Source organism: Sinomonas soli (assembly GCF_054782415.1).
In genome coordinates this window covers 56,270-146,562 of sequence record NZ_BAAGSN010000019.1, presented here as the reverse complement: position 1 = coordinate 146,562, position 90,293 = coordinate 56,270, and the positions used below count along the sequence as shown (strand labels likewise).

The 90,293-nt window shown below is 70.7% G+C and carries 86 protein-coding genes and 1 tRNA gene (1 of these 87 cut by a window edge); 22 read left to right on the top strand and 65 right to left on the bottom strand.

Annotated elements, in window-relative coordinates; translation table 11 throughout:
- Nucleotides 1–73: 73 nt before the first annotated feature.
- From map to rpsJ, 24 genes are all read right to left on the bottom strand, one after another.
- Nucleotides 74–901, bottom strand: coding sequence for a type I methionyl aminopeptidase (map, locus tag ACYVKZ_RS18290; RefSeq protein ID WP_460993648.1), 828 nt, complete (start codon nucleotides 899–901; stop codon nucleotides 74–76).
- Nucleotides 902–987: 86 nt separating this feature from the next.
- A complete protein-coding gene (locus ACYVKZ_RS18285) occupies nucleotides 988–1,560 on the bottom strand; it encodes an adenylate kinase (RefSeq protein ID WP_307004725.1) in 573 nt (190 codons plus the stop codon).
- A 5-nt stretch (nucleotides 1,561–1,565) separates the two neighbouring features.
- On the bottom strand, nucleotides 1,566–2,882 hold the full coding sequence (gene secY / locus ACYVKZ_RS18280) for a preprotein translocase subunit SecY (protein ID WP_460993647.1): 1,317 nt from the start codon (nucleotides 2,880–2,882) through the stop codon (nucleotides 1,566–1,568).
- A 413-nt stretch (nucleotides 2,883–3,295) separates the two neighbouring features.
- Nucleotides 3,296–3,775, bottom strand: coding sequence for a 50S ribosomal protein L15 (rplO, locus tag ACYVKZ_RS18275; RefSeq protein WP_460993646.1), 480 nt, complete (start codon nucleotides 3,773–3,775; stop codon nucleotides 3,296–3,298).
- Nucleotides 3,775–3,981, bottom strand: a complete 207-nt coding sequence (rpmD, locus tag ACYVKZ_RS18270) for a 50S ribosomal protein L30 (protein ID WP_066499491.1) — start codon at nucleotides 3,979–3,981, stop codon at nucleotides 3,775–3,777. The genes rplO and rpmD overlap by 1 nt, the downstream gene beginning before the upstream one ends.
- Before the next feature lie 3 nt (nucleotides 3,982–3,984).
- Entirely contained in the window at nucleotides 3,985–4,647 is a 663-nt protein-coding gene (gene rpsE / locus ACYVKZ_RS18265; RefSeq protein WP_307114636.1) for a 30S ribosomal protein S5, read from the bottom strand.
- 26 nt (nucleotides 4,648–4,673) lie between these two features.
- A complete protein-coding gene (gene rplR / locus ACYVKZ_RS18260) occupies nucleotides 4,674–5,057 on the bottom strand; it encodes a 50S ribosomal protein L18 (RefSeq protein ID WP_066499495.1) in 384 nt (127 codons plus the stop codon).
- 2 nt (nucleotides 5,058–5,059) lie between these two features.
- Complete coding sequence (gene rplF / locus ACYVKZ_RS18255) at nucleotides 5,060–5,596, bottom strand: 50S ribosomal protein L6 (protein ID WP_307004501.1); 537 nt, start codon at nucleotides 5,594–5,596, stop codon at nucleotides 5,060–5,062.
- 18 nt (nucleotides 5,597–5,614) lie between these two features.
- Entirely contained in the window at nucleotides 5,615–6,013 is a 399-nt protein-coding gene (gene rpsH, locus ACYVKZ_RS18250) for a 30S ribosomal protein S8 (RefSeq protein ID WP_066499502.1), read from the bottom strand.
- Between the two features lie 73 nt (nucleotides 6,014–6,086).
- Nucleotides 6,087–6,665: a 50S ribosomal protein L5 gene (gene rplE / locus ACYVKZ_RS18245; RefSeq protein ID WP_307004503.1), complete on the bottom strand. Its 579-nt coding sequence runs from the start codon at nucleotides 6,663–6,665 to the stop codon at nucleotides 6,087–6,089.
- Nucleotides 6,665–7,027 carry a 50S ribosomal protein L24 gene (gene rplX, locus ACYVKZ_RS18240; protein ID WP_307004505.1) on the bottom strand — a complete coding sequence of 121 codons (363 nt, stop codon included), beginning with the start codon at nucleotides 7,025–7,027 and terminating at the stop codon, nucleotides 6,665–6,667. The genes rplE and rplX overlap by 1 nt, the downstream gene beginning before the upstream one ends.
- Nucleotides 7,028–7,030: 3 nt before the next feature.
- Nucleotides 7,031–7,399 carry a 50S ribosomal protein L14 gene (gene rplN, locus ACYVKZ_RS18235; RefSeq protein WP_003803789.1) on the bottom strand — a complete coding sequence of 123 codons (369 nt, stop codon included), beginning with the start codon at nucleotides 7,397–7,399 and terminating at the stop codon, nucleotides 7,031–7,033.
- Nucleotides 7,400–7,653: 254 nt separating this feature from the next.
- The gene (locus tag ACYVKZ_RS18230) at nucleotides 7,654–8,208 is read right to left on the bottom strand and encodes a hypothetical protein (protein ID WP_460993645.1); all 555 of its coding nucleotides are present in this window, start codon (nucleotides 8,206–8,208) and stop codon (nucleotides 7,654–7,656) included.
- A gap of 736 nt (nucleotides 8,209–8,944) precedes the next feature.
- Nucleotides 8,945–9,235: a 30S ribosomal protein S17 gene (gene rpsQ, locus ACYVKZ_RS18225; protein WP_460993644.1), complete on the bottom strand. Its 291-nt coding sequence runs from the start codon at nucleotides 9,233–9,235 to the stop codon at nucleotides 8,945–8,947.
- Entirely contained in the window at nucleotides 9,232–9,552 is a 321-nt protein-coding gene (gene rpmC, locus ACYVKZ_RS18220) for a 50S ribosomal protein L29 (protein ID WP_066499519.1), read from the bottom strand. Before rpmC ends, rpsQ begins: the two co-directional genes overlap by 4 nt.
- A gap of 2 nt (nucleotides 9,553–9,554) precedes the next feature.
- Nucleotides 9,555–9,971 carry a 50S ribosomal protein L16 gene (rplP, locus tag ACYVKZ_RS18215; RefSeq protein ID WP_189693031.1) on the bottom strand — a complete coding sequence of 139 codons (417 nt, stop codon included), beginning with the start codon at nucleotides 9,969–9,971 and terminating at the stop codon, nucleotides 9,555–9,557.
- Nucleotides 9,972–10,814 carry a 30S ribosomal protein S3 gene (gene rpsC, locus ACYVKZ_RS18210; RefSeq protein ID WP_307004511.1) on the bottom strand — a complete coding sequence of 281 codons (843 nt, stop codon included), beginning with the start codon at nucleotides 10,812–10,814 and terminating at the stop codon, nucleotides 9,972–9,974. It abuts the gene before it with no gap.
- Nucleotides 10,815–11,180, bottom strand: a complete 366-nt coding sequence (gene rplV / locus ACYVKZ_RS18205; protein ID WP_066499533.1) for a 50S ribosomal protein L22 — start codon at nucleotides 11,178–11,180, stop codon at nucleotides 10,815–10,817.
- A 53-nt stretch (nucleotides 11,181–11,233) separates the two neighbouring features.
- Entirely contained in the window at nucleotides 11,234–11,515 is a 282-nt protein-coding gene (rpsS, locus tag ACYVKZ_RS18200) for a 30S ribosomal protein S19 (protein ID WP_066499535.1), read from the bottom strand.
- A gap of 12 nt (nucleotides 11,516–11,527) precedes the next feature.
- Entirely contained in the window at nucleotides 11,528–12,367 is an 840-nt protein-coding gene (gene rplB / locus ACYVKZ_RS18195; protein WP_460993643.1) for a 50S ribosomal protein L2, read from the bottom strand.
- A 30-nt stretch (nucleotides 12,368–12,397) separates the two neighbouring features.
- Nucleotides 12,398–12,706 (bottom strand): 50S ribosomal protein L23, encoded by a 309-nt coding sequence (rplW, locus tag ACYVKZ_RS18190; protein WP_066499543.1) that lies wholly within the window; start codon nucleotides 12,704–12,706, stop codon nucleotides 12,398–12,400.
- Nucleotides 12,703–13,323, bottom strand: coding sequence for a 50S ribosomal protein L4 (gene rplD, locus ACYVKZ_RS18185; protein WP_460993642.1), 621 nt, complete (start codon nucleotides 13,321–13,323; stop codon nucleotides 12,703–12,705). Before rplD ends, rplW begins: the two co-directional genes overlap by 4 nt.
- Nucleotides 13,324–13,327: 4 nt before the next feature.
- Complete coding sequence (gene rplC, locus ACYVKZ_RS18180) at nucleotides 13,328–13,978, bottom strand: 50S ribosomal protein L3 (protein ID WP_460993641.1); 651 nt, start codon at nucleotides 13,976–13,978, stop codon at nucleotides 13,328–13,330.
- Nucleotides 13,979–13,999: 21 nt separating this feature from the next.
- Nucleotides 14,000–14,308, bottom strand: a complete 309-nt coding sequence (rpsJ, locus tag ACYVKZ_RS18175) for a 30S ribosomal protein S10 (RefSeq protein WP_043119398.1) — start codon at nucleotides 14,306–14,308, stop codon at nucleotides 14,000–14,002.
- Between the two features lie 383 nt (nucleotides 14,309–14,691).
- Here rpsJ and ACYVKZ_RS18170 point away from each other — a divergent pair, with 383 nt between their 5' ends.
- On the top strand, nucleotides 14,692–16,188 hold the full coding sequence (locus ACYVKZ_RS18170; protein ID WP_460993640.1) for a GH1 family beta-glucosidase: 1,497 nt from the start codon (nucleotides 14,692–14,694) through the stop codon (nucleotides 16,186–16,188).
- Between the two features lie 133 nt (nucleotides 16,189–16,321).
- Here the strand turns inward: ACYVKZ_RS18170 and tuf are convergent, their stop codons facing one another.
- The 6 genes from tuf to rpoB form a co-directional block, all read right to left on the bottom strand.
- On the bottom strand, nucleotides 16,322–17,512 hold the full coding sequence (tuf, locus tag ACYVKZ_RS18165; protein WP_066499550.1) for an elongation factor Tu: 1,191 nt from the start codon (nucleotides 17,510–17,512) through the stop codon (nucleotides 16,322–16,324).
- A 196-nt stretch (nucleotides 17,513–17,708) separates the two neighbouring features.
- Complete coding sequence (gene fusA, locus ACYVKZ_RS18160) at nucleotides 17,709–19,823, bottom strand: elongation factor G (protein ID WP_307004524.1); 2,115 nt, start codon at nucleotides 19,821–19,823, stop codon at nucleotides 17,709–17,711.
- 74 nt (nucleotides 19,824–19,897) lie between these two features.
- On the bottom strand, nucleotides 19,898–20,368 hold the full coding sequence (gene rpsG, locus ACYVKZ_RS18155; protein WP_066499554.1) for a 30S ribosomal protein S7: 471 nt from the start codon (nucleotides 20,366–20,368) through the stop codon (nucleotides 19,898–19,900).
- Nucleotides 20,368–20,742 (bottom strand): 30S ribosomal protein S12, encoded by a 375-nt coding sequence (rpsL, locus tag ACYVKZ_RS18150; RefSeq protein WP_043119407.1) that lies wholly within the window; start codon nucleotides 20,740–20,742, stop codon nucleotides 20,368–20,370. The genes rpsG and rpsL overlap by 1 nt, the downstream gene beginning before the upstream one ends.
- A 381-nt stretch (nucleotides 20,743–21,123) precedes the next feature.
- Nucleotides 21,124–25,023: a DNA-directed RNA polymerase subunit beta' gene (locus tag ACYVKZ_RS18145; protein WP_460993639.1), complete on the bottom strand. Its 3,900-nt coding sequence runs from the start codon at nucleotides 25,021–25,023 to the stop codon at nucleotides 21,124–21,126.
- Between the two features lie 60 nt (nucleotides 25,024–25,083).
- Nucleotides 25,084–28,584: a DNA-directed RNA polymerase subunit beta gene (gene rpoB / locus ACYVKZ_RS18140; protein ID WP_066499558.1), complete on the bottom strand. Its 3,501-nt coding sequence runs from the start codon at nucleotides 28,582–28,584 to the stop codon at nucleotides 25,084–25,086.
- 408 nt (nucleotides 28,585–28,992) lie between these two features.
- On the opposite strand from rpoB, the gene ACYVKZ_RS18135 reads away from it, so the two are divergent.
- Nucleotides 28,993–30,180 (top strand): acetyl-CoA C-acetyltransferase, encoded by a 1,188-nt coding sequence (locus ACYVKZ_RS18135; protein ID WP_460993638.1) that lies wholly within the window; start codon nucleotides 28,993–28,995, stop codon nucleotides 30,178–30,180.
- Between the two features lie 118 nt (nucleotides 30,181–30,298).
- The gene (locus ACYVKZ_RS18130; RefSeq protein ID WP_460993651.1) at nucleotides 30,299–30,718 is read left to right on the top strand and encodes an aminoacyl-tRNA deacylase; all 420 of its coding nucleotides are present in this window, start codon (nucleotides 30,299–30,301) and stop codon (nucleotides 30,716–30,718) included.
- A gap of 162 nt (nucleotides 30,719–30,880) precedes the next feature.
- On the opposite strand, the gene rplL is transcribed toward ACYVKZ_RS18130, so the two are convergent.
- The 15 genes from rplL to ACYVKZ_RS18055 all read right to left on the bottom strand — a co-directional run bounded on the left by rplL (nucleotide 30,881) and on the right by ACYVKZ_RS18055 (nucleotide 47,494).
- The gene (gene rplL, locus ACYVKZ_RS18125) at nucleotides 30,881–31,258 is read right to left on the bottom strand and encodes a 50S ribosomal protein L7/L12 (RefSeq protein ID WP_307004531.1); all 378 of its coding nucleotides are present in this window, start codon (nucleotides 31,256–31,258) and stop codon (nucleotides 30,881–30,883) included.
- A 77-nt stretch (nucleotides 31,259–31,335) separates the two neighbouring features.
- A complete protein-coding gene (gene rplJ, locus ACYVKZ_RS18120; protein ID WP_310077158.1) occupies nucleotides 31,336–31,929 on the bottom strand; it encodes a 50S ribosomal protein L10 in 594 nt (197 codons plus the stop codon).
- A gap of 306 nt (nucleotides 31,930–32,235) precedes the next feature.
- A complete protein-coding gene (locus ACYVKZ_RS18115) occupies nucleotides 32,236–33,771 on the bottom strand; it encodes an ATP-dependent DNA ligase (RefSeq protein WP_460993637.1) in 1,536 nt (511 codons plus the stop codon).
- Between the two features lie 103 nt (nucleotides 33,772–33,874).
- Nucleotides 33,875–35,119, bottom strand: coding sequence for an MFS transporter (locus ACYVKZ_RS18110; RefSeq protein WP_460993636.1), 1,245 nt, complete (start codon nucleotides 35,117–35,119; stop codon nucleotides 33,875–33,877).
- A 20-nt stretch (nucleotides 35,120–35,139) separates the two neighbouring features.
- Complete coding sequence (narI, locus tag ACYVKZ_RS18105; RefSeq protein ID WP_460993635.1) at nucleotides 35,140–35,889, bottom strand: respiratory nitrate reductase subunit gamma; 750 nt, start codon at nucleotides 35,887–35,889, stop codon at nucleotides 35,140–35,142.
- Nucleotides 35,889–36,551 (bottom strand): nitrate reductase molybdenum cofactor assembly chaperone, encoded by a 663-nt coding sequence (gene narJ, locus ACYVKZ_RS18100; protein WP_460993634.1) that lies wholly within the window; start codon nucleotides 36,549–36,551, stop codon nucleotides 35,889–35,891. The genes narI and narJ overlap by 1 nt, the downstream gene beginning before the upstream one ends.
- The gene (gene narH / locus ACYVKZ_RS18095; protein WP_460993633.1) at nucleotides 36,538–38,229 is read right to left on the bottom strand and encodes a nitrate reductase subunit beta; all 1,692 of its coding nucleotides are present in this window, start codon (nucleotides 38,227–38,229) and stop codon (nucleotides 36,538–36,540) included. Before narH ends, narJ begins: the two co-directional genes overlap by 14 nt.
- Before the next feature lie 28 nt (nucleotides 38,230–38,257).
- Nucleotides 38,258–42,013 (bottom strand): nitrate reductase subunit alpha, encoded by a 3,756-nt coding sequence (locus ACYVKZ_RS18090; RefSeq protein ID WP_460993632.1) that lies wholly within the window; start codon nucleotides 42,011–42,013, stop codon nucleotides 38,258–38,260.
- Between the two features lie 85 nt (nucleotides 42,014–42,098).
- A complete protein-coding gene (locus tag ACYVKZ_RS18085) occupies nucleotides 42,099–43,220 on the bottom strand; it encodes a hypothetical protein (RefSeq protein WP_460993631.1) in 1,122 nt (373 codons plus the stop codon).
- Entirely contained in the window at nucleotides 43,217–44,356 is a 1,140-nt protein-coding gene (locus tag ACYVKZ_RS18080; RefSeq protein WP_460993630.1) for a GNAT family N-acetyltransferase, read from the bottom strand. Before ACYVKZ_RS18080 ends, ACYVKZ_RS18085 begins: the two co-directional genes overlap by 4 nt.
- Nucleotides 44,357–44,458: 102 nt before the next feature.
- Nucleotides 44,459–45,166: a 50S ribosomal protein L1 gene (gene rplA / locus ACYVKZ_RS18075; protein ID WP_307004545.1), complete on the bottom strand. Its 708-nt coding sequence runs from the start codon at nucleotides 45,164–45,166 to the stop codon at nucleotides 44,459–44,461.
- A gap of 235 nt (nucleotides 45,167–45,401) precedes the next feature.
- Entirely contained in the window at nucleotides 45,402–45,833 is a 432-nt protein-coding gene (rplK, locus tag ACYVKZ_RS18070; RefSeq protein WP_066499596.1) for a 50S ribosomal protein L11, read from the bottom strand.
- Between the two features lie 155 nt (nucleotides 45,834–45,988).
- Nucleotides 45,989–46,948 carry a transcription termination/antitermination protein NusG gene (gene nusG, locus ACYVKZ_RS18065; protein WP_460993629.1) on the bottom strand — a complete coding sequence of 320 codons (960 nt, stop codon included), beginning with the start codon at nucleotides 46,946–46,948 and terminating at the stop codon, nucleotides 45,989–45,991.
- A 113-nt stretch (nucleotides 46,949–47,061) separates the two neighbouring features.
- Nucleotides 47,062–47,322: a preprotein translocase subunit SecE gene (secE, locus tag ACYVKZ_RS18060; RefSeq protein WP_307004549.1), complete on the bottom strand. Its 261-nt coding sequence runs from the start codon at nucleotides 47,320–47,322 to the stop codon at nucleotides 47,062–47,064.
- Between the two features lie 99 nt (nucleotides 47,323–47,421).
- Nucleotides 47,422–47,494, bottom strand: a tRNA-Trp gene (locus ACYVKZ_RS18055).
- A gap of 232 nt (nucleotides 47,495–47,726) precedes the next feature.
- Here ACYVKZ_RS18055 and ACYVKZ_RS18050 point away from each other — a divergent pair.
- Nucleotides 47,727–48,932 carry a pyridoxal phosphate-dependent aminotransferase gene (locus tag ACYVKZ_RS18050; protein WP_460993628.1) on the top strand — a complete coding sequence of 402 codons (1,206 nt, stop codon included), beginning with the start codon at nucleotides 47,727–47,729 and terminating at the stop codon, nucleotides 48,930–48,932.
- A gap of 85 nt (nucleotides 48,933–49,017) precedes the next feature.
- Here the strand turns inward: ACYVKZ_RS18050 and ACYVKZ_RS18045 are convergent, their stop codons facing one another.
- Both ACYVKZ_RS18045 and ACYVKZ_RS18040 read right to left on the bottom strand, forming a co-directional pair.
- Nucleotides 49,018–49,677 carry a LuxR C-terminal-related transcriptional regulator gene (locus ACYVKZ_RS18045; RefSeq protein ID WP_460993627.1) on the bottom strand — a complete coding sequence of 220 codons (660 nt, stop codon included), beginning with the start codon at nucleotides 49,675–49,677 and terminating at the stop codon, nucleotides 49,018–49,020.
- Complete coding sequence (locus tag ACYVKZ_RS18040; RefSeq protein WP_460993626.1) at nucleotides 49,674–50,951, bottom strand: ATP-binding protein; 1,278 nt, start codon at nucleotides 50,949–50,951, stop codon at nucleotides 49,674–49,676. The genes ACYVKZ_RS18045 and ACYVKZ_RS18040 overlap by 4 nt, the downstream gene beginning before the upstream one ends.
- Nucleotides 50,952–51,075: 124 nt before the next feature.
- On the opposite strand from ACYVKZ_RS18040, the gene ACYVKZ_RS18035 reads away from it, so the two are divergent.
- The 5 genes from ACYVKZ_RS18035 (at nucleotide 51,076) to ACYVKZ_RS18015 (ending at nucleotide 55,304) form a co-directional block, all read left to right on the top strand.
- A complete protein-coding gene (locus tag ACYVKZ_RS18035) occupies nucleotides 51,076–52,623 on the top strand; it encodes a PspC domain-containing protein (RefSeq protein WP_460993625.1) in 1,548 nt (515 codons plus the stop codon).
- Between the two features lies 1 nt (nucleotide 52,624).
- The gene (locus ACYVKZ_RS18030) at nucleotides 52,625–52,966 is read left to right on the top strand and encodes a hypothetical protein (RefSeq protein WP_460993624.1); all 342 of its coding nucleotides are present in this window, start codon (nucleotides 52,625–52,627) and stop codon (nucleotides 52,964–52,966) included.
- A gap of 87 nt (nucleotides 52,967–53,053) precedes the next feature.
- Nucleotides 53,054–53,359 carry a PspC domain-containing protein gene (locus ACYVKZ_RS18025; protein ID WP_460993623.1) on the top strand — a complete coding sequence of 102 codons (306 nt, stop codon included), beginning with the start codon at nucleotides 53,054–53,056 and terminating at the stop codon, nucleotides 53,357–53,359.
- A 197-nt stretch (nucleotides 53,360–53,556) separates the two neighbouring features.
- Nucleotides 53,557–54,582 (top strand): 6-phosphofructokinase, encoded by a 1,026-nt coding sequence (locus ACYVKZ_RS18020; protein WP_460993622.1) that lies wholly within the window; start codon nucleotides 53,557–53,559, stop codon nucleotides 54,580–54,582.
- 17 nt (nucleotides 54,583–54,599) lie between these two features.
- Nucleotides 54,600–55,304 (top strand): GNAT family N-acetyltransferase, encoded by a 705-nt coding sequence (locus ACYVKZ_RS18015; protein ID WP_460993621.1) that lies wholly within the window; start codon nucleotides 54,600–54,602, stop codon nucleotides 55,302–55,304.
- A gap of 52 nt (nucleotides 55,305–55,356) precedes the next feature.
- Here ACYVKZ_RS18015 and ACYVKZ_RS18010 read toward each other — a convergent pair whose 3' ends face one another.
- From ACYVKZ_RS18010 to ACYVKZ_RS17990, 5 genes are all read right to left on the bottom strand, one after another.
- The gene (locus ACYVKZ_RS18010; RefSeq protein WP_460993620.1) at nucleotides 55,357–61,377 is read right to left on the bottom strand and encodes an Ig-like domain-containing protein; all 6,021 of its coding nucleotides are present in this window, start codon (nucleotides 61,375–61,377) and stop codon (nucleotides 55,357–55,359) included.
- Nucleotides 61,378–61,637: 260 nt separating this feature from the next.
- A complete protein-coding gene (locus tag ACYVKZ_RS18005) occupies nucleotides 61,638–62,039 on the bottom strand; it encodes an ankyrin repeat domain-containing protein (RefSeq protein ID WP_460993619.1) in 402 nt (133 codons plus the stop codon).
- Nucleotides 62,036–63,172, bottom strand: a complete 1,137-nt coding sequence (gene ygfZ / locus ACYVKZ_RS18000) for a CAF17-like 4Fe-4S cluster assembly/insertion protein YgfZ (protein WP_460993618.1) — start codon at nucleotides 63,170–63,172, stop codon at nucleotides 62,036–62,038. The genes ACYVKZ_RS18005 and ygfZ overlap by 4 nt, the downstream gene beginning before the upstream one ends.
- Before the next feature lie 67 nt (nucleotides 63,173–63,239).
- The gene (locus ACYVKZ_RS17995; protein WP_460993617.1) at nucleotides 63,240–63,869 is read right to left on the bottom strand and encodes a nitrobindin family protein; all 630 of its coding nucleotides are present in this window, start codon (nucleotides 63,867–63,869) and stop codon (nucleotides 63,240–63,242) included.
- 226 nt (nucleotides 63,870–64,095) lie between these two features.
- Complete coding sequence (locus ACYVKZ_RS17990) at nucleotides 64,096–64,842, bottom strand: permease (RefSeq protein WP_460993616.1); 747 nt, start codon at nucleotides 64,840–64,842, stop codon at nucleotides 64,096–64,098.
- Between the two features lie 165 nt (nucleotides 64,843–65,007).
- Here ACYVKZ_RS17990 and ACYVKZ_RS17985 point away from each other — a divergent pair, with 165 nt between their 5' ends.
- From ACYVKZ_RS17985 to asd, 11 genes are all read left to right on the top strand, one after another.
- Complete coding sequence (locus ACYVKZ_RS17985) at nucleotides 65,008–65,703, top strand: winged helix-turn-helix transcriptional regulator (RefSeq protein WP_307004574.1); 696 nt, start codon at nucleotides 65,008–65,010, stop codon at nucleotides 65,701–65,703.
- A gap of 222 nt (nucleotides 65,704–65,925) precedes the next feature.
- Nucleotides 65,926–66,930: a mycothiol synthase gene (gene mshD / locus ACYVKZ_RS17980; protein ID WP_460993615.1), complete on the top strand. Its 1,005-nt coding sequence runs from the start codon at nucleotides 65,926–65,928 to the stop codon at nucleotides 66,928–66,930.
- A gap of 60 nt (nucleotides 66,931–66,990) precedes the next feature.
- Nucleotides 66,991–69,255 carry an RNA degradosome polyphosphate kinase gene (locus ACYVKZ_RS17975; protein ID WP_460993614.1) on the top strand — a complete coding sequence of 755 codons (2,265 nt, stop codon included), beginning with the start codon at nucleotides 66,991–66,993 and terminating at the stop codon, nucleotides 69,253–69,255.
- A complete protein-coding gene (locus tag ACYVKZ_RS17970) occupies nucleotides 69,252–70,229 on the top strand; it encodes an NUDIX hydrolase (RefSeq protein WP_460993650.1) in 978 nt (325 codons plus the stop codon). Before ACYVKZ_RS17975 ends, ACYVKZ_RS17970 begins: the two co-directional genes overlap by 4 nt.
- A gap of 33 nt (nucleotides 70,230–70,262) precedes the next feature.
- Nucleotides 70,263–71,081, top strand: coding sequence for a thymidylate synthase (locus ACYVKZ_RS17965; protein ID WP_460993613.1), 819 nt, complete (start codon nucleotides 70,263–70,265; stop codon nucleotides 71,079–71,081).
- The gene (locus ACYVKZ_RS17960) at nucleotides 71,078–71,617 is read left to right on the top strand and encodes a dihydrofolate reductase (protein ID WP_460993612.1); all 540 of its coding nucleotides are present in this window, start codon (nucleotides 71,078–71,080) and stop codon (nucleotides 71,615–71,617) included. Before ACYVKZ_RS17965 ends, ACYVKZ_RS17960 begins: the two co-directional genes overlap by 4 nt.
- Nucleotides 71,618–71,692: 75 nt before the next feature.
- The gene (locus ACYVKZ_RS17955; RefSeq protein WP_460993611.1) at nucleotides 71,693–72,373 is read left to right on the top strand and encodes a hypothetical protein; all 681 of its coding nucleotides are present in this window, start codon (nucleotides 71,693–71,695) and stop codon (nucleotides 72,371–72,373) included.
- 125 nt (nucleotides 72,374–72,498) lie between these two features.
- Nucleotides 72,499–73,440, top strand: a complete 942-nt coding sequence (locus ACYVKZ_RS17950; RefSeq protein WP_460993610.1) for a WXG100 family type VII secretion target — start codon at nucleotides 72,499–72,501, stop codon at nucleotides 73,438–73,440.
- Nucleotides 73,441–73,459: 19 nt separating this feature from the next.
- On the top strand, nucleotides 73,460–74,128 hold the full coding sequence (locus ACYVKZ_RS17945) for a hypothetical protein (RefSeq protein ID WP_460993609.1): 669 nt from the start codon (nucleotides 73,460–73,462) through the stop codon (nucleotides 74,126–74,128).
- Nucleotides 74,125–74,535 (top strand): hypothetical protein, encoded by a 411-nt coding sequence (locus ACYVKZ_RS17940; RefSeq protein WP_460993608.1) that lies wholly within the window; start codon nucleotides 74,125–74,127, stop codon nucleotides 74,533–74,535. The genes ACYVKZ_RS17945 and ACYVKZ_RS17940 overlap by 4 nt, the downstream gene beginning before the upstream one ends.
- Before the next feature lie 122 nt (nucleotides 74,536–74,657).
- Nucleotides 74,658–75,785, top strand: a complete 1,128-nt coding sequence (gene asd / locus ACYVKZ_RS17935; protein ID WP_460993607.1) for an aspartate-semialdehyde dehydrogenase — start codon at nucleotides 74,658–74,660, stop codon at nucleotides 75,783–75,785.
- Nucleotides 75,786–75,894: 109 nt separating this feature from the next.
- On the opposite strand, the gene ACYVKZ_RS17930 is transcribed toward asd, so the two are convergent.
- The 11 genes from ACYVKZ_RS17930 to ACYVKZ_RS17880 all read right to left on the bottom strand — a co-directional run bounded on the left by ACYVKZ_RS17930 (nucleotide 75,895) and on the right by ACYVKZ_RS17880 (nucleotide 87,768).
- Nucleotides 75,895–76,854, bottom strand: coding sequence for a hypothetical protein (locus tag ACYVKZ_RS17930; protein ID WP_460993606.1), 960 nt, complete (start codon nucleotides 76,852–76,854; stop codon nucleotides 75,895–75,897).
- A gap of 215 nt (nucleotides 76,855–77,069) precedes the next feature.
- Nucleotides 77,070–78,191 carry a winged helix DNA-binding domain-containing protein gene (locus ACYVKZ_RS17925; RefSeq protein ID WP_460993605.1) on the bottom strand — a complete coding sequence of 374 codons (1,122 nt, stop codon included), beginning with the start codon at nucleotides 78,189–78,191 and terminating at the stop codon, nucleotides 77,070–77,072.
- Between the two features lie 158 nt (nucleotides 78,192–78,349).
- A complete protein-coding gene (locus ACYVKZ_RS17920) occupies nucleotides 78,350–79,639 on the bottom strand; it encodes an acetyl-CoA C-acyltransferase (RefSeq protein WP_460993604.1) in 1,290 nt (429 codons plus the stop codon).
- Complete coding sequence (locus ACYVKZ_RS17915; RefSeq protein WP_460993603.1) at nucleotides 79,636–81,279, bottom strand: AMP-binding protein; 1,644 nt, start codon at nucleotides 81,277–81,279, stop codon at nucleotides 79,636–79,638. Before ACYVKZ_RS17915 ends, ACYVKZ_RS17920 begins: the two co-directional genes overlap by 4 nt.
- Nucleotides 81,280–81,296: 17 nt before the next feature.
- Entirely contained in the window at nucleotides 81,297–82,478 is a 1,182-nt protein-coding gene (locus tag ACYVKZ_RS17910; protein ID WP_460993602.1) for an acyl-CoA dehydrogenase family protein, read from the bottom strand.
- A gap of 25 nt (nucleotides 82,479–82,503) precedes the next feature.
- Nucleotides 82,504–83,646, bottom strand: coding sequence for a 3-hydroxyacyl-CoA dehydrogenase family protein (locus tag ACYVKZ_RS17905; protein ID WP_460993601.1), 1,143 nt, complete (start codon nucleotides 83,644–83,646; stop codon nucleotides 82,504–82,506).
- A 49-nt stretch (nucleotides 83,647–83,695) separates the two neighbouring features.
- On the bottom strand, nucleotides 83,696–84,430 hold the full coding sequence (locus ACYVKZ_RS17900; protein WP_460993600.1) for a TetR/AcrR family transcriptional regulator: 735 nt from the start codon (nucleotides 84,428–84,430) through the stop codon (nucleotides 83,696–83,698).
- Nucleotides 84,427–85,491: a UDP-N-acetylmuramate dehydrogenase gene (locus ACYVKZ_RS17895; RefSeq protein ID WP_460993599.1), complete on the bottom strand. Its 1,065-nt coding sequence runs from the start codon at nucleotides 85,489–85,491 to the stop codon at nucleotides 84,427–84,429. Before ACYVKZ_RS17895 ends, ACYVKZ_RS17900 begins: the two co-directional genes overlap by 4 nt.
- Nucleotides 85,492–85,504: 13 nt before the next feature.
- Complete coding sequence (locus ACYVKZ_RS17890; RefSeq protein ID WP_460993598.1) at nucleotides 85,505–86,827, bottom strand: MFS transporter; 1,323 nt, start codon at nucleotides 86,825–86,827, stop codon at nucleotides 85,505–85,507.
- Between the two features lie 6 nt (nucleotides 86,828–86,833).
- The gene (locus ACYVKZ_RS17885; RefSeq protein ID WP_460993649.1) at nucleotides 86,834–87,268 is read right to left on the bottom strand and encodes a MaoC family dehydratase; all 435 of its coding nucleotides are present in this window, start codon (nucleotides 87,266–87,268) and stop codon (nucleotides 86,834–86,836) included.
- A 35-nt stretch (nucleotides 87,269–87,303) separates the two neighbouring features.
- Nucleotides 87,304–87,768, bottom strand: coding sequence for an FAS1-like dehydratase domain-containing protein (locus tag ACYVKZ_RS17880; RefSeq protein ID WP_460993597.1), 465 nt, complete (start codon nucleotides 87,766–87,768; stop codon nucleotides 87,304–87,306).
- 81 nt (nucleotides 87,769–87,849) lie between these two features.
- On the opposite strand from ACYVKZ_RS17880, the gene ACYVKZ_RS17875 reads away from it, so the two are divergent.
- The gene (locus ACYVKZ_RS17875) at nucleotides 87,850–88,230 is read left to right on the top strand and encodes an ArsR/SmtB family transcription factor (protein ID WP_460993596.1); all 381 of its coding nucleotides are present in this window, start codon (nucleotides 87,850–87,852) and stop codon (nucleotides 88,228–88,230) included.
- Nucleotides 88,227–89,942, top strand: coding sequence for a SulP family inorganic anion transporter (locus ACYVKZ_RS17870; protein WP_460993595.1), 1,716 nt, complete (start codon nucleotides 88,227–88,229; stop codon nucleotides 89,940–89,942). Before ACYVKZ_RS17875 ends, ACYVKZ_RS17870 begins: the two co-directional genes overlap by 4 nt.
- Here the strand turns inward: ACYVKZ_RS17870 and ACYVKZ_RS17865 are convergent.
- On the bottom strand, nucleotides 89,932–90,156 hold the full coding sequence (locus ACYVKZ_RS17865) for a DUF3188 domain-containing protein (RefSeq protein WP_460993594.1): 225 nt from the start codon (nucleotides 90,154–90,156) through the stop codon (nucleotides 89,932–89,934). The two genes, ACYVKZ_RS17870 and ACYVKZ_RS17865, sit on opposite strands and share 11 nt — an antisense overlap.
- Nucleotides 90,157–90,233: 77 nt before the next feature.
- Nucleotides 90,234–90,293, bottom strand: partial view of a DUF2797 domain-containing protein gene (locus ACYVKZ_RS17860; protein ID WP_460993593.1) — the end only. The gene runs 870 nt beyond the window's last position; 60 of the gene's 930 nt are visible here — the last part of the coding sequence; its start codon lies off the right edge, out of view; its stop codon occupies nucleotides 90,234–90,236.

The window sequence follows — 90,293 nt, the reverse complement described above, 5'->3', positions numbered from 1 at the left end:
CGGAACCCGACCGGCCAACACCCTCATCCTCACGGATCAGGGAGCCACGAGAAAGGTAACGGGGCCAGGGACGTCAGGCCGGGATCGGCACCGGCGTGACGCCGAGGGGAGCGAGCTCGGAGGCACCGCCGTCGGGGGCGGTGAGCACCCAGATGCCCCCGCTGTGGCGGGCCACGGAGTGCTCCCACTGGGAGGCGCGCGAGCCGTCGGTCGTGACGACCGTCCACTCGTCGTCCAGCGTCTTGGTGTCGATCGAGCCGCGCACGAGCATGGGTTCGATCGCGAGGGCCATCCCCGCCTTGATCTTGGCCCCGCGGTGGCCGGTGCGGTAATTGAGCACGTCCGGGGCCATGTGCATCGCGGAGCCGATGCCGTGGCCCACGTAGTCCTCGAGGATGCCCAGCGGGGCTCCCTCCTGGGCGGAGACGAAGTCGTCGATCGCGTCGCCGATCTCGCCCACGTAGGAGGCCCGCGCGAAGGCCGCGATGCCCGCCCACATGGCCGCCCGCGTCACCTCGGACAGGCGCACGTCCTCGGGGTCGCCCTCCCCCACGATCACCGTGCGCGCCGAGTCCGCGTTCCAGCCGCGCACAATGCAGCCCCCGTCGATCGAGAGGACGTCCCCCTCTGCCAGCCGGCGCGGTCCCGGGATCCCGTGCACCACCTCGTCGTTGACGGAGACGCAGATGTGCTTGGGGTAGCCGTAGTAGCCGAGGAAGTTGTACTGGGCGCCCGCCGCGTCGACCACCTCGGCGAACGCGGCGTCGAGCTCGTCAGTGGTCGCTCCGGGCGCCACGGCGGCCACGGCGGCGTCGAGCGCGCGGCTCAGCAGCACCCCGGCCTCCGCCATCACCCGCAGCTGCCCGTTGTTCTTGTACTCGATCTTCCGCTGGCTGCCCACGCTGGGCCCCTTCCTCACAAAGTGCGTGCGGCGCCGCCCGGAGGATGCCCACCGGACGGCGCCGCGCGTCGTACTGCTGAAACCGCCTACGAGGCGGACTTGACGGACTCGATCGCCGCCAGGACCCGCTCGGTGACCTCGTCGATGGCCCCGATGCCGTCGACCTTGGTCAGCGTGCCGCGGTCCGCGTACTGGGACACGACGGCCTCGGTCTGCGTGTGGTAGAGCTCGAGGCGGTGACGGATCACGTCCTCGGTGTCGTCGCTGCGGCCCGTCTCCTTGGCGCGGTTCAGGAGGCGGGCGACCAGCTCGTCGTCGTCCGCGGTGAGCTGGAGCACGACGTCGAGCGACTGCCCCTTCTCCGCCAGGATGCCGTCGAGGTACTCGACCTGCGCAACGGTGCGCGGGTACCCGTCCAGGAGGAATCCGTTCGCCGCGTCGTCCTCGGTGAGGCGCTCGCGGACCATCTTGTTCGTCACGGAGTCGGGGACGAAGTCGCCGGCGTCCATGTACTTCTTCGCCTCGACGCCGAGCGGGGTCTGCTCCTTGACGTTGTAGCGGAAGATGTCGCCCGTGGAGATCGCGACGATTCCGAGGCGGTCCGAGATTCGTTCCGCCTGGGTACCCTTGCCGGAACCGGGAGGGCCAATAAGGAGCATTCTCGTCATCGCAGTAGTCCTTCGTAGTGTCGCTGTTGGAGCTGCGCATCGATCTGCTTGACCGTCTCCAGGCCCACGCCCACCACGATCAGGATCGAGGTGCCACCGAACGGGAAGTTCTGGTTGGCATTGACGAGCACGAGGGCGATGAGCGGGATCAGAGCCACGATGCCGAGGTACATGGCACCCGGCAGCGTGATGCGCGAGAGTACGTACTGCAGGTAGTCCGCAGTGGGCCGTCCGGCACGGATGCCGGGGATGAACCCGCCGTACTTCTTCATGTTGTCGGAGACCTCTTCAGGGTTGAAGGTGATCGCGACGTAGAAGTAGGTGAAGAACACGATCATCACAAAGTAGATGACCATGTAGACCGGATGGTCCCCGCGGGTGAGATTGTTGTTGATCCACTCGACCCAGCCGGCCGGAGCCGAGCCGTCGTGCGGGGTGTTGAACTGCGCGATGAGCGCGGGGAGGTACAGCATCGACGAGGCGAAGATGACCGGGATGACACCCGCCATGTTGACCTTGATCGGGATGTAGGTGCTCGTGCCGCCCACCGTGCGGCGGCCGATCATGCGCTTGGCGTACTGCACCGGGATCCGGCGCTGGGACTGCTCGACGAAGATGACCAGCGCCATGGTGATCAGGCCGACCACCAGGACGATGAAGAACGTGCCCGGGCCCTTCGAGGTCCAGATCGCGCCCAGCGAGGCCGGGAACTGCGCCGCGATGGAGGTGAAGATCAGCAGCGACATGCCGTTGCCGATCCCCTTCTCGGTCACGAGCTCGCCCAGCCACATGATGAGGCCGGTGCCGGCGGTCAGGGTGATGACCACGAGGATCGTCGCGATGATGGACGTGTCCGGGATGATCTGCAGCTGGCAGTTCGGGAACAGCTGGCCCGAGCGCACGAGCGAGACGAGCGTGGTCGCGTTCAGCAGGCCCAGCGCGATCGTCAGGTACCGCGTGTACTGGGTGAGCTTGGTCTGGCCGGCCTGGCCCTCGTCGTAGAGCTCCTGGAACCGCGGGATCACCACGCGCAGCAGCTGCACGATGATGCTCGCCGTGATGTAGGGCATGATGCCGAGGGCGAAGATCGAGACCTGCAGCAGAGCACCGCCGCTGAACAGGTTCAGCATCTGGTAGATGCCCGTCTGCTGGCCGCTCACACCCGGAGAGAGGCAGGCCTTGACGTTCTGGTAGTTCACGCCCGGGGACGGAATGAACGCCCCGAGCCGGAAAATAGCGATGATGCCCAGCGTGAACAGCAGCTTGCGCCGCAGGTCGGGCGTCCGGAAGGCCCGGCCGATCGCAGAAAGCACGCTTCTCCTCCCCCGTGTCGAGGAATGTAGAGTCGACGCTCCGAGACACGGGTCAGTGCTCCGGAGTCTGAGGTCCAGCTCTTGATTCTAGCGGCAGCCGCCGCCGAGCCGATAATTGGCCGCGCTGCCCTGCGCCGAGCGGCACCGTCAGTGCGGTGGGCGCGCGGGGTGCGGGCCGGCGTCGTGCGGGTTCCCCCGCACGCTCGCCGCGCCTTAGCGCGGGGGGCCCCGGCCGGCGCGCGTATCCCCCCGCACGCTCGCCGCGCCTTAACGCGGGGGGCCCCGGCCGGCGCGCGTATCCCCCCGCACGCTCGCCGCGCCTTAACGCAGGGGGCCCCGGCCGGCGTCGTGCGTTAATCACGACGCCGGCCGGGGCCTTGCGCTTCACGGCGTCAGCCGCGCTCCGTCACGTCTCAGAGGACGGTCGTGGAGCCGCCGGCTGCGGCGATCTTCTCCTCGGCCGAGGCCGAGAAGGCGTGCGCCGTGACATCGACCTTGACGGTGATGTCGCCGGAACCGAGGACCTTGACCGGCTCGTTCTTGCGAACGGCGCCCTTGGCCACCAGATCCTCGACCGCGATGGTGCCGCCCTCGGGGAACAGCTCCGAGATGCGGTCCAGGTTCACGACCTGGAACTCGACGCGGAACGGGTTCTTGAAGCCGCGCAGCTTCGGCAGGCGCATGTGCAGCGGAAGCTGCCCGCCCGCGAAGCCGGCCTTGACCTGGTAGCGGGCCTTCGTGCCCTTGGTGCCACGGCCGGCGGTCTTGCCCTTGGAGCCCTCACCGCGACCCACACGGGTCTTCGCGGTCTTGGCGCCGATGGCCGGACGCAGGTGGTGGACCTTGAGGGCCGTGTTCTTCTCGGAGCTCTGCTCCGTGGCCTTCTCTGCCATTACTTCGCCTCCTCAACCTTCACGAGGTGCGGAACCGTGTTGATCATGCCCACGGTCACGGCGTCGGCCTTGCGGGTGACCGTGTGGCCGATCCGCTTGAGGCCGAGCGAACGCAGCGTCTCGCGGTGGTTCTGCTTGGCGCCGATGACGCCCTTGATCTGAGTGATCTCCAACGTGGCGTCGGAGGGAGTCAGGTTCTTCGCCATGACTCATGCACCTGCCTTCGTGTTCTGGAGGTTCCGCACGAGTGCAGCCGGAGCAACCTCGTCCAGAGGCAGGCCACGACGGGCAGCCACGGACTGCGGCTCCTCGAGGCTCTTGAGCGCCTCCACCGTCGCGTGGACGATGTTGATGGCGTTCGAGGACCCGAGGGACTTCGACAGCACGTCATGGATGCCGACGCACTCGAGCACGGCGCGCACCGGACCACCGGCGATCACACCGGTACCCGGAGCAGCCGGACGGAGCATGACCACACCAGCGGCGGCCTCACCCTGCACGAGGTGCGGGACGGTGGTGCCGACGCGGGGGACGCGGAAGAAGGACTTCTTGGCCTCCTCCACACCCTTGGCGATGGCCGCGGGGACCTCCTTGGCCTTGCCGTAGCCGACGCCGACCATGCCGTTGCCGTCGCCCACCACCACGAGGGCGGTGAAGCTGAAGCGACGGCCGCCCTTGACGACCTTGGCGACGCGGTTGATGGTCACCACGCGCTCGATGAACTGGCTCTTCTCGGCGTCGCGGCTGTCGCGGCCGCCACGGCCACCGCGATCGCCACGACCCTGGCCGCGGCCCTCGCCACGACGACCGCCGCGGCGCTCCTCGGTGGCGGGAGCGGAGCCGGCAGCCTCGGTTGCATTCTGCTCGGTCACGTTAACCTTCTCGTTGTTCTCAGCGGTCACAGGGCCAGCCCACCTTCACGTGCGCCGTCCGCGATCGCAGCCACGCGGCCGTGGTACTTGTTGCCACCACGGTCGAACACGACGGCCTCGATGCCCGCAGCCTTCGCACGCTCGGCGATGAGCTCGCCGACGCGCTTGGCCTTGGCGGTCTTGTCACCCTCGAACGAGCGGAGGTCGGCCTCGAGCGTGGAGGCGGAGACCAGGGTGACGCCCTTGCTGTCGTCGACAACCTGGACGAACACGTGCCGCGAGGAGCGGTTCACGACCAGACGGGGACGCTCGGCAGAGCCGACGACCTTCTTGCGGAGGCGGAAGTGGCGACGGGACCGAGCCTGCTGCTTGGACTTGGCGGCGCGCTTCTTGTTGATGCCCAGAGCCATGGTTACTTACCAGCCTTTCCGACCTTGCGGCGGACAACCTCGCCGGCGTAGCGGATGCCCTTGCCCTTGTACGGGTCGGGCTTGCGCAGCTTGCGGATGTTGGCTGCCACCTCACCGACCTGCTGCTTGTCGATGCCGGAGACCGAGAACTTGGTCGGCCCCTCGACGGCGAACGTGATGCCCTCGGGGGCAGTGATGTTCACCGGGTGGGAGAAGCCGAGCGCGAACTCGAGGTCCGAGCCCTTGGCCTGCACGCGGTAGCCGGTGCCGACGATTTCGAGCTTCTTCTCGTAGCCCTTGGTCACGCCCTCGATCATGTTGAACAGGAGCGTGCGGGTCAGGCCGTGGAGCGAGCGCGAGAGGCGCTCGTCGTTCGGACGGGTCACCGAGAGGGTGGTGTCGTCGAGAGCGACCTCGATCGGGCTGGCCACAGTGTGGACCAGCTCGCCCTTGGCGCCCTTCACGGTCACGACGGGTCCGTCGATCTTGACCTCAACGCCGGACGGGACGGTGATGGGGAGACGTCCAATGCGGGACATATCTTCTTCTTCCTTCCCTTACCAGACGTATGCGAGGACTTCGCCGCCCACGCCCTTCTTGGAGGCCTGACGGTCGGTCAGGAGCCCAGAAGAGGTAGACAGGATGGCGATGCCGAGGCCGCCCAGGACGTGCGGGAGGTTCGTGGACTTCGCGTACACGCGGAGGCCCGGCTTGGAGATGCGGCGGACACCCGCGATGGAGCGCTCGCGGTTCGGACCGAACTTGAGCGTGAGAGTCAGCTTCTTGCCGACCTCGGCGTCCTCTTCCTTCCAGCCGGCGATGTAGCCCTCGGCCTTCAGGATGTCGGCCACGCGAACCTTCAGCTTCGACGACGGCATCGTGACGTCGTCGTGGTAGGCCGCGTTGGCGTTGCGCAGACGCGTAAGCATGTCTGCGACGGGATCAGTCATAGTCATTGTGGGCTCATGCCCTTCCTCGTGCCGGTTTCCGTGCCGGGCTGCGCCCGATGCGGACCTGTCACGTAGCGATTCAGTCTTCGGTCTTGAACGGGAAGCCGAGGTGCTTCAGAAGCGCACGGCCCTCGTCATCGGTCTTCGCGGTGGTGACAACCGTGATGTCCATGCCACGGAGACGATCGATCTTGTCCTGATCGATCTCGTGGAACATGACCTGCTCGGTGAGGCCGAACGTGTAGTTGCCGTTGCCGTCGAACTGCTTGCCCGAGAGGCCGCGGAAGTCGCGGATACGGGGCAGCGCGAGGGAGACGAGGCGGTCCACGAATTCCCACATGCGGTCGCCGCGGAGCGTCGTGAAGGCGCCGATGGGCATGCCCTCACGCAGCTTGAACTGGGCGATCGACTTGCGGGCCTTGGTGACCTGCGGCTTCTGGCCCGTGATGAGGGTCAGGTCGCGCACAGCGCCCTCGATCAGCTTGGAGTCCTTCGCGGCGTCGCCGACGCCCATGTTGACGACAACCTTGACCAGGCGCGGGACCTGGTTCACGTTCTCGTACTTGAACTCCTCGAGGAGGGCCTGCTTGATGGTCTCCGCGTACTTCGCCTTGAGGCGAGGAACGACCTTGACCGGAGTCTCGACAGTCTCAGTCATCAGATGTCCTTCCCGGTGGCCTTGGAGTAGCGGATGCGGACGGTCTTCTGCACGCCGTCCTTCTCCACGGTCTCGAGGCGGAAGCCGACCCTGGTGGGCTTCTTGGTCTCGGGGTCCACGAGGGCCACGTTCGAGATGTGGATCGGGGCCTCGACCTGCTCGATGCCGCCGGTCTTGGTACCGCGCTGGGACTGGCCCACCTTGGTGTGCTTGGTCACGCGGTTGATGCCCTCAACCAGGACGCGGTTGTCCTCGCGGAAGACCTTCAGGACCTTGCCCTGCTTCCCCTTGTCACCGCCCTTGTCCTGCTTGGTGCCGGTGATGACCTGGACGAGGTCGCCCTTCTTGATCTTTGCGGCCATGAGTCAGAGCACCTCCGGAGCCAGCGAGACGATCTTCATGAACTTCTTGTCGCGCAGCTCGCGGCCGACCGGGCCGAAGATACGGGTGCCACGGGGATCCCCGTCGTTCTTGAGGATGACTGCCGCGTTCTCGTCGAACTTGATGTAGGAGCCGTCCGCGCGGCGGCGCTCCTTCTTGGTGCGGACGATGACGGCCTTGACCACGTCGCCCTTCTTAACGTTGCCGCCAGGGATCGCGTCCTTGACGGTGGCGACGATGACGTCACCGATGCCTGCGTAGCGGCGACCCGATCCACCGAGAACGCGGATGGTGAGGATTTCCTTCGCACCCGTGTTGTCGGCGACCTTGAGCCGCGACTCCTGCTGAATCACTTCTACTCCTAACGTCTCGCTGGTTCTCGCACCTGCGGTCCTGCTGCAGAACGAGCCTTGCGGAACGGTTGATGGGGCGTCTCTCGACCCGCCTGGATGTGGCCAGAACGGGCCTGAATCGCCGTGCCGCGCGCATGTGTCCCCTTCCCGCCCGAGGGCAGCGCCGGGGCGCTCCCCTTCGGCAGAAGGGCATTATGCGGTGGCACGGTGGTTCACGAGGTTCTTGACGGCATGGCGAAGCCAGCCGTACAAGCTCAATATCGTAGCACGGCGCCGGTGTCCAGCCCGAATCCCGAGGCGCGGCCGCGCACCCGTCCACTCCGAGAGGCCAACAGCCCGGCGCTGACGAGCATCGAGTGGAACCTGGCCGCCTGCTCGAGCTCCGCCCACGTCCAGCGCAGCACCGGATGGCCCAGCGCGAGGAGCCTGTTCTCGCGCCCCTTCTCCCACTTGATCACCGTGACCGGGTCTTCGCCACCGGTGAGCCCGGAGTCGAAGTACTTGCCCCAGCCATCGAACTCCCCTACCCGCTCCTTGCCGGAGGGCGTCGGGGTGGCCTGGGGCCCGGACCGCCAGGTGAAGTCCGTCCTGCCGAGGCGGCCCTGGCCGTCCGCGTACTCGCACTGCAGCACCGGCTCGGGAAAGCCGAACCGCAGCCTGAGCGCCCGGCTCACAGATTCGCCGGCCGACTCGGCTCCAGCCCGCGCGAGCGACGCAATGGCCTCGCAGCGCCGCCGATGAGTGGCATACCGCAGTGCAGCGATTGCCTCGAGGACAGGCTCGCGGTCGAGCAGGCGCCTCAGCGTCAAGGCGGAGCACACCGTCGGCGACCGTGAGCGCGCGGGCGAACTTGGCGTGCACCATCGTCTCGACGAGTGCCTCCGCGACGGGCACCGCGAGGTGGCCGCGGACCGCCTGCGGTGTGACGGTCGCGTGGAAGTGGCGCCGGAAAGGCGGAGGCGCCGATCCGAGGGCGCGAACCGAGCGTTCCGCCGTCCCCCGGACCGCGAACGACGACGTTTGCCATCGGTCAGAGCCAGCCAGGCACCCGTCGGTTAGTAGCAGCCCCGGCGAGCCCTCACGAGATCACCGGCGGCGAAGGCCCTCCGAGGATCCGAGTCCGGGTGAGGACGAAGGCCACGGGCATGTGGAGAACCCAGTGCGTGCTCCCGAAGTTCAGTGGTCTCCGTGAAGTCCTCATGGTGCGCAGGCTCAGCCCTCGGGAAGTGCAGGTTCAGCCCATGGCCACGGCGAGAAGTGCGCTTCCCGCCTCCAAGTCCGCGCAAGGAGGACTGCACGGCGCAAGGGGAACTGTCGGTGGGAGCTTCCTGCCGAAGGTGCGCTTGGACCCGCCAGCGGCGGACGGCGGCCTGGCGGCGCGCGGCGACCGGCCGCCGTCGTGCGTCCGGCCGTGGACCCTCCCCACCTGCCCCGGCCAAACCCCCCGCCCCACGAAGGCTCCCGGCGCGCCAGCGGCGACGGCCCGCCCCCTGGGAAGGGGACGGGCCGTCAGTGCGGGTGCGGGAACCGCGAGGGACCAGGTGGTTACTTGGCCTTCTCGAGGATCTCGACGAGGCGCCACCGCTTGGTGGCGGAGAGCGGACGGGTCTCCGCGATGAGAACGAGGTCGCCGATGCCGGCGGTGTTGTTCTCGTCGTGGGCCTTGCGCTTCTCGGTGCGGCGGATGACCTTGCCGTACAGCGCGTGCTTCACACGGTCCTCGACCTCGACCACGATCGTCTTGTCCATCTTGTCGGACACGACGTAGCCGCGGGCCGTCTTGCGGTGGCCACGCTGCTCGACGGCGTTCTCCGTCAGGTTCTTCTCTTCGCTCACTTGGCGTCCTCCTCGGCAGCCTCGGCCGGCTCGGCCTTGGCAGCCTTCTTAGCCGCCTTCTTCGTGTCCTTCGTCTCCGCGACCACGGGGGCGGCCTCGGCACGGATGCCGAGCTCGCGCTCGCGCAGGATCGTGTAGATGCGGGCGATGTCCTTCTTGACCGCGCGGAGGCGGCCGTGGTTCTCGAGCTGGCCGGTGGCCGACTGGAAGCGCAGGTTGAACAGCTCTTCCTTGGCCTTCTTGAGCTCCTCGAAGAGGCGCTCGTTGTCCAGCTGGTCGAGCTTCTCAGCCGTCATGTCCTTCGAACCGACTGCCATTCTCATTCACCACCTTCGCGGCGCACGATGCGCGCCTTCAACGGGAGCTTGTGGATGGCGAGGCGCAGGGCCTCGCGCGCCACCTCGTCAGAGACACCGGAGAGCTCGAAGAGCACGCGGCCGGGCTTGACGTTGGCGATCCACCACTCCGGCGAACCCTTGCCGGAACCCATGCGGGTCTCGGCAGGCTTCTTGGTCAGCGGGCGGTCCGGGTAGATGTTGATCCAGACCTTGCCGCCACGCTTGATGTGACGGGTCATGGCGATACGAGCGGACTCGATCTGACGGTTGGTCACGTACGCCGGCGTGAGGGCCTGGATGCCGTACTCGCCGAAGGTGACCTTGGTGCCACCGGTGGCAGCGCCCGAGCGACCCGGGTGGTGCTGCTTGCGGTGCTTCACACGACGCGGGATAAGCATTTAAGCCTCTCCTCCTTCTGCTGCCGGAGCAGCGACTGCTTCTGCTGCAGGGGCAGCAGGTGCCTCGGCGGCCGCGGGGGCGGCCTGCGGCTGGCGGTCGCCAGACGGACGACGGCGGCGCTCGCCACCGGGGCGGCCCGCGCGGTCGCCGCGGTCACCACGACCGCGGGACGGAGCGGCGGCAGCCTGGGCAGCCAGCTCCTTGGAGGTCACATCGCCCTTGTAGATCCAGACCTTCACGCCGATGCGGCCGAAGGTGGTCTTGGCCTCGTAGAAGCCGTAGTCGATGTTCGCGCGGAGCGTGTGCAGCGGCACACGGCCCTCGCGGTAGAACTCCGAGCGGGACATCTCGGCGCCGCCGAGACGGCCCGAGCAGGCGATGCGGATGCCCTTGGCACCGGCGCGCTGCGCCGACTGCATGGCCTTCTTCATGGCACGGCGGAACGCGACACGGCTCGAGAGCTGCTCCGCGACACCCTGGGCCACCAGCTGGGCCTCGACCTCGGGGTTCTTGACCTCGAGGATGTTCAGCTGGACCTGCTTGCCGGTGAGCTTCTCGAGCTCGCCGCGGATGCGGTCGGCCTCGGCGCCGCGGCGGCCGATCACGATGCCCGGACGCGCCGTGTGGATGTCCACGCGGACGCGGTCACGGGTGCGCTCGATCTCGACCTTGGCGATGCCGGCGCGCTCCATGCCGTTGGTCATGAGCTGGCGGATCTTGACGTCCTCACGGACGAAGTCCTTGTAGCGCTGACCGGGCTTGTTGCTGTCGGCAAACCAGTGCGAGACGTGGTCGGTGGTGATGCCGAGTCGGAACCCGTGGGGGTTGACCTTCTGTCCCATTTACCGGACCTCCTCGTTCTCGGGCGTCGCGACGACCACGGTGATGTGGCTGGTGCGCTTCTTGATGCGGTACGCGCGGCCCTGGGCACGCGGCTGGAACCGCTTCATGGTCGGACCCTCGTCGACGAACGCCTCAGAGATGTAGAGGTCGCTCTCGTCGAACGCGACGCCGTCGCGGTCGGCGAGGACACGGGCGTTGGCCACCGCGGACGCGAGGACCTTGTACACCGGCTCCGAAGCCGCCTGCTGGGCGAACTTCAGGATCGCCAGAGCCTCATTCGCCTGCTTGCCACGAACAAGGTTGACGACGCGCCGGGCCTTCATCGGCGTTACGCGGATGTGACGCGCAATTGCCTTGGCTTCCATTGCTTTCCTTCTCTTTCTCAGAGCTCAGCGCTGCTGCTGCCTTGCGGCAGGTATCAGCGGCGCTTGCCCTTCTTGTCGTCCTTCACGTGGCCGCGGAAAGTCCGCGTCGGGGCGAATTCGCCGAGCTTGTGCCCGACCATCGACTCGGTGACGAAGACCGGGATGTGCTTGCGTCCGTCGTGCACGGCGATCGTGTGCCCGAGCATGTCGGGGACGATCATCGAACGGCGGGACCAGGTCTTGATGACGTTCTTGGTGCCCTTCTCGTTTTCCCTGGCGACCTTCACAAAGAGGTGCTGGTCAACGAAAGGACCCTTCTTCAGGCTGCGTGGCATGTGTCCAGGCTCCTATCGCTTGTTCTTGCCAGTACGACGACGACGGACGATGAGCTTGTCGCTCGCCTTGTTGGGGCGGCGGGTGCGGCCCTCGGGCTTGCCGTTCGGGTTGACGGGGTGACGGCCACCGGAAGTCTTGCCCTCACCACCACCGTGCGGGTGGTCGACCGGGTTCATGGCGACACCGCGGACGGTCGGGCGGACGCCCTTCCAGCGCATGCGGCCGGCCTTGCCCCAGTTGATGTTGGACTGCTCGGCGTTGCCGACCTCGCCGATCGTCGCGCGGCAGCGGACGTCGACGTTGCGGACCTCACCCGAGGGGAGGCGGAGCTGGGCGTACTTGCCCTCCTTCGCCACCAGCTGGACGGAGGCACCGGCCGAGCGGGCCATCTTCGCGCCGCCACCGGGGCGGAGCTCGACGGCGTGGATGACCGTACCGACCGGGATGTTCCGCAGCGGCAGGTTGTTGCCGGGCTTGATGTCGGCGTCCGGACCGGACTCGACGATGTCGCCCTGGGAGAGCTTGTTCGGCGCGATGATGTAGCGCTTGGTGCCGTCCACGAAGTGCAGCAGCGCGATGCGCGCGGTGCGGTTCGGGTCGTACTCGATGTGCGCGACCTTGGCGTTGACGCCGTCCTTGTCGTGACGACGGAAGTCGATCAGACGGTACTGGCGCTTGTGCCCACCACCCTTGTGGCGCGTGGTGATCTTGCCGGAGTTGTTGCGGCCGCCCTTCTTGGGGAGGGGACGAACCAGGGACTTCTCCGGCGTCGAGCGCGTGATCTCTGCGAAGTCGGCCACGCTCGAGCCGCGACGGCCCGGGGTGGTCGGCTTGTAGTTACGGATTGCCATTTACCTGTTCCTCGTTAAAGTGGTCTCCGCTCAGGCGAGCGGACCGCCGAAGATGTCGATCGTGCTGCCGTCCTTGAGAGTGACGATGGCACGCTTGGTGCTCTTGCGCTCGCCCCAGCCGAACTTGGTGCGCTTGCGCTTGCCCGGGCGGTTGAGCGTGTTGATCGAGTCGACCTTGACCGAGAAGATGCGCTCGATCGCGATCTTGATCTCGGTCTTGTTCGAGCGCGGGTCCACCAGGAAGGTGTACTTGCCCTCGTCGATCAGCCCGTAGCTCTTCTCGGAGACGACCGGCGCGAAGATGACGTCGCGCGGGTCCTTGTAGCTGGATGCGCTCACTTGGAGCCCTCCTCATTCTTGGACTTGGACGCCACGAACGCGTCGAACGCAGGCTTCGTGAAGACCACGTCGTCGGAGACGAGAACGTCGTACGTGTTCAGCTGGTCGGCGTAGATCGCGTGCACCTCGGTGAGGTTGCGGACCGAGAGGGCCCCGAGCTCGTCGGCGCGGTCGAGGACGACGAGCAGGTTCTTCCGCTCGGAGAGGGCGCGCAGGGTCTCCATGGCGCCCTTCGTGCTCGGCTTCTCACCGGAGACGAGGGACTCGACGACGTGGATGCGGCCGTTGCGGGCCCGGTCCGAGAGGGCGCCGCGGAGGGCAGCGGCCTTCATCTTCTTGGGGGTGCGCTGGCTGTAGTCACGCGGCACGGGACCGTGGACGACGCCGCCACCGGTCATGTGCGGAGCGCGGATCGAGCCCTGGCGGGCGCGGCCGGTGCCCTTCTGCTTGAACGGCTTGCGGCCGGCGCCGGAGACCTCACCGCGGGTCTTCACCTTGTGCGTGCCCTGGCGTGCAGCGGCCAGCTGGGCGACGACGACCTGGTGAAGAAGCGGGACGTTGGTCTGGACGTCGAAGATCTCGGCGGGGAGATCGACCTTGACAGTTGCGTTAGCCATGAGTTCAGGCTCCCTTCACGGCGGTGCGGACGAGGACGACCGAGCCGCGGGCGCCGGGGAGGGCGCCCTTGATGAGGAGCAGCGAGTTCTCGGCATCCACGGCGTGGACGGTGAGGTTCATGGTCGTCTGGCGAACGTTGCCCATGCGACCGGCCATGCGGAGGCCCTTGAAGACGCGGCCCGGGGTGGCGCAGGCACCGATGGAACCGGGCTTGCGGTGGTTCTTGTGTGCACCGTGGGAGGCACCGACGCCGGAGAAGCCGTGACGCTTCATGACGCCGGCGAAGCCCTTGCCCTTGGTGGTGCCGACGATGTCGATCTTCTGGCCGGCCTCGAAGGTCTCCACGGAGAGCTCCTGGCCCACCTCGTAGGACTCGGCGTCGGCGGTGCGGACCTCGACGAGGTGGCGGCGCGGGGTCACGCCGGCCTTCTCGAAGTGGCCGGTGAGCGGCTTGTTGACCTTGCGCGGGTCAATCTGGCCGTAGCCGATCTGGACGGCGGTGTAGCCATCGGTCTCGGCGTTGCGGAGCTGGGTGACGACGTTGGCGTCGGCCTTAACGACAGTGACGGGGATGAGCTTGTTGTTCTCGTCCCAGACCTGGGTCATGCCGAGCTTCGTGCCCAGCAGGCCCTTCACATTGCGGGTTGCGGTCATAGTTCTCTCAGCACCTCCCTCTTAGAGCTTGATTTCGATGTTGACGTCGGCCGGCAGGTCGAGACGCATGAGCGAGTCGACAGCCTTGGGCGTCGGGTCGATGATGTCGATCAGCCGCTTGTGCGTGCGCATCTCAAAGTGCTCGCGGCTGTCCTTGTACTTGTGCGGAGAGCGGATGACGCAGTACACGTTCTTCTCCGTGGGGAGCGGGACGGGGCCCACCACCGTTGCGCCTGCGCGCGTGACCGTCTCAACGATCTTCCGAGCCGAAGTATCGATGACCTCGTGGTCATACGACTTCAGCCGGATGCGGATCTTCTGTCCCGCCATATCGCCTGACTCGCTTTCGTCGTCTTAGCACTGCACTGTTCTGTTGGCTGTGGCTGCCGAAGCATTCAAGGTCACGACCACCACCGGCAGCACTGCCTGAATCCGGTGACCCGGGTTCCTCAGACAGCCGGCCTCTCCGACCCCCGCGGTCGGGCGTGTCGCGCCGCTGGCGCACACGATCCCCTAGCCTCTTTCGCGAAGGTGGGTCATATTTGGTCTCCAGCCTGGACCCTGCACCCGGCATTATCCGGATCGGGACACGAAGGAGCGCTTGAACAACTCATCTAGTCTGCCAGAGATCTGCGCCATGCGCCAATCGGGTCCCCGCGCCCAGAGGGCGGCACCCCATTGCCCTCGGGGACTGTGCTGAGGATCATAGTCCCATGCTCCCAGCGGACCAGTCCCCGGCACCCGGCCCCGACAATGGTCCCACGGCTGCGCTCGGCCCTGCCGCCTCGGCCGTCGAGGCCCTGGCCGGGCGCATCCCGGACGGCTTCACCCTCGGAGTGGCCACGGCTGCGTTCCAGATCGAGGGGGCGCTCGACGAGGACGGCCGCGGCCCCTCCGGCTGGGACGAGTTCGCGGCCCGGCCGGGCATGATCGCCCACGGGGACTCCCCCGCCGTCGCGTGCGACCACTACCACCGCAGCCACGAGGACCTCGGGCTGCTGACCGACCTCGGCGTGGACTCCTACCGCTTCTCGATCGCCTGGCCCCGCGTGCAGCCGGACGGCCGCGGGGCCTGGAACGAGAAGGGCTGGGACTTCTACGACCGCCTCATCGACGACATGCTCGCCGCCGGCCTGTCCCCGATGGCCACCCTCTACCACTGGGACACTCCCCTCCCCCTCGAGCACGACGGCGGGTGGCTCAGCCGCGAGACCGCCGAACGGTGCGGTGCCTTCGCCGCAGAGGCGGGGCGCCGCTTCGGCGACCGCGTGGACCGGTGGGTGACGCTCAACGAGCCGGTGTCCGTGACCCTGAACGGCTACGCAGTCGGCATCCACGCCCCAGGCAAGCAGCTTCTGTTCGACGCCATGCCCGCGGTGCACCACCAGCTCCTCGCCCACGGAATGTCCGTCCAGGCCCTCCGCGCCTCCGGCGCCCGGGGCGCGATCGGGGTCACGAACATGCATGCCCCCGTGCACCCGGCCGGGGCCAATCCGCTGGACTGGATCCACGCCCGCGTCGTCGACCTCATGGTCAACCGCCTCTACGCGGACCCGATCCTCTTGGGCCGCTACCCCAAGCCGCCCTTCCTGGCGCGGCGGTTCTTCCACGCGCTGCGCGACCCGCGCCCGGAGGACCTCGCCACGATCCACCAGCCGCTCGACTTCTACGGGGTGAACTACTACTACCCCGCGCGCATCCGCTCCGGGCCCGGGCCCACCCCCGAGGGTGTGAAGCCGACCAAGGCCATGACCAAGGTGCCGTTCCACCTCGCGGACTTCCCCGAGTACGCGAGCACCGGCTTCGGGTGGCCCATCTCCCCGAAGTACTGCGGGGTGGTCCTGTCCGAACTCAAGAAGCGCTACGGCGACGCGCTGCCGCCGATCTACATCACGGAGAGTGGGGCGAGCTTCCCGGAGCCCGCCCAGGCGGACGGCATGGTGTACGACGACGAGCGGATCGCCTACCTCGCCTCGCACCTCGAGGCGGCGCTCGCCGCCGTGGAGCCGGGCGGGCCTGCCGAGGGCGTCGACCTGCGGGGCTGGTACGTGTGGACGCTCATGGACAACTTCGAGTGGGCGGCCGGCTACACGCAGCGGTTCGGCCTCGTGCACACGGACTTCGCCACCCTCGAGCGGACCCCCAAGGCCTCCTACTACTGGCTGCGCCGGCTCGCACGGGCCCGGCACCGGCCCGCCGTGAGCGCCTGACCGCGGGCCGGGGACGGCGCCCGTCCGGAGGGCGCCGCACAGACTACGCCCGCACAGACGGAAGGACCCCGCCGCACTGGGTGCGACGGGGTCCTTCCAGATCCGGCCCTCAGGCCAGCAGTTCCGTGAGGAACTACTTGATGATCTTGGTCACGCGGCCCGAGCCAACGGTGCGGCCACCCTCACGGATGGCGAAGCCGAGGCCCTCTTCCATGGCGATGGGCTGGATGAGCTGGACAGTCATCTCAGTGTTGTCGCCGGGCATGACCATCTCGGTGCCCTCGGGGAGGGTGATGACGCCGGTCACGTCCGTGGTACGGAAGTAGAACTGCGGGCGGTAGTTCGAGTAGAACGGGTTGTGACGGCCGCCCTCGTCCTTCGAGAGGATGTAGACGTTCGCCTCGAAGTCGGTGTGCGGGGTGATCGAACCCGGCTTCACGACGACCTGGCCACGCTCGACGTCCTCGCGCTTGATGCCGCGGAGCAGGAGGCCACAGTTCTCGCCGGCCCAAGCCTCGTCGAGCTGCTTGTGGAACATCTCGATGCCGGTGACGGTGGTCTTCTGGACCGGACGGATGCCGACGATCTCAACCTCGGAGTTGAGGGCGAGGGTGCCACGCTCGGCGCGGCCGGTCACGACCGTGCCACGGCCGGTGATCGTGAAGACGTCCTCAATCGGCATGAGGAACGGCTTGTCGCGGTCACGGACCGGATCCGGGATGTTCTCGTCGACGGCCTCCATGAGGTCCTCAACCGACTTGACCCACTTCGGGTCACCCTCGAGGGCCTTGAGGCCCGAGACGCGGATGACCGGAGCGTTGTCGCCGTCGAAGCCCTGCGAGGACAGGAGCTCACGGACCTCCATCTCGACGAGATCGAGGAGCTCCTCGTCGTCGACCATGTCAGCCTTGTTCAGCGCGACCAGCAGGTACGGCACGCCGACCTGTCGGGCGAGCAGAACGTGCTCGCGGGTCTGAGCCATCGGACCATCAGTCGCCGCAACCACGAGGATGGCGCCGTCCATCTGCGCCGCACCCGTGATCATGTTCTTGATGTAGTCAGCGTGGCCCGGAGCATCGACGTGAGCGTAGTGACGCTTCTCCGTCTGGTACTCGATGTGGGAGATGTTGATGGTGATGCCGCGCTGGCGCTCCTCAGGAGCGGAGTCGATCTGCGCGAAGTCGCGCTTCTCGTTGAGGTCGGGGTACTTGTCAGCAAGCACCTTCGAGATGGCAGCAGTCAGCGTCGTCTTGCCGTGGTCAACGTGGCCGATGGTGCCGATGTTGACGTGCGGCTTAGTCCGCTCGAACTTTGCCTTCGCCACTTGTTCCTCCTAGAACTGGATTCAGAAGACTGCTTCCAGCCGCGCCTTTCGCAACTGAAACTTGTGCAAGTCTACTGTGGGCTGTGTTTTTTCGTGAAATCACGCGGAAGCCGGCTCCCGCGCGGAGGGCGACCCGCCGTCGTCGTGCGTCCCGGCCCCTTCGGACCGGTGCCGGCGGCGGGCCGCGATCGCTGGACTACTCGCCGCGCGACTTCTGGATGATCTCGTCGGCGACGGCCTTCGGGACCTCGGAGTAGCTGTCGAACTGCATCGAGTAGACAGCACGTCCCTGGGTCTTCGAGCGAAGGTCGCCGATGTAGCCGAACATCTCGGACAGCGGCACGAGGGCGCGGATGACCTTGACGCCGACAGCGTCCTCCATGGCCTGGATCTGGCCACGGCGGGAGTTCAGGTCGCCGATGACGTCGCCCATGTACTCCTCGGGCGTGCGCACCTCGACGGCCATGAGCGGCTCGAGGAGCACCGGGTTGGCGCGACGTGCGCCCTCCTTGAACACCTGCGAACCAGCGATCTTGAACGCCATCTCCGAGGAGTCGACGTCGTGGTAGGCGCCATCCGTGAGGGACGCCTTGACGCCCACCATCGGGTAGCCAGCCAGGATGCCGAACTGCATGGCGTCCTGGATGCCCGCGTCCACGCTCGGGATGTACTCGCGCGGGACGCGACCGCCGGTGACGGCGTTCACGAACTCGTAGAACGTGCCCTCGGCCGTGTCGAGCGGCTCGAACGTGACCTGCACCTTCGCGAACTGGCCGGAACCGCCAGTCTGCTTCTTGTGCGTGTAGTCGACCTTCTCGACCTTCTTCTTGATGGTCTCGCGGTAGGCCACCTGCGGCTTGCCCACGTTGGCCTCGACCTTGAACTCGCGGCGCATGCGGTCCACCAGGATGTCCAGGTGGAGCTCGCCCATGCCGCCGATCTCGGTCTGGCCGGTCTCCTCGTTGAGGGAGACGGTGAACGTCGGGTCCTCAGCGGAGAGCTTCTGGATGGCGGTGGAGAGCTTCTCCTGGTCGCCCTTGGTCTTCGGCTCGATGGCCACGAAGATCACGGGCTCGGGGAAGGTCATCGACTCGAGGACGATCGGGTTCGCCATGTCGCACAGCGTGTCGCCGGTCGTGGTGTCCTTGAGGCCGATCACCGCGTAGATGTGGCCAGCGTGGAGCTCCTCGACGGGGTTCTCCTTGTTGGCGTGCATCTGGAAGAGCTTGCCGAGGCGCTCCTTCTTGCCCTTGGTCGAGTTCAGCACCTGCATGCCCGAGGTCGCCTTGCCCGAGTACACGCGGATGAAGTTGAGCTGGCCGAAGAACGGGTGCGCGGCAATCTTGAACGCCAGAGCGGAGAACGGCTCGTCCTCGCTCGGCTTGCGGGTCATCTCGACCGTCTCGTCCTTCGGGTCGTGGCCGATCATGGCGGGCACGTCGAGCGGGGACGGGAGGTAGTCGATGACCGCGTCGAGCATCGGCTGGACACCGCGGTTCTTGAACGCGGAGCCACAGAACACGGGGTAGATCTCCGAGTTGACCGTGAGCTTGCGGATGCCGGCCTTGAGCTCCTCGAGGGTGAGCTCCTCGCCCTCGAGGTACTTCTCCGTGAGCTCCTCGGACGCCTCGGCAACGGCCTCGACGAGCTCGTGGCGGTACTGCTCGGCCTTCTCCTGCAGGTCCGCGGGGATCTCGCGGGTCTCGTAGGAGGCACCCATGGTCACGTCGCCCTTGGCGTCGCCAGGCCAGACGAGGGCCTTCATGGTGAGCAGGTCGACGACGCCGATGAAGTCGCTCTCGGAGCCGATGGGCAGCTGCATGACGAGCGGCTTGGCACCGAGGCGCTTCACGATGGTGTCGACGGTGAAGTAGAAGTCAGCGCCGAGCTTGTCCATCTTGTTGACGAAGCAGATGCGGGGCACGTCGTACTTGTCGGCCTGGCGCCACACCGTCTCGGACTGCGGCTCGACGCCTTCCTTGCCGTCGAAGACGGCGACGGCGCCATCGAGCACGCGCAGGGAGCGCTCGACCTCGACCGTGAAGTCCACGTGGCCGGGCGTATCGATGATGTTGATCTGGTTGTTGTTCCAGAAGCAGGACACGGCGGCAGACGTGATGGTGATGCCGCGCTCCTTCTCCTGCTCCATCCAGTCGGTCGTCGAGGCGCCGTCGTGCGTCTCGCCGATCTTGTGCGTCATGCCCGTGTAGAAGAGAATGCGCTCGGTCGTGGTGGTCTTGCCGGCATCGATGTGCGCCATGATGCCGATGTTGCGGACCCTGCTGAGGTCGGTAAGCACGTCGAGTGCCACGGTGTCTCCCTGTTTGTCCTAAATGGCTGCACGTTCGCCGCCGGCCCTCGTGGGGCCGGCGGCGAACCCTGGTATTACCAGCGGTAGTGGGCGAAGGCCTTGTTGGACTCGGCCATCTTGTGCGTGTCCTCGCGGCGCTTCACTGCGGCACCGAGGCCGTTCGAGGCGTCGAGGATCTCGTTCTGGAGACGCTCGGTCATCGTCTTCTCGCGGCGGGCCTTCGAGTAGCCGACGAGCCAGCGGAGGGCCAGCGCGGTGGCGCGGCCGGGCTTGACCTCGACCGGAACCTGGTAGGTCGCGCCGCCGACGCGGCGGGAGCGGACCTCGAGGGTCGGGCGGACGTTGTCCATGGCCTTCTTGAGCGCCGCGACGGGATCGTTGCCCGTCTTCTGGCGCGCGCCCTCGAGAGCACCGTAGACGATGCGCTCGGCGGTGGACTTCTTGCCGTCCACGAGGACCTTGTTGATGAGCTGCGTCACGAGCGGCGAACCGTAGACCGGGTCGACGACGAGAGGACGCTTCGGGGCAGGGCCCTTACGAGGCATTACTTCTTCTCCTTCTTGGCGCCGTAGCGGCTGCGGGCCTGCTGGCGGTTCTTGACACCCTGGGTGTCGAGGGCGCCGCGGACGATCTTGTAGCGGACACCGGGAAGGTCCTTCACGCGGCCGCCGCGCACGAGCACGATCGAGTGCTCCTGGAGGTTGTGGCCGACGCCGGGGATGTACGCCGTGACCTCGACGCCGCCGTTGAGGCGGACGCGCGCAACCTTGCGGAGCGCGGAGTTCGGCTTCTTCGGGGTCGTGGTGTACACACGGGTGCACACGCCACGACGCATGGGGCTGCCCTTGAGGGCAGGGGCCTTGGTCTTGGAGACCTTCGGCGTGCGGCCCTTCCGGACCAGCTGCTGAATAGTAGGCACTATCGCTCCGTCTTTGTACTTGCGTACGTCGTTGAACTTCCGCCCACGTCGCCCCGTGATGGAGGGATTCGGTGGACGCTGTCGGTTGCTTCGCACTTCCGCGGCAACCGACCGTAGGCGTGCAAAAGTGTGGCATCCGTTGCGCACCAACCCCGCAACCCGGAAACAGGCCCCGTCGCCGCTGAGTCCCGGGGGACTTTCCCGACGGCCTTCATCCACTGCCACACAGAAACAATCGAAGAAAGCCTATCACGGGCCGGCTGCTGGACCGAATTGCCCTCCCCCGGCCGCCCGGCCACTCGGCGGATGAGAGGCGGGCGGGACGCCGGACGGCCGGCACCCCGAGGGGTGCCGGCCGTCCGGACTCTGGCGTACTGCGGATCAGCGGTAGTCGCCGCCGAGGTCGTAGTCGTCCAGCGGGATCGCGTGGAACTCCTGGACCCCGTCGCCGTTCAGCGGATCGTAGGCGAAGTCGCTGAACGCGCTCGGACCGGTGAAGAGCGTCGCCTTGGCCTCCTCGGTGGGCTCGACCGTGATGTCCGTGTAGCGGGGAAGACCCGTACCGGCCGGGATGAGCTTGCCGATGATGACGTTCTCCTTGAGGCCGAGCAGCGGGTCGCTCCTGCCCTCCATGGCCGCCTGCGTGAGGACGCGGGTGGTCTCCTGGAAGGACGCGGCCGAGAGCCAGGACTCCGTGGCGAGCGACGCCTTGGTGATGCCCATGAGCTCCGGCCGGCCAGACGCCGGACGCTTGCCCTCGGACACCACGCGGCGGTTCTCGTCGCGGTAGCGGCGGCCCTCCGCGAGCTCGCCGGGCAGCAGGTCCGTGTCACCGGACTCGATGACCGTGACGCGGCGCAGCATCTGGCGGACGATGACCTCCACGTGCTTGTCGTGGATGCCGATGCCCTGGCTGCGGTACACGCCCTGGACCTCGTCGACGAGGAACTTCTGCGCCTCGCGCGGGCCCTGGATGCGCAGGACCTGCTTCGGGTCGACCGGGCCGTTGATGAGCTTCTGCCCGACGGTGACACGGTCGCCGTCCTCGACCAGGAGACGCGCACGGCGGGAGACCGGGTAGGCGATCTCCTCAGTGCCGTCGTCCGGGGTGAGGACGATCCGCAGCTGCTTCTCGGTGTCCTCGACCGCCACGCGGCCGGCGGCCTCGGAGATCGGGGCCACACCCTTCGGGGTGCGGGCCTCGAAGAGCTCCTGGATACGGGGCAGACCCTGCGTGATGTCCTCGCCACCGCCCGCCGACACGGCGCCACCGGTGTGGAACGTACGCATGGTGAGCTGCGTGCCGGGCTCGCCGATGGACTGCGCGGCGATGATGCCGACGGCCTCGCCGATGTCCACGAGCTTGCCGGAGGCCAGCGAGCGGCCGTAGCACTTCGCGCAGGTGCCCACCGCGGACTCGCACGTGAGGACCGAGCGGACCCGGATCTCCGTGATGCCCGCGTTGATGAGCTGGTTGATCAGCACATCGCCCAGGTCGGCGCCGGCCTCGGCGAGGACGGTGCCCTCGGAGTCCGTGACGTCCACCGCGAGCGTCCGGGTGTACGCCGTGTTCTCGACGTTCTCCTCGCGCATGAGCTCGCCGTTGTGGTCCGCGACCGCGATCGTGACCATGAGGCCGCGCTCGGTGCCGCAGTCCTCCTCGCGCACGATCACGTCCTGCGAGACGTCGACGAGACGACGCGTCAGGTAGCCCGAGTTGGCGGTACGGAGGGCCGTGTCCGCCAGACCCTTGCGGGCGCCGTGCGTGGCGATGAAGTACTCGAGCACCGACAGGCCCTCGCGGTACGAGGACTTGATCGGGCGCGGGATGATCTCGCCCTTCGGGTTCGCCACGAGGCCGCGGATGCCGGCGATCTGGCGGACCTGCATCCAGTTGCCTCGGGCGCCGGAGGAGACCATGCGGTTGATGGTGTTCATCTTCGGCATGGACTCACGCATGACCGACGCGATCTCGGTGGTCGCCTTGTCCCAGATCTCGATGAGCTCGGAGCGGCGCTCCTCGTCGTCGATGAGACCACGGTCGTACTGGCTCTGGATCTTCGCCGCGCGGTCCTCGTAGCCGGCCAGGATCGCCGGCTTGGCCTCGGGGACGGCGATGTCGGAGATCGCGACCGTGACGCCCGAACGCGTGGCCCAGTGGAAGCCGGCGTCCTTCAGGTTGTCGAGGGTCTGGGCCACGACGACCTTCGGGTAGCGCTCCGCGAGATCGTTGACGATCTTCGAGAGCTGGCCCTTGTCCGCCACGGACTCGACCCACGGGTAGTCCTCGGGCAGGGTCTGGTTGAACACGACCTGGCCCAGCGAGGTGTCCACGAGCGCCGGCGTACCGGGCTCCCAGCCCTCGGGCGCGGGGCGGTCCTTCGAGGGCACGAAGCCCTCGAGCCGGATCTTCACCTGCGCGTTGAGGTGCAGCTCGCGGGCATCGTGCGCCATGATCGCCTCGGCGACCGAGGAGAACACGCGGCCCTCGCCGACGGCACCCTCACGCTTGGTGGTGAGGTGGTACAGGCCGATGATCATGTCCTGCGAGGGCAGGGTGACCGGACGGCCGTCCGACGGCTTGAGGATGTTGTTCGAGGAGAGCATCAGGATGCGCGCCTCGGCCTGGGCCTCGGGGCTCAGCGGCAGGTGCACAGCCATCTGGTCGCCATCGAAGTCGGCGTTGAACGCCGCGCAGACGAGCGGGTGCAGCTGGATGGCCTTGCCCTCCACGAGCTGCGGCTCGAACGCCTGGATGCCGAGGCGGTGCAGGGTGGGTGCGCGGTTGAGCAGCACTGGGTGCTCGGTGATGATCTCCTCGAGCACGTCCCAGACCTGCGGACGGTAGCGCTCCACCATGCGCTTGGCGCTCTTGATGTTCTGCGCGTGGTTGAGGTCCACGAGCCGCTTCATGACGAACGGCTTGAACAGCTCGAGCGCCATCTGCTTCGGCAGGCCGCACTGGTGCAGCTTCAGCTGCGGGCCGACGACGATGACCGAACGGCCCGAGTAGTCGACGCGCTTGCCGAGCAGGTTCTGGCGGAACCGGCCCTGCTTGCCCTTGAGCATGTCGGAGAGCGACTTGAGCGGGCGGTTGCCCGGACCCGTCACCGGGCGGCCGCGGCGGCCGTTGTCGAACAGCGAGTCCACAGCCTCCTGCAGCATGCGCTTCTCGTTGTTGACGATGATCTCCGGCGCACCGAGGTCAAGCAGGCGCTTGAGGCGGTTGTTGCGGTTGATCACGCGGCGGTAGAGGTCATTCAGGTCGGAGGTCGCGAAGCGGCCGCCGTCGAGCTGGACCATCGGGCGCAGCTCCGGCGGGATCACCGGGACGGCGTCCAGGACCATGCCGGTCGGCTTGTTCTCCGTGGTGAGGAACGCGTTGACGACCTTGAGGCGCTTGAGCGCACGGGTCTTCCGCTGGCCCTTGCCGTTCTGGATGATGTCGCGGAGCGAGTCGGCCTCGGCCTCCAGGTCGAAGGACTGGAGGCGCTTCTGGATCGCCTCGGCGCCCATCGAGCCCTCGAAGTACATCCCGTAGCGGTCACGGAGCTCGCGGTAGAGAGCCTCGTCGCCCTCGAGGTCGGCGACCTTGAGGTTCTTGAAGCGGTCCCACACGGCCTCGAGGCGCTCGATGTCGGCGTCCGCGCGCTTGCGGATCGTCGCCATCGTCTTGTCGGCGAGGTCGCGGGCCTTCTTCTTGTCCGCGGCCTTGGCGCCCTCGGCCTCGAGCTTGCCGAGCTCCTCCTCGAGGTCGCGGGCGACCGCGGCGATGTCGGAGTCGCGGTTGTCGACGAGGCGCTTGCGCTCGAGGTCGTGCTCAGCCTGGAGGTTGGGCAGCTGCTCGTGGCGGCGCTCCTCATCGACCCGGGTGATCATGTAGGCCGCGAAGTAGATGACCTTCTCAAGGTCCTTCGGGGCCAGGTCGAGCAGGTAGCCGAGGCGCGACGGGACGCCCTTGAAGTACCAGATGTGCGTCACGGGCGCGGCGAGCTCGATGTGGCCCATGCGCTCGCGGCGGACCTTGGCGCGGGTGACCTCGACGCCGCAGCGCTCGCAGATGATGCCCTTGAAGCGGACGCGCTTGTACTTGCCGCAGTAGCACTCCCAGTCCCGCGACGGGCCGAAGATCTTCTCGCAGAAGAGGCCGTCCTTCTCGGGCTTGAGGGTGCGGTAGTTGATGGTTTCCGGCTTCTTCACTTCGCCGTGCGACCAGGTACGGATGTCATCCGCGGTCGCCAGGCCGATCTGCATGAGGCCGAAGGAGGATTCGTTGGACAATGTGGTCCCTTATCTCTCGTGTCTGGAAAGTCTTGCTGCTGCCGGTGACGGTGGAGAGGGTCAGACCTCTTCGACGGAGCTGGGCTCGTCGCGGGAGAGGTCGATGCCCAGTTCCTCGGCAGCAGTGAAGACTGCATCATCGGCGTCGCGCATCTCGATCGTCTGGCCGTCGGCGGAGAGGACCTCCACGTTCAGGCACAGCGACTGCATTTCCTTGATGAGGACCTTGAAGGACTCGGGGACGCCCGGCTCGGGGATGTTCTCGCCCTTGACGATCGCCTCGTAGACCTTCACACGGCCGTGGATGTCATCCGACTTGATCGTCAGGAGCTCCTGGAGCGTGTACGCAGCACCGTAGGCCTCGAGGGCCCACACCTCCATCTCGCCGAAGCGCTGGCCGCCGAACTGCGCCTTACCACCGAGCGGCTGCTGGGTGATCATGGAGTACGGGCCAGTGGAACGGGCGTGGATCTTGTCGTCCACGAGGTGGTGCAGCTTCAGGATGTACATGTAGCCGACCGAGACCGGGTCCGGGAACGGCTCACCCGAACGGCCGTCGAACAGCTGGGCCTTGCCGGAGGCACCGATGAGCCGCTCGCCGTCACGGGTGACGTTGGTGGAGTCGAGCAGGCCCGAGATCTCCTCCTCGCGGGCACCGTCGAACACCGGCGTGGCCAGGTTCTGGTTGGGGCCCGTCTCGCGCGGCATGTTCGGCAGGTTCTTGATCCACTCCGGCTCGCCCTCGACCTTCCAGCCGGTCTTGGCGATCCAGCCCAGGTGAAGCTCGAGGACCTGGCCGACGTTCATGCGGCCCGGCACGCCGAGCGGGTTCAGGACGACGTCGACCGGGGTCCCGTCGGCGAGGAACGGCATGTCCTCCACCGGCAGGATCTTGGAGATGACGCCCTTGTTGCCGTGGCGGCCGGCGAGCTTGTCGCCGTCCGTGATCTTGCGCTTGGCGGCCACGTAGACGCGCACGAGCTGGTTCACGCCCGGGGGCAGCTCGTCGTCGTTGTCGCGGTCGAACACGCGCACGCCGATGACGGTGCCGGACTCGCCGTGCGGGACCTTCAGGGACGTGTCGCGCACCTCGCGGGACTTCTCGCCGAAGATCGCGCGCAGCAGGCGCTCCTCCGGGGTCAGCTCGGTCTCGCCCTTCGGGGTGACCTTGCCGACCAGGATGTCGCCGGCCTCGACCTCGGCGCCGATGTGGATGATGCCGCGCTCGTCGAGCTGGGCAAGCACCTCCTCGGACACGTTGGGGATGTCGCGCGTGATCTCCTCGGCACCCAGCTTGGTGTCGCGGGCGTCGATCTCGTGCTCCTCGATGTGGATCGAGGAGAGAACGTCCTCGGCCACGATCCGCTGGCTGAGGATGATCGCGTCCTCGAAGTTGTGGCCCTCCCACGACATGAACGCGACGAGGAGGTTCCGGCCGAGGGCGAGCTCGCCCTGGTCGGTGGCGGGCCCGTCAGCGATGATGCCGCCGAGCTCGAGGCGGTCGCCCTCGTTGACGAGCACGCGGTGGTTGTAGCAGTTGCCCTGGTTGGAGCGGGAGAACTTGCCGATGCGGTAGTTCGTCTCCGTGCCGTCGTCGTTGAGCATCACCACGAGGTCCGCGGAGACCTCGGTGACGACGCCCGCCTTCTTGGCCACGACGACGTCGCCCGCGTCCACCGCAGCCGAGCGCTCCATGCCGGTGCCGACGAACGGCGCCTCGGAGCGGACGAGCGGCACGGCCTGGCGCTGCATGTTCGCACCCATGAGGGCGCGGTTGGCGTCGTCGTGCTCGAGGAACGGGATGAGGGCCGTCGCGACCGACACCATCTGGCGCGGGGAGACGTCCATGTACTCGACCTCGTCGGCCGGAACGAGCGTGGGCTCGCCACCGCCGCCGCGCTGGCGGACCAGGACCATCTCCTCGGCGAAGGAGCCGTCCTCGTTCAGCGGCGAGTTCGCCTGGGCGATCTGCACCTCGGCCTCGTCGTCGGCCGTGAGGTAGTCGACCTGGTCCGACACGATCCCGTTGGACACCTTGCGGTACGGGGTCTCGATGAAGCCGAACGGGTTGATGCGCCCGTAGGAGGCCAGCGAGCCGATGAGGCCGATGTTCGGGCCTTCAGGGGTCTCGATGGGGCACATGCGGCCGTAGTGCGACGGGTGCACGTCGCGGACCTCCATGCCCGCGCGGTCGCGGGACAGGCCGCCCGGGCCGAGGGCCGAGAGGCGGCGCTTGTGGGTCAGGCCCGAGAGCGGGTTGTTCTGGTCCATGAACTGCGAGAGCTGGGAGGTTCCGAAGAACTCCTTGATCGCAGCCACGACCGGGCGGATGTTGATCAGGGTCTGCGGCGTGATCGCCTCGACGTCCTGCGTGGTCATGCGCTCGCGGACCACGCGCTCCATGCGGGACAGACCGGTGCGGACCTGGTTCTCGATGAGCTCGCCGACCGCGCGGATGCGGCGGTTGCCGAAGTGGTCGATGTCGTCGACCTCGACGCGGACGTCGATCTCCTCGCCGTCGCGGGTGCCCTTGATCGACTTCTCGCCGGCGTGGAGCGCCACGAGGAACTTGATCATGGCGACGATGTCCTCGATGTGGAGGATGGACGCCGTCGGGTCCGAGAGCGGGCGGTCGATGCCGAGCTTGCGGTTGATCTTGTAGCGGCCGACCTTCGCGAGGTCGTAGCGCTTGACGTTGAAGTACAGGTTGTCCAGGAGGGACTGCGCGGCGTCGACCGTCGGCGGCTCGCCCGGACGCAGCTTGCGGTAGATGTCGAGGAGGGCGTCCTCGCGGGTCTCCGTGGTGTCCTTCTCGAGGGTCGCGCGGATCGAGTCGTACTCGCCGAACTCCTCGAGGATCTGGCCCTCGGTCCAGCCGAGCGCCTTGAGCAGCACGGTCACCGACTGCTTGCGCTTGCGGTCGAGGCGCACGCCGACCTGGTCGCGCTTGTCGATCTCGAGCTCGAACCAGGCGCCGCGCGACGGGATGATCTTCGCGGTGAAGATGTCCTTGTCGCTCGTCTTGTCCGCGGTGCGCTCGAAGTACGCGCCCGGGGAGCGGACGAGCTGCGAGACGACGACACGCTCGGTGCCGTTGACCACGAACGTGCCCTTGTCCGTCATGAGCGGGAAGTCGCCCATGAACACGGTCTGCTGCTTGATCTCGCCCGTGTTGTTGTTCATGAACTCGGCCTTGACGTACAGCGGGGCCGAGTAGGTGGCGTCGCGGTCCTTGCATTCCGCCATGGTGAACTTCGGATCGGCGAACTCCGGATCCGAGAAGCTCAGGGACATGGTGCCCTGGAAGTCCTCGATCGGGGAGATCTCCTCGAAGATGTCCGACAGGCCGGACGTCGTCGCCACACTGTCGTCGCCCTTCGCCTGGGCCTCGGCCACACGGGCCTGCCAGCGCTCGTTGCCGACGAGCCAGTCGAAGCTCTCGGTCTGGAGGGCGAGGAGATTCGGAACATCCAGCGGTTCGTGAATCTTGGCGAATGAGAGCCGGCGGTTTGCACCGTCGGTGGTAGCGGTTTGGGTTTCAGAGGTGCTCGAGGCGACCAAGAGGGATCCTTCCACAGACCTTCAGGATTGTCCGCACCCTCCCCCGACGGGGCCTTGGCCCGCAGAACCTGATGGTTGACCGCATGACCGTCCCGAGAGCCCACCGCTATATGAAGGCACCACCGGTTAACAGCTGTTAAAAGGGAGAACGCAAAGATTTACCATACCCCAGATGGGCGCACGTGTCTACCGCACACCGCGCGTCGGGTCAAGTGTCCCCGTGGCGTAGGCCGGAATCGCCGTCGATCCGGCCGCCGTACGAACAGGTCGCGAACCACACTGTACACCCGGCGTCCGCGGGGCGGCCTCTGGCGCTGCCGGGGGCAGGTGGCGGTAGCCTGATGGACACCACAGGGACCTGATGCCCGTCTCGGGCACTGCAGGCACGTCAGATTCGGGAGCGAAGCCATGAGCAACGACGACGTTGTGATCCTGTCCGCCGCGCGCACGCCACTGGGCCGCCTCAACGGCCAGCTCGTCTCGTTCACCGCGGTGGAGCTGGGCACCCACGCCATCGCGGCGGCGATCGGGCGGGCAGGCGTCGGCGCCGACGCCGTGGACGCGGTGATCATGGGCCAGGTGCTCCAGGCGGGCGCCGGGCAGAACCCCGCGCGACAGAGCGCGATCGCCGCCGGCGTCGGCTGGGACGTGCCGTGCGTGACCATCAACAAGGTCTGCCTCTCCGGCCTCACGGCCGTGATCGACGCGGCCCGGATGATCCGCGCCGGGGACGCCACCGTGGTCGTGGCCGGCGGCCAGGAGTCGATGTCCCGGGCCCCGCATGTGCTCCCCGGATCGCGCCAGGGCTGGACCTACGGCACGGTCGGCGCCCTCGATGTCGCCGCGCACGACGGCCTGACGGACGCCTTCGACGGGCAGTCGATGGGCCTGTCGACGGAGACGCGGAACCTGGCCCTCGGGATCAGCCGCGAGGCCCAAGACGAGGTCGCGGCCGCCTCGCACGTGCGCGCCGCGGTCGCGCAGAAGGAGGGCGTGTTCGACGACGAGATCGCCCCGCTCGAGGTCAGGCAGCGCAAGGGGGACCCGATCCTCCTGTCCGCCGACGAGGGGGTCCGGCCCAACACCTCCCGCGAGACCCTCGCCCCGCTGCGCGCCGCCTTCGCCACCGACGGCACCATCACCGCCGGCAACTCCTCGCCCCTCTCCGACGGCGCGGCCGCCCTGGTCCTGACCAGCCGCGCCTACGCCGAGGAGCACGGGCTGGACTGGCTCGCCGTGGTCGGCAGGCCCGGGCAGGTGGCCGGCCCCGACAACTCGCTCCACTCTCAGCCCTCGCACGCGATCTCGCAGGCCCTCTCCCGCGCGCAGTGGACCACCGCCGACCTCGACTTCATCGAGATCAACGAGGCGTTCGGCTCGGTGGCCGTCCAGTCGCTCAAGGACCTCGACTACCCCCTTGAGAAGTGCAACATCCACGGCGGCGCGATCGCCCTCGGCCACCCGATCGGCGCCTCGGGTGCGCGGCTCGCCGGCCACGCCGCCCACGAGCTCGCCCGGCGCGGCTCCGGCAGGGCCGCCGTGGCGCTGTGCGGCGGCGGCGGCCAGGGCGAGGCCCTCCTCCTCTACCGCGACTGAGGGGGCTGCAGTGACGCACGACGGCGGGGGGTCGGCTCCGGCGGCAGGCGAGGGGCCGGCGTCGGCCGCGGCCGGGGACGGGCATGCGCGGTTCCTCGCCGGTGCCGCAGCCCACGGGCTGGAGGTCCAGGTGGCCCAGCGGGGCCGCGCCCGCAGCCTCGAGGAGGCCGCGGCGAACCTCGGGATCGAGCCGCGGGAGATCGTGAAGTCGCTCGTGGTCAAGCATCCCGATGGGTCGTTCCTGTTCGCGCTCATTCCCGGCGACCGACAGATCTCCTGGCCCAAGCTGCGGGGGCTCCTCGGGGTCAACCGGCTCTCGATGCCGGTCGCCGACGTGGCCCTCGCGGCGACCGGCTACGAACGCGGGACGATCACGCCCCTCGGGTCCTCGACCGCATGGCCGGTCTGGGCCGACGCGTCGATCTCGGGCCGCGTCTCCCTCGGGGCCGGGGCGCACGGGCTCAGCGCATTCGTGGACGCCGCGGAGCTGTTCGCCGCGCTCGGCGCGACCGTGGCGGACATCAGCGAGCCGGCCTGACCCACACTCCACGCCCCACGCGGCTCCCCCGGGGTGACCTCGCGCTCCCCCCGGGGTGACCTCGGCGGGGTGAGCGGCCGGGACGCGGAAGGGCCCCGCAGTCCGTGACGGACTGCGGGGCCCTTCTCCCGGAGCCGGGGCTCTGGGTCAAGCGGGGAAAACCTACTTGAGGGTGACCGTGGCGCCGGCGGCCTCGAGGGTCTCCTTGGCCTTGTCGGCAGCCTCCTTGGTGGCGCCCTCGAGGACGGCCTTGGGGGCCGAGTCGACGAGGTCCTTGGCCTCCTTCAGACCGAGGGAGGTCAGGGCGCGCACCTCCTTGATGACCGCGATCTTCTTGTCGCCAGCAGCCTCGAGGATGACGTCGAAGGAGGTCTTCTCCTCCTCGGCAGCAGCCTCGGCACCGCCGGCGGGGCCCGCGACGGCGACCGCAGCAGCGGTGACCTCGAAGACCTCCTCGAACTTCTTCACGAACTCGGAGAGCTCGATGATGGAGAGCTCCTTGAAGGCCTCGATCAGCTCGTCCTGGGTGAGCTTCGCCATGGTTGGCGTCCTTTCACTTGGGTGGCGTCCGCCCGCAGTGGGCGGGGCGCCGAGAGTATGGGGGTGGGGGAAGAGAATCAGTTCTCTTCGGCAGCGGCCGGGGCGGCCTCGGCGTCAGCCGCAGCCTCCTCAGCAGCGGGGGCCTCGGCCTCAGCAGCGGGAGCCTCGGCGGCCGCCGGAGCGCCGCTCTCCTCCTCGAGCTTGAGACGCAGGGCATCGATGATGCGCGCAGCCGCGGCCATGGGCGCCTTGAGGACACCCGCAACCCGTGCGAGCTGCAGCTCGCGGGACTCCAGGGCCGCCAGTGCGGCGACCTCGCTCGCGTCGAGCGCCTTGCCCTCGAAGAAGCCGGTCTTGATGACCAGCTGCTTGTTGTCCTTGGCAAAGTCGGTCAGGCTCTTGGCGGCCGCAACGGCGTCACCCTTGATGAACGCGATCGCGGTGGGGCCGGCGAGCTGGCCGTCGAACGCGTCGACACCCGCTTCCTTGGCAGCGATGGCGGTCAGGGAGTTCTTGACGACCGAGAACTTGTTGTCGGTGCCGAGCGAACGACGCAGCTGCTTGAGCTGGGCGACGGAGAGCCCACGGTATTCGGTCAGGACTGCAGCGTTCGACTCCTGGAAATCCTTGGTGATCTCCTCGACAGCTGCCACCTTGGTAGGCGTTGCCATAACCCTCCTTCCGGGGAACAGAAGCCGGTGGGGGCGGGCCCGTGAAACGTCAAACGCCCCGCGCAAGTGCACGGGGCGTGGTCTGCGCGGCCGTGGGCCGCGAGCATTCGCTCAGTTCACCTGCGCAGGCCGCCCCACGAAATCGGGGACCTTCGGTGGAGGTGCGGGCCGCTTCTCGGCACACACGATCCAACGACCGGCGGTCTTTGGTGCTTCAACTGTACGGGACGATGCTCGGCCGGGCCAAATCGGGGACGGACGACGCCGGGCCGACGCCGCGCGCTGCTGGCGCGCCTGCCGCAGCCCCTACCGCAGGAGGGCCCGCAGCGTCTGGATGGTATCGGCGGCTGCCGGCGCCTTGTCGTCCCGGTACCCCTTCACCCGAGCGAAGCGCAGCGCCACCCCGCCCGGGTAGCGGCTCGACCGCTGCACGCCGTCGATCGCGATCTCGACGACCGTGACGGGCTCGACGAAGACCGTGTGCCCGTCCCGGCGCGCCTCGATGTCGAGGAACCGCTCGGTCTGCCAGCGCAGGAGCTCGTCGGTGAGGCCCTTGAACGTCTTCCCGACCATCACCAGGCCGCCGGGCTCGCCGAACTCGCCGTCCGGGTCGTAGGCGCCGAGATGCAGGTTGGACAGCCACCCCTGGCGGCGGCCGCTCCCCCACTCGGCGGCGAGCACCACGAGGTCGTACGTCGCCACCGGCTTGACCTTGATCCAGCTCGATCCGCGGCGCCCGGCGGCGTACGGGGAGCCGATGGCCTTCACTACCACGCCCTCGTGGCCGGCGGCGAGCGCCTCGCGGGAGATCCGTTCGGCCGCCTCCGGGTCGCCGGTCACCTCGCCCGGGACGAGGAGCCCCGGCGCGAGCCTCGCCAGCTCCGCGCGGCGCACGGCCAGTGGCTCGTCGAGGAGGTCCCGCCCGTCGACGTGCAGCACGTCGAAGAACCAGGGCCGCAGGACGGCCTCCCCCGCCCGCTCGGCACCGAAGCGGGACATCGTCTCCTGGAAGGGCCGGGGCGCTCCCCCCTCATCGAGGGTGAGGGTCTCGCCGTCGAGGATGACGTCGCGCACGGGCAGCCTCCGCACCGCCTCGACCACCTCGGGCACGCGGTGGGTGACGTCTGCCAGGCTCCGGGTGAAGACCCGGACATCCTCGCCGGTGCGGTGCACCTGGATCCGTGCGCCGTCGAGCTTGAACTCGACCGAGGCCTCCCCCGTCGTGGCCAGCGCCTCGGTGGGCGTCGCCGCGGAGGCCGCGAGCATGGGCAGCACGGGCCTGCCGACAAGGAGGCCCAGGCCGGACAGCTCCTCCTCTGTTCCCGTGACGGCGATCCGGGCCGTCTCGCCCAGATCCCCCGAGAGCATCGCTGCCCGCCGGACGAGGGCGACGGGCCGGCCGCCGGCAGCGGCGAGAGCGTCGACCAGTACGCCTTCCAGTGCACCGGTGCGCAGCTCGCCGAGCAGCACCCCGACGATGAACCGCTGCTCGCGTTCCGTGGCGCGCCGCAGGGCCGCCGACAGCAGCTCCGTGCGCGCCGCCTGCGACCCGGTCCCGGATGTGGCGGCGAGGCGCTCGAGCAGCGCGTCGAACTCTCCGACCGTGATCGACGGCTGCTCGGAGGCCGGCACCGCGCCCCGCGTGCGGGCGAGCCCCCGCCAGCCGACGCCGACCCGGCCCTGGCGGGGCTTCGCGACGAGCATGCCGACCGCGATGGCGAGCTCGTCCGGGGACTCCGCGCCGAGGCGGCGCAGGAGTTCTGCGAGCGCCTCGACCTTGGCCTTCCGGGAACGGGTGGACGCGACCGCGTCGGCGGTGGAGACGAGCTCGGCGAGCAGCATGGGCCCAGTCTCGCACTCGGGGGCACAGGGACATGACCCCTCAGCACAGGGACATGACCCCTCAGCACAGGGACATGACTCCTCAACGCTGGGACATGACCCCTCAGCGGGGCTGGGCTGCGCGGCTGCGGCCCATGAAGGCTGCGAGCACGAGCGCCACGAGCGCCGTGGCGACGAGGAGCAGCAGCCCGATGGCGTACGAGTGCTGCTGCGCGTTGTACGTGGCTCCCATGACGAGCGGCGGGAAGTAGCCGCCGAGGCCCCCCGCCGCACTGACGACCCCCGTGACCGCGCCGACGGTCCCTGCAGGAGCCCGCGTGCCGACCCACGCGAAGACGCCGCCGGTGCCGAAGCCGAGCGCCGCGGCCATGGCCAGGAAGGTCAGTCCGGTGGGGACCTCGGGGGGAGGCTGCATGTTCACGACGAAGGCCAGGACCGCGACCCCGGCGAGCGAGACGAGCACCACCGGCCGCGGCCCGACGCGGTCGGCGATGATGCCGCCGATCGGACGCGCGATGACAGCCGCGAGCGCGAAGCCTGCCGTGCGGGTCCCCGCGGCCGTGAGGTCGAAGCTGTAGATGTCCCTCAGATACGTCGGCAGGTACGTGCTGAACGAGACGAAGCCGCCGAAGACTACGGCATAGAGGAAGCAGAGCTGCCAGGTGACGGGCATCCTGGCGGCGGCGACCAGCTTGCCGAAGCTGCCGTGCGTGACCGGCGTCCACGTTGGAGACTCGCGCATGAAGAAGAAGACGATCGCGGCCGTGGCCACGAGGAGGACGGCGATGATGACGTGCGTGGGCCAGTAGCCGAAGGCCGTGACCAGTCGCGGAGTCAGGAAGGCGGAGAGCGCGGTGCCGCCCATGCCCATCCCGAAGATGCCGGTGGCGAACCCCTGCCGGCTCTTCGGGTACCACGCAGCCGAGAACGGGATCCCGGCGGTGAACACGGTTCCCGCGACGCCGAGGAAGAACCCGACCCCGAGCAGGAGCCCGTACGACTTGAGGCTGCCGGCGAGCGCGACGAGCAGGACGAGGGGGGCGGTCAGCAGGAGGATGAGGATCAGCAGGCGGCGGCCGCCGAACTTGTCGGTCAGGACGCCGACCGGCACGCGGCCGATCGCGCCGACGAGCACGGGCATCGCGACAAGCGCGCCGGTCTGGGCGGCGTTGAGCCCCAGATCATGCGCGTAGCGGGTCCCGAGGGGAGCAACGACGGTCCAGCCCCAGAAGCCCACCACCGAGGCGAGGGTGGCCAGGGTCAGGTTGCGGGCGGCTCCGGTCCGTGGGGCGTCAGGAGCCGCGGCGCCGGCGGTGCGGCGTGGGGACGGGTCGGGTGCGGTGCTCACGGCTCCTCCTGGTGGTCGGCTCAGCGGTCGCGGTCGCGGGTGCCGGTGGTCTCCCAGCCCCGCCGGGTTCCGCGGGCCCCGGGCGCCGCGCCCTCGTCGCGGGTGCGGTAGACGATGTAGGGGCGGAAGAGGTAGTGGAACGGCGCCGTGAGCGCGTGGACGAGCCGGGTGAACGGCCACAGTGCGAACAGCGCCATCCCCACCAGCGTGTGCCACTTGAACTCCGCCGGCGCCGCGGCCATCGACGCCACATCCGGCTGGAACACGAACAGCGAGCGGAACCACGGGCTCACCGTCTCGCGGTAGTCGAACGAGGCCGAGCCCGGCTGCGCGGCGGAGACGAGGGTGGTCCACACCCCCAGCGCGATCGCCCCGACGAGGAAGATGTACATGGTTTTGTCGTTGCGGGTGGTGGCCATGAACACCGGGCCGGTGCGGCGCCGCCGCACGATCAGCAGCACGATGCCGAGCAGGGTGGAGACTCCCGCGATGAGGCCCACGGACAGGGCGAGGCCGTGGTAGAGGGCCTCGGACATGCCGACGGCCGCGGTCCAGGACTTGGGGATCACGAGGCCCACGAAGTGCCCCGCGATGACGAACACGAGCCCGTAGTGGAAGAGCGGCGAGCCGATCCTCAGCAGCCTGGACTCGTACAGCTGGGACGAGCGGGTGGTCCACCCGAACTGGTCGTACCGGTATCGCCAGATGCTGCCGCCGACCAGGATCAGCACCATGAGGTACGGGGCGACTCCCCAGAGCAGGACGTCCATCAGCGGGCTCCTTCCGCCGCGGCGGGTCGGGTCCCCGCAGTGCCCTGGGCGAGCGGCAGGAGTCGGGGGTCGAAGGGCTCGAGGCCCACCTGCTCGGCCGGCGGCGGCCCCGCGAGCGCCATCGCCTCGGCCCGGGTCGCGGGCGACGGGCCGGGCAGGGTCGCGCACACCGCCTCGAGCACGGGCGCGTACACCGGCGCGTCGGCGGCGAGCTCGAGCCGCAGGAGCTCGAGGCTGGCCCGGTACTCGGCCAGGAGGGACCGGCCCACGGCGTAGTCGACCCGGGCGGTGAACTCGAGGACCAGCGGCAGGAAGTCGGGCAGCTCGCCGTCGAGGTCCACGAGCCAGCCGCTGTCCCGGTACTTCTGCTTGAAGCGGCCCAGCGTCTCGCCGCGGCGCCTCGTGTCCCCGTCAGTCCAGTACGTCAGGTGCAGGGCGTGGCGGCGGGAGAGGTCGAAGGTGTCCACGTAGCGGCGGCAGGCGACCGGCTCGGCGTCGTCCGCGAGCCGGCCCGCAGTGGCCTCGAGGAGCCGCGGCAGCGGGCCAGGCTGCTCAGCGAGTGCCGCCCTCAGCGTGGGGAGCGCGTCGCGGACGCGGGCGTCCGGGTAGTCCAGCAGCACGGCGGCGGCGGCGTAGAGGACGCGCGCCTCAGTGGTCCGCACGGCCGTCCCCCTTCGGCGGGAAGATGCCCTCCGGGACGCCCCGGCCGTCCCAGTTGAGCAGGTTCACCCGGCCCCTGAGGGTCCCGGGCTGGGCCTCGCCGTCGGTGGTCTGGCGCTGCTTGAGGGCGTAGAACGTCTCGACGGCGACGGGGACCGGCTTGCCGCTGCCCTCGCCGAAGGAGTCGGAGGGGTACATCCCCGGGCCGTCCTCGAAGTCGAGGGAGCAGCCCATCTCCTCGAGGTTGTGGGCCTGCTCGACGTGGGCCTTCGGGATGACGTAGCGCTCGGCGTACTTGGCGATCGCCATGAGCCGGTACATCTCCTGGACGGTCCGGCCGTCCATGCCGACGCTCTCGGCGATGGACTCGTCCGCGCCGGTGCCCAGGGAGATGCCCCGCATATAGGCGCGCATGGCGGCGAGCCGCCGGAGGACGCCGTCGATGATCGAGGTGTCTCCCGCGGTGAACAGCTCGGCGAGGTACTCGGAGGGGATCCGGAGGGCGTCGATGGCCCCGAAGAGGGCGCCGGCGTCCTCGGCGTCGTGGCCCTGGCTGGAGAGCAGGTCCACGATCGGCGAGAGCGGCGGGACGTACCAGACCATCGGCATGGTGCGGTACTCGGGGTGCAGCGGGAGTGCGACCTGGTAGACCTTGGCGAGCTTGTAGATCGGCGAGCGCCGGGCCGCGTCGAGCCAGTCCTCCGGGATCCCGTCCCGCCGGGCGGCGGCGATGACCTCGGGGTCGGAGGGGTCCAGGAGCAGGTCGAGCTGGGCCCGGTAGAGGTCCTGCGGGTCGGGGGTCGACGCCGCCGCGGTGACCGCGTCGACGTCGTAGAGGAAGATGCCGAGGTACCGCAGCCGCCCCACGCAGGTCTCCGAGCACACGGTCGGGAGGCCGATCTCGACGCGGGGATAGCAGAAGGTGCACTTCTCGGCCTTGCCGCTCTTGTGGTTGAAGTACATCTTCTTGTAGGGGCAGCCGGTGATGCACTGGCGCCAGCCGCGGCAGCGGTCCTGGTCCACGAGCACGATCCCGTCCTCGGCCCGCTTGTAGATGGCGCCCGAGGGGCACGAGGCCATGCACGAGGGGTTCAGGCAGTGCTCGCAGATCCGCGGCAGGTAGAACATGAACGTCTTCTCGAACTCGAACTTGATCTTCTCGCTGGCCTCGTCGCGCAGCTCGGCGCTGCGGCGCAGTTTGGCCACGATCGGGTCGAGCTCGCCCTTCTGCGGGGCGCCGCCGAGATCGTCGTCCCAGTTGGCGCTCCACGTGACCTTGGTGTCCTCGCCGGTGATGAGGGACTTGGGCCGGGCCACAGGGAAGTCGTCGCCGAGCGGGGCCTCGATGAGGGTCCTGTAGTCGTAGGTCCACGGCTCGTAGTAGTCCCGGAGCTCGGGCTGGACCGGGCTCGCGAAGATCCCGAGGAGCTTCTTGACGCGGCCGCCGCCCTTGAGGCGGAGCCGGCCGCGCCGGTTGAGCTCCCAGCCGCCGCGCCACCGCTCCTGGTCCTCGTACTGGCGCGGGTAGCCCTGCCCGGGGCGGGTCTCCACGTTGTTGAACCACACGTACTCGGTGCCGGCCCGGTTGGTCCATGCCTGCTTGCACGTGACCGAGCACGTGTGGCACCCGATGCACTTGTCCAGGTTCATCACCATGCCCACCTGGGCCATGACCCTCATGGTGCCGCCTTCCGGATCGGAGTTCCCATCAGTACGTGACCTCCTGCGAACGCTTGCGGATCGTGCTGACCATGTCGCGCTGGTTGCCCGTCGGGCCGAGGTAGTTGAACGCGTAGGCGAGGTGGGCGTATCCGCCCACGAGGTGCGTCGGCTTGACGAGCAGCCGCGTCGCCGAGTTGTGGATGCCGCCGCGGCGGCCCGTCGCCTCCGACTTCGGCACGTCGATGGTGCGCTCCTGGGCGTGGTAGACGTAGACCACTCCGGCCGGCATGCGGTGGCTCACGATCGCGCGCCCCACGAACACCCCGTTCGCGTTGACGCACTCGATCCAGTCGTTGTCCGAGATCTCGAGCGCGGCGGCGTCCTCTGCGCTCATCCAGCAGGTGGGGCCGCCGCGGGAGAGCGAGAGCATGAACAGGTTGTCCTGGTACTCGGAGTGGATGGACCACTTGCTGTGCGGGGTGAGGAACCGGACGGTGACCTCCATGCCGTCCTGGCCCAGGCGGGGCTCGCCGAAGAGCCGGTGCATGTCCAGCGGGGGCCGGTAGATCGGCAGCGCCTCCCCGAGGTCCCGTATCCAGTCGTGGTCGAGGAAGAAGTGCATGCGCCCCGTGAGGGTGTGCCAGGGCTTGAGCCGCTCGACGTTGATCGTGAACGGGGCGTACCTGCGCCCTCCCGTCTCCGAGCCCGACCACTCGGGCGAGGTGATGACGGGGACCGGGGCGGCCTGGGTGTCGGCGAAGCGGATGGCCTTCTCCTCCGACCCCTCGGCCAGGTCCGCGAGCCGCCGGCCGGTGCGCCGCTCGAGCTCCTTGAACCCCTGGACCGCGAGCTCGCCGTTCGTGGTGCCGGAGAAGGTGAGGATCGCCTCGGCGAGCTTCGCGTCGGTGTCGATCGCCGGCAGCCCGGCCGCGGCGCCGTGGGACATGACGCCGTTGGCGTGGGCCAGCCGGTTGAGCGCATGGTCGAGCTCGAACGTGACGCCCTTGACCGTGAACCCCTTCTCGGCCGCGAGCAGGCCGATCGCGGCGATCTTCTCCCCGATCGCGGTGTAGTCGCGCTCCACGACGCTCACTTGCGGCATCGTGGCGCCGGGCACCGCCGGGACGTCCGGATCCCGCCAGTCGCGCACCACGCCGCCGGGCTGGGCGAGCTGGCCCGGGGTGTCGTGCTGGAGGGGGACCGTGACCAGGTCGCGGCGCACCCCGAGATGGGTGCGTGCCAGCCGGGAGAACTCCTGGGCGAGGAGGTGGAACATCTCGAAGTCGGTCTTCGTCTCCCACGGGGGGTCGATCGCGGGACTGAAGGCGTGCACGTACGGGTGCATGTCCGTCGAGGAGAGGTCGTGCTTCTCGTACCAGGTCGCGGCCGGGAAGACGACGTCGGAGAGGAGCGTCGTCGAGGTCATGCGGAAGTCCGCGGACATCAGCAGGTCGAGCTTGCCCTCCGGGGTCGTCTCGCGCCACGCGACGTCGCGGGGGCGGGGCATGCCCGGCTCGAGCTGGGTGCCCATGACGTTGTGGTGGGTGCCGAGCAGGTTCTTCAGGAAGTACTCGTTGCCCTTCGCCGAGGACCCCAGCAGGTTGGACCGCCACAGCACGAGGGTGCGCGGCCAGTTCTCGGGCGCGTCGATGTCCTCGATCGCTGCCCGGAGCATGCCGCCCTTGAGCTGCGCCGCCACGTAGGAGGCCTCGGACTCCGCGACGCCGGCCGCGACCGCCTCCCTCGCCTCGTCCGCGACGTCGAGGGGGTTGCGGTCGAACTGCGGGTAGAACGGCATCCAGCCGAGCCGCGCGGACTGCGCGATGGCGTCCGCGGTGTGCATGCCCTCGAGGTTGCCCTCCGCGAGCGGGGAGGCGAGGGAGGCAGCCGAGTAGCCGTCGTTGCGCCACTGGCCGGTGTGCATGTACCAGTAGGACGTGCCGGTCATGGTCCGCGGGGGCCGCGACCAGTCGAGCGCGTTCGCGAGGGAGACCCAGCCTGTGAGCGGCCTCGTCTTCTCCTGGCCCACGTAGTGTGCCCAGCCGCCGCCGTTGCGCCCCATCGAGCCGGTCAGGAGGAGGAGGGAGAGGACGGCGCGGTAGGTCACGTCCCCGTGGAACCACTGGCAGATGCCGGCGCCCATGATGACCATGGACCGGCCGCCCGACTGCTCGGCGTTGCGGGCGAACTCGCGGGCGATCCGCTCGCACTGCGCCATCGGGACGTTGGTGATGCCCTCCTGCCACGCGGGCGTGTAGGGCACCGACGCGTCGCCGTACCCCTGGGGCCACTCCCCCGGCAGGCCGGCCCGGCCCACGCCGTACTGGGCGAGCATGAGGTCGAACACGGTGGTGACGGTCTTCCCGGCGACCGTGCGCACGGGGACGCCGCGCCGCAGGACCGATCCGGCGCCGTCGGCCGCCTCGAAACACGGCAGCATCACCTCCGCCGCGTCCGGGGCGGCCGACGGCGAGGCGGGGGCGCCGCCGTCGGCCTCCTCGCCGGGGTGGAGGCTCAGCAGCGGGTCCACGTCGCCGAGGTCGAGGTTCCAGCGGCCCTCGTCGGCTGCGTTGTAGCGGAACCCGATCGAGCCGTTCGGCACCACTGGCGCTCCCGTGGCCGCATCCAGCAGGACGGTCTTCCACGCGGCGTCGGCCTCGCCCTCGTGGCCTGGGACGTCGGCCGCGGTGAGGAACTTCCCGGGCACGAGCCCGGTCCCGTCCGGCGACGGGACGAGCGTGATGAGGAACGGCAGGTCGGTGTAGCGCTTGGCGAAGTCCGTGAAGAACGGTACGTCCCGGTCCGCGTAGAACTCCTTGAGGATCACATGGCCCATGGCCATCGCGAGGGCCGCGTCCGTGCCCGCCTGGGGCGCCATCCACTCATCGGCGAACTTCGTGTTGTCGGCGTAGTCGGGGCTCACCGTGACCACCTTGGTGCCCCGGTAGCGGACCTCGGCCATCCAGTGCGCGTCCGGGGTGCGGGTCACCGGCACGTTGGAGCCCCACATCATCAGGTACGTCGCGTCCCACCAGTCGCCGGACTCGGGGACGTCGGTCTGGTCGCCGAAGACCTGGGGGCTCGCCACCGGCAGGTCCGCGTACCAGTCGTAGAAGCTCGTCATGACCCCGCCGATGAGCTGGATGAAGCGCGTGCCCACGCAGTGGCTCACGATCGACATCGCCGGGATGGGCGAGAAGCCCGAGCAGCGGTCCGGCCCGTATGCCTTGATCGTGTGGACGTGGGCGGCGGCCGCGATCTCGACCGCCTCGGACCAGCTCGCCCGCACGAGGCCGCCCTTGCCGCGGGCCTGCTGGTACCGGCGGCGCCGCTCGGGGTCCGAGACGATGTCCGCCCACGCGGCCACCGGGTCGCCCAGGCGCTGCTTGGCCTCGCGGTACATCTCGAGCAGGGGCCCGCGCACATAGGGGTAGCGGACCCGGGTCGGCGAGTACGTGTACCAGGAGAACGCGGCCCCGCGCGGGCAGCCCCTCGGCTCGTACTCGGGCCGGTCGGGGCCCACAGAGGGATAGTCGGTCTGCTGCGACTCCCACGTGATGATGCCGTCCTTGACGTACACCTTCCACGAGCAGGAGCCGGTGCAGTTGACGCCGTGGGTGGAGCGGACCACCTTGTCGTGGCTCCATCTGTCGCGGTAGAAGACATCGCCCGCGCGGCCGCCGTCGCGGAATACCGCCCGGGCGTCGTCCGTCTCCTCCCACCGTGTGAAGAAGCGCCCCATCGCGAGCATCGCGTCGGAGGCGCTGCCATCGAGCCCTGGTCGGATCGGTCCGGCTGCCATGGGCCACACTCTAGGGAGGCCCGGAGCGGCCCGTGAAGGGGTCGTTTGCTAGCGAACGGAAATATGCGCTAATCCGAGGCGGGATTCAGGCAGCGTCCGCGCGCCGCCGCACGTCCTCGACCGCGGCCGCGACGTTGCGGGTGAAGAGGACGAGCCAGGCCAGCACGACGCCGGCGACGACGAGTTCCATCGCGGTCATGTTGTAGTAGCCGAGCGGCCACCAGAGCATCACCGAGATCACGGCGGCGCCGAGCATCGCGTAGCCGGCGGCGTAGAAGGTCCGGCTCAGCCCCGGGACCCACGCCGGGGCGCGCACGAGGAGCAGGGTGTACGTGGCCGCCATGGACGTCGCGAGGGTGTTGTGGGCAGGGATGAACACGTCCACCGGGACGAGGCCGGTGCACGCGAGCAGGGCGCCCATCAGCACGAGGCAGGTGAGCAGCGGCCGCTCGCGCGTGCGGGCCGCAGTCAGGCCGGCCCGGCTCCGGTGGGCGTCGAGGGCGCGCAGGTCGCGCGTCATGTACTCCGCCAGCAGCGCGATGACGACCCCGGCCGTCACGAGGGTCGCGTTGAAGGCCAGGGCCACCCCGTAGTCCGCGGCGCCGAGCACGCTGAAGTTGACCTGCCACCAGTTGGGGCGCGTCGTCGTCACCATCGAGGTCAGGATGCCCGCGCCCAGGAAGGTAGCGAGCAGGTTCGAGAGCGCGTAGCTATCCATGCGCGAGCCCGACTGGTAGGCGGCGTAGGCCGCGAGGGCCGCCGACACCGAGGTCAGCAGAGACGCCGCGAAGGCGTCCAGCGTCAGCCCGGTGAAGGCGCGCTGGAAGATCTGGAAGCTGGCCCACGCCACCATGAAGGCGATCGCGGCGTGCGCGAACGCGAGCGCCACGGTGCCCAGCAGCCGCCGCCATAGGGGCCGGTCGGCGAGCCAGCGACGGTCCGGGTCGGCATACGAGCGCCGATAGGCGACCGGGAACGCGACGAGCGCCGCGACCCCGGCCACGAGGGCGGCGACGTCCCCCACCCCGTGGTCCCCCGAGAGGGCGGGCCGGCGCCCGGCGAAGGCGCCGAGCGCCAGCACGAGGCCGGCCAGCGCGGCGATCAGGCCCGTGGCGAGGGCCCGCGCCTCCACGGCGGTCGCGGTGGGCTCGGGCCGCAGCCGTTCGCGCGGGGGGCTCTGCGCCGGCTCGGCGCCGCGGCGGGTCATGGCAGGCTCCGGTACCACTCGCCGTCGTGCCCCGCAGGCCGGAAGCCGATCGCCTCGTTGATGTCGAGCATGTGCGCGTTCTCCTCGGCGTTGAAGGTCACGACCTTCCGCGCGGCCGGGTACTTGGCGCGGTACTGGGCGAGGTTCGCGAGCTTGACCCACATCCCGAGGGACCGGCCGCGGTGGCCGCTGGCCACGAGGGTGTCGTCCTGGTCGGCCACAGTCTCCTTGCCCCGCCGGACCCACAGCGAGGTGTAGGCCGCGAACAGGCCCGTGGCCCGGTGGCGCGCCGCCGCGTACAGCGGCACCGTCCCGGCCTCGGCCAGCATGCGGTCCAGCGCCGCGACGCGCTCGGCGTCCCAGACCGCAGCATCTGTGCGCGACTCGCCCTGGGGCGCGTCCACCGACATGCGGGCGAACAGCTGGGCCATCCCCGCCCGGTGCTCGGGCGGGACGCCCTCCCAGGTCATGAGCTCGTACTCCGCCGAGGCCTTCGCCGAGGCCGCCGCCGCGAGGGCAGGCCACCCGCCGTCGTGCTCTGCGAGGTCCAGCTCGCTGAAGCGCACCACCTGGTTCAGCGAGAACCCGGCCGCGCGGGCGAACCGCACCGGCCGCTCCCCCGCCGGGAGGGTCCCGGTGCCGGTCGAGGGCACCACGGCCTCGGCACCTGCCGTCGGCTCGCCGGGACCGGTGCGGGCGGAGCCGTTCGGGCCGGAGCCGTTCGGGCGGCCGGGGACGGGGTGCTCGGTGAACGCGTCCACCACGGTGCGGCCCCGGCGTCGTGCCTCCTCGAGGGCGGCCTCCAGCAGGGCACGCCCCAGCCCCCGGCGCGAGAACTCGTCCAGGACCTCGGCGCGCACCCTGGCCCGGTCCAGGTCCTCTTTGAGGGACACCCGGCACCAGGCACGGCCGGCCATCCTCCCGCCCGCGCGGGCGAAGAACAGCACCGTCTCGTCGTACGGCGAGTCCCGCCACACCCGCAGGCGGTACTCCGGCGGCGAGCAGCGGTCCTCGTGGCCCCAGATCTGCCGCTGCACGGCATCCGTGAGGCGCGAGAACTCCAGGAACTCCTCGGCCCCCGGCCCCGCGAGGCTCGGGGGCAGGCGCAGCCGCTCGATGCGGTAGCCAGCGCTCATGTGCGCCAGTCTAGCCGCGCCCCTCCGGGCGCCGCGGGAACGCACGAGGGCCCCCTTCCACAGGTGGAAGGGGGCCCTCGTCAGCGGTGCGAGTGAGGTGGATCAGCCCTCGAGGATCACCTTGGTGGCGTTCGGGTCGACCTGGACGCCCGGGCCGAACGTCGTGGCGACGGTGGCCTTCTGGATGTAGCGGCCCTTCGAGGCGGACGGCTTGAGGCGGAGCACCTCGTCGAGCGCGGCCGCGTAGTTCTCGGCGAGCTGGCGCGCGTCGAACGAGGTCTTGCCGATGATGAAGTGAAGGTTCGAGTGCTTGTCGACGCGGAAGTCGATCTTGCCGCCCTTGATCTCGTTCACGGCCTTCGCCACGTCCGGGGTCACCGTGCCGGTCTTCGGGTTCGGCATGAGGTTGCGCGGGCCGAGGATCTTGCCGAGGCGGCCGACCTTGCCCATGAGCTCCGGGGTCGCCACTGCGGCGTCGAAGTCCGTCCAGCCGCCCTGGATGCGCTCGATCAGGTCGTCCGAGCCCACCACGTCGGCGCCGGCGGCCTCGGCGGCCGCCGCCTTGTCGCCGGTCGCGAAGACGACGACGCGGGCGGTCTTGCCCGTGCCGTGCGGGAGGATGACCGTGCCGCGGACCATCTGGTCTGCCTTGCGCGGGTCGACGCCGAGGCGGAACGCGACCTCAACCGTCGCGTCCGTCTTCGACGGGTTGATCTCCTTGGCCAGGGCCACGCCCTCGGCCGGGGCGTAGACCTTGCCGGCCTCGATCTTCTCGGCCGCTGCCTTGTATGCCTTGCTGCGCTTTGCCATGCTGCTCTCGATCTCCTTGTGCAGGTGTGGTCATTGTGGGCCGCGCTCGGCCCTGCCACGGACGACGGCGGGACTCGCCGTGCGTCGTTGATGTTCGGTGTGGGGGCGGTGGCCCCCCGGGTGAGGTTCTAGCCCTCGACTACTCAGCCCTCGACGGTGCCCGATCTTCTCGGGCTTCCGGGACTTACTTCGGGCAAGTGCCTCCTTCGTCGGCCCTTACCCTGAAGTGCGTTCCTCAGCCCTCGACGGTGATGCCCATGGAGCGGGCGGTGCCGGCGATGATCTTCTTCGCGGCCTCGACGTCGTTGGCGTTGAGGTCCTCGAGCTTGGTCTTGGCGATCTCCTCGACCTGGGCGTCGGAGAGCTTGGCGACCTTCACGGTGTGCGGGGTCGCGGAGCCCTTCTGCACGCCCGCGGCCTTCTTGATCAGCTCAGCGGCCGGCGGGGTCTTGGTGATGAAGGTGAAGGAGCGGTCCTCGTAGACCGTGATCTCCACCGGGATGACGTTGCCGCGCTGGGATTCCGTCGCGGCGTTGTACGCCTTGCAGAACTCCATGATGTTGACACCGTGCTGGCCGAGCGCAGGACCGATCGGCGGGGCCGGGTTGGCGGCGCCTGCCTGGATCTGCAGCTTGATGAGGCCGGTGACCTTCTTCTTGGGAGCCAATGTAGGGTCCTTTTCTTCCTGACGCTTCCTGGAGCAGCAGGAGCGCCGCCCAGGTGGTGACCGCCATGGCGAGGCAGTCGACCGCCCCGGCACCGGTAGGCATCCGGTCCCGGGGCGAAGTCTTCAATTGTACGGCGTCCCCCGCTCGGGGCGTCCTAGATCTTGGCGACCTGGTTGAACGCGAGCGTCACGGGGGTCTCGCGCTCGAAGATCGAGACGAGGACCACGAGGGTCTGCGACTCGGGCTTGATCTCCGAGATGGTCGCGGGGAGGGTCTCGAACGGGCCCTCCTTGACGATGACCGACTCGCCGACCTCGAAGTCGACGGCGACCGGGGCGGCCTGGGCCTTCTGGCCCGCCTTGCCCGCGGCCTTCGCCTCGGCGGCCTGCTCCTGCTCGAACACCGGGGCGAGCATCGAGAAGACCTCGTCGAGGGTCAGCGGGACCGGGTTGTGGGCGTTCCCCACGAAGCCGGTGACGCCCGGGGTGTGGCGGACGGCGCCCCACGAGGCGTCGGTGAGGTCCATGCGCACCAGCACGTAGCCCGGGATGCGGACCCGGTTCACGATCTTGCGCTGGGCGTTCTTGATCTCGACGACTTCCTCCATCGGGACCTGGATCTCGAAGATGTAGTCTTCCATGTCCAGCGTCTGGATGCGGGTCTCGAGGTTCGACTTCACGCGGTTCTCGTAGCCCGCGTAGGAGTGGATGACGTACCAGTCGCCCGGCTGGCGGCGCAGCTTGGCGCGGAAGTCCTCGGCGGCCTTTGCGGCGGCCTCGGCCGGGTCGATCTCCTCGGCGGCCTCCTCGCCCTCGGCGACGTCCTCGCCCGAGGCGGCGGCGTCGTCGTGCGCGGCCTCCCCGGCAGGGGCGGCCTCCTCAGCCTCGGCCTCCTCAGCGGAAGCCTCCTCGGCGTCCTCAGCCGGAGCCTCCTCGGCCTCGGCCTCCTCAGCGGGAGCCTCCTCGGCCTCGGCCGTCTCGGAGAGGGCCTCGTCGTCGCCGGCCTCGTCGGGGGAAGCGGCAGGGGCAACGGGCGCAGCGGCGTCGGAGAAGGCCGGCTCGAAGGCCGACTCCTCGTGCTCGGTCCCGCGATCCTCGAGCTCGTGCTCAGACACTTAGTCTCCTGCTTTCCTCGTGCGACTTACTCGTTGCGACTTAAATGGCTCATCCGCACACCCTGCCCCGTCCCGGTCTCCCGGATCCGGGCCAGCGGTCTGCGGACCCAGGCCTAGTTGGTGGTGGACGTCCCGCCGAAGACCCAGCCGACGCCGGTCCCGAAGAGGAAGTCGAGGACGAACACGACCACCATCATCACTATGACGAACCCCAGCACCACGAGCGTGTAGTTCACCAGCTCCTGACGTGTCGGCGTGACGACCTTGCGGAGCTCACCGATCACCTGCCGGACGAAGAGCGCGATCCGGCCGAAGAAGCCAAGCTTCCTGGCCTGCTTGGGGCGGCCCGAACTGCTTGAAGCTGTTTCGGTCAACCGATTCCTCGCTCACTCGCTCTGCCCGCAGGACTTCCCCGCCGGATCCGTTCTGTGGGTGCTGGAACAGCCCGGACGGAGCCGGGCTGCGTTCCTGCGCAGGGCAGACAGGACTCGAACCTGCAACCTGCGGTTTTGGAGACCGCTGCGCTACCAATTGCGCCACTGCCCTTCGGTGGAATCCACCTGACGGCGGAATCGCCGTGGACTACCTTACCAAGGATCCCGCGGGGCCGCGCCCAGCAGCGTCCCGGCAGAGGAGACCACGCACCGTTTCCGGCGCCGAGGATCAAGTCTACGCACAATCGCAGCCGGCGTCGAACCGGGACGCGGGCGCCCGGTCCCGCACGGGCCCTAGCGCCTAGAGTAGGTAGCACCAGCCCGCCGAGAAGAAGGAATGCCCCATGACCTCCGCCCGCGTCTCCCAGCGCATCGGATCCATCGCAGAATCCGCCACCCTGGCCGTCGACGCGAAGGCGAAGGCCCTCAAGGCCGCCGGACGCCCGGTGATCGGGTTCGGCGCCGGCGAGCCGGACTTCCCGACCCCGCAGTACATCGTGGACGCCGCCATCGAGGCCGCCCGCCAACCGCGGTTCCACCGGTACTCCCCCGCCGGCGGCCTGCCGGAGCTCAAGTCCGCCATCGCCGCGAAGACCAGGCGGGACTCCGGCTATGAGGCCGAGGCGTCCCAGGTGCTGGTCACCAACGGCGGCAAGCAGGCGGTCTACAACACCTTCGCCACGCTGCTCGACCCGGGCGACGAGGTGCTGCTCCCGACCCCGTACTGGACCACCTACCCGGAGGCCATCCGCCTCGCCGGCGGCGTCCCGGTCGAGGTCTTCGCCGGGCCCGAGCAGGGCTACCTCGTCACGGTGGACCAGCTGGAGGCTGCGCTCACCGAGCGCACCAAGATCCTGCTGTTCGTCTCGCCGTCCAACCCCACCGGCGCCGTGTACTCCCCCGAGCAGGTCAAGGAGATCGGCCAGTGGGCCGCGTCGAAGGGCCTGTGGGTGGTCACCGACGAGATCTACGAGCACCTCACCTACGACGGCGTGCCGTTCACCTCGATCGCGACCGCGGCCCCGGAGCTCGGGGACAAGGTCGTGATCCTCAACGGCGTCGCCAAGACCTACGCGATGACCGGCTGGCGCGTGGGCTGGATGATCGGCCCGGCCGACGTCATCAAGGCGGCCACGAACCTCCAGTCGCACGCGACGAGCAACGTGGCCAACGTCTCGCAGATGGCGGCCCTCGCGGCCGTGTCGGGCCCGCTCGACGCCGTCGAGGAGATGAAGGTCGCGTTCGACCGCCGGCGCAAGACGATGGTGGGCATGCTCTCCGCGATCGAGGGCGTGAACTGCCCGACGCCGAAGGGCGCCTTCTACGTCTACCCGGACGTGCGCGGGATCCTCGGCAAGGAGATCGCCGGGATCCGCCCCGCCACCTCGGCCGAGCTCGCGGCCCTCATCCTCGACAAGGTCGAGGTGGCGATCGTCCCCGGCGAGGCCTTCGGCCCGAGCGGGTTCGTGCGCCTCTCCTACGCGCTCGGCGACGACGACCTCGCCGAGGGCGTGGGCCGCATCCAGGAGCTCCTCGCGACCGCGAAGTAGGGCGCCCGGGCTCCTGCAGCGCACGACGGCGAAGGCTCGCCTCCCGCGGGAGGCGAACCTTCGCCGTCGCCCGTCTGGGGCGGGGCTACCAGATGCGGCGGTCGGCGGCCCAGCGGGAGAGCTCGTGCCGATTGGTCAGCTGGAGCTTGCGGAGCACGGCCGAGACGTGGGTCTCGACCGTCTTGACCGAGATGAACAGTTCCTTCGCGGTCTCCTTGTAGGAGTAGCCGCGGGCGATCAGCCGCATGACGTCGAGCTCGCGGGCGGAGAGCTTGTCGAGCTCGTCGTCGGCTACGGACTGGGTGCCGAACGCGTCCAGGACGAAGCCGGCGAGTCGGGGCGAGAAGACGGCGTCGCCCTCCGCGACGCGCAGCACCGCGTCGGTGATCTCGCGGCCCGAGGCGGTCTTGGTGACGTAGCCCCGGGCGCCCGCGCGGATCACGGAGACGACATCCTCGGCCGCGTCCGAGACGCTCAGCGCGAGGAAGCGCACGGTCTGCAGGAGCGGCGCGCAGCGCGTGAGCACCTCGCGCCCTCCCCCGCCGAGGCCGCCCGGGAGGTGCACATCGAGCAGGACGACGCGCGGACGGAGCTCCTCGATCGCCTCGACCGCGCCTTCGACGGTCCCCGCCTCGCCGACGACGCGCACGCGCTCGTCGAGGTCGGCCTTCAGGCCCGAGCGGAAGATGGTGTGGTCGTCCACGATGACGACGTCCACGGGCTCCTGCCCCGGTTCGGTGCTCATGTCTCCTCCGTCCTGGGCAGCCGCAGCCGCACCTCCGTGCCGTCCGGCCCGCTCACGATCGTCGCCTCGCCCCCGTGCCGGCGCATGCGCCCGACGATGGACTCGCGCACACCCAGCCTGTCCTCGGGCACGGCTTCGGGGTCGAAGCCGTCACCCCGGTCCTTCACGAAGACCTCCGTGGCGTCCTTGCCCGTCTCCGCGTAGACCGAGACGGGGCCCGCGCCGTGGCGGACCGCATTGAGCATGGCCTCGCGGGCGGCCTGGAGGAGGGCATCCTGGCGGTCCCGGGCGGACGTGCCGCCGGTCTGGGTGGCCTCGGGCTCGCCGACCGTGACCACGTCGATGGGGACCCCATGCAGGTCCTCGACCTCGCCTGCGAGCGCGGCGATCCGGTCCGCGAAGGTGCCCTCGCCGGAGCGGGCATCCCGGTAGAGCCACTCGCGCAGCTCGCGCTCCTGGGCTCGGGCGAGCCGGGTCACGTCCGCCTCGCTGCCGGCGCGGCGCTGGATGAGGGCCAGAGTCTGCAGGACCGAGTCGTGCAGGTGGGCGGCGATCTCCGCACGCTCCTCCTCCCGCACGCGCGCTGCCCGCTCCGCGCCCAGCTCGCGCCAGAACTTCACGCCCCAGGGCAGCAGCACGAGGGCGACCCCGGCGAGCACCGCGAAGGAGGCCAGCAGTGCCATCCCCAGGACGTTCCACTGGCTCCCCGACACCGCCAGGGTCACGCCGGCCACGACGAGCGCGATCCCGGCCCCGAGGCGCAGCCAGCCCGTCCAGCGCTCGCCCCCGGCACCGCGGACGAGCCGCTCGCGCCGTGCCTCGTCCAGCTGCATCCACGCCAGCGCCGCCCCGCCGAGGATGGCGGCCACCGGCACGATCGTGTCCAGCGGCACCTGCACCCCGATGAGGGACCCGCCCAGCGCCACCGCACCGAGGAGGAGGACGACGCCGAGCAGCACCTCGCGCGCGTACCGCGGCACGTGCGGGGCGGGCCTGGGCGCGGCCAGGGCGATGACCGGCTCGGACACCGCAGGCGCGATGGGCGACGCGGGCCGGCGGGCGGCACGGCGCTCCGCCTCGGCCGCCGTCGGCACCATGACCCACAGCCAGCCGTAGAGGACGATCCCGGCCCCGCCGAGGAACGCGGCGCCGGCCATGATCCAGCGCACCACGTCGGTGCGCATCCCGAGGTGCCGCGCGAGCCCTGAGCAGACCCCTGCAATGAGGCGGTCGTCTCCCCGCACGAGGGGAGGGCGGACGGGCACGGCGTTCATGGTTCCATCCAAGCACTGTTGCCTGCCCTCAGGGTGCCCGCGGCCACGTTCCCGGGGTCCGTTCAGGGTCCGTTCAGGGTCTCCCCCCATGGGTGCGCGCGGGGCCCGGCGGAAGGATGGAGGCATGAGCACCGAACAGTCCCCCGGCGAGCAGCCGGACCCCCTTCCGCAGCCCGGCCCCGAAGCGCGCCCCACCACGGGCGGCCAGGGCCCTGCACCCCGTCCGCTCCCGCCGCGCGGGGGCGACTTCTTCGGCTGGATCCGCGGCCTCGGGATCGTCCGCGGCAGCGACCGCTGGATGGGCGGGGTCGCGAGCGGCCTGGCCCACCGCTGGGGCGTCGACCCCATCCTGGTCCGCGGCCTCTTCATCGTCGCCGCGATCTTCCTCGGCGTCGGCGTCCTCGCCTACGGCATCCTCTGGCTCCTCCTGCCCGAGCCCGACGGCCGCATCCACGCCCAGGAGGCCGCGCACGGCCGCTGGACGGCGGGCATGACCGGCGGCATCATCGTCACGGTCATCGGCCTCGGCGGTGCCCGCGCGGGGTTCTGGTTCGGCGACCGCGGGATCGGCGGAGCCTTCTGGGGCCTGTTCTGGATCGCCCTGGTGGGCTTCGCGATCTTCAGCGTCATGCGCGGGAGCCGGCGGCGCACCGCATACCGGGAGGCTGAGGCGCACGGCCCCGGCGCGACGGTTCCGCCGGCGACGCCGCCCACGCCGTCGCCGTCGCCGTCGCCACAGCCGGCCGAAGCCGGCCAGGACGTCCCCTTCGCTGCAGGCGTGCCCGGCGCCGGCGACGCCGCCTACACCAAGCCGGGGACCCCGCCGTCGTACGGCGACGCCCACCCCTCCGGCGGCTTCCCCGCCGGCGCGGCGCACGGCCCGGCTGCCCCCGCCGCCGACGGTGTGCCCTACTACGGGGCACCGCAGGCGGGCCCGGCGCAGCCCGCCCCGCCGTACTACGGCGCCGCGTCCTACGGTGGCCCCCACTACGGCGCCCTCCACTACGGCGGCCCCTATGTCCCGGTACGGACCGTGGCGCGCCCGCCGCGGCGCCCCCGTCCCTCCGCCCCGTACGTGCTCGTGGTGCTCGGCGCGGCGGCGCTCGCCGCCGGCACCCTCGGCGCCCTCATCGCCACGGGCGTGCTGCCGCTCTCGGCGGGGGCGGTCTGGACGGTGGTCGTAGTGGTCCTCGGCCTCGGCATCCTCGTCTCCGGCCTCCGCGGGCGCCGGGCCGGGATCCTGACCGTGTTCGCCATCGTCGCCCTCGTGGGCAGCGCCGTCTCGCAGGGGGCCGACCGGCTGGCGAGCGTGCACTCCCGCCAGATCGCCTCCTCCCCCACGAGCGTCCAGGAGGCCGAGAAGGGCTACGACATCGCCATGTCGAGGGGCAGCCTGGACCTCTCCGCCCTCGACAGCCCGCGCCCGCTCGCGTCGCAGGCCGTGGTCCCCGTCAAGGCGACGATGAGCGACCTGACGATCACCGTCCCCAAGGACGTCCCCGTCGAGGTGCGCACGTCCACGACGCTCGCGGACGTCACCGCCAACGGCCAGAGCTTCACCGGCATCAGCCGGCACGACACCACCACGTACAACTCCGGCACGACCGGGCCCGCGCTCGTCGTCGAACTCGACGCGACCCTCAGCTCGGTCACCATCAACGAGGAGCACTGACATGAGCACCCAGCAGCAGAGCCGGCCCGAAGCCTCCGGCCCGGCCGTCGGAACCATCGTGTGGGGAGCAGTGGTGATCGTCATGGGAGCGCTCATGTTCGCCAACCGCCTCGGCTGGCTGACCATCGATCCCGGGTACGCGGCGGCGGGCGTCCTGCTCCTCGCCGGGCTCGGCCTCGTGGTCGGCGGCGTGCTCGCCGCCCGGCGGCGCCGGGCGCTCCCGGACGACGACGCGGCGGGCACCTCGTCCGACGCGGGCACCTCTCAGCCGGCGCCCGGACCCCGCCCGAGCCCGTATGGGACCCTCGGCCCTCGCGGCGAGGGCCAGGGACCGACAGACTGAGGACCATCAGACCGCATGACGACCACCTGCACCACTGAAGACCGAGCAGCATCACATCAACCCTTCACACCACCCCAGGGAGAGACCATGGACAAGTTCTTCGACTCACTCCGCTCGATGGGCCTCAGGCGCGGCCCGCGGCGCATCGTCGGCGGCGTGCTCGGCGGCATCGCCGACAGGCTCAACGTGGACCCCGCCTTCGTGCGGATCGTCTTCGTGATCCTCTGCCTCCTCCCCGGGCCTGCGGTGCTCGTCTACCTCGCGGCGTGGATCGTGATCCCCGACCAGGGGGGCAGGATCATCCTCGAGGAGTGGCTCCGGCCCAAGGGCGTCGGCCCGGGCGGCCACAGCGGCGGGCCCGTGGGACCGGGTACGGGAGGCCCCGCTGCGTGACATGACCGCGTGAACCGACCGCGTGAACCGGCCCGCAGCGGCGGCCGCTCCGTCACGGAGCGGCCGCCGCCTTCTGTGGCGTGCATCACCAACAGGCCGCGGCTACAATCGGCGTGGGCTCAACGGGGCGCCTCAAGCACACCACCGACGGCCCGCCGCCCCATGGCCCGGCCGCACCCGACGGGAAGGCCCCCTGCATGAAGATCGGCATCCTCACCTCCGGCGGCGACTGCCCCGGCCTCAACGCCGTCATCCGCGGGGCGGTGCTCAAGGGCATCGCCGTGCACGGCCAGGAGTTCGTGGGCTACAGGGACGGCTGGCGCGGGGTGGTCGAGGGCGACGTCATCGACCTGCCGCGCACCTCGGTCCGCGGCATCGCCAAGCAGGGCGGCACGATCCTCGGCACCTCGCGCACCAACCCGTTCGAGAACAACGGCGGCCCCGAGGTCATCAAGGCCCACATGGAGCGTCTCGGGATCGACGCCATCATCGCGATCGGCGGCGAGGGCACCCTCGCGGCCGCGCGGCGCCTCACGGACGCGGGCCTGAAGATCGTCGGCGTGCCCAAGACCGTCGACAACGACCTCGACGCCACGGACTACACCTTCGGCTTCGACACCGCCGTGGAGATCGCCACCGAGGCGATCGACCGCCTCCGCACCACCGGCGAGTCCCACCACCGCTGCATGATCGCCGAGGTCATGGGACGCCACGTCGGCTGGATCGCCCTGCACTCCGGGATGGCCTCCGGCGCCCATGCGATCCTCATCCCCGAGCACAAGGTCACCATGGACCAGGTCGCCACGTGGGTGAAGCTCGCCCGCGACCGCGGCCGGGCGCCGCTCGTGGTCGTCGCCGAGGGCTTCGTGCTCGAGGGCATGGACGCCCCGCACTCGGAGCGCGGCCTCGACACGTTCGGCCGCCCGCGCCTGGGCGGCATCGCCGAGCAGCTCGCGCCGGAGATCGAGGCGCGCACCGGCATCGAGACCCGTGCCACGATCCTCGGCCACATCCAGCGCGGCGGCGTCCCCACCGCGTTCGACCGCGTCCTCGCCACCCGCCTCGGCATGGCCGCCATCGACTCCGTCGTGGAGGGCCGCTGGGGCACCATGGTCTCGCTGCACGGCACCGAGATCGCCCACGTGGGCTTCGAGGAGGCCCTGGGCCGGCTCAAGGTCGTGCCGCAGCACCGCTACGACGAGGCCGCCGTCCTGTTCGGCTGACGGGCGGGCGCACTGTGGTGTCTCAGACGTTCTACGCCGGCAGCCGGGGCATCGTCCGGCTGGCCTGGGCGCGCCGGCTCGGCCTCCCCGACCTGAGCTTCGCCGACGACGGCGGGACCCTCCTCGGGTGCCACGACGGCGCTCCCGAGCTGGTCGCCCTCGTCCTCTTCGGCCAGCTCGCCCTGGTCGGGCCCACCGGGCTCGTGGACGCGGCGGCCGAGCTCGACGCCGAGGACCTCCTCGAGGGTGGCGCGCTGCTGCGGGCTGCCGGCCCGCGCGCCCACGGGCTGCGCACCGCGGTGCTCGGCTTCGCCGACGATCTGCCGCTCGAGCAGCCGGACGCGGAGCCGCAGGTCTCGCGTGGGGCGCCCGAGGCGATCGAGCTCGAGATGCGCTGCCCGCCCGACGATGTCACGTCCGCTGGCCTCACCGACCGCGACCACCGGTTCACGATCATGCTCCCGGAGGGGCCCGGCGCCTGCGCTGCGTACTCGGTGCAGGACGGCCTGCTCGCCGACCTCGGGGTGCTCGTCGCCCCCTCGCTGCGGGGCCGCGGCCTGGGGCGGCTGGCCGCCTCCGTGGCGGCGCACGAGGCACTGGCGGACGGCCTCATCGTGCAGGCCGCCGTCCCGTCCCACGCGCTCGCCGGCCTGCGCCTGGCGGACTCCCTCGGGATCCAGGCGCAGGGCCGGTACGCGGCAGTCTCACTCCCGCACGACTGACTTTGTCCGCGGGGCGACCTCGGCGGACGTGTACCTGCGGCGAGCGTCACTCCTACCAGGTGGCGTCGTTGGTCCTGGCTGTTCCGCCTCTGCCGTCGTCGAGGGTCGCCCAGCCCTTGCTCCACTTATTGTTGGGGTTTACGTCGTTGGCATGTCCGAGGAAACAGTTGCTGTTGTGGCGGAAGTACCCGTTCCCATCCGTCGTCGCGTGGTAGGACGCGAAGACATGAGCACCGCCGCTGTCGTTCCAGCACTGGACGAACACGCTGGAATTCGGATGGAAATTCCGTGCTGTGATGTCGAAGTAGTAGCACGCACTCGACGCGCACTGCGGATCATTCGCGCGCGGGCCCTGGGCCAGGGTCGCGCTGGGCGAGGCAGTGCGCGCGGAGTCGGACGTGCTCGAGCAGTTCGTCGGCTCGCCCTGAACGCAGGCCTTGACGGTGATCGAGTGCGCCTCATCGGGCCCGTTGCCCACGGTGGCGGCGCCGTCGTTGGCCGCGGCGCCGCCGTCGATCGTCACGGTGACGGTGCTGGGCCGGCCGTTGTTGTACCCGCCGGTGTTCCAGGTCATGTCCACGTGGATGCCGTTGGTCGCGGCGTTGGCCACCGGGGTCTTCGGCTGGCCGTACGGGTTGGCGGATGCAGCGTTGCTGTTGGGCCCGGGCCCGGCGGAGTTCACCGCGCGCACCAGGAACGAGTAGCCCGTGCCATTCTGCAGGCCACCGACGATCTTGTTCGAGGCCAGCCCGCTCCAGCTGCTACCTCCGTCGATCGAGTACTGGTAGCCGGAGATCGGATCACCGTTGGATGCGGCGGGACTGAAGGCGAGCTGGACCTGGTTGCCACTGCCCGTGGTGTTCGCCGGCGTCGCACTCAGGTTGGTGACCGCGCCCGGACGCCCGTACGGCGTCACCGGGTTGCTGCGGGTACCCTGCGGCGAGGCGCCCACATTGTTGTGGGCCACGAGCGCGAACGTGTAGGTCGAGGAGTTGTCGAGGCCCGTGACCTGCTGGCGCGTTCCAGTCACTCCGGTCACCGTCTTCGCGACGGATCCGCCGCGGTAGACGAGCACGTCGTAGGACGTCACCGGCTCTCCGTTGTTCTTGAGGGGTTCCGAGGCCCACGCCACGTCGACGACGCCGCCGTTGACGGCCGACGTCGAGCGGGTCGCCGTGGGTGCCGCGGGTGCGAGCGGGGCGCCTGCCGGCTTGGCGGCAGGCGAGAGCGAGGACCAGTCGGACGGGTCCTTGGCGCCGTTCTTGGCCTGGATCCGCGCGCGGTACTCGACGCCGTTGGTGAGGCCGGTCCAGCTCAGCTGGGTGACCGCTCCGACCGTGCGGCGCCGGACGCCCTCTTCGGAGGAGAGCTCGATCGTGTAGCTCTGGATCGGGGTGCCCTCGTTGGCGGGCGCGGTCCAGGTCATCGAGATGCTCTTGTCGCCGCGGGACAGCACGGGAGGCCCGGGCTGGGACGGCTTCGCGTCGGGAGTGATGGGGGCCGAGGCGGGGCTCGGTGCGGAGTCGCCGACGGCGTTCGTCGCGACGACAGTGAAGGTGTAGTTGGTGCCGTTGGTGAGCCCAGTGACGGTGCAGGTGGTCGTTGGGCAGGCCTGGCTGCCGCCCGCGTAGTTGACCCGGTATGCACTTATCTCTGCGCCGTTGTTCGACGGCGGGGTCCAGTGCAGCACCACCTGTCGGCTCGACATGCCGTCGACGACAGGGGCGCTCGGCGCGTCCGGCTTGTCGCGGACCGTCACGGTGAACGTGCCCTCGACCTCGCGCTCGGTGTCCGCGGTCGCGTCGCCGACACGGTAGGTGCCCGTCAGCTGGCCGTGGAATCCCGCTGCGGGGGTCACGACGACGTGGTCGCCTTCGACTCGGGCATCGCCGCCGCCGCTGCCGACGCCCGCGCGGACCACTGTGAGCGGCTTGCCGGGGAACGGGTTGGCGTCATTGGCCAGGACAGGGATGTCGACGGGCTTGCCCGCCTGGGCGTCGGGTACCGCGTCGGGATTGGCGACGGCGAGCGGCCGGGTCGAGCGTACTACCCGCACCTCGACGGTGCCGTCGGCCTTCCCGCCGCGGCCGTCGTCGACCTGGATGCCGACCCTCCCGGAGGTGCCGCGCTGGGCGGAGGTGACCTTGGCCTTGAGCACCGAGCCATCGAGGGAAACGTCCACGCCTTCGGGCGCCGCCCCCGTGATCTTATAGGTGGCGCGGTCGATGTCGCCCGGGTCCGGGTCGGTCGTGGCTGCGCGGAGGTCAAGCTGCCCGGCGTCCTCGCCCTGGGCCGCCTCGAGGATGCTGGTGGCGAAGGTTGGCGCGGTGTTGGGCTTGTCCGCGGTCGGCTCGACGTCGATCGGGATGGTCAGGATGCTCTTGAGCCCGTCGGAGTCGTCCGGGCCGGTGCCGTCCGTGACCTCGAACGTGATGGAGGCACGGCCTCCGTAGTCCTTCCGCGGGGTGTAGCGGAGGGTGCCGGCGTCCTTGACGAGGCCGGAACCGTCGGCGGCGACCGCGGAGACGGCGCTCTCCCCCGTGATCCGCGGGCTCCTGCCCGGACGCACAGTGACGTAGTCGGCGAGCTTGAGCTCGAGCGGCTGCCCGGCCTTGGCGTGCGCGGGATCGAGGGTCTTGAGCACCGGCCGCTGGTCGCGCAGGCCCGGCACCCAGATGATCGCGGTGGCCTGCAGGCCGTCCATGTCGGTGACGCTGTAGGGGATGGCCTGGGGAGCCTCGGTCAGCGCGACGTTGACCCTCCCGCCGTCCACGGTGGTGCCCGGAGCCGCGGCGCTCGGCGGAATGGCCACCTTGAGGTCGCTCGCGACGCCGTCGGGATCCTCGTCGTTCTTGAGGACGTCCACGGCGAAGGTCTTCTTGCCGGCCACGTCCATGGGGTTGACCCGGTCGTCGCGGGCGATCGGGGCCTTGAGCGGGGCGTTCGGATCCACCGTGACGATGATGTTGCCGACGGCCCGGCCGCCGCGGCCGTCGTCGACCGTGTAGCGGGCGGTGACGGTACCGGGGGCCGATGGCGGCGTGACGACGACGCGTCCCTCGTCCACCCTCGCCGTGGTCCCCTGCGGGAGCTCGAATCCGTCGGCGACGAGCCGCACGGTGTCGCCGTCGGGGTCGGTGTCGTTCGCGAGCGCGTCGACGGAGACCGGGCGCCCGGGACGCACGGAGACCTTGTCGTCGCCCGGGATGGGCTTCTGGTTGGTGTTCGGGACGGCGGCGACGCCGACGAGGACGGTCGCGACCCCGCGGCCGCCATACCGGTCCTCGACCACGTAGGTGAAGGTGTCCTTGCCACTGGCGTCATTGGCCGCCGTGTACTCGATGTACCCGTCCTTGACGATCGCCGTGCCCAGGGCCGGTGGCTTCTCGATGCCGGTGATGGTCACGGAATCGCCGTCCGGATCGACGCCGTCGAGCGGGACGGCGACCTTCGCGGCATGGCCGGCGAGCACGCGGGCAGTGAGGTTCTTGGGGACGGGCATGCCGTTCTGGGCCGGGTCCGCCGGCCGGATGGTGATGGTGACCTTCGCGGAGTCCTTCTGCCCGGCAGGGTCGACGACCTGGTAGATGCCGTACACGGTCCCGGGGTTCGGCCCGGCCGAGAAGCGCAGCTTGTCCTGGTCGACGAAGAGGTGGCCCGAGGCCGGGTCCGGGACCTCGACGAGCTTGGGGTCGAGCGTGATGGGCGCCCCGTTGGGGTGCGAGTCGTTGGCGAGCACGGGGATCGTCACGGTGTCGCCTGCCCGGACCACCACCGAGTCCGGCTTCGCGACCGGCGGGTCAAGCTTGGCAGGCGGCGGCACCGGTGTCACGGTGACAGTCGAGCTGGCCGTCTTGTCACCGTTGGAGACCACGTAGCCGAAGGAGAGCGGTTCCTTGAGCCCCCGCGTGTCCGTGATCCGCAGGATCGCGTGGTCGATGACCGAGACGGTGACCGGCGCGTCCTGCGGCAGCGAGATCGACTGCACCACGAGCACGCCGCCGCCCGGATCGGTGTCGTTCGCGAGCGGGTCCACGAGGACGTTGCCGCCGGACGGGAGGAGGGCGACGTCGCGCACGGCGACGGGCGCGCCGTCGTCGGCCGACTTCGCCTCGACATCGATCCGGACGAGCCCCTGGGCGGTGGCCGACCCGTTCGAGGCGAGGTACACCGCGTAGTACACCTTCGGCTCGGCGGCCTTCGCGGAGAACGTCCCGTCCTCGGAGTTCATGACGACGTCGAGTCCCGGGACGGGCTCGACCTTGAGCAGGCGGAGGCCGGTCCCCGACGGGTCGATGTCGTTGGCGAGCGGCGAGACGACGATGGGCTCGTCCACGCCCGTGCGGACATGGTCCGGGGTGGTCTGCGGCGGCAGGGAGCCGCGCGACCGGACGTCCGCCGTGATCGTCGCCTCCGTGACGTCGCGCCCGTCGGAGACCTTGAGGGTGATCTCCTTCTTGCCGAGCGAGGTGCCGCCGTCGGTGAAGGTGATGGTCCCGTCGGGCTGGAAGCGCACCGAGTCGCCGGTGCCGGACGTGGTGGCGCCCGCGAGGAACATCTCGTCGCCGTCGGGATCCACGAAGTCACCCAGGATGTTCTGCGAGACCGAGGTGCCCTGCTCGACCGCGATCGTGTTCGCCCGCATCTGCCGCGGTGGCGTGTTCGTCGCGTTGTCCCGGACCGAGAGCGTGACCTTGGCCGTGGCGGTGCCGCCGCGGCCGTCGGAGACCTCGTACTCGAAGGCGTCGTTGCCCTTCGCGTCGGCGGCGACGACGATCTGCAGGGCCGCGCCGTTGAAGATCGGCTGGACCGCGCCGATGCGGGCGGCCTGACCCGTGGGCCGCACGGTGAGGACGTCGCCGTCCGGATCGGAGTCGTTGAGGAGCACGGGGAGGATCACGGTCCGGCCGGGCCGCACGCCGAAGTCGTCCGGCATGGCGGTGGGCGGCTTGTTCTCCTCGTCCCGCTTGGGCAGCTCCTTCTGGAGCATGATCTCGGCGGAGTCCTCCTTGTCGCCGTTCTTGACGGTCTTCTGGGGGACGATCTCCTGCCAGTTGTTGACGAGCTGCATCTGCTCGGTGACGAGCCAGACGTTGCCGCCGTGGACGTCGTTCAGGACCACGAGGTCCCGGTTGGTCCGGAACACGAGCTCGGAGTCGGGGCGTGCCGAGGGGATGTCCCTGATATCCGGCTGGCCGCCGCCGCACTGGCGCAGGTAGATGCCGGTCCCGGCCCAGGCGGAGTGGATGCAGCCGCCCTGCTGGACGGGGCGCGCGGGGAGCCCCGGGCGGCCCCCGGCTGCCTCCAGCACCCGCGGGTCGCCGCCGCCGAGCGGGACGGTGACGAGGGCCTTCGCGGTGCTCACCGCGACCGCGTCGGCGGCGGGGCCGGTGTCCTGCAGCTGGGCGTTGCGGAAGTCGTCGCGGGTGACGCGCTGGCCGTTGGGGAGGAACAGGGTGCCCGCACCGGTGTCGAGCACGACGACGTCTCCGCCCACCGCGGCCACCTGCACCTTCGCGGAGGTGGCGAGCCCGTCGAGCTTGGTGAAGGTGGGATCGCCGTTCTCCGGCACGCGGACGATCTCAGTGCGCGCCGCCGAGACCGCGATCACCTCGTTCTGGGCGGACACGGTGGCCACGGCGCCCGGAAGGTCCTGGACCGTCGGCTCGGTGTTCTGGGGGGTGAAGCCGCTGAGCCGGTCGAGCGGGAGGGCCCAGACCCGGCCGGTGCCGGGATCGGCGAGGGCGGCCGTCGTCGTGCCGAACGCGGAGCTGCCCGTGCCGGCGAACGGGAGGTCGCCGGCCAGGCGCACCTCGGCGACGTCGACGGGGCTCAGCGTCGCGACTCCCTTGTCCTGGACGGCGACCGAGCGGCCCTGCTGGACGACGTCGAAGCTGCCCGAGCGGGCGGACACACCGCCGTCGAGGACCTTCGAGGAGAAGTTGAGGTGGCCCACCATGTTCACGGAGCCGTTGGTCACCCAGACTCCGCCGTCGTTCAGGTCGGCGGACACCGAAGTGAACCCCGGATACAGGATCGCCGCGGCGGCGAGCAGGGCCGCGGCCACGGCCATCGATGTGGATACAACGAGCCTTGTCGCCCGATGGCGCAGCCCCCCGGCTCGTCGCACTGGCCTTCTCCCGTCGAATCGCCGCACCCGCGGGCAGCATCATCGGCGGCCCGGTCCCCTGCGGTTCAGATGCCGCAGCCCTCCCCGAGAGGGCAGGCGGCACCCCGAGGTTACCAAAGGCCCGCCCGCGCCGCCGAGGGCGCGGGGAGAACTCCCCATGCAGCGGGGCGACCCCGCGCTCCCACGGGGCAACCTCGCCGGAATCAGCCGGCGGTGCCGAACCTGTCGATGAGGTCCGTCCGGCCGAACATGTGGGCCGCCTGCCGGGCGGTGGGGCTGCCCGCGTCGGGGTCCGCGCCGAGGTCGAGGAGGGCGTCCACCACGTCGGCGTATCCCTTGAACACGGCGCCCGCGAGGGGGGTCTGGCCGCGGTCGTTGGCCGCCCCGACGTCCGCCCCGTGCGAGCCCAGGAGGCGGACCGTCTCGGCGTGGCCGTGGTAGGCGGCGAGCATGACGAGCGTGTCCCCCGCGTGGTTCACGAGGGTCGCCGGGGCGCCGGCCTCGAGGTAGGCCCGAAGCACCGGGGCGTCCCCGGCGCGGGCGGCGTCGAAGAGCTTCCCGGCGAGGGCGACGACGTCCTCCGGGATCTGCGCGTCCTCGCTCATGCGTTCCTCCTGAGCAGTCCGGTGGGCCTGCCGACGACCTGGCCGGCGTCGGGGGCGACGATGACTTCCTGGGCGGCCGCGTACTCCTCGCCGTCGGCCTCACCGCGCACCACGAGGGTGGCGCCGGGGTCCACGGAGCGCTTGAGCACGGCAAGCGCTATCGGGCCCATCTCGTGGTGGAGCGCCGCCGAGGTCACGGTGCCCACCGGCCGCGCCCCGGCGTCCGAGCCCGCCGGGAAGACGGCACTGCCGGGCGCGGGGAGGGTGTGCGCGGACCCGTCGAGCTGCAGGAGGGTGAGCCGGCGCGGCGGGTGCCCGAGGTTGTGCACGCGGGCCACCGTCTCCTGGCCCTTGTAGCAGCCCTTCGCGAGGTGCACGGCGGTCCGGAGGAGGTCGAGCTCGTGCGGGATGGTCCGCTCGTCGGTCTCGAGGCCCCAGCGCGGACGCCAGGCGGCAATCCGCAGCGCCTCGGAGGCCATGGTGCCGGCGAGCCCCACGCCGTCCGACTCGAGCGCGGCGGCCGCCTCGGCGAGGCGCGCGCGCTCCACCACGTGCTCGAACCAGGGCCGCTCGAGCCCGGGGTGGTGAGCCTCGTCGACCGTGGTGTAGCTGAAGCCGCCGGCCGCGATGTGCGGCCATGGGTCCTCCCACGTCAGGCCGCGCCCGCCGGGGGCGAACGGCGCGAGCAGCTCGAGGCGGCGCGTCGCGCCCAGCACGCCCCAGCGCGCCGAGACATCCTCGACCTCGACGCGGAGCATGAACTTCATGGACTCGAGCCACGCCGCGAGGCCCTGTGCCTCGTCGGCCTCGACGAGGAGCCACGCCCGCTCGCCGTCGTCCAGCACGCGCGCATCGTACTCGATGCGGCCCTGGACGCTGAGCAGGAGCAGCTCGCTGGACTGGCCCGGCAGCAGGCCGGAGACCTGCTGCGAGGAGAGGGTGGTCAGCCAGGAGAGCCGGTCGGGGCCCGCCACCGTGACGATGCCGCGGTAGGAGAGGTCCACGGCCGCGCGGCCGCCGGCGAGCTCGCGCTGCTCCCGCACCGGGTCTCCGTAGTGGGCGGCGACGCCCTCGTCGGGGCCATGCGCGGCCACCGCGCCGGGTCGTGCCATGAGGGGGGAAGCCTGGGTCATATCCGTTCCAACGAGATCGGGGGCGATTTCACTCCCGGCGCGGCAGTCCGCTGTCCGCAGGGGACGGCTACTCGGCGGGGGCGCGGCCGGATTCGGGCCGGGAGACGCGGTGGAGGATCGCGGAGGCGTGCGGCGCGAGGGGCTCGCCGCCCGCGGCGACATCCCAGCGCCAGAACAGGTCCGAGTTGACGAGCCCGAAGATGCGCGTGGCCGCCTTGTAGTCCCGGGCATGGGCGCCCCGCAGCACGGCGTCGGTGCTCAGCTGGATCTGGGGGCCTCGGATCTGGCCGTAGTACAGCTCGGCGATGCTGCCGGGGTGCACGATCGTCACCGTGATGTCGAAGCCGTCGCTGCTGTTGCGCAGGGACTCGACCTCGTCCGCGGAGGTGTAGGCCGGGACGATGTCCGGCGGCCTGAGCCCCGGGCCGCCGTCGGCGTCCTGGACCGGACGGTCCAGCTGCCAGTACCCCGCCTCGGTGGCGAGCGGCCGGATGCGCTTGCCGTCCTCGTCCGCGAGCCAGCTCTCGGCGGTGTACTTCAGGTAGGGGAAGCCGCTGTGGGCGAACTCGACGTGCTGGACGAAGTGCTCGTCGTCCCCCTCGCCCGCACCGAGCCGGCCGTGGCCCTCCCACTCCCCGATGAGCCACGACAGCGGGACAAGCTCGGGGGTGAGGCCGGACGGGATCTCAATGGGCACGTACTGGCTCCTTGTCCGCGGACGGAGGGGGCTCTAGCTCAGCGCTGGCCCTTGAACAGCTTCCACACGACGAGCCCGGCGAACCAGGCCATGGAGACGGACGCGACGGCAAGGAGGACGAGGAAGAAGATCTCGAAGGCAGCAACGCTCATAGCTGCCATCGTAGCGCCTCGCGGAGGGCCTCCGAGCGTGAGAGGCGCCACAGCGGCCGCGGCCCCCGGGCGGCTCAGACCACCAGCATCCGGTCCAGGAAATAGGCGATCGCGCCCACGGCGAACGCCGGCGCGAGGCCCATCGCCACGAAGCCTGCGGCGGCGAGGCGGTCCGGGCGGGCGCTGTTGAGGGCGCGGAAGGCCGCGAGCACCGCGCCGATCACCACGCCCGCGATCGTCGCCGGGAGGACGGCGACGTCGGTCAGGACTAGTCCGGCGAGGGGGGCGGCGAGGCCGGCGAAGACCACGGTGGCCGGCGCGATGATGGTGTCCGGCCAGCGGATCATGCCCAGCAGCAGCGCGACCACGGTGCTGATGGCCGCGACGAGGAGCATCGACCCGGCGCCGGTGAGCCGGGCGGTGGCGATCCACCCCGCGCCCAGGCCGCACAGCAGCACCCCGGCGCTCGCCCCGAACGCGGACTCGAGGCGATGGCTCTGGCCCGTCCCCCGGAGGAGCTGGACCACCACCACGGCCATGACGCCCACGGCGATCGCCAGAGGTGTCCACGCGAGGTACTGCGGCCCGGGCACGAACGCCGTCGCGGCGGCCGAGGCCACACCGGCCAGGGAGATGACCGCGCCGTTCGTCTTCTTCGCCGGGATGCCCAGGAAGTGGGGCCAGCCGAAGCCGACGACGACCGACACGGCGGCGACGCCTGCGAACTGTGCCGCGGTGCCTCCGAGGCCCGTGCCGACGGCGACCGCGATGCCGGCGATCGCGACGGCACCGCCCGCCACGGAGCGGGTCCACGCCCTCATCGGGCCGCCCTCTGGTCTGCGCTAGTCACCCTGCCATCCTGCCTCACGTCGGGTGCGAATGTGACACGTGCTCAGTGGGCGCTGCGACCGCGCGCCCTATAATCGGCTCATCGGCGAGATAGGCCGCTGCCCGACGCAGTGCAGACAGATCCTTACGGAGGAACCATGTCGCACATCCTGCTCCTGACGAACGCCACCGGCTCGTCAGTCGACATCCTCCCCGCCCTCGAGCTGCTCAACCACCGGGTGCACATCCTCCCGGCCGAGCCGACGGCCCTCTTGGACGCGGACCCCTCGGACGTCATCTTCCTGGATGCGCGCAAGGACCTCGTGGGCTCCCGTTCACTGACGCAGCTGCTCCGGGCCACCGGCCTCAGCGCGCCGCTCATCCTCGTCCTCACCGAGGGCGGGATGGCTGCCGTCTCCCCGGCTTGGAGCGTCGACGACATCGTGCTCGACTCCGCCGGCCCCGCCGAGGTCGAGGCCAGGATCCGCCTGGCCACCTCCCGCGCCACAGCGGTGGAGGAGCCCGAGACGGAGATCCGGGCGGCCGGCGTCGTGATCGATGAGGCGAGCTACACCGCCAAGGTGAACGGCGAGGCGCTCAACCTGACGTTCAAGGAGTTCGAGCTCCTCAAGTACCTCGCCCAGCACCCCGGCCGGGTCTTCACCCGCCAGCAGCTCCTCACCGAGGTGTGGGGCTACGACTACTACGGCGGGACCCGGACGGTGGACGTGCATGTGCGGCGGCTCCGGGCGAAGCTGGGCACCGACCACGAGGGCCTCATCGGCACCGTGCGGAACGTCGGCTATCGGCTCACCCTCACCCGCCTGGCCGAGGACGAGCTGAGCGAGGCCTGACGCTCCGGCGCCCGCCCAGGTCACCGGCACGGCGAAGGCCCCGCACTGGTGTGCGGGGCCTTCGTCAGGGTGGAGGACATACGGGTCGAACGTATCGAAGCCACCCCACTGGTGGATCCCCCCTGCCCGCCGGCTTCCCGGCGGCAGACGACGACTCTACCGCACGCCCCGGGGCCCGGCAAACCGTACGGATTCACCCGCCCGTTCGCTAGCCTTGCTCCCATGACCAGCGCATACCCGCAGGATTGGCCAGTCACCGTGGTCGAGGGCCGCATTCCCCAGGCGCTGTGGGCCGAGGCCCGGGCCCTGCTGGAAGCCGCGGAGGACGCCGACGGCAACCCCTCCCTCTCGGAGCAGACCACCGTGCTGATGAAGTCGCCGGAGACGCGGTCGGAGGAAATCCTGACCGTCGCCGTGCACGCCTTGGACGACACCTCGGGATCCTCGGCGCCCGAGGACCTCGCGGGGATCGCCGGCATCGCCTTCGGCCCGGACGGCATCGGCGTGGTCGAGCTGGCCGTCCACCCGAACTACCGCAATCAGGGCGTGGGCGTCCGGATCGTGGAGGCCATCAAGGAGCTGCGCGGCGCCACCGGGCTCGCCGGCCTCAAGGCCTGGTCCCACGGCAACCACGAGGCCGCCGCGGAGCTGGCCACCGCCTACGGGTTCGTCCCCGAGCGGGAACTGTGGAAGATGGTCCTGGTCCGCCGGCCGCACGAGTCGACGCCGCCCCTGCCGGAAGGCGTCCAGATCCGCGCCTTCGAGCCCGGCCGGGACGAGGACGCCTGGCTCGCGGCGAACCGCGCGGCCTTCGCGCACCACCCCGAGCAGGGCCAGCTGCGGCGCAGCGACCTGGAGGCGCGGATGGCCGAGGAGTGGTTCGACCCGCAGGGCTTCTTCCTCGCGGTGGACGGCGAGGACCGCATCCTCGGATTCCACTGGACCAAGGTGCACCCCGCCCACGGCGAGCACCGCGCGCTGGGCGAGGTGTACGCGGTCGGGGTGGTCCCCGAGGCACAGGGCCGCGGCCTCGGGCGCGTCCTGACCCTCCAGGGCATCGACTACCTCCACGGGCTGGGACTCGCCACCGTCATGCTCTACACGGACGCGGATAACATCCCTGCCGTGGCCATGTACCGGCGCCTCGGGTTCACGGTGTGGGACCGGGACATCCTCTACAGCACCTCCCCGGCCGAGGGGGAAGCGCGCGCCACACCGGCCCACTAGGCCCTGCCCTAGTAGGGTTGGAACAGCACCAGACCGCCCCTTGCGCTCCCGGGAGAACCCATGACTGAAGCCGCCCAGAGCAGCAGCCCCGCCGCCGCGCCGTCGCCCGCAGCGGGCACGACGGCGGCCCGCCCCACCCCCGTCTTCGGCTCCTCCGAGGTGCCCGCGGCCCGGGCCACCGAGGACCGGATCTACATTCCGGAGGCCGAGCCGAGCCTGGCCCCCGAGGGCGAGCACGGCCCGGACCGCTTCCTCGACCGCGAACTGAGCTGGCTCGCGTTCAACGCCCGCGTGCTCGAGCTCGCCGAGGACCCCGACCTCTTCCTGCTCGAGCGGGTCAACTTCCTGTCCATCTTCGCCTCCAACCTCGACGAGTTCTTCATGGTGCGCGTGGCCGGGCTCAAGCGGCGCATCGCGACCGGACTCGCCGTGCCCTCTCCGGCCGGGCTCAGCCCGCACGAGGTGCTCGACCAGATCTCCGAGGCGGCGCACGTGCTCCAGGAGCGCCACACCCGGGTCTTCGCCGAGCAGATCCGCCCGGCCCTCGAGGAGGCGGGCATCCGCCTGGTGTCCTGGGGCGACCTCGGCGAGGCCGAGCACGAGCAGCTCAGCGCGATGTTCTCCGAGCAGGTCTTCCCCATCCTGACCCCGCTCGCCGTGGACCCGGCCCACCCCTTCCCGTACATCTCGGGCTTGTCCCTCAACCTCGCGGTGATCGTGCGCAACCCGGTGAGCGAGAAGGAGCTCTTCGCCAGGCTCAAGGTCCCGGACCAGCTCCCCCGCCTCATCTCGGTGGACGGCCCGCGCGCCGGGAGCCGCCGCAGCGCCCGCTTCATCCCGCTCGAGGAGCTCATCGCCGTCCACCTCGACCAGCTCTTCCCCGGCATGGAGGTGCTCGAGCACCACACGTTCCGGGTCACCCGCAACGAAGACCTCGAGGTGGAGGAGGACGACGCCGAGAACCTCCTCCAGGCGCTCGAGAAGGAGCTCCTGCGGCGCCGCTTCGGGCCGCCCGTGCGCCTCGAGGTCACCACGGACATCAGCCCCAACGTCCTCGCGCTCCTGGTCCGCGAGCTCGGCGTCGAGGAGCTGGAGGTCTACTCCCTCCCAGCGCCGCTCGACCTGCGCGGGCTCTCCGTGATCGCCAGGGTCGACCGGCCCGAGCTGCACTACCCGAAGCAGCTCGCCCACACGTCCCGGTTCCTGAACGAGTCCGAGACCGCCAAGGCCGCGAACGTGTTCGCCGCGATGCGCCGCCGCGACATCCTCCTGCACCACCCCTACGACTCGTTCTCCACCTCCGTCCAGGCCTTCCTCGAGCAGGCCGCGGCGGACCCGAAGGTCCAGGCGATCAAGCAGACCCTGTACCGCACCTCGGGCGACTCCCCCATCGTGGACGCGCTCATCGACGCCGCCGAGGCCGGCAAGCAGGTCCTGGCGCTCGTGGAGATCAAGGCGCGCTTCGACGAGCAGGCCAACATCTCGTGGGCGCGCAAGCTCGAGCAGGCGGGCGTGCACGTGGTGTACGGGATCGTGGGCCTCAAGACCCACTGCAAGCTCTCCCTCGTGGTCCGCCAGGAGAACGACGGGCTGCGCCGCTACTGCCACATCGGCACGGGCAACTACCACCCCCGCACCGCCAGGTACTACGAGGACCTCGGCCTCCTCACGTGCGACGAGCAGGTGGGCGAGGACCTGTCCAAGCTCTTCAACCAGCTCTCCGGCTACGCGCCGAAGTCCACGTTCAAGCGCCTCCTCGTGGCCCCCCGCTCGGTCCGCTCGGGCCTGATCGACCGCATCGAGACCGAGATCCGCAACGCGAGGGCCGGCCTGCGCGCGCGGGTCGTCATCAAGGTCAACTCGATGGTCGACGAGGCGATCATCGATGCGCTCTACCGTGCCTCCCAGGCGGGCGTGACGGTGGACATCATTGTCCGCGGTATCTGCGCGCTGCGGCCGGGCGTGCCCGGACTGAGCGAGAACATCACCGTCCGCTCGATCCTGGGACGCTTCCTCGAGCACTCCCGGGTCTTCGCCTTCGCCAACGGCGGCAACCCCGTGGTCTACATCGGCTCGGCGGACATGATGCACCGGAACCTGGACCGCCGCGTGGAGGCCCTCGTCCAGCTGCGCAACCGGGAGGATATCGCGGACCTCGTCGCGCTGCTCGACCGCTACATGGCGCCCACCACCGCCTCCTGGCATCTGGACCGCGAGGGGCACTGGACCCGGCACCACGTCGACGAGACCGGCCGCCCGCTCGAGGACATCCAGTCCTGGCTCCTCGCCTCGCGCACCCGCCCACGGGCAGTGAGCCTGCGCTGATGTCCGACGCCCCTGTCATCGACCAGGCCGAGCACCCGGGCGAGCAGGTCGCCGTCCGAGCTGCCGGGGCCATTCCCTGGCGGGCCAACGGCGAGGCACTCAAGGTGCTGCTGATCCACCGGCCCCGCTACGACGACTGGTCCTGGCCCAAGGGCAAGCTCGACGCCGGGGAGACGCTCCCGGAGTGCGCGGCCCGCGAGGTCCGCGAGGAGATCGGCGTCGACGCGCGCCTCGGCATCCCGCTGCCCACGGCCCACTACCGGGTGGCGGCGGGCCTCAAGTCCGTCCACTACTGGGCCCTCCGGCTCGAGAAGTCCGTTCCGGTGCGGCCGGACGGGGATGAAGTGGACCAGGTGCACTGGTGCACCCCGGAGGAGGCCGAGCTGCTCCTGAGCAACCAGTCGGACGTCGAACCGCTCCGCGCGCTCGTCCGAGCCCACGAGCAGGGCGCCCTCGCCACGGTCCCGCTCATCCTCCTGCGGCACGCGAAGGCGAAGCCCCGCAGTTCCTGGACCAAGGCCGAGGGAGACAGGACCCTCGCGGCCAGCGGCCTCCGCCAGGCCCAGGCCGTGGGGCGGCTCCTGACGGTGTGGAAGCCGGTCCGCGTGGTGACGAGCCCGTGGACCCGCTGCGTCGACACCGTGCTCCCCTACGTGCGCGCCTCCCCCACCAAGGTCAAGATGCGCCTCGTGGACGACCTGACCGAGCACCGCGCGGCGAGGAAGCCGCGGAAGGCCGCCGCCGCCGTCGGACGTCTCTTCGACAAGGGCAAGCCGGCCGTGCTGTGCACCCACCGCCCGGTCCTGCCGGTCCTCCTGGACGAGTTCCGCGCCCATCTGGACCCCGCGCTCTCGGCGAAGCTGCCCGCCTCCGACCCCTACCTGACCCCCGGGGAGCTGATCGTGTTCCATGTGCCGGCCGACGGCCGGCGGGACGTCGTGGCGGTCGAGCAGGTCAAGCCGTACGACGACTGATCGGACCCGACTGATGCGGCTAGGCTGGGACGCATGATCCCCACCCCCTACGAGGACCTCTTGCGGGACGTGCTCGCCCACGGCGCCCACAAGGGCGACCGCACCGGCACGGGCACCCGCAGCGTGTTCGGTCGGCAGATGCGCTTCGACCTCGCCGAGGGGTTCCCGCTGGTGACGACCAAGCGGGTGCACTTCAAGTCGGTCGCCCTCGAACTGCTGTGGTTCCTCCGCGGCGACTCCAACGTGCGGTGGCTGCAGGAGCGCGGGGTGACCATCTGGGACGAGTGGGCGGACGACGCCGGCGAGCTCGGTCCCGTCTACGGCGTCCAGTGGCGCTCGTGGCCCACGCCGGACGGCGGGCACATCGACCAGATCACCAAGGTGATGGATTCGCTGCGCACCAACCCGGACTCGCGCCGGCACATCGTCACCGCCTGGAACCCCGCCGAGGTGGACCAGATGGCGCTGCCGCCCTGCCACGCGCTGTTCCAGTTCTACGTCGAGCCCGGCGCAGACGGCGGTCCGGCGAAGCTGTCCTGCCAGCTCTACCAGCGCAGCGCCGACCTGTTCCTCGGCGTCCCGTTCAACATCGCCTCCTACGCGCTCCTGACCCACCTCGTGGCCGACCAGCTCGGCCTGGGCGTGGGCGAGTTCGTCTGGACCGGCGGGGACTGCCACATCTACGACAACCACCTCGACCAGGTCCACGAGCAGCTCTCCCGCGAGGCGTACCCCGCCCCGCGGCTGGCGATCACGCGGACACCGGCGAGCATCTTCGACTACCAGTACGGGGACTTCGAGGTGCTCGGCTACCGGCACCATCCCACGATCAAGGCCCCCATCGCCGTATGAGCACCCAGCAGCACGGCACCCGCGGCCGGATCGGGCTCATCTGGGCCCAGACCCAGCAGGGCGGCGTCATCGGCAGGGGTGGGACCATGCCGTGGCACGTCCCCGAGGACATGAAGCACTTCGCCGCGACCACCACCGGCCACCCCGTGGTCATGGGCCGGCGCACGTGGGACTCGATTCCCGAACGCTTCCGGCCGTTCTCCGGCCGCACCAACATCGTGTTCACCCGCCAGCCGGCCTGGGAGGCGGGCGGGGCCGTCGTCGTGCATTCGCTCGAGGAGGGGCTGCGCGCCGCCGGGGAGGCCGAGGGCGCCGAGCGCGTGTGGGTGATCGGCGGCGGCGAGCTGTTCGAGCAGGCCCTGCCCCTCGCCGACCTCGCGGTCGTCACCATCCTCGACCTGGACGTCGACGGCGACACGTTCGCCCCCGATCTGGGCGCCGGCTGGCAGCTCGGCTCGGTCCTCCCGGACGACGGCGGATGGCTCACCTCTGCCACGGGTGTCCCCTACCGCATCGTCGAGTTCCGCCGGGGCTAGGGGCAGCGGGGCGGACTTCCCCGGCCGATCGAGCCCCTCCACGCGTGGCGCCCCTCGGTGTAGTTAGCTGGTGCCATGACGACGGCGACCCACCCAACCCCCTCCGACCGCACCTCGTCCCGCGGCACTTCGGCGACCGTGCCCGAGCAGATCGGCCTCGGGTTCGCAGAGGTGCTCGCCCTGCTCGCCTTCCATGGCGGCGACTCCGTGCCGGCGACGGCCGCCCTCCTCGGCGTGGACCAGTTCGCCAACGTCGAGGACATCATCTCGGCCGGGGCCTCCTCCCTCGTCGCGCGCAGCTATGCGCTCGTCGATGCCCGCGGCGAGCTCACGGTCGAGGGCGCAGTGGCCGGCATCGCGGTCGCGCTCGGCGCCGCCGAGCGGCGCATGGTCCTCACCCTCGAGGCTTCCGGATGGACCGACAGGATCGTGCTGCTCGAGGCGCCCGACGTCGCGATCCTCCTGCGGCCCCGCGCCTACGGCACATGGTGGGCGCTCCCCCAGCCCGCAGACCTCCCGGGGGCGGAGGCCACCCTCAGTCTGGTCCGCGGCCACCTCGCGGAGCACCCGGCGGGCCGGGTGACCGTCGAGCGGCACCTCGAGGGACAGGGCGTATCCCTGACCGTCCGGCGCGCGGATGGGGGCGGGTGGCTGCTCGGCCAGACCGTGCCCGAGGGCGAGGAGCCGACGGAGTACCCCGCGGACGACGCTGAGCTCCTGGTGACGCTCCGGGCCGTCCGCGGCGACCTCGCGTGAGGGCGGTCGGGGGCAGCCGGGGCGGCATCGCTCGGGGGCCGGGGAGGACTCCCCATCGCGCGCCCGGGAGCCGCCCGCATACGGTGGTGGCCGAGAACAGTGGATGTGGGGGGAAGAGGGGACGCATGGCCATCCAGCAGGGTGCGAACCCCGAGCAGCTCAGGGCGCTCGGGAAGCAGCTGACGATCAAGTCGACGACCATCCGCAACGCGCAACGGTCCATCGACCAGCTCACCACCAGGCTCCCCCAGGTGTGGGCCGGACAGGACGCCGAGGACTTCGCTCGCGCCTGGGCCCAGCTGCACCGGCCCGCCTTCCAGAAGATCGCGGCTGATCTGGCCGACAGCGCGAGGACCCTCGCGGCGAACGCCGAAGCCCAGGAGCGCACGAGCGCCGAGCTCAACGGCGGCCGGCCGGGCGGTGCCGACGGCGGCGCAGCCGGTCCGGGAGGATCCGGCACCGCCGCGGGCGGGAAGGACACCCCCTGGCTTCCCGACTGGCTAGAGAACAACCCCTTCTACAACGCCTGGGGCGTCTACGGCACCATCAAAGCCTTCCCCAACCTGCGGTTCGGAGTCACGGAGCTCGTCCGCATTGGCCGCCACCTCGATGTCACTGCGGACTCCGACAAGCTCCTCGTCGGCTTCCGCAACGCCTTCAAAGTGAGCTCGGACATCTTCGACCTGAACTTCAAGGACATCTCGGTGATGGGCGGCCTTGCCGAGGGCTCGAAGTGGGCCAAGGGACTGGACGCGTTCGGAAAGGGCCTCGGCGGCCTCGGCGTGGCCATCGACGGCGTGCAGGCCATCGACCACTTCTCCGACGGCGACACTGGCCAGGGTGTCTACTCCCTCGTGAAGGCGGGGCTCGGCGCTGCCTCCTTCCTGCCCCCACCGGCGGGGACAGCGTGCATGGTGGCGAGCGGGGCGCTCGCGCTCTACGACAACATCCCGGTCATCCACAACGCGGTCAACGCTGTCGGCTCGGGCGTCAAGGACGCCGCAGAGGGCGTTGCGCACGCCGCCGAGGGCGCCTGGGACGGCGCCAAGAGCTTCTTCGGATTCTGAACGACTGAGGGGACCTGACATGATCGACACCATGACCGATGAGACGAGCCCGTCTGCCGACACGCAGCATCCGGAGTCCCTGGGCTTCGGTTTCGCGGAGCTCGTGGCCCTCCTCCAGATGGCGCCGGGCGACGGCACGGAGGCAAGCGCGGAGGCACTCCGCCTGACCGAGGAGCTCAAGGACGTGCGCTGCGTCTCCGCTGGCGCCTCGTCCCTCGTGGCCCGCGGTCTGGCCACCGCCTCCGAGGACGGCGAGCTCTCCATCTCGGGACCCGTCGCGGCCACCGCGCACACGCTCGGCACAGCGCACCGGTGGATCGAGATCACCCTCCTGGCCCCCGACCGCAACGACCACGTGTTCACCGTCGACGGGGCCGAGTACTCGATCCTGCTCCAGCCGAGGGCCCAGTACAGCTGGTTCGTCATGGCGAGGAACCCCATGCTGGGGCTCGCGGAGGGCGACTTCTCCATCGCCAAGGCGCATCTGGCGAGCCGGACGCAGGCCGGGGTCTCGTTCCTCAACCGCAACGACCCGGACCATATGCTGCTCCTACGGCGTGCGGAGGAGCCCGAGCGCTACATCGTCGGGCTCCTCGCAGCCGGCGCGGAGCAGGCGGTCGAGTCCGGCCCGCTGGACGAGTCCGAGGTGGTTGCCCGCCTCCGCGACTTCCGGGGCGAGGCCCCGTGACGACCGACCCCGCGCGCGCGGCCCGCGACGAGGCCGCCGTCACGGAGTACCGCCGCCTCCGTGACGCCGGTGACCGCCGGATCCTGCACCGCTCCGTCGACGGCGAACTCGTCCTGTACAGGCCCGATGAGCTCGGCTTCCGCCGGAGTGGATCGGCCAACACTATCCGCACCCGGCGCGGGGCTATCGCGCTCGCGGTGGGCGGGGGCGTCCTGTGCGCGGTGTGCCTCATCGCCGGCGCCATGGTCGCCGCAACAGGCGGGCCGGGGGCCGCCATCGCGGTGCCCGGCCTGCTCTTCGGCGCCGTCGCAGCGTGGGCGGCAATCCTTGGCGCCCGCGAACGCCGAGCCGAGGGAGTACGCGCCTCCCGCGGCGTGCCCGAGCCCTCCACCGGGCCGGGCTCCTGATCCCGGCCCGCCCGGTGGTTCCGCAACCGCGGACCGCGGCGGCCGGCGTCGTCCGCGGACCGGGGGACGGGTGAGACGCATCCCACAGGCGGCCCTCCCGGTGCCCCCGTAGAATGGAGGGCATGACTTCTTCGGTAGGCTTCGTCGGCTGGCGTGGCATGGTCGGCTCCGTCCTGATGGAGCGCATGCAGGATGAGGGCGACTTCGCCTCGATCGATCCCGTGTTCTTCTCGACCTCCAACGCGGGCGGCGCAGCCCCCGCCTTCGCTGAGGGCGCCGGCGCCCTCGAGGACGCGTACGACCTCGAGGCGCTGAAGAAGCTGCCCATCATCGTCACAGCGCAGGGCGGCGACTACACCAAGCAGGTCCACCCGCAGCTGCGCGCGACGGGGTGGGACGGCCTCTGGATCGATGCGGCGTCGACGCTGCGCATGAACGAGGACTCGATCATCGTCCTCGACCCGGTGAACCGGAAGGTCATCGACGAGGGCCTCGCCTCCGGCGTGAAGGACTTCGTGGGCGGCAACTGCACCGTCTCCTGCATGCTCATGGGGCTCGGCGGGCTGTTCCGCAACAACCTCGTCGAATGGGGCACGTCGATGACGTACCAGGCCGCCTCCGGCGGCGGCGCGCGGCACATGCGCGAGCTCCTCACCCAGTTCGGCACGCTCAGCGGCGCGGTGGCCGCGGAACTGTCCGACCCGGCGTCGGCCATCCTCGAGATCGACCGGAAGGTGCTCGCGGCCCAGCGCGGCGGCGTCGACGCGACCCAGTTCGGGGTCCCCCTCGCCGGCTCCCTCATCCCGTGGATCGACGCGGACCTCGGCAACGGCCAGTCCAAGGAGGAGTGGAAGGCCGGCGTCGAGACCAACAAGATCCTCGGAACCGGTGCGGGCGCGCCGATCGAGCCGGTGATCATGGACGGCCTCTGCGTGCGGATCGGGGCCATGCGCTCGCATTCGCAGGCCCTTACGCTGAAGCTGCGCGAGGACCTCTCGGTGGGCGAGATCGAGCGGATCATCGACGCCGACAACGAGTGGGCCCACGTGGTGCCCAACGAGAAGCAGGCCTCGATGGACCAGCTCACCCCAGTCGCCGCGTCCGGCACGCTCGACATCCCCGTGGGCCGGATCCGCAAGCTCGAGATGGGGCCGGAGTACATCTCGGCGTTCACCGTGGGCGACCAGCTCCTGTGGGGCGCTGCTGAGCCGCTGCGCCGCATGCTCAAGATCGCCACCGGGACCCTCTGAGGCCTCCCTCCGACGGCTGAGGTCCTGCGATTCAGACGGCCCTCGGCCGCATGGACGGTGCTGGCCAGCACCGATCGTGCGGCCGGGGGCCGTTCGTGTGTGCTGCGCATCAGCTGGCGAGCTTTGCAGCCCGGGCGAACCCGGCTCTGACCTTCGCCGCGATCGTGCCCGGCGTGCGGAGATCTGCCCAGCAGACGCGGACGATCACCCACCCGGCCGCGGCCAGCGCGTTCTCCCGCCTTCGCTCGGCGAGGAGGACCTCCGCCGTGGGCCGATAGGCGAAGTACTTGCTGTCGCCGTCGAACTCGAGGATGACCTTGAGCTCGGGCCATGCGAAGTCTGCTCTGAAGAGGCCTTCCTCGGTCATGACCTCGAACTGCAGTACGGGCGCAGGAACGCCGGCGGCGGCGAGCGCCATACGCGTGCGCGTCTCTCCTGGAGACTCGGCACGGACGTCGAGCACCTCGAGCAGCCGCTCGACCCTCCGGGTCCCCCGCACCAGTCCGGACCGCTCCGCCGCTGCGGCGATCCCCTCGACAGAGGCACCGCGCCGCAGAGCGTGGTCCCCTACGACCGCGGCGCGCTCGAGGTCGAGGATGCGCGCGCAGTCCGAGACCGTCCGGTCGATCGACGTCAGGCGCAGCGTTCGACCGCCGCGCAGGACGTGCACGAGGTCTTCGTCACCGACCGGCTGTCGGTGCGCTGCAACGTCGGGCCCGTGGCTCCGGGCGGACGAGGCATAGGGCACCGTGAGATGGATCCGCTCGCCTACGTCCCACACAGCACACCCGAGGAGTCGCGCTGCGGTCACGTGGCTGTACGTGGCCGGCGTCGCACGGGTGGCGGCGTGCGCGTCGATTCGGTACATGTCCTTCTCCCACGGGGCTGCTGCGTTCCACGCCGTGGCGAGCACGTAGGCGCCCCGGCGGACACGGTGCACGCACCGGGCACGGACGGCCGCAGTCAGCGCGCGGTCTGTGATTCCAGCAGCGGCGAGGATGTCCGTGGTCGCGACGGCGGACGCGGGCCATCGCTCCTCCACCAGTGCTCGAATGGCTGCAGACTCCATGCTCGGAGTCTTGCGCAATCAGTGAGGGTGATCGACCCGGCTGCCGGCGACTGTGGACAACTCGGACCGCCTCCGCGCCACGACGTCCCGCACCCGTTCCTTAGCCTTAACGTTCCTCAGCCCACGATCGGTCCTCGGACGCATGACCGGTGCTGGGCAGCACCGATCATGCGGCACAGCACCGATCATGCCCCGGGCCGAAGAACCGTGGCCGCCTACCGCGCCCAGTAGGACTCGATCCGGGACACCGCTCTGGCCAGCGCCGCCGAGGCCGCCGGGCCGAGGTCCTCGAAGAGCTCCGGCTCCACGCGGGGCGCACCGGGCCGGCCGCCCTTGGTCCAGGTCCCCACCGCACGGCCGCCCACGGTGACCATCGCCTTGAACGTCCCGTTGAGTCCGGGGATCAGTCTCTGGAGGTAGGGCTCGGGGATCGCCACGGAGCGGTCCGGGTAGCCGATGGCCAGCTCGTCGAAGCCGGGCACCGCGACCACCGCGCGGGCTCCGGCCCGGGAGTCCGCGAGCGCGGCGATCTCGGGCGCACAGGCGAGGGCGCGGCCCTGCCAGGCCACCTGCTCGGCCCGCGCCGCCGCGGCCGCGAAGGGTCCGCGCACCGCGCCGAGCGGCTGGCCGAGCCACCAGGCGAAGTCCCGCTCCTCGACCGGCCCGTGCGAGGCGACGTACCGCTCGGCGAGGTACTCGAGGGCGTCGTCCCCGGCGAGGCCGGCGCCGGCCGGCAGCCACTCGTCCGCGAGCCGGAACTCCTGCTGCCGCCCCCGCAGGGGCCCCTGCACGAGCACCATGCGGTGGCTCAGGATCGAGATCAGGTGGATGCCACGCTGGGCAGCAGTGGGCTGTCCAGCGGCCTCGAATGCCTCGAAGAGTTCGGGGCGGGTCAGCCCGCCCCCGCCCGAGAGCCTGCTCTCAGCGGCCTTGCGGACCACCGCAACGTCCTCCTCGCTGATTCCGAGGTGCCGGTGGCGCGCCGCGGCCGTGCGCATCACCCGCTGGTGGGCGAGCCCCACGAACATCCGCACGTCCTCAGCCGCCACGGTGAACAGCGTGCCCCGCATGGTCCACGTGCGCACGATCGCCCCGCGCGCCAGCGCGGCCGCCACCCCGGAGGCGGTCCCCGCTCGCGTCCTGAGGCCGACCGCGAGGAGACCCGACTGGAGGTCCTGGCTCTGCAGCGCTCCCATGCGGCGCACCGCGGAGACCGGGTCGGGCGCAGGCCCCACCCGGTCCCCCGCCGAGGCGACCGGAAGCAGGCCCTGCGCGGCGAGCCTGAGGCGCGCCACCGTCGTCGTGCGCAGCCCTCGCGGCCTCTCCCAAGACTCCATGCGTCCATGGTGCCCCGGGACGCGGACAGCACGCGTCCTGATCCGACCGGGAGAGTCTGAGAGTCAGGTTGTGGGAGTCACATCAGGCGAGCTCCAGGACCTGACTCTCAGAAGGCGACTTTCAGACGGGGCCAGGCCGGGGTGTCAGGGGGGGGCGCTCAGCGCTCGAGGAGCAGCGCGTCGCCCTGCCCGCCGCCGCCGCACAGCGCCACGGCGGCGCGTCCGGAGCCACGGCGCAGCAGCTCGTGCACGGCCGTGACGACCACGCGCGCGCCGGAGGCGCCGATCGGGTGCCCGATCGCGATCGCCCCGCCGTTGACGTTCACGCGGTCCATCGGCACGCCGAGCAGCGCCGCGGAATGCGCAGCCACGGACGCGAAGGCCTCGTTGACCTCGACGAGGTCCAGGTCGTCCGCAGACCAGCCCTCGCGCCCGAGCGCCGCGGAGATGGCCTTGGCCGGCTTGTCCGGGAGCGTCGTGTCCGGTCCGGCGATCTGGCCGTGCGCGCGCACGACGGCGAGCACCTCCAGCGCGCGCCGCTCGGCTTCCGCGCGGGTCGTCAGCACGAGCGCCGAGGCCCCGTCGGAGATGGGCGAGGCGTTCCCCGCGGTGACGGTCCCGTCCGGGGAGAAGGCGGGCCGCAGCTTCGCCAGGGTCTCGGGGGTCGAGTCGGGCCGGATGCCCTCGTCCTCGGCGACCTCGAGCACGGCGCCCTTGCGCTGCGGGACCTTGACGGGGATGATCTCGGCCGCCCAGACGCCGGCGGCGGCCGCGGCACCGGCGCGCACGTGGGAGGCCGCAGCGACGGCGTCCGCCTCCTCCCGCGTGAGCCCGAGTGCCGCGTTGGCGCGGTCGGTGGCGAGCCCCATGGCCTCGTGATCGAACGCATCGGTGAGGCCGTCGTGGGCCGTGGCGTCGAGGAGCTCCATCGGGCCGTAGGCGGTCCCGGATCGGGTCCCGGCCACCAGGCGCGGCGCCTGGCTCATGGACTCCTGGCCGCCGGCCACGACGATGCGCGCGTCGCCGAGGCGCAGCATGCGCGCGGCCTCGATGACGGCGGACAGGCCGGAGAGGCACACCTTGTTGACGGTGGCCGCCGGCGCGGTGAGCGGGATCCCGGCCGCGGCGGCGGACTGGCGGGCCGGGTTCTGGCCCGCACCGGCCTGCAGGACCTGGCCCATCACCACGGCATCGACGTCGTCTGCCGCGACCCCGGCGCGCCCCAGGGCCCCGGCGATGGCGGCCGCGCCGAGCTCCACCGCGGACAGCGAGGAGAGCCGGCCGAGCAGCTTGCCCTGGGGCGTGCGGGCCGCGCCGACGATCACCACGTCGTCGGGGGCGCCGGGCCCAGGGACATGACCCCTCACCGCCGAGGGGTCATGTCCCTGCGTTGAGGGGTCATGTCCCTGCGCGGGGGCGCCTGCATTCTGGGTCTCAGGGGTGCTCATCGTGCTCCTTCCGCTGCCGCCAGGGCGCGCAGTTCGTGCTTGAGGGTCTTGCCCGTGGAGGTCTTGGGCAGCTGGTCGGTGAAGTGGATCTCGCGCGGGACCTTGAACCCGGCGAGGAGCCCGCGGACGTGCCCGGACAGGGCGTCCGCGGTGAGCTGCGACGCGGCCGCGCGGACCACGAACGCCACGGGCCGCTCGCCCCAGCGGGGATCCGGCATGCCGATCACGGCGACGTCGAGCACCTCGGGGTGCGAGACGATGGCCTGCTCGACCTCGATCGTCGAGATGTTCTCGCCGCCGGAGATGACGATGTCCTTCGCCCGGTCCTTGAGCTGGATGTAGCCGTCGGGATGCATGACGCCGAGGTCGCCGGTGTGGAACCAGCCGCCGGCGAACGCGCGCTCGGTCGCCTCGGGGTCCTTGTAGTAGCCGAGCATGACGTTGTTGCCGCGCAGGACGATCTCGCCGAGGGTCTCGCCGTCGGCGGGGACATCGCGGAGCCCGCCGGCCGTGCCGACCTCCACGACCCGGGCCGTCTCGGCCTGGACCATCCCCACGCCCTGGCGGGACAGCTTCGCGGCGCGCTCGTCCGCGGGGAGCGCGTCCCACGCGTCCTGGTACTCGCAGATCGTGTAGGGCCCGTAGACCTCGGTGAGCCCGTACACGTGCACCACCTGCACGCCCAGATCGGAGAGCCGGCGGATGATCGTGGGCGAGGGCGGCGCCCCCGCCGTCGTGATCCGCAGCGGGCCGGCGCCTCGGGCCGCGAGGGGGTGCGCCTGCTCGGCGTCGGCGATGATCGAGCACACGGTGGGTGCCCCGCACAGGTGGGTCACGCCGTCGTCGAGCGCGGCCCAGACGGGCTCGGGCCGGACCGCCCGCAGGCACACGTGGGTCCCGGCGGCGGCGGTGACGGCCCAGGGCGTGCACCAGCCGTTGCAGTGGAACATCGGCAGGGTCCACAGGTACCGGGTGTCCCCGTCGAAGCCCTGGTGGTGGGCCTCGCCGAGGGCGTTGAGGTAGGCGCCCCGGTGGGAGTACAGCACTCCCTTGGGCCTGCCCGTAGTGCCCGAGGTGTAGTTGAGGGTGATCGGTGCCTGCTCGTCGTCGACGCCCCACGGCAGGTCCGGCCCGTCCGGGGCGCCCGCGAGGAAGCCCGCGTACAGCTCGCGCCCGACGCCGGCCGCCTCCTCGCGCGGGTCCGTCGCCGAGGCGCCGGCCTCGCTGTCGGGGACGACGACGACCGGCACCCCGGCGGCCGGGCCGCCCAGGTCCGCGACGCCGTCGACCGTCGCGAGCAGTTCGGCGTCCGCGAAGAGGAGGGCGGCCTCGGAGTGCTCGAGGATGTACTTCACCTCGTGGGCGGCGAGGCGCGTGTTGAGGGCCACGAGCACCCCTCCGGCCAGCGGCACGGCGAAGTGCGCGATGAGCAGCTCGGGGACGTTGGGGGCGATGAACGCGACGCGGGCGCCGGGCTGGATCCGGGCCGCGAGGGCCTTGGCGAGGCGCTGGGCCTCGGCGCCGAACTCGGCGTAGGTGTAGCGGCGGGACCCGTGCTCGATCGCGGTCCTGCCGGGGAAGACTGCAGCGGAGCGCTCGAGGAACCGCAGGGGGCTGAGCGCCGAGTAGTTGGCCTGCATCGGGTGTCCTCCGCCGCTCAGGCGAACGCGCCCACGCCGGTCACGTCGCGCCCGATCAGGAGGGCCTGGACGCTCTCGGTGCCCTCGTAGGTGTGGATCGACTCGATGTCCATCATGTGGCGCACCACGTGGTTCTCGAGGAGGATGCCGTTGCCGCCGAGGAGGTCACGGGCCGTCGAGGCGATGAAGCGGGCCTTGCGGGTGTTGTGGTACTTGGCCATGGACGCCTGCGTGGGGCGCATCCGGCCCTCGGCGTCGAGGCGCGCGAGGTGGACGCAGTGCAGCTGCATGCTCGTCAGCTCGGCGAGCATCTGGGACAGACGGTCCTGGACGAGCTGGAACTTCGCGAGCGGCTTGCCGAACTGGACGCGCTGCCCGGCGTAGGTCACGGCGGCCTCGTAGGCGGCCGTCGCGTGCCCGAGCGCGGACCAGGCCACGCCGAGACGGGTCGCCACGAGCACCTTGGAGGTGTCCTTGAACGTCTTGGCCCCCGGGAGGACGTTCTCGGCCGGGATGCGCGCGCACTGCAGGCGGATGCGGGCCTGGTGGATCGCGCGGAGCGAGCCCTTGCCCCCGATCACCTCGGCCTCGTAGCCGGGAGTGTCCTGCGGAACGAGGAAGCCGCGCACGTTGCCCTCCTCGTCACGGGCCCACACCACCGTGACGCCGCCGGAGGCGCCGTTGCCGATCCACTTCTTCTCGCCGTCGAGGACCCACTCGTCCCCGTCGCGGCGCGCGGTGGTCTCGAGCGAGACCGAGTCCGAGCCGTGGTCCGGCTCCGTGAGGGCGAACGAGCCGAGCTCCTCTCCCCGGGCGAGCGGCCCGAGCCAGCGCTCCTTCTGCTCCTCGGAGCCGTGGAAGGCGATGGAGCGGAGGGCGAGGCCGCCCTGCACGGCCACGACGGTGCCGAGGGAGCCGTCGCAGCGGGAGATCTCCATGTTCACGAGGCCCGCGGCGAGGGGGCTCATGGGCTCGAGGCCGGGGACCTCGATGCCGTCGGCGAGGAGGTTCAGCTCCCCCATCCGCTTGACGAGGTGCAGCGGGTACTCGGCGCGGTCCCAGTACTCGTTCATCTGGGGCAGGGCCTCGTCGCTGAACGCGCGGGCGCGGTCCCAGTGGGCGCGGTCCTCGGCGGGGAGGTCCTCGAACGCCGCGTAGTAGTCGGTGTCGAGGGCGGCGGAGACGTCGTAGTCGGGCATGGGGATCCTTCGAGGGAGTGAGGGGTCAGGACTGGGCTGCGAGGAGCGGGGTGAGGCCGCCGGCCGGGTAGTTGGCGCCGAGCACCATGCACCGGTCGAGGTCTTCGGCGGAGGCGACGACGCCCTCGGCGAGCATGATGCCGACCTCCTCGGCGAGGGCTGCGCGGACGCGCTCGAGGACGCGCGCCTGGTCCACGCGCTCCCCCGTGCCGGTGCCGGCCCGCGCCGGAAGGAGGGCGGCCGCCTCGGGTGCGAGCCCGCCGTCGTCCGCGAGCAGGCGGCGCACGCCGGCCTCGGCCGCCGCGGCGAGCCACGGCGAGAGCGGGAACCGGTCCGGGTAGGCGCGGTGCATGGTGGCACAGATGTGCTGCTGGACGGCCGTGCCGATGTAGTCGATCAGCGTGAGCGGGGTCATCGGCAGGCCCCAGGGGGCGACGGCGCGGTCGACGGCGAGCGGGTCGCCTCCCGCGGCGGCCGCCGCCTCGGTCTCGGCCAGCACCTCGCCGAAGAGCCGGGTGAGGAGGCGGTTGACGACGAAGCCCGGGGCGTCCGCGACCGGGATGGCGGTCTTGCCGAGGGCGGCCGCGAGGCGCGCGGCGTGGGCCATCGCGGCGTCGGAGGCGACCGGGGTGCGGACGAGCTCGAGGAGGGGCAGGACCGCGACGGGGTTGAAGAAGTGGAAGCCGACGACGCGTTCGGGATGCTCGAGGCCCTCGGCCATGGCCTCGACCGAGAGCGAGGAGGTGTTGGTGAGCAGGAGCGCGTCCGGGGCGACGGCGGACTCGGCGGAGGCGAACACGGCGCGCTTGACGTCGAGCTCCTCGAACACGGCCTCGATGACCGCATCGCAGCCGGCGAAGTCTGCGGGATCGGTGGTGCCGGTGATGAGGGCGGCGATCTCGGCGGCCTCTCCGGCTGCGAGGCGTCCCCTGGCCTCGGCGCGGTCGAGGCGGGCGCGGATGCCGGCCCGGGCGGCCTCGACGCGGTCGGCGGAGAGGTCGCTCATGGTCACGGGCACGCGCAGCTGCTGCGCGAAGAGCGTGGCGAGCTGGCTCGCCATGAGGCCCGCACCGATCACGCCGATCGAGCGCACCGGGCGGGGGACGGTGGAGGCTGCGGGGCCGAGGGATCCTGCGGGGGCTGCCGAGGCGGCGGTGGCGTGGGACACACCACCATGTAACCGTGAAACTCAGTGTCAGGTCAACTGAAACCGAGTGTCAGGCGTTCGGGAGTCCGCCGAGGGCCTCACGGATCCTCCGGGCGACGTCCGCGGGCGGCACCGAGCGCGGGAAGACGGCGACCACGACGTCGTCCGGGGCGCCGGCCGCCGGAGGGCCGGCGGGCGGGCCGGCGGCGGGCGCGGGGCCGGGGCCGCCCGCCGGGGTCTCGGCCGGCGCCACGCCGTAGAGCCGCCGCACGGCGTCCAGCTCGGCCCGCAGGCGTGCGGCGTCGAATCCGGGCTCGCCGCGCATGAGCTGGCGCAGGCAGTAGTTGTGGGTCGCGATGACGGTCGAGGCGAAGCGGACCGCATCGAGGGGCGCGATGCCCGGGACGGCGGAGCGGAGGTAGCGCTGGAAGAGCCGCTCGTAGCGGAACGTCGTCACGAGCTCCTTGTCGCGCAGGCCCGGCTCGCGGTTGACCACCTGGTAGCGCAGCTGTGCCAGATCGCCGAGCGCCGCGAAGTGCTCGAACACGAGCCCCGCGGCGCGGCACACGGCCTCCCAGGGGTCGGCGTGGGGCCCGGCGAGGAAGGCCTCGGCCTGCTCGAGGAGCGTGTCGTGGTCGGCGAAGACCACATCCTCCTTGGACCGGAACTGCCGGAAGAACGTGCTCCTGGACAGGCCCGCGGCCGCGGCGATCTGGTCTGCACTCGTGGCCTCGTAGCCGTGCTCGGCGTAGAGCCGCACGGCGGCCGCCGCGACGTCGAGGCGCCGGCCGGCTGCGTCGCTCACAGCTCGAGCCCGATGAGGAGCGGCTCGTTGTGCAGCTCGATCCCGAAGCGGGCCCGGACCCCGTCGCGCACCTCGCGGCCGAGGGCCAGGAGGTCCTTCGCGGTCGCGTCCCCACGGTTGGTCAGGGCGAGTGTGTGCTTCGTCGACAGCGAGGCCCGGCCGCCGGTGACGCTGTCCGCGCCCAGGCCGTAGCCCTTGGGGAAGCCCGCGTGCTCGATGAGCCACGCCGCGGAGGTCTTCACGAGTCCCTCACCGGCCGGGTACCGCGGGGCGCCCTCGGGCAGGGACGCGGCCTCCGCCTCGGCGAGCACGGGGTTGGTGAAGAAGGAGCCGGTCGAATAGGTGTCGCGGTCCGCCGGGTCCAGGACCATGCCCTTGGAGCCGCGCAGGCGCAGGACCTCGCGCCGGACGTCCGTCGCGTAGGCGCGCTGGCCCGGCTCGACGCCGAGGGCCCGGGCGAGCTCGGCGTACCGCACGGGAGCCCCCATCCGTCCGAGCGCGAGCTGGAACTCGACCGTGAGGACCACGTACCGGGGCGAACCGTTGGCGGTGGTCCGCTTGAGGACCGAGTCGCGGTAGCCGAAGGCCAGCTCCGACGGGACGAAGGTCTTCACCGCGTTCGCCTCGCGGTCCCACGTGCGCACCTGCCAGACGGTCTGCGAGACGTCCTGCCCGTACGCCCCGACGTTCTGCACGGGGGTGGCGCCGGTGGAGCCCGGGATGCCGGAGAGGGCCTCGATCCCGCTCCACGCGTGGTGCACCGCGTGGTCCACGAGCGCGTCCCACGAGTGTCCCGCCTGGACCCTGACGGACACTCCCCCGCACGTGTCCGCGGAGTTGACCTCGAGGCCCTGGGAGGCGATCTTCAGCACGGTCCCGGGGTAGCCGTCGTCGGAGACGAGGAGGTTCGAGCCGCCGGCGATGATGAGCAGGGGCTCCCCCGCGGAGTCGGCCGTGCGCACGGCGTCGATGATCTCGGCCTCGCTGTGGGCTTCCTCGAAGCGCGCGGCCGGGCCGCCCACGGCGGAGGTGGTCAGGGAGGACAGGAGGGTCTGGCTCACCCGTCCAGCTTAGTCACACGGCCGGCACGGGCCGGCGGGCCGCCTGGCCGGCGAGCACCACGCTGACCACGACGAAGAGCAGGACAGTCAGCAGCGAGTAGCGCACCCCGGTGAACTCGGCCACGAAGCCCAGCAGCGGCGGCCCGCACAGGAACGCGCCGTACCCGATCGTGGAGACCACCGAGACGCGGGCGGCGGCGTGGAGCGGATCGTCGGCGGCGGCGGACATCCCGACCGGAAAGCCGAGCGAGGCCCCGAGCCCCCAGACCACGAGCCCGGCGAACGCGAGCCACAGCGCGGGCGCCAGCACGAACACGGCGAGCCCGAGCAGCGCGAGCACCCCGCAGGCCCGCAGCGCGGTCACGCGGCCATGCCGGTTGAGCACCGGCGTGCCGAGGAACCGGCCAGTGGCCATCGCGCACACGAACACGCTGTACCCCACCGCGCCCACGGCCTGGGAGACGCCGTAGCCGTCCGCGAGCGCGAGCGCGACCCAGTCGCCCGCCGCGCCCTCGGCCAGCGCGAGTCCGAGGACCATCACGCCCAGCAGCACGGTGCGGCGGTCGCGCCAGGCAGCCGCGACCTGCGCCCGGCCGCCCGGGCCCGCGCCCTCGGAGACGGTTCCGGTGGGGGCGGCGCCGTCGGCCTCGCCGGGCGGGGGGAGCACGGACGACGCCGGGTGCTCCCCGGTGGCGGGGACGGCGCCGTCGTGCGCGGTGCCGGCAGCGCGGTCGGCGCGCAGGAAGCTCCCGGCGACCACGACGGCTCCGACCACCACGATCCCGGCCGCGCCCAGGTGCCACGCGAGGGGCACGGCGGCGGCCGCGGCCCAGGTGCCGACCACGGCGCCGAGGACCGTGCCGAGGCTGAAGGCGCCGTGCAGCCTGGGCATGATGAACCGGCGCAGGGCGCGCTCCACGGCGGCGCCCTCGACGTTGGACGCGGTGTTCCAGCTCGCCGTCCCGAGGCCGATCACCGCGAACCCCACGGCCGCGGCCACCGGCGAGCGGACCACGGACGCCCCGAGGCCGAGCACGAGGAGGCCCGCGCCCACCAGGATCGAGCCCGCCTGGATGGTGCGGGCCGAGCCGAGCCGGATGACCACGAGCCCCGACGCCGAGACCGAGGCGAAGGAGGCCAAGGTCATGCACAGCAGGAGCAGGCCCACGCCGCCCGGGCTCAGGCCGAGGTCGCTGCGCAGCGCGGGGACCCGGGAGACCCAGCTCGAGAAGGCGATGCCGCTCGCGCCGTAGGCGACGATGACGGCGAGGTGCCAGCGCCGGACCTCGGCGGGCACGGGCGGCGCTGGCAGCCGCAGCGCTGGCAGCCGGGCCACGGCCCGCTAGGCCAGCCGGACGAGCGCCTGCGCCTTGGTCAGCACCCGCTGGCCGGCGCTGGTGACGGCGAGGTCGATCCGCGCCGTGCGGGCCTCGGGGTCCAGGGCCCCGACGGTTCCGACGACTTCGAGGACCGCGCCGGGCTCCTCGGTGCCGGTGGTGTCCTGGACGGGGACGGGCTTGGTGAAGCGCGTCTGGTAGTCCAGCACGGCACCCGGGTCCCCGGCCCAGTCGACGACGAGCTGGACGGCGGCGCCCATCGTGAACATGCCGTGCGCGATCACGCCCGGCAGCTCGACGGCGACGGCGAAGTCGCTGTTCCAGTGGATCGGGTTGAAGTCGCCCGAGGCCCCGGCGTACCGGACGAGGTCCGCGCGGGTCACGGCGACCTCGCGGCGGCCGATCTCGAGGCCCTTCTCGAGCTGGTCGAACACGGGCATCACGGCGCTGCCGGGCTGGAGGCTGTCCTCGGTGCTCACTGGCCCTCTCCCCTCACGAGAATCGACGAGACGGTCGTGGCGACGCTCTCGCCGTCGGCGTCGCCGGTGCCCAGCGCGCGGATCTCGGCGCGGGTGGTGATCATGGCGCCGCCGCCCATGGCGCGCACGGTGTCGACGTGGAGCTCGGCCGTGAGCCGGTCCCCGGCGACGATCGGGCGGTGGTGCGTGAAGCGCTGCTCTGCGTGGACCACGCGGGAGAAGTCGATGCCCGACTCGGGGTCCGCGATGAGCTGGGCGTCGGCACGCTGGGCCACGATGATCGCGAACGTGGGCGGGGCCACGAGGTCGGCGTGCCCGAGGGCGCGCGCGGCGTCGACCTCGTAGTGGGCGGGGTGCCCCGCCTTGACGGCGCGGGCGAACTCGCGGATCTTCTCGCGGGCCACGTCGTACACCTCGGCGGGCGGGTAGACGCGACCGGCGAGGTCGGGGTTGATGGCCATGGGGAAAGCCTAGCCGCTGGCACTGACATCCCCGGTGGACAGCGATATGATGGATTCATCAAGCCATCATATGGAGGCAGCATGTTCAGCGACCGCGAGGCGCCGCTCTACGAGATCAAGGCGAACCTGTTCAAGGGCCTCGCCCACCCCGCCCGGATCCGCATCCTCGAGATCCTCGCGGCCTCGCCCGGGCAGTCCTGCCCGGTGAGCGAGCTGCTTGAGGGCACCGGGCTCGAGGCCTCCCACCTCTCGCAGCATCTGGCGACGCTGCGCCGCCACCGCGTCGTGACGAGTGTCCGCACGGCCAATTCGGTGACGTACTCGCTCGCGCACCCCACGGTCGCCGAGCTCCTCGCGATCGCCCGCACCTTCCTCCTCGACACGCTCTCCGAGACCCGCGAGCAGCTCGAGGCCGCCTCGGCCCTGCCCTCGGTCGCCGCGCACCACGGCGCGGCCCGATGAACGCCGCCGAATCCCCGCCCGCGGGGCGCGGTGTGAAGCCCGGAAGGCTCGGCGCGCTCCGGGCCCTCCTCCCCCAGGCGTCCGACTACGCGGGAACGCGCCGCACCTGGCGCGGCGACCTCGTCGCCGGCCTCACCGTCGGCATCGTGGCCCTCCCCCTCGCACTCGCGTTCGGGGTGAGCTCGGGGGTCGGCGCCGAGGCCGGGCTGGTGACCGCGATCGTGGCCGGCCTCGTGGCCGCGGTCTTCGGCGGCTCGCACGTGCAGGTCTCCGGGCCCACCGGCGCCATGGTCGTGGTCCTCGCGCCGATCGTGGCCTCGCACGGGGCGGGCGCGGTCGCCCTGCTCTCCGTCCTGGCCGGGGCGGTCCTCGTGGCCCTCGGCGCCTCGCGGCTCGGGCGGGCGGTCGCCTATATCCCGTGGCCCGTCGTGGAAGGCTTCACGCTCGGGATCGGCGTGATCATCTTCCTCCAGCAGGTTCCCCTCGCCGTCTCCGCGCACGTCGCCCCCGGCCAGAACACGGCGGTCGCGGCGGCCGCGGCGGTGGCTGCCGCGCCGTGGCCCCGCGCCGCGGCGAGCGTGGGCGTCGTCGTGCTCGTTGCCGCGGTGACCCTCCTGGTGCCGCGGATCCACCGGGCACTGCCGGCCAGCCTCATCGCGGTCCTCGTGGCCTCCCTGGGTGCCGGGCTGCTGGGCCTCGACGTCGAGCGCATCGGTCCGCTGCCCGCTTCGCTCCCGGCGCCGGCCCTTCCAGTCCTCGGCCTCTCGGACCTGCCTTCCCTGGCCGGCCCGGCGCTGGCGGTCGCAGCGCTGGCCGCGATCGAGTCGCTCCTCTCGGCGCGGGTCGCCTCCGGGCTCTCCGGACCCGACGGGCGGACCACCGGACCGTACAACCCGGACCGCGAGCTCGTGGGCCAGGGGCTGGCCTCGCTCGCTGCGGGGCTCTTCGGCGGCCTGCCCGCCACCGGGGCGATCGCGCGGACGGCAGTGAACGTCCGCTCCGGCGGCCGCTCCCGGATCGCGGCGATCGTCCACGCCCTGGTGCTGCTCGGCGTCGTCTACCTGGCGGCGCCGCTCGTCGCCCAGATCCCGCTCGCGGCCCTCGCCGGCGTCCTCATGGTCACTGCCGGGCGCATGGTCTCCGTGCGGACCGCCCGCCGGATCCTCGGCTCGACGCGGCAGGACGCCGTCGCGTTCGTGCTCACCGCCGTCATCACCGTCGCCTTCGACCTGATCGTCGCAATCCAGATCGGGCTCGTCGCCGCGGCCCTGCTCACGCTGCGCCAGTTCGCGAAGCTCGGGAGCGTACGGCGCGAGCCGATCCCCGGGCCGGCGCACGAGGGCGACGAGCACATCGCCGTCTTCCGCCTCGACGGCCTCATGTTCTTCGGCGCGGCGGAGCGGGTGCTCGAGGAGGTCACCCGCACCTCATCTGCCGACGGCATCGAGGTCGTCGTCCTGCGCCTGTCCCAGCTGCGCTACCTCGACGCGACGGGGGCCCAGACCCTCGTCGAGGCGATCCGCACGCTCGAGGCCCGCGGCGTGACCGTGCTCCTCAAGGGGGTCCAGGACCAGCATCTCGACCTGGTGCGCCGGGTCGGGGTGATCGCGGAACTGCGCCACCACCGGCACCTCTTCGACTCGCTGGGCGACGCCGTCGAGCACGCCCGGAGCCATGTGCGGCGGGCCCGGCTGGCCGGCGCTACTTCCTGAGCCGCCGCTTCGTCTCGCGGACCCGGATCCCGAGCCCGACCATGTGGATGACGAGTCCGACGCCGATGACCGCGATCGAGGGGTACGGGAGCCACGTGACGTGGCCGAGGTTCGCGACGATGCTCAGCACGATCCCGATCCCCAGGAAGGCCATGCCCGAGAACACGACCTTCTTGTAGAGCGGCGAGGCGGTCTCCCAGTAGTCGTTCGGCACGGCGTCCAGTCTAGGCGTGCGGAGGCCCGCGGCAGAAAAGCTCCCGGTGGAACGCACCGCCCGGGCGGGCAGCCGGTTCAGAAGAGCGGGGCCTGGCGGGCCGGGAGGGTGCTCTCGAACGGCCCGAGCTCGATCCT

Excerpts from the sequence above, each read along its gene's own strand:
- ACYVKZ_RS18285 (WP_307004725.1), bottom strand. The coding sequence starts at position 1,560 with ATGCTCCTTATTGGCCCTCCCGGTTCCGGCAAGGGTACCCAGGCGGAA.
- rplO (WP_460993646.1), bottom strand. The coding sequence starts at position 3,775 with ATGGCAGAGAAGGCCACGGAGCAGAGCTCCGAGAAGAACACGGCCCTC.
- rpmD (WP_066499491.1), bottom strand. The coding sequence starts at position 3,981 with ATGGCGAAGAACCTGACTCCCTCCGACGCCACGTTGGAGATCACTCAG.
- rplR (WP_066499495.1), bottom strand. The coding sequence starts at position 5,057 with ATGGCTCTGGGCATCAACAAGAAGCGCGCCGCCAAGTCCAAGCAGCAG.
- rplF (WP_307004501.1), bottom strand. The coding sequence starts at position 5,596 with ATGTCCCGCATTGGACGTCTCCCCATCACCGTCCCGTCCGGCGTTGAG.
- rpsH (WP_066499502.1), bottom strand. The coding sequence starts at position 6,013 with ATGACTATGACTGATCCCGTCGCAGACATGCTTACGCGTCTGCGCAAC.
- rplE (WP_307004503.1), bottom strand. The coding sequence starts at position 6,665 with ATGACTGAGACTGTCGAGACTCCGGTCAAGGTCGTTCCTCGCCTCAAG.
- rplX (WP_307004505.1), bottom strand. The coding sequence starts at position 7,027 with ATGGCCGCAAAGATCAAGAAGGGCGACCTCGTCCAGGTCATCACCGGC.
- rpmC (WP_066499519.1), bottom strand. The coding sequence starts at position 9,552 with ATGGCAGTCGGTTCGAAGGACATGACGGCTGAGAAGCTCGACCAGCTG.
- rplP (WP_189693031.1), bottom strand. The coding sequence starts at position 9,971 with ATGCTTATCCCGCGTCGTGTGAAGCACCGCAAGCAGCACCACCCGGGT.
- rpsC (WP_307004511.1), bottom strand. The coding sequence starts at position 10,814 with ATGGGACAGAAGGTCAACCCCCACGGGTTCCGACTCGGCATCACCACC.
- rplV (WP_066499533.1), bottom strand. The coding sequence starts at position 11,180 with ATGGAAGCCAAGGCAATTGCGCGTCACATCCGCGTAACGCCGATGAAG.
- rpsS (WP_066499535.1), bottom strand. The coding sequence starts at position 11,515 with ATGCCACGCAGCCTGAAGAAGGGTCCTTTCGTTGACCAGCACCTCTTT.
- rplB (WP_460993643.1), bottom strand. The coding sequence starts at position 12,367 with ATGGCAATCCGTAACTACAAGCCGACCACCCCGGGCCGTCGCGGCTCG.
- rplD (WP_460993642.1), bottom strand. The coding sequence starts at position 13,323 with ATGGCTAACGCAACTGTCAAGGTCGATCTCCCCGCCGAGATCTTCGAC.
- rplC (WP_460993641.1), bottom strand. The coding sequence starts at position 13,978 with ATGACCGCAACCCGCAATGTGAAGGGCCTGCTGGGCACGAAGCTCGGC.
- rpsJ (WP_043119398.1), bottom strand. The coding sequence starts at position 14,308 with ATGGCGGGACAGAAGATCCGCATCCGGCTGAAGTCGTATGACCACGAG.
- ACYVKZ_RS18170 (WP_460993640.1), top strand. The coding sequence starts at position 14,692 with ATGCTCCCAGCGGACCAGTCCCCGGCACCCGGCCCCGACAATGGTCCC.
- rpsG (WP_066499554.1), bottom strand. The coding sequence starts at position 20,368 with ATGCCTCGTAAGGGCCCTGCCCCGAAGCGTCCTCTCGTCGTCGACCCG.
- ACYVKZ_RS18135 (WP_460993638.1), top strand. The coding sequence starts at position 28,993 with ATGAGCAACGACGACGTTGTGATCCTGTCCGCCGCGCGCACGCCACTG.
- rplL (WP_307004531.1), bottom strand. The coding sequence starts at position 31,258 with ATGGCGAAGCTCACCCAGGACGAGCTGATCGAGGCCTTCAAGGAGCTC.
- rplJ (WP_310077158.1), bottom strand. The coding sequence starts at position 31,929 with ATGGCAACGCCTACCAAGGTGGCAGCTGTCGAGGAGATCACCAAGGAT.
- ACYVKZ_RS18115 (WP_460993637.1), bottom strand. The coding sequence starts at position 33,771 with ATGCTGCTCGCCGAGCTCGTCTCCACCGCCGACGCGGTCGCGTCCACC.
- narI (WP_460993635.1), bottom strand. The coding sequence starts at position 35,889 with ATGGACGTCCTGCTCTGGGGAGTCGCCCCGTACCTCATGGTGCTGATC.
- narH (WP_460993633.1), bottom strand. The coding sequence starts at position 38,229 with ATGAGGGTCATGGCCCAGGTGGGCATGGTGATGAACCTGGACAAGTGC.
- ACYVKZ_RS18090 (WP_460993632.1), bottom strand. The coding sequence starts at position 42,013 with ATGGCAGCCGGACCGATCCGACCAGGGCTCGATGGCAGCGCCTCCGAC.
- ACYVKZ_RS18085 (WP_460993631.1), bottom strand. The coding sequence starts at position 43,220 with ATGACCCGCCGCGGCGCCGAGCCGGCGCAGAGCCCCCCGCGCGAACGG.
- ACYVKZ_RS18080 (WP_460993630.1), bottom strand. The coding sequence starts at position 44,356 with ATGAGCGCTGGCTACCGCATCGAGCGGCTGCGCCTGCCCCCGAGCCTC.
- rplA (WP_307004545.1), bottom strand. The coding sequence starts at position 45,166 with ATGGCAAAGCGCAGCAAGGCATACAAGGCAGCGGCCGAGAAGATCGAG.
- ACYVKZ_RS18050 (WP_460993628.1), top strand. The coding sequence starts at position 47,727 with ATGACCTCCGCCCGCGTCTCCCAGCGCATCGGATCCATCGCAGAATCC.
- ACYVKZ_RS18045 (WP_460993627.1), bottom strand. The coding sequence starts at position 49,677 with ATGAGCACCGAACCGGGGCAGGAGCCCGTGGACGTCGTCATCGTGGAC.
- ACYVKZ_RS18040 (WP_460993626.1), bottom strand. The coding sequence starts at position 50,951 with ATGAACGCCGTGCCCGTCCGCCCTCCCCTCGTGCGGGGAGACGACCGC.
- ACYVKZ_RS18035 (WP_460993625.1), top strand. The coding sequence starts at position 51,076 with ATGAGCACCGAACAGTCCCCCGGCGAGCAGCCGGACCCCCTTCCGCAG.
- ACYVKZ_RS18030 (WP_460993624.1), top strand. The coding sequence starts at position 52,625 with ATGAGCACCCAGCAGCAGAGCCGGCCCGAAGCCTCCGGCCCGGCCGTC.
- ACYVKZ_RS18025 (WP_460993623.1), top strand. The coding sequence starts at position 53,054 with ATGGACAAGTTCTTCGACTCACTCCGCTCGATGGGCCTCAGGCGCGGC.
- ACYVKZ_RS18020 (WP_460993622.1), top strand. The coding sequence starts at position 53,557 with ATGAAGATCGGCATCCTCACCTCCGGCGGCGACTGCCCCGGCCTCAAC.
- ACYVKZ_RS18010 (WP_460993620.1), bottom strand. The coding sequence starts at position 61,377 with ATGGCCGTGGCCGCGGCCCTGCTCGCCGCCGCGGCGATCCTGTATCCG.
- ACYVKZ_RS18005 (WP_460993619.1), bottom strand. The coding sequence starts at position 62,039 with ATGAGCGAGGACGCGCAGATCCCGGAGGACGTCGTCGCCCTCGCCGGG.
- ygfZ (WP_460993618.1), bottom strand. The coding sequence starts at position 63,172 with ATGACCCAGGCTTCCCCCCTCATGGCACGACCCGGCGCGGTGGCCGCG.
- ACYVKZ_RS17990 (WP_460993616.1), bottom strand. The coding sequence starts at position 64,842 with ATGAGGGCGTGGACCCGCTCCGTGGCGGGCGGTGCCGTCGCGATCGCC.
- ACYVKZ_RS17985 (WP_307004574.1), top strand. The coding sequence starts at position 65,008 with ATGTCGCACATCCTGCTCCTGACGAACGCCACCGGCTCGTCAGTCGAC.
- mshD (WP_460993615.1), top strand. The coding sequence starts at position 65,926 with ATGACCAGCGCATACCCGCAGGATTGGCCAGTCACCGTGGTCGAGGGC.
- ACYVKZ_RS17975 (WP_460993614.1), top strand. The coding sequence starts at position 66,991 with ATGACTGAAGCCGCCCAGAGCAGCAGCCCCGCCGCCGCGCCGTCGCCC.
- ACYVKZ_RS17965 (WP_460993613.1), top strand. The coding sequence starts at position 70,263 with ATGATCCCCACCCCCTACGAGGACCTCTTGCGGGACGTGCTCGCCCAC.
- ACYVKZ_RS17960 (WP_460993612.1), top strand. The coding sequence starts at position 71,078 with ATGAGCACCCAGCAGCACGGCACCCGCGGCCGGATCGGGCTCATCTGG.
- ACYVKZ_RS17955 (WP_460993611.1), top strand. The coding sequence starts at position 71,693 with ATGACGACGGCGACCCACCCAACCCCCTCCGACCGCACCTCGTCCCGC.
- ACYVKZ_RS17950 (WP_460993610.1), top strand. The coding sequence starts at position 72,499 with ATGGCCATCCAGCAGGGTGCGAACCCCGAGCAGCTCAGGGCGCTCGGG.
- ACYVKZ_RS17945 (WP_460993609.1), top strand. The coding sequence starts at position 73,460 with ATGATCGACACCATGACCGATGAGACGAGCCCGTCTGCCGACACGCAG.
- asd (WP_460993607.1), top strand. The coding sequence starts at position 74,658 with ATGACTTCTTCGGTAGGCTTCGTCGGCTGGCGTGGCATGGTCGGCTCC.
- ACYVKZ_RS17930 (WP_460993606.1), bottom strand. The coding sequence starts at position 76,854 with ATGGAGTCTGCAGCCATTCGAGCACTGGTGGAGGAGCGATGGCCCGCG.
- ACYVKZ_RS17925 (WP_460993605.1), bottom strand. The coding sequence starts at position 78,191 with ATGGAGTCTTGGGAGAGGCCGCGAGGGCTGCGCACGACGACGGTGGCG.
- ACYVKZ_RS17920 (WP_460993604.1), bottom strand. The coding sequence starts at position 79,639 with ATGAGCACCCCTGAGACCCAGAATGCAGGCGCCCCCGCGCAGGGACAT.
- ACYVKZ_RS17915 (WP_460993603.1), bottom strand. The coding sequence starts at position 81,279 with ATGCAGGCCAACTACTCGGCGCTCAGCCCCCTGCGGTTCCTCGAGCGC.
- ACYVKZ_RS17910 (WP_460993602.1), bottom strand. The coding sequence starts at position 82,478 with ATGCCCGACTACGACGTCTCCGCCGCCCTCGACACCGACTACTACGCG.
- ACYVKZ_RS17885 (WP_460993649.1), bottom strand. The coding sequence starts at position 87,268 with ATGCCCGTGTTCGACCAGCTCGAGAAGGGCCTCGAGATCGGCCGCCGC.
- ACYVKZ_RS17880 (WP_460993597.1), bottom strand. The coding sequence starts at position 87,768 with ATGGCCATCAACCCCGACCTCGCCGGTCGCGTCTACCCGCCCGCCGAG.
- ACYVKZ_RS17875 (WP_460993596.1), top strand. The coding sequence starts at position 87,850 with ATGTTCAGCGACCGCGAGGCGCCGCTCTACGAGATCAAGGCGAACCTG.
- ACYVKZ_RS17870 (WP_460993595.1), top strand. The coding sequence starts at position 88,227 with ATGAACGCCGCCGAATCCCCGCCCGCGGGGCGCGGTGTGAAGCCCGGA.